Below are 111,557 nucleotides of genomic sequence, written 5' to 3' on the forward strand. Positions count from 1 at the left end.
CCTATGGCCTCCTGATCGACCAGATCGGCGAGGTGCTGCGCCTGCCCGAGGACGGTAAGGAAGAAAACCCCGTCAACCTCGACCCCCGCATGGCCAAGCTCGCCGGCGGCGTCCACCGCCTCGACGGACAGCTCATGGTCGTCCTCGACGTCGACCGCGTCCTCGAGCTCGCGCCCGAGATGATGGCGGCCTGATACGGCGGCATTGCCGCCGAGGGACTTGCGATTGGAAGTGCCCCCGCAAAGGGGGGAAGGAAGCAGAGGTTCACATGCGAACTTGTCTCGTCGTTGATGATTCCAGCGTCATCCGAAAGGTTGCGCGCCGGATCCTGGAGGGGCTCGACTTCCAAATCCTCGAAGCCGAGGACGGTGAGAAGGCGCTGGAGGCCTGCAAGCGCGGCCTGCCGGACGCGGTGCTGCTCGACTGGAACATGCCGGTCATGGATGGCTACGAGTTCCTCGGCCATCTCAGGCGCATGCCCGGCGGCGACCAGCCCAAGGTGGTGTTCTGCACCACCGAGAACGACGTCGCGCATATCGCGCGCGCTCTGCACGCCGGCGCCAACGAATACATCATGAAGCCGTTCGACAAGGACATCGTGACGGCGAAATTTCAGGAAGTCGGCCTGATCTGAGCGATCTCCCGGAGGCTGAACGGATCCTTCGGCGCTTGTTTTCAACTGAACCGTTTCAGTCTGAGTTGGTGTGTAATGAGTGTTGCGTTCGCAGGTAATTCGACCACGAGCACGTCGCGCGAAACCGGGCCGCTGCGGGTGATGATCGTCGACGACTCGGTCGTCATCCGCGGTCTGATCTCGCGCTGGATTGGTGCCGAGCACGACATGGAGGTCGCGGCCTCGCTGCGCACCGGGCTCGAGGCGGTCAACCAGCTCGACCGCATCAATCCCGATGTTGCCGTGCTCGACATCGAAATGCCCGAGCTCGATGGCCTCTCGGCGCTGCCGCAACTGCTCGCCAAGAAGCGCGATCTCGTCATCATCATGGCTTCCACCCTGACCCGCCGCAACGCGGAGATCAGCTTCAAGGCGTTGTCGCTCGGCGCAGCCGACTACATTCCCAAGCCGGAATCGACGCGTGAGGCGTCGGCCGCGGACATTTTCCATCACGACCTGATCCAGAAGATCCGCCATCTCGGCGCGCGGCTGCGTCGCAAGTCTGCGGTTGCGAGTCCGCCGCTGGCGCCGGCGAGCCCGGCTCCCGTCGCGCGCAGTCCTGTCGCGCGGCCTGCCGCGCCTGCGCCCGCTCCGGCCCCCTCGTCAGGCTCGGTGTCAACGCGTCCGTTCTCGACCCAGGCGCCCAAGGTGCTGTTGATCGGCTCCTCGACCGGCGGTCCTCAGGCGCTGATGTCGCTCGTCACCGAGCTCGGCGCCGTGATCGATCGCTTCCCGGTGCTGATCACCCAGCACATGCCGCCGACCTTCACCACCATCCTGGCCGAGCATCTGGCGCGCTCGAGCCGCCGGCCGGCGGCCGAGGCGGTCGACGGCGAGCCGGTCAAGCCGGGACGGATCTACCTCGCACCGGGCGGCAAGCACATGCGCGTCACGCGCAGCGGCGCCGATCCTGTGATCGCGCTCGACGACGGCCCCGCCGTCAATTTCTGCAAGCCTGCGGTCGATCCGCTCTTCACCTCCGCCATCGACGTCTGGCACGGCAACATCCTCTCGGTGATCCTGACCGGCATGGGCTCGGACGGCATGCGCGGCGGCAAGGACATCGTCGCGGCCGGCGGCAGCGTGATTGCGCAGGACGAAGCCTCCAGCGTGGTCTGGGGCATGCCCGGCGCGGCGGCCAATGCCGGCATCTGCGCGGCGATCCTGCCGCTCAACCAGATCGGCGCCAAGGTCAACCGCCTGTTCGCTGGAGACCGCTCGTGACGCCCGCAGATTACGACTATCTGCGCAAGTTCCTGAAAGAGCGCTCCGGTCTCGATCTCTCCGCCGACAAGCAATATCTGGTCGAGAGCCGGCTGCTGCCGCTCGCCCACAAGGCAAGCGTTCCCGGCATCCCCGACCTCGTCCTGAAGATCAGGAACGGCGACGGCCGGCTTGCGACCGACGTGGTCGAAGCGATGACCACCAACGAGACGTTCTTCTACCGCGACAAGATTCCGTTCGATCACCTGCGCGACAGCATCCTGCCGGGCCTGATCCAGGCGCGCGCGGCGCGCAAGTCGCTTCGCATCTGGTCGGCGGCCGCCTCGACCGGGCAGGAGCCCTATTCGATCGCGATGTGCGTGAAGGAGATGGGCGCGGCGCTCGCGGGGTGGCGCATCGAGATCGTCGCCACCGATCTGTCGCAGGAGGTGCTGGAGAAATCCAAGGCGGGCCTCTACAGCCAGTTCGAGGTGCAGCGCGGCCTGCCGATCCAGCATCTGGTGAAATACTTCACGCAAACCGGCGAGCTCTGGCAGCTCAACGCCGACATTCGCGCCATGGTGCAGTTCCGCCAGCTCAATCTGCTGCAGGACTTTTCCCATCTCGGCACGTTCGACGTGATCTTCTGCCGCAACGTGCTGATCTATTTCGACCAGGACACCAAGGCGGTGATTTTCGAGCGCATGGCGAAGGCCATGGAAGCCGACGGCACGCTGCTGCTGGGCGCTGCCGAATCCGTCGTCGGCATCACCGATGCATTCCGCCCGATCGCCGATCGCCGCGGCCTCTATCAGCTCAACCCCGCGCGCTCCGGCCGTCCGATGGGCGGATTGATGCCGCAGCCGCTGAAGGTCGCCGCGGCGAGATGAGTTCTCTTTGTCATTCCGGGGCCGCGCATAAGCGCGGAGCCCGGAATCCATAACCACAGGCCATCGAAATAGGCAGGCGGTTAGACCAGGGCCATTCCATCCGACTGTGGTTATGGATTCCGGGCTCGCGACTTTGTCGCGCCCCGGAATGACAAAATCACAAAATCGCATGCGGCAAGAACCGCGAGCGGTTGCCCGTGATCGGGCTCTCGTCCTCGCGGATCGATATCCCGCAGGGCTCGTGGTTCACCAGCCAGCTTCCGATCACCGGATAGCAGCCCGAAAAGTTCGGCAGCGGTGCCAGCGCCTGACGTACGAAACCTTCGGCGCCGTACGGCCCCGTCTGCTCGTCGAGCGGCATGCCGCCGGAGACCAGCGTGACATTGGCGCCTTCGCGCGACAGCAGCGGCTTGCGCACATAGGACGTGCCGAGCTCGGCGGCGCGCGGATCGTCCTCGAAGAAGGCCGGCAGCAGATTGGGATGGTTCGGAAACATCTCCCAGAGCAGCGGCAAGATGCCCTTGTTGGAGAGCACCGCCTTCCACGGCGGCTCGATCCAGCGCGTTGGCGCATCCTTCAGCTTTGCGCCGAAGGCGTCCTGGAACATCCATTCCCAGGGATAGAGCTTGAAGGCGAGCGCGATGTCGTTCTCGCCGAGATCGACGAAGCCGCCGGCCTCGTCGCGCCAGCCGACCTGCTCGATGTCGAGCAGCGTCGTCGAGAGTCCGGCCTGGCGCGCGGTGTCTTCGAGATAAGCGAGCGTGCCGGCGTCCTCTTCGTTGCCGGTGATCCCTGTGAGATGGACGTGACGGCTCCCAGCGATCTCCTTCCATGCCGCGATCAGCCGCTCGTGGATGGAGTTGAATTGGTCGGCACGCGAGGGGATGACGCCGCGTTCGATCGCCTGTTCGAGCCAGGTCCATTGGAACACCGCGGCCTCGAAGATCGAGGTCGGCGTGTCCGCGTTGTATTCGAGCAGCTTTGCCGGCGACTTGCCGTCGAACCTCAGATCGAGCCGGCCGTAGAGGCTGCGGTCGTCGCGCTTCCAGCTCTCGACGATCAGGCCCCAGAACGCTTCCGGAATCTTCAGCCGTCGCAAGGAACGCTCGTCGCCGATGACGCGGCCGGCGAGTTCCAGGCACATCGCGTCGATCTCGCCGGTCGGCGCCTCGATGCCTCGCTCGATCTCCTCCAGCGTAAAGCCATAATAGGCGCGCTCGTCCCAATAGCGCTCGCCGTCGATGGTGTGGAAGACGAAGCCGCATCGTGCGGCGGTCTCCCGCCAGTCGTCGCGCTCGAGGCAGGTGATGCGCTGCATGGATCAGCCGCCGCCCGAGAAGCCGTGGCCGAACGAGCCGAAGCCGCCGCGGCTCACGCTGCTATGGCTGACATTGGACGACGTTCCCGACGAGGAATGGCTGGAGGAATCGCCGCTGAACAAGCTCGATCGCGACGACCAGCGCGAACTGCTGCCGCCCGACGAACTGCTGCTGCTCGTGCAGGTCGTGGTCGTCTGCCCCGGCACGGCGCCGGGCGTGGGCTCGCAGTTCTGCCGCGGCATCAAGGTATAGGCCGTGGTGCCGACGGCGATCGTGCCCATCACCAGCAGCGCGACGTGGCCGGAGCGCTTCACCGGCGGTCGCGGCGGCTCGGCGACTGGCCGGCGCTTGCCGAACTCCTTCTTGGCGGGTTTGTCGGCCATGTCAGTAGATCATGCTGGCGGCGTTCAGCAGGCCCGCGGCGAGCGAGGACAGGCCGAGCCAGATCGCCGGGGCAAGCTCGCCGTCATCGATGCGCCTCGACAAGTCCGGCACCGGAACCTTGACGAGATAGAACACGATGACCTGCACGATCAGCGCGATCGTCGCCCAGATCAGGCAGTCCAGCACGTTGGCCGAATGCGCGATGGCGCTGACCAGCGGCGCCACGAAGCCGAGCAGGCTGAGCCCAAGCGCGATCGCCGCGGCCGGCTGGTTGTCGCGAATGAGCTGGAATTCGTTATGCGCCGTGATGCGGGTGTAGACGAACAGATAGGCCACGATCACGATCAGCCCGGTGCAGAAATAGACCAGGAAGGCGGGCAGGCCGGCGAGTGATTGCAGGATCATCGTTCCCCCATCGTGCAGCGACCATTCGTCGGCAGGGGAAGGCTAGGGGTTCAAACGTTAAGCTTCCAATGAAGCGTCCCCCCAAAAACGAAAACCCCGCCATTTGCGGCGGGGTCCAGGCTGGGAGGAGCGAGCCTGACTGGGCTCGCGACGTAACCCAGGGATCAGGCGGGGATGCGCTCGTCGGCCTCGTGCGGCTCGCGCAGCACGTAGCCGCGGCCCCAGACGGTCTCGATGAAGTTGCGGCCCTCGGAGGCGTTGGCGAGCTTCTTGCGGAGCTTGCAAATGAAGACGTCGATGATCTTCAGTTCGGGCTCGTCCATGCCGCCATAGAGGTGGTTGAGGAACATTTCCTTGGTGAGGGTCGTGCCTTTGCGGAGCGAGAGCAGCTCCAGCATCTGATATTCCTTGCCGGTCAGATGCACGCGCTGACCTCCGACTTCCACCGTCTTGGTGTCGAGGTTGACGACGAGGTCGCCGGTCTGGATGACCGACTGGGCATGGCCCTTGGAGCGGCGCACGATGGCGTGGATGCGGGCCACCAGCTCGTCCTTGTGGAAGGGCTTGGTCATGTAGTCGTCGGCGCCGACGCCGAGACCCTTGACCTTGTCCTCGATGCCGGCGAGGCCGGAGAGGATCAGAATCGGTGTCTTGATCTTGGAGACCCGGAGCTGCTTGAGCACATCGTAGCCGGACATGTCGGGCAGGTTGAGGTCGAGGAGAATAATGTCGTAATCGTATAGTTTACCGAGATCGACGCCTTCTTCCCCCAAATCGGTCGTGTAGACGTTGAAGCTCTCCGACTTCAGCATCAGCTCGATCGACTGCGCGACGGCGCTGTCATCTTCAATCAGCAAAACGCGCATGCCAGTTCCCCATAGTCGCCGCTCCTGGGCGTCAGGTCGGCCGCATTCGCGGCACTCAACAAAACGCCTTTGAACAACTGATTCGGATCCTGACAACAGATGGTTAACAAAGTCTGATTCTGGAACGCAAGTCCCCCCGGTGCAATTTTTGTCGAATCGCCCTAAGGTCTTGCGTACGAAGCAGCTTTCGTTACCCGATTCCGTTCAAGCTCCACTTTAAGAGACGGGCCTAACCGACTCCCGCGACTCAGCCTTCTTCTGAAGGGGAGGCACGCTCAGTCTCAAAGACAGTGACGCAATGATTAATGATGCGGGTAAACACGAAGTTAAGCGCCGTTCAGAAATATGGCGAAACTTAAGGTTTTCACCGTGATGTCCCGGGATCACCGAAGGCGACCATCTCATGAGGACCCTCATATGAAGGTGCGCTGCTGATGAAGGCCCCCCGATGAAGGCGCTGGCCGAACAGATCGGCGACATCGACGGCATCAACATCTATGGCCGCGTGGTCGGCGTTCGCGGTCTGATGGTCGAGGTGGCCGGCCCTATCCACGCGATGTCGGTCGGCGCGCGGCTGGTGATCGAGACCGGCGCCAACCGCACCATTCCGTGCGAGGTGATCGGCTTCTCCGGCAACAATGCCGTGGTGATGCCGTTCGCCGGCCTCGAGGGCGTGCGCCGCGGCTGCAAGGCGGTCATCGCCAATGCCGCCAACCAGGTGAGGCCATCCGCGGCCTGGCTGGGACGCGTCGTCAATGCGCTGGGCGAGCCGATCGACGGCAAGGGGCCGCTGCCGCAGGGCTCTTCGCCGATGCCGTTCCGCAATACGCCGCCGCCCGCCCATTCGCGCAAGCGCGTCGGCAGCCCGCTCGACCTCGGCGTGCGCGCCATGAACACCTTCCTCACCTGCTGCCGCGGTCAGCGCATGGGCATCTTCGCAGGCTCCGGCGTCGGCAAGTCGGTGCTGCTGTCGATGCTGGCGCGCAACGTCGATGCCGATGTCAGTGTCATCGGGCTGATCGGCGAACGCGGCCGCGAGGTGCAGGAATTCCTGCAGGACGATCTCGGCGAGGAGGGCCTTGCGCGCTCAGTCGTGGTGGTCGCGACCTCCGACGAGCCGGCCCTGATGCGCCGCCAGGCGGCCTACCTCACGCTCGCGGTCGCCGAATATTTTCGCGACGAGGACAAGGACGTGCTCTGCCTGATGGACTCGGTGACGCGCTTTGCGATGGCCCAGCGCGAGATCGGCCTGTCTGCCGGGGAGCCGCCGACCGCCAAGGGTTACACGCCGACCGTCTTCACCGAGTTGCCGAAGCTGCTCGAGCGTGCCGGGCCGGGATTGGGCGAGGGCGCCATCACCGCGATCTTCACGGTGCTGGTCGACGGCGACGACCATAACGAGCCGATCGCCGATGCCGTCCGCGGCATCCTCGACGGCCACATCGTGATGCAGCGCTCGATCGCCGAGCGCGGCCGCTATCCCGCGATCAACATTCTCAAATCCGTCTCGCGCACGATGCCGAAATCGGCCGATCCGCAGTTCTGGCCGGTGATCCAGCGGGCGCGCCAGGTGATGGCGACCTATGCCGACATGGAGGAATTGATCCGTCTCGGCGCCTACCGCGCCGGCTCCAGTCCCGAGGTCGACGAGGCCATCCGCCTCAACGAGCCGCTGGAAGCCTTCCTGCGCCAGCGCAAGGACGAAAAGGCATCGCTCGCGGAGGGCTATCGCCAATTGGCGCAAATCCTCGGCAATTTGGAAACGGAACGCTAACTTTGTCCGGTCATCATCCGATCCCACAGAGTAGCAGAGCCGGTCTGGGCCCCCTTCGGGCCCGTGGGGTGACCGGTATCGTCCCACGTGCAGCGGGGGGACTTCTGGGGAGTACGAGTCGATGAAGTCACGAGATACCCTCATCCGCCTGAAGAAGTTTCAGGTCGACGAGAAGCGCCGCCGGGTCACCCAGATCGAGACCATGATCGCCGACTTCCAGCGCATGTCGGTCGATCTCGAACGCGAGATCCAGACCGAGCAGGAGCGCGCCGGGATCAACGATCCCTCGCACTTCGCCTACCCGACCTACGCCAAAGCCGCGATCCAGCGCCGCGAGAACCTGACCCGTTCGGCCGACGAGCTCAAGGGCCAGCTTGAGGAAGCCAAGGCCGCACTGGCCGAGGCCTTCGAGGAGCTGAAAAAGGTCGAGCTGCTCGACGAGCGCGACCAGGCCCGCGAGCGCGCCGAGGAGAACGCCCGCGAGCAGGCCGACCTCGACAGCATCGGCCTGATGCGTGCCCGCATCGGCGCCGTCGCCTGAGCCGCTAGCCCGCCCCTCCAGGAATTGCCAAAACCCGGACCCGCAAGGTCCGGGTTTTCGCATGTGCTGTCCACAGTGTGGCGCCGCGCCCCTTGGTGGTCGGCTTGGCCGCGCGCTATGGTGGTGCGGTGCCGGGGTCTACGCGGAACGCGACGGCCCGCGTGTTGGGGGGCTGAATGCTGACGCCAGCGGAGCTGGTCGGGTTGATTGAGGCGGTGGCGAAGGGCGATCAGGCCGCGTTCGAGCGCCTCTACGCCGCCACGCGCGCGAAACTCTATGGCGTCGTGCTCCGTATCTTGCGCAGGCAGGATCTCGCGGAGGAGGTCATTCAGGAGACTTACGTCAAGATCTGGAACAGCGCCGGCCAGTTCAATCCGGCCCTGTCCTCGCCGATCACGTGGATGGCCTCGATCGCGCGCAACCGCGCGATCGACGTCGTCCGCAAGAAGTCGGAAGCCTCCATCGAGGAAGAGCCTCAGGCGATGGAGGTCGCGGCCGAAAGTCCCGATCCGCTGGCCCGCCGCGAGATGACCGAGGAGCTGAAGCGGCTCCTGGAATGCATCGGCCGGCTCGAGCCGGACCGTCAGAGGCTCATGCTGCTCGCCTATTACAACGGCTGGAGCCGCGAGCAATTGGCGGAGAAGTTTTCAGCGCCGGTCAACACGGTGAAGACGTGGCTGCGGCGCAGCATGCTGGATATCCGGGAGTGCCTCGGACTGTGATCGCTTGGATGATGAGGGTGGTTCTGGACTGCAATTGATGGCCTACACGGAGGACCATATCGCGCTCGCCGCGGAGTATGCGCTCGGGACGCTCGGCGCCGACGAGCGCGCGCAGGTCGAGACCATGATGGCGGTGGACCCGGCGTTCGCCGAGATCGTGCAGGCGTGGGCCTATCGGCTCGGCGTGCTCAACCAGATGGTCGGCTCGGTCGAGCCGCGTCCGATCGTGTGGGAGAACATCAGGGCGGAGATCGCGCGCACGACCGCCGCGCAGGAGCCGCCTGCGCCTGCCGAAGCTTCGCCGCCACCACAGCCGCCTGTGCCCGAGACGTCCTCGCTGGCAGCTGCGGAATCTCCGCCCGAGAGCCCGCAGTCGGCTGAGGTGCAGCAGCCCGAAGCCGCCGCGCCTGAGGCGCCGCGTCCCGAGTTTGATGCTGTTCCGGACATCGCGCCGCAATTCATCCCGCAAGTCCATGCGCCGGATGCCAACCTCGTCCGTGCGGCCCAAGCGCCGGTGGTCGACGACAGCAATGTGATTCGTCTCGAGAGCCGGGTGAAGCGCTGGCGCACCATCGCTTCCGCCATTGGCGCGCTCGCGGCCGCGCTGCTCGTAACGCTGTCGCTGCAGATCTTGCTGCCCGACGCGCTGCCGGGCGCTTTGCGTCCCCCGCCGCGCATCCAGACGGTCGAGGTGAAGACGCCGGCCGCGCCGCTCGCCGCCTCCGCGCAATATGTCGCGCTGCTGCAGGGCCAGGGCGGCGGTCCCGCCTTCATCCTCACCATCGACGGCGCGACGCGGAATTTCACGGTGCGGAAGGTCGGCGCGACGCCGGAGCCCGGCAAGAGCTTCGAGCTCTGGCTGATCTCGGACAAGCTGCCGCGCCCGCGCTCGCTCGGCGTGATCGGCGCCGGCGATTTCACCGCGCGTCCACTGCTCGCCTCCTACGATGCCGAGGTCGTCAATAGCGCGACCTTCGCCGTCACCATCGAGCAGGCGGGCGGCTCGCCGAACGGCCAGCCGACCTCCGCCCCGGTGTTTTCCGGCAAGCTGATCGAGACCGTGCCGCCGGCCCAACCGCAGGCGCCCGCGCAAAAATAGGTGCCGCGGCGACTGTCGCCACGGTCCATCCCGCTGTCGCAGCCCGACAAGTGCCCCCGAATCCGCCCTCGATTTGAACCTCGCCTCGGTCCACGGCGTCAAATTCCCGGAATTTGAACGCGATTGATGCCGGAAAGGGCGAGAAAATCAGATGGATGCAGCGAGAACGCCGGGCATCTTCCTTCACCAATATGCAGGCCTGCCGCACGGTCCGGCCTTCGAGCATTGGCGCGAGCGGGCCGTCGGTCGCTGCGGCCTCGATATCGGGCCGAGCCATGGCGACAGCATCGATTGCCGGCTGCAGATCAGCGTCGTCGACAACATCACGCTCGCCATTCCGGAAGGCGCCTCGGCGCAATATTCCCGCACGCAGAGCCACCTTGCCGACGGCAGCGACGATCTCGTCCTGATCGCGGCCCACGCAGGGCTCGTCCGCGTCGGGCAAAACGGCCACACCGTCGAGCTCGCGCCCGCCCAGATGGTGCTCGTCGACATGAGCGTGACCGGCACCGTCGGCCACACCGAGGCAGACCGCTTCACCAGCATTCGCATGCCGCGCCGTGCGCTGCTCGACATCAATCCACGCGCCGAGGACAAGCTCTCGCAGGTGCTCGTCGACGGCGCAGTCGCCGAGACCATCTTCCGCTACCACGCGCTCGCTGCCAATCACGCGCCGCATCTCGATGCGGTCGGCCAGCGCCTGACCGCGCAGCACATGGTCGATCTCGTCGGTCTCCTGCTCGGCACCGATGCCGAGCACGCAAGCCGCGCCCGCGGCCGCGGGCAGGCGGCGGCGCGCCTCGATCTCATGCGCGCCGACGTGATGGCCGCACTCGGCCGTAACGATCTCTGCCTCGCCGAAGTTGCGACGCGCTCGGGCCTCAGCCCGCGCCAGGCCCAGCGCCTGTTCGAGCAGGCCGGCACGACCTTCACCGAATTCGTGCTGGAGCAGCGCCTGCTCCACGCGCGCAAGCTGCTCGGCGATCCCCGCGCCAGGATGCGCAAGATCAGCGACATCGCGCATTCCTCCGGCTTCTCCGATCTGTCCTACTTCAACCGCGCCTTCCGCAAGCGTTTTGGCGCGACGCCGTCGGAGCTGCGCGAGGCGTAAATCGCGATTTTGTGCAGCGGCGCGGACGCCGCCGCATTTGGTCGGCGCCTGTTGTTGCGCTAGTCTGTCTCCGCGGGCAGGCCGCAGGTTTCCTCGGGAAAGTGCAGTAGGCGGAGATGGCGCGTATCGTCGTGCTCGGCGCCGGGTTTGCGGGGTTGTGGGCGGCCATCGGCGCCGCGCGCAAGCGCGAGGAGATCGGTGCGAGCGATCGCGACATCGAGATCCGTCTCGTCGACCGCAATCCCTATCACAATATCCGCGTGCGCAATTACGAGGCCGATCTCGCCGAGGTCGCGCTTCCGCTTCCGCAACTGCTCGATCCGATCGGCGTCAGCCACGGACTTGGCGAGGTCGAGGCCGTCGATCCGGCCCGGCGCGAAATCTCGCTCGTCACCAGCGCCGGCGCGGAGACGCTGCACTACGACCGCCTGGTGCTGGCGCTCGGCAGCGCGGTGATGGGTCCCGACATTCCCGGCCTTGCCGCGCACGCCTTCGACGTCGACACCTATGCCGCGGCGCTCCGCCTTGAAGATCATCTGGTTTCGCTCGGACGCAGCGCGCCGTCTCCGGGCCATTCAACGGTGGTCGTGGTCGGCGCCGGCTTCACCGGCATCGAAGTCGCAGCTGAGATGCCGGACCGGTTGGCGCGCGCAGGGATCACCGGCAGCCGCCGCATCATCCTGGTCGATCCCAATCCGAGCGTCGGCGCCAGCATCGGCGCGAACGCGCGCCCGGTGATCGAGACGGCCCTGGCTTCGCTCGACATCGAGACGCGGCTCGGCGTGCGTGTCGCCGCGATCGAGGCCGCGGGCATGCGCCTGAGCTCGGGCGAATTCATTCCGGCACGGACGGTGATCTGGTGCGCGGGCATGCGGGCAAGCCCTTTGGCCGCGAGCTTTCCGGGTGGGCGCGATTCCCTCGGGCGTCTCCTCGTCGATCCCTTCATGCGCGTGGCCGATGTCGGCGGCGTGTTCGCGGCCGGCGACGTCGCCTCGAGCGTGATCGACGGGCTGCATCCGACGGTGATGTCCTGCCAGTTCGCCCGTCCCATGGGCCGCTTCGCCGGCCACAACGTGGTCGCCGATCTCGTCGGCCTGCCCATGCTGCCGCTGCGGATCGACTGGTACGTCACCGTGCTCGACCTCGGCGGCTGGGGCGCGCTCTATACCGAAGGATGGAATCGCGAGGTCCGTGCCACAGGCGCGGAGGCAAAGGCGACCAAACAGACCATCAACCGCAAGCGCATCTATCCGCCGCTCTCGGGGTGCAAGGACGAGCTGTTCGCTGCCGCCGCCCCGACCGTGCAGGCGCCGCCGCCGACGTATGGGGGAAGGTAGTTGGCAGGCAGGGCCGTGCCGCTTGCTCCGTCATTGCGAGCGCAGCGAAGCAATCCAGAGTCTTTCCGCGGAGGCAGTCTGGATTGCTTCGCTGCGCTCGCAATGACGAATTGGACGCGCGTGCGCTCGCAATGACGAGGTACCAGAAATGGGAAAGCGCCCGTGGGGGGCGGGCGCTTTCTGTAGTCGACTTGGGGTTGGGGTCGTCTACATATCCACGTGGCGACTTTGGGGGGCTGGTAAAGAGCCGCGTGAATTCACAAAACTCGTCAGGTCTCCTTAGCGAACGAGGGACGCGTTCGAACTGGTGACAACGACCGGCTTCCCGGCCTTGATGACGTGGGCGGTCTGGGTCAGGCCTTCATCCGAACCCGAGCGTGCCGTGATGCCGAGGCCAGCCACCGCAACCCCTGCGACGAGGGCGACGACCACGATTTTCAAATGGGTCGCGCGATCTGCGCTGTAGATCGAGTGGTTCATGGAAGCCTCCTGCCGCCATCTACCCGAAGTAGTCGCCCGCCGTTTGAGGCAGGTTCATGCTTCCGGTGCCCATCAACCTAGTATCGGGGGGATTCGTTCCCAAGGGGCCATCACAAGGGCGTGATATGACGTGATAGATCGCGATCAAAGGCCACCCTTGATCGTTCTTTTATATAATTATTTCAAAGCCGTAATGAGCCTATTGCCGGCTTTTTGAGGCCTTGGTCGACAAGGCGCCAGGAACTCAAAAACCATTTGCCTGTGGCTGAAAAACACACGGCTTCTTAAGGCAAATCAGATGCTTCCGACGGTTTTCAGCCTCGCCCTGGGGTGGATTTCCGCCTGCGACAGCACGGTGGTCTGGGCCCGGAACCGTTCCACCAGGGAGCGCACGAAGGGCCGAATGGAAGCGGAGGTGACCAGCACCGGCGCCTCGCCCTCGCGGGCGGCGCGCTCGAAAGCCTCGCGCACGGCGGTCATGAATTCCGAGAGTTTCGAGGGCTGCATGGCAAGGCTCCGCTCCTCGCCCTGGCCGATGATGGATTCGGCAAAAGCCTGCTCCCATTTCGCCGACAGTGCGATCAGCGGCAGATAGCCGGCGTAGGAGGTGTTCTGCGCGCAGATCTGCCGCGCCAGCCGCGCGCGGACGTGCTCGACCATGGTCGCAGGGTTGCGCGAGAAGGCGAGCGAATCCGCGATGCCTTCGAGGATGGTCGAGAGGTCGCGGATCGAGATGCGCTCGGCGAGCAGCAGCTGCAGCACGCGCTGGATGCCGGAGACCGTGACCTGGCCCGGGACGATGTCCTTGACCAGCTCGCTCTGCTCCTTCGGCAGCTCCTTGAGCAGCTTCTGCACCTCGCCGTAGGACAACAGGTCCGACATGTTGGCCTTGAGCAGCTCGGTGAGATGGGTCGAGAGCACGGTCGCGGCGTCGACGACGGTGTAGCCCTTGAGCGAGGCCTCTTCCTTGAGGCTGGCATCGACCCAGGTTGCGGGCAGGCCGAAGGTCGGCTCGGTGGTGTGGATGCCGGGCACCTGCACCTGGCTGCCGCCGGGATCCATGACCATGAACTGGTTCGGCCAGATCTTGCCGGTGCCGGCGTCGACCTCCTTGATCTTGATGATGTAGGTGTTGGCCTCGAGCTGGACGTTGTCGAGGATGCGCACCGCCGGCATCACGAAGCCCATCTCGATCGCGAGCGAGCGGCGCAGCGCCTTGATCTGCTCGGTGAGGCGGTCGGTGCCGTCGGGGCCGTTGACCAGCGGCAGCAGGGCGTAGCCGAGTTCGATCTTGAGGTCGTCGATCTTGAGCGCGGCCGAGATCGGCTCTTCCGTCGCGGCAGCGCCCGGCGCACCCGGCGTTCCCGGAGCGGGCGCGGCGTGAACGGCGGCTTCGGCCTTGGCCGCCACGCGGTTGCGGTTGCGGGCGTTCCAGGCCAGCGCGCCGGCGCCGGCGCCGAGCGCGAGGAAGGGCAGGGTCGGAATGCCCGGCAGCGCCGCCAGCACCAGCATCACCGCCGAGGACATCGCCAGCGCCTGCGGATAGCCGGAGAACTGCTTCATGAGCGCCTTGTCGGCGGCGCCGGAGACGCCGGCCTTGGAGACGAGCAGGCCGGCCGCGGTCGAGACGATCAGCGCCGGCACCTGGGTGACAAGGCCGTCACCGACGGTCAGCAGCGTGTAGGTGCGCCCCGCGTCGGCGAAGGACATGCCCTGCTGCGCGACGCCGATGATGATGCCGCCGACGACGTTGATGAACACGACCAGGAGGCCGGCGATGGCGTCGCCCCGGACGAACTTGGAGGCGCCGTCCATGGCGCCGAAGAAGCCGCTCTCGTCCTCGAGCTCCTTGCGCCGCTCCTTGGCGACCTTCTCGTCGATCAGGCCGGCGCCGAGGTCGGCGTCGATCGCCATCTGCTTGCCGGGCATGGCGTCGAGGTGGAAGCGGGCGGCGACTTCGGCGATGCGGCCCGAGCCCTTGGTGATGACGACGAAATTGACGATGATCAGGATGGCGAAGACGATGATGCCGATGACGAAATTGCCGCCCATCACGAAGTTGCCGAAGGCCTCGATGACGTGACCGGCGGCGGCCGTGCCCTCGTGCCCGTGCGACAGGATCAGCCGGGTTGAGGCCATGTTGAGCGAGAGCCGCAGCATAGTCGAGATCAGGAGGACGGTCGGGAAGGCCGAGAACTCCAGCGGCGTCTGGATGAACAGCGACGTCATCAGGATCAGGATCGAGAGCGTGATCGAGATCGCCAGGAACACGTCCAGCACGATCGCGGGCAGCGGCAGGATCAGCACCACCAGGATGGTGAGAACGCCGAGCGCCAGCGCGATGTCGCCGCGCTTGAGGACGGTGACGATGTCATTGAGGGAAGGGATCGAGGGCCTTGCGCTGCCTACGCCCTGTCCTGCCGTGACGTCGACCATGGTAGCTGCCTCCCCGCGCGACTGCCGTCCGCGCGCCCCAAACGTCTGCGCGGCGGCCGACGGGCCGCCGTTCCGAAAGTGAGGCACCGCACTGGCGTCCACGGGAGCTCCCGTTCTAAACGCGGCCGACGACACTCGACTTCACCCGGCAATTCTTGCCGGGTGTATGGTTAGCAAAGGGTTAACGGAGGGGGTGGGAGGAGCTCAGACCGGGATGTTTCGGGGGCGGGTTGTCATTCCGGGGCGATGCGGAGCATCGAGCCCGGAATCCATCGGGCCGCAGGTATGGTGGTGAAATGGATTCCGGGCTCGCGCCAAGAGGCGCGCCCCGGAATGACGGGCAGGCGAGGCTGCCCTACTTCGCCTTCTGCATCTTGGTCACCGTGTAGCCCGACGACCCTTCCTCGGCCTCGAAGGTGATCTTGTCGCCGACCTTCACCTGCTTGAGCATGGCGGGATCCTTGACCCGATAGACCATGGTCATGGGGTCCTCCATGCCGAGGCTCTTGGCCGGGCCGTGCTTGAGCGTGATCTTGCCGGCGCCTTCGTCGATCTTCTTGACCTCGCCGCTGATCGCGGCGCCCTCTGCGGCGAGGGTTGCGGTCGCGAGGCCGACGCTCAGCGCCAGCGCGGCAGTGATATTGATGATGCGATTCATGTGGATCTCCTCTCGCGTTACTTCACGTTGACCTGGCCGACCATGCCGTACTCGCGGTGGTCGGGAATGAGGCACGAATATTCGAAGGTGCCGCGCTTGCTGAACTTCCAGAGGATCTCGGTCGTCTTCTTCGGTGCAAGCCGCGCCGCATTGGGCTCGTCGTGCTCCATGTGCGGATGCTTCTTCATCTGCTCCGCATGCGCGAGATTCTCCTTAGATGTGGCCAGCAGGAATTCGTGGTCCTCCTTGCCGACATTGCGCAGCACGAAGCGGATCTGCTCGCCGCGCTTCACCTCGATTTTCGCGGGCGTGTAGTCCATCTCGTTCATCAGGATTTCGATAGTGCGCGCGGGCTTCCTGGGATCGCCGGGCTCGCCGGCCGAATAGTTTCCGTGCCCGTGCTTGTCGTGAGCGAAGGCCGGCGCGGCCGAAAGTGCAGCCAGCGCGAGGGCGAGCTTGAGCGTGATCTTCATCGTAGTCTCCGGTTGGTGGTTCATCGAAACGCTCACATCTTGTGCTTCATCGGCGGACTGCCGGATTTCTGCCGCGCCGGCTCGGGGGCGGGTGCGGCGACTTCGTAGGCGACGGTGCCTGGCGGGAATTTGTACGGACCGGGATCGCGGTAATCGTCGCGTGCGAGGTCTTCGCGGATCTTCATCACGGTGAACATGCCGCCCATTTCGATCGGCCCGAACTGGCCGGTGCCCGTCATCATCGGCAGCGTGTTGTCGGGCGCGGGCATCTCCATGTTGCCCATCGCCATGCCGGTCGAGCCCATGGCCATGCCGTCCGGCGCCAGCTTGCCGACGGCCTTGGCGAGATCCTTGCGCGAGACGCCGATCAGGTTGCGCACGTCGTGTCCCATCGAATTCATGGTGTGGTGCGACTTGTGGCAATGGAACGCCCAGTCGCCGGGATTGTCGGCGAGCACGTCGAACACCCTGATGGCGCCGACCGGAACGTCGGTGGTCGTCTCCGGGATCTGCGCGCTTTCCTGAATCCAGCCGCCATCGGTGCAGGTCACCGCGAAGCTGTGGCCATGCAAATGGATCGGATGGTTGGTCATGCTGAGATTGCCGATACGCACGCGTACCTTGTCGCCGAGCCTGACCGGCAAGGGATCGATGCCGGGAAAGACCCGCGCGTTCCAGGTCCACATGTTGAAGTCCGTCATCTCGTTGACGTGCGGCAGATAGGTGCCGGGGTCGACGCGATAGGTGCTCATCACAAACACGAAGTCGCGGTCGACGGCGCGGAAGTTCGGGTCGCGCGGATGCACGATGAACATGCCCATCATGCCCATCGCCATCTGCACCATTTCGTCGGAATGCGGGTGGTACATGAAGGTCCCGCTCTTCTTCATCTCGAATTCGTAGACGAAGGTCTTGCCCGGCTGGATGTGCGGCTGGTTCAGCCCGCCGACGCCGTCCATGCCGCTCGGGATGATCATGCCGTGCCAGTGCACGGTGGTGTATTCGGGTAAGCGGTTGGTGACGAAGATGCGGACCTTGTCGCCCTCGACCGCCTCGATGGTCGGGCCTGGCGATTGCCCGTTGTAGCCCCACAAATTCACCTTCATTCCTTCCGCGAACTCGCGCACCACCGGCTCGGCGACGAGATGGAATTCCTTCCAGTCGCCGTTCATGCGGAACGGCAGCGACCACCCGTTCAGCGTCACCACGGGGCGATAATCCGGGCCGCTTGTGGGGTGCAGCGGCGGCTGCATCACCACCTTGTCCATGGTGGGGGCTTCCGGGATAGACGCGGCCTGGACGCGGCCTTGAATGGCCGATGCGCCGACAAGCGCGGCGGTCCCTAAAAATCCTCGGCGAGAAAACATCTTGGCCTCCGTCTTTAGTGGCCGCCGCCTTCGGCAGGAGCTGCCGCGGCAACGGTGGTTGGATTGTCGGCGCCGCCGGCGGGCAGACCGCCGCCGTTGACCGCGGTCTGCAGATCGGCCTGGGCGAGGAAGAATCTCTGCCTGGCGTCGATCGCGCCGCGCAGCGCCGCGAGGCGCTGCCGCGCTTCGGTGAGCAGCGCGAAGATGTCGACCTGCATGCTGGAGAAGCGCAGCTGCATCTCCTCGGTGATGATCTTTCGCAACGGGATGATCTCGCGCTGGTAGTGGCCGGCGATGTCGTAAGTGGAGCGGTAGACGCGATAGGCGTCGCGCGCCTCGGAGCGCACATTAACGGCCCGCTCGGTCAGGCGATTGAACGCGAGGTTGTAGGTCTCGGCGGCCTGGCGCACGCGCACCTCGCCGCCGTCGAAGATCGGAATCTGGAACTGCAGGTCGAAGCCGCGCTCGCGGAACGGCGGCCCTTCCGGATCCTGGGTGCGGCGGGAGATGCCGGCGATATCGAGCAGCGTCACAAAGCGCGTCGCCTCGGTGAGGTTCAGCGCCTTCGCCAGCGCGGCCAGCTCAAGCCGCGCGACCTGCAGGTCGAGGCGATGCGCGACTGCATCGGCCTCGATCGTGGGGAGGGCCAGCGGCCGGCGCGGCAGCGGCGGCAGTTGATTGGGCAGGCGGAAGTCGAGACCGTCGTCCCACAGCCCCATGAGGCGCGCCAGCCTTTCGCGCGCGCTTCCCGCTGCCTGTCGCGCGCTGGCGAGGTCGGCGGTGGTCTCGGCATAGAACACCTGCTCGCGGGCTTGGTCGAGCTTGTTGAGCGAGCCGGTCTCGCCGAGCTTGAGCGCGAGCTGTGCGGTCGATTCCGCCGTGGCCTTCGCGTCGGTCAGCAGCCCCACCATCTCGTTGGCGGCAACCGCACGGACATAGGCGCGGCGCACGTCCGAGGCGAGCCGCAGCGTCGCCAGCGCGGCGCGCAGCTGCGCTCCGCGGAAGCGTTCCCGAGCGATCTCGGACCGGAACGGCAGGGTGGCGAGCGCGAGGATGTCGCCGACCACTTGGCGCTCGATCTCGCTGGCGCCATTGCCGGTGATGCGAGAGACTGCGAACACCGGATTGGCCGGCAGGCTCTGCTCGACCAGCTCGGTCTCCGCCAGCGCCAGCTCGTTGTAGGCGGCCTGCAGTCCCTTGTTGTTGAGCAGTGCGATCTGCACGGCGGCGTCGACGCTGAGCGTGCGCGAGAGCAGCTGGCGGACGCGGGCATCGACCGCGGCGGCACCCTCGGCCGAGCGCACGAAGGCGACGTCCTTATTGATGGCCTGGCTCGTCAGATCCGAGACCGCGCTCATGCCGCTGTCGGGCGAGAACGCGGCGCAGCCGGAAAGTCCGAGCGCGGCGAGCACGAGCAGGCCTCGCGTAAAATGCTGTGACATGGCGCGCTCCTACCGCTCTTGCTTCGGCTGCGGCGTCACCGCCTCGTTGCGGCCACGCCAGGGTGCCGGGGTCGCAGGCCGCAGGCTGGTATAGGGCGCGATGGTCGAGCGATAGCCGATTGGGGCCACCTTCGCCGCCGGATCTGCGGGATCCGCGCTGGCCATGTGCGTCGTTGTCGGCACGCAGCCGGACAGCGTCGGCCCGGCAAAGGCCAGCAGCAGCCAAGTGAAACGTGAGTGTCGATCACCCACCGCGGATGCGGCAGATTTCGCCCCGGAAAGCGCAACCATGTCTTAATTCCTGATCTGGAGACCACAGGTTCGCGCGCGCAAAAGCGCGCATCGAAACCGACGCCGTCATGTCAGATCAGGCGATGGGGGGACGGTAGTGCTGGGGCGGCGCCGCGCTGTGCAGGCTGGGCACGATCTCGGGCGCACAGGTCGACATCGGCCGGAGCGGCGTGGCGAGGCTGGGCAGATCGGCCGGCAGCGCGCTGACGCACATCATCGCACAGCAGGGGCCCACAGTTCCCTTGCCGTCGTGATGATTCGGAGCAGGTGCGTCCTTCGCAGCGGTCTGCGAAGGCGTTCCCGCGTGCTCGTGCGGAACATCGCCAGGGTTCGCAGCCATATCATGGCTCGCAGCCAGATGGTGATGCGCCGGAACGAGGTCAGCCTGGGCATCGTCGCCGAGGCAGGGCGCAGCACTGCCCCAGGCGAGGCTTGCGGCCGGCGCGAGCACGCAGAACAGATAGGCGAGGGCGATGATCCGCCCCACCCTGATCCGCATCGATCGCGTCAATCGCATCAACATTCCGCCGATAGGCTCCTCGCGCGGCAATGTTGCACACGCTTGTTGCAAACTAATGGCAAAAGACGCATTCGCCAAGAGCTTATTACCGCAGCGCACCGCGCATGCCCAATATCGCGGCAAGATGGTTGACCATGCGGCGGTCCGCGAACATGGTCCTGCCCGTGCACGCGCCAAATCATCCAGGGCAAACACCTGACGCCTTCACCCCTGACTCCCGTCAGGCCTGGGTGCGGCTCGTCCTTGCCCTCGTGATCGGCTCGATTGGCGCCGTCGGCATGTGGGCCGTCGTGGTCGTGATTCCGATCGTGCAGGTCGAGTTCGCTGCCACGCGCGGCGCAGTGTCGCTGGCTTTCACCCTAATGATGTTCGGGTTCGGGCTTGGCGGCGTGATCGCCGGCAAGATCACCGACCGGTTCGGCATCGTGCCGGCGATGGCGATCAGCATCGCCTTCCTCGGCGTTGCCAATGTGCTCGCCGGCCTGTCGGGCCAGCTCTGGCAGTTCGTGGCGGCTTATTTCTTCATCGGGCTCGGCACCTCCGCGACCTTTGCGCCGCTGATGGCCGAAGCCTCGCACTGGTTCGAGCGCTATCGCGGTCTTGCCGTGACCATCGTCGCCAGCGGCAATTACGTCGCCGGCGCGATGTGGCCGCCGATCGTGAGCTGGGGCACGCAGGAGATCGGCTGGCGTTACACCCATATCGGCATAGGCATCGTCTGCGCCGGCCTGATGACGGTGCTGGTGCTGATCCTGCGCGCGCAGATGGGCCGCGCCACCGTCCACGACCATGCCAACGCGCCGCCGCCGCGGGTCGATCTCCGGCTGTCGACGAATACGCTGACGGTGCTGCTCTCGATCGCCAGCATCTCCTGCTGCGTGGCAATGGCGATGCCGCAGGTGCACATCGTCGCCTATTGCGGCGACCTCGGTTATGGCGTCGCGCGCGGCGCCGAGATGCTGTCCCTGATGATGGGCTGCGGCATCATCAGCCGGATCGGCTCGGGCTACCTCGCCGACAAGATCGGCGGCATCTACACGCTGCTGGTGGGATCGCTGGCGCAGGGCTTTGCGCTGGTGTTCTATCTGTTCTTCGACAGCCTGACCTCGCTCTATCTGATCTCCGCGATGTTCGGCCTGTTCCAGGGCGGCATCGTGCCGAGCTATGCCATCATCGTGCGCGAGGCGATGCCGGCGAGCGAGGCCGCGACCCGCGTCGGCATCGTGATCTTTGCCTCCGTGTTCGGCATGTCCTTCGGCGGCTGGGTGTCCGGCGTCATCTTCGATGCCACCGGCTCGTATGCCGCAGCGTTCGCCAACGGCGTCGCCTGGAATGCGCTGAACATCGGCATCGTCGTGCTGCTCTTGATCCGCGCGCGGACGGGCTCGGTCAAGACCGGCCCGGGCTTTGCCACCTAAACGGCCTGTCCCGCCTTCAGCAGCGAGCAGCCGGTGATCTTGTAGCTGCCGTCGCCCTGCTGCTCGAGTGTGTAGAGCGCCTCCCAGGCCTCGCCATTGGCATCGATGATATGGACGCGCTGGGCGATCCAGCCGCCATCGCTCTTGCTCTCGCCAAATTCGAAACTCTTGTGACGATAGACCGGCGCGTAGCCGTTCTGCACCATGGACATGAAGATGTCGGGTGCGGGAAAGATCTCCTTGATCGCCGGTGCAGCATAGGAATAAGCGGCCGTCGCATCGTCGCGAACGAAGGCCTGCTCCTGGGCGCGGATGACGCTCTGGGCCGCCGCGACATCGCCGGCAAACGCCGAAACGTGATGACAGGCAACAATGAGAGCGACCAGCAAGGCTGCGATGCGCATGACAGGCTCCGCGTTGAGTATCCCGGCGGAGGCGATGCTAGCACATCTGCGGCGCCAGGGCGTGCACTCAGAAATCACGCGCTGGGCTTGGATGCTCCAGATGCCCACTCATCCGGGACAGCGACACAAAGAGCAGGCAGCTGCGACATGTTCTCCTTAGTTTGCCAGGAACGGCTCCGCGATGGCCGAGTTAAGCCGGCAAAACCACCTATCAGGGAGCAAAGTCATGGCCCGTGCAACAGCCCATCCGGATCATCACTGCATCTCAAGCGAGGACATTGAGGGTACCGAGGTCTATGGAGCAGATGGGACGAATATCGGCGAGATTGATCACCTCATCATCGACAAGGTGTCAGGCCGCGTGGCTTATGCGGTCATGAGCTTTGGTGGATTTGTGGGCTTGGGTCACAGCCACTACCCCATTCCCTGGGGCGCTCTGACATATGACACGTCGCTTGCCGGCTTTCGAACCAATATCACCGAGCAACAGCTGAGGGATGCGCCTGAGTTCAGCGATGACTCCTGGGAAGATCGAGACTGGGAAACGCGAACTCACCGGTATTATGGAACGCCAACCTACTGGGAAGGGCGAGGTGGCCTATAACGCCAGCGGCGCGTCAGGACAGCTGAACTGACGGCGGCACAAACATCAGAGGTCGTGCAAGTCGCCGATCGGCCAGAAGCTGATTCCTGCGTCGCGTTGAAATGGCGCTACCCTGTTTAGTGCCGATGGCGAGATCATACTGCGCCATAGTTGGCGTTTTGATCGACGGGATGTTCGAAAGCACGGGCCGAGAGCTACGGTATCAGCTCTCTCAAAATGTGATCGCGGTGCGCGAGGTGCCGCGCCAGTGTCAGCCGAAATGTTTCGCCGATAGCGCGAGCCAAGCTCGTGTCGTGCCCCGAAAGCTCAAGGTCCGCAATTCGAACCTCCTGCTCGGAAAGGTGTCGGTCGGCCAGTGAAATGTGCTCTTCGGCTTCCGCCAGATGGCGAAGCGCCATGGCGCGATCCATTTGTCGCTCCCATGCATAGATGCAGGCGGGAGCACGATTGGTCTCTCAGCCACCGACGCCTACGGCACGGCCTTGGCCGGTGATGACAGGCAAGTTATCTCAGCAAACTCGGCGCAGCAATCCTTTGAAGTTGCTCTAATCAGAGCGGTTACGGATCTGCGACAGGTCGGTTCGCGCTCCAGCAAGTCCTGCTGCACGGCCATGGCTCGCCATTGCCGGGCGGCTTCGCGCAGGCTATGGGCCACCACGTTGTCGCGCGTTAGATCAGCAAGCTTTTCGCGTCCATCGGCTCGCTCTAGCATCTGGTCTGGCCAGCATTGTCTAATCCGGTTTTCCGATGAGGCCGATATGCCTGCCACGGCCCGGAAGTGCATTCAGGTGTGTTAATGAAGCCTTTACGTTCTTGGAAACGGCTCGCGGCTTGAACGCTGCGCCACCCTGGTCAACTTTGTTTCGTCCTCATTCGGAAACGGCTCTTGAGTCTTACGGCCTAGAAACGTATCCGGCTTTGGACAGCGTTGAAGCACCTCGGTCGCCTCCGCCACGACCTCGCGGGCACGTTGAAGCGCCAGACGATCCTGTCTGAGCGAATTGGTGAGCCGGGGCAAATTGAGAACTGGCGCCATGCCTGAACCTGCCATGTCGCAAGTCGAAGCGATGTATCAAATGATCCTTTGAATCGGATTAGGTGACAACAGTTCCATGTTTAGCGAAGTCCGCTCGGGGTCAGCGGCTCCCATCGGCAAGCTCCAGCCTAGCGCTTTCGCTTCGTCGCAGGCTTTGTCGTCATCGACGAGCGGGCCTTGCTGGGAGGCCGCACGCGCAAGCCGTCGACGAACACGTCGAGCAGGCGCAGCGCCGTCGCTTGCCAGCCGGGCTGGTCGTGAACGTAGCACATGCCGAAGAAGGCGCGCAGCAGATCCTCCGGGCTGATGTCGGCGCGCATCTCGCCGGCTGCGACCGCCCGGTCCAGCAGCGAGCCGATCGCCTTGGTCAGACGCTCGAAGGAGAAGGCATGCAGCTCCGACCCGCTCTGCACTGCGAGCGCCAGCGCTTCCATCATCCCCTTCTTGGTCGCAACAAACTCGACCCCTGAGCGCAGCCAGCGCCGCAGCGCCTCGACCGGATCCTTGGCATTCTTCAACTGCTCGGCCAGCTCGCTGAGCTGCTCGACCTCGCGGCGGTACACCGCCTCGAACAAGGCCTCGCGCGTCGGAAAATGCCGATACAGCGTGCCGATGCCGACGCCGGCCCGCTTCGCCACCGCTTCCAAGCTCGCCTCCGAACCGCCGGCGCTGAACACCAGCTTCGCCGCTTCGAGCACGCGCTCGCGATTGCGCACGGCGTCGGCGCGGGGCTTTCGGGTCTGATCGGTGTGGTCGTCCATGGCGCGCAATGTAGATCACGAATTGGTTAGATTGAACCCATTGGTCGCCTTATCGCGTTGGTGACGCACGGGCTTTTGACGAATTCCAGTTTTTCCGCACCGGCCTTGTTAAGCGGAGGCTGCCTCCGTATCTTCGATCGAGCGTCGGCCGCATCGTGTTCGGCCGGCGCTATTCGACGGCGGCCACGGCGATGGCGCGCTGCGCGATGACTCATGTCCAAATCTGATCGGAGCCTTGTATGAACCACTCCATCAGCCTCACCGTGAACGGTGCGCGGCGCGATTTCGTCCTCGACGATCCGCGCGTCACGCTGCTCGATCTCCTGCGTGAGCGCCTTCATCTGACCGGAACCAAGAAGGGGTGCGACCGCGGCCAATGCGGCGCCTGCACCATCCTGGTCGACGGCAAGCGCATCAATTCTTGCCTCGCGCTCGCCATCAGCCATGACGGGGCCGACATCCTCACCATCGAAGGCCTCGCGCGCGGCGACCAGTTGCATCCCGTGCAGGCCGCCTTCATCGCACATGACGGCTTTCAATGCGGCTTCTGCACGCCGGGCCAGATCATGAGCGCGATCGGCATGATCAGAGAAGGCCAGGCCGGCAACGCTCCCGAGCGCGTCCGCGAATGCATGAGCGGCAATCTGTGCCGCTGCGGCGCTTACGTCGGCATCGTCGATGCCGTGCTGGACGCGCAAGGACAAATGGACGAAACCAATCAGAGGCGCTCCGCATGAAACCGTTCGACTATGTCAGGCCGGCCACGGTCACTGAAGCCGTTGCTGCCGCGGCCCAGCCGGGCGCGGTCTTTCTTGCCGGCGGCACCAACCTGCTCGACCTGATGAAGGGCGGCGTCAGCCGTCCGGACCGGCTGGTCGACGTCACGCGTCTCGATGGGCTCGACGGAATCGAGAATCTCGCGGACGGGTCTTTGCGCATCGGCGCGCTGGTGCGCAATGCCGACCTCGCCCATGATGCGGACTTCGCGCGATCCTATCCGGCGGTGGCCGAAGCGCTGCTCTCGGGAGCGTCGGCTCAATTGCGCAATGCCGCCACCGTCGGCGGCAATCTGTTGCAACGGACGCGCTGCGCGTATTTCTACGACACCGCCAGCCGCTGCAACAAGCGCGCGCCTGGCTCCGGCTGCGACGCACTTCACGGCGAGAACCGCGGCCATGCCGTGCTCGGCTGGAGCGAGAGCTGTATCGCCACGCACCCTTCCGACTTCTGCGTGCCGCTGGTCGCGCTTGATGCCATCGTCGAGATCGAGGGCAGGGGCGGCCGGCGCGAGGTCGCGCTCGACGAGCTGCACCGCCTGCCGGGCGATGCGCCCGAGCGCGAGACCGTGCTCGAGCCCGGCGATCTCATCGTCGCGGTGCGCCTGCCGCCTGCCGCACGCGGCTTTGCCGCGCATGCGCGTTACCTCAAGGTGCGCGAGCGTACCTCCTACGCCTTTGCTGTCGTCTCGGCGGCGGCTGCGCTGCGGATCGAGAACGGCAGAATCGCACAGGCGCGGCTCGCGCTCGGCGGCGTCGCCGCGAAGCCTTGGCGCGTTCGCGCAGCGGAAGACGTCCTCAAGGGCGTTGCGCCGACGGCGGACGCGTTCCAGGAGGCGGCCCGGCGTGCGCTCGAGGGCGCAAAACCGTCCGGCGACAACGCCTTCAAGATCGAGCTCGCGCGCCGCATCGTCGTGCGCGCGCTGACCTTGGCCGCCGCCGGGACGCCTGCGCGGATCCCCGCGCTGCCGGCCTCTCCCTTCGCCTCGACCTCCGGAGCCGTCCATGTCTGAGCTCAATTTGACCAGTGCGCCCGCACATCTCAGGCACGGCTCGAATATCGGCCAGCCGCTGACCCGCCGCGACGGCATCCTCAAGGTGACGGGGCAGGCGAGCTATGCTGCGGACAATCATCCGCCCGGCATGCTGTTTGCCGTGATGGCCGTCTCGAGCATTGCGCGGGGCCGTGTGGTCTCGCTCGATGTCGCTGCCGCAAAACGCCATCCCGGCGTCGTCGACGTCATGACGCCCGATCACAAGCCAGCGCTCGCGATCGACCCCGACCTCAAGACCAATCCGTTCGTATTCCGGATGGAGGTGTTGCAGAGCAATGAGGTCCGCTACGCCAATCAGGCGATTGCGGTCGTGATCGCCGAGACGCTGGAGGCCGCGACGGAAGGCGCCGCGCTGCTGGCCCCACGTTACGAGGTGCAGCCTGCGCTGGTCGGCCTCGATGCCGGCGAAAGCTTCGTGCCGCCGGTCGTCGGCGTCGGCAATCCCACGGAAAGCCATCGCGGCGATGTCGAGGCGGGCCTCGCCGCGGCCGAGAAGCAGATCGAGGCGATCTACGAGACGCCGCCGCAATATCACAATGCGATGGAGCCGCACGCGATCGTGGCGCGCTGGGAGGGTGACAAGCTCTTCCTCGACACGCCGAGCCAGGCCATGGTGATGGCTCGCGGCCGCGTTGCCGAGTTGTTCGGCCTCGTGCCGGAGAAGATTCACATCCGCAGCCCATTCCTCGGCGGCGGTTTCGGTTCGAAGGGCTTCCTGACCGGGCCGCAGATCCTTGGCGTGATGGCTGCGAAGCTGGTCGACAGGCCAGTCAAGCTTGTGCTGCGCCGCGAGCAGATGTATGGCCCGGTCGGCCACCGTGCGCCGACCCGCCAGCGCCTGCGCCTCGGCGCCGACGGAGAGGGACGCCTGACTGCGCTCGATCATCACGCACGAACCGTGTCGAGCACCTTCGACGATTTCTACGAGCCCGCCGCCGATGCCTCGCACACGCTCTACGCGGCGCCCGCGATCCGCACCTCGCACGATGCCGTGCGCGTCAACACCGGCACGCCGCTGTTCATGCGCGCGCCGGGCGAGGCGACCGGCTCGATCGCGCTCGAGAGCGCGATCGACGAGACGGCCTGGGCCTGCGGCATGGATCCGCTCGCTTTCCGCCTGAAGAACTACGCCGAGGTCGAGCCGATGACGGGGCGGCCGTTCTCCTCCAAGGCGCTGCGCGCCTGCTACGAGCAGGGCGCCGCGCGCTTCGGCTGGGCCAAGCGTCCGCTGCAGCCGCGGCAGATGCGCGACGATGCCGGCCTTCTGGTCGGCTGGGGCATGGGTACGGCGACCTTCCCGGCGCTGATGTTCCAGGCCGAGGCGCGCGCGGCGATCCGCCGCGACGGCTCCGGCGTGATGGAGATCGGCGCGCATGACATGGGGCAGGGCGCCTGGACGGCGCTGGCGCAGATCGCGGCCGATTCCGTCGGTCTCGACATCGACCGCCTCGACTTCAGGTCCGGCACGTCCGACCTGCCCGATGCCGGCATCGCCGGCGGCTCGGCGCACACGGCAACCGCAGGCGCTGCGATCCACAGCGCCGGTGCCGCCGTGATCGGAAAGCTCGCCGATCTCGCCACCAGCGACGAGCGCTCGCCGCTGTTCGGCGCCGGCAATGCCGGCGTGATCGCGCGCGACGGCAGGCTGATCCGCCGCGACGATGAGAGCCGCAGCGAGAGCTATGCCGAGATTCTGGCGCGCGCGGGCGTTGCCGAAGTGGAGGCGCGCGGCACCGGCGCGCCGAACCCTGCGGCGATGGAGCAATATGCGATGCATGCCCATGGCGCGGTGTTCGCCGAGGTGAAGGTCGATCCCGAGCTCGGCCAGGTTCGCCTCACCCGCATGATCGGCGCCTTCGCCGCCGGGCGCATCGTCAATCCGCGCATGGTGCAGAGCCAGTTGTTCGGCGGCATGATCTGGGGCCTTTCCTTCGCGCTGCACGAGGCGGCGATCACAGACCGGCGCAGCGGACGGATCATGAATGCCAATCTCGGCGAGTACCACATCCCCGTGAACGCCGACGTGCCGCCGCTCGACGTCATCACGGTCGAGGAGCACGATCCGCACGTGAATGCGCTCGGCATCAAGGGTGTCGGCGAGATCGGCATCACCGGCAGCGCCGGCGCGGTCGCCAACGCGGTCTGGCACGCCACCGGCGTGCGCGTCCGCAACTTTCCGATCCGGATCGAGGAACTGCTGACGTAGCTCTAGCTCTTCCGAAACAGGCGGCCCCGGAGTGCCTAGGAGTCCGGGGCCATAACCTCAGCACCTTTGCGCGAGGCTGCTCGGCTACGGCTCCCAACATATCAAGCTGCGGTTCACGGAAATTGCGGTGGCTCAATATCCGCTAGATCCTCGGCTCCGTACGATTGCGGAGGGACCGTCAGAACGTCGGCGGCGTGCAGGCCGAGATCACCTCGCACGGTTTGCCGCCGACGCAGCGGAAGCGATGCGGGCGGCGGCTCTCGAAATAATAGGCATCGCCGGGATTGAGGATGCGGCGCTCGTCCTCGACGGTGACCTCGAGCTTGCCCGAAATCACGATGCCGCCTTCCTCGCCGTCATGGACGAGATGCACGCGCCCGGTGTCGCTGCCGGGCTCGTAGCGCTCCTTCAGGATCTGCAGGCTGCGGCCGAACAGATTGTCGCCGACCTGCCGGTATGAGATCGGCTTCTTGCCGACTTCGGTGAGCTCCTCGGCGCGGTAGAAGATCTTGCGCCTGGACTCCGGCTCCAGCGCGAAGAACTCGGCGAGCCCCATCGGGATGCCGTCGAGGATGCGCTTGAGCGCGCCGACCGAGGGGTTCATCTGGTTGGATTCGATCAGCGAGATCGTCGAATTGGTGACGCCGGCGCGCTTGGCCAGCTCGCGCTGCGACAGCTTGTGGCGCGCCCGGATGAATCGCAGCCGTCCACCGATGTCGACGCTCATGCCCTGGTCCCGTGTTGCAGGTGTTGCGGATCGCGCAAATATGGACCGGCAGCCCCAGTTAAATCAATGGCTTGCAGGTCGCCAGAAAAGGACTTGTTGCGCCATCCAAGCCATGGCTCAGCTATGGGGTCAGCAAAGGAGCGCGGCCGTGACCCTTCATCAGATTCCGAACACCATTAAGACCGATTCGTACTGGATGCCGTTCACGGCCAATCGGCAATTCAAGAAGTCGCCGCGCCTGTTCTCCTCGGCCGAGGGCATGTACTACACCAGCGTCGATGGCCGCCAGGTGATCGACGGCTCCGCCGGGCTCTGGTGCGTCAATGCCGGCCACGGCCGCAAGCAGATCGCCGCCGCCGTCGAGCGCCAGCTGATGACGCTGGACTTCGCGCCGTCGTTCCAGATGGGCCATCCGCTGGCCTTCGACTTCGCCGAGCGTCTCGCCGAGATCGCCCCAAAGGGCCTCGACCGCGTCTTCTTCACCAATTCCGGCTCCGAGTCGGTCGACACCGCGCTGAAGATCGCGCTGGCCTATCACCGCGCCAACGGCCAGGCCAGCCGCACCCGCCTGATCGGTCGCGAGCGCGGCTATCACGGCGTTGGCTTCGGCGGCACCTCGGTCGGCGGCATGGTCGCCAACCGCCGCGCCTTCACCACCCTGCTGCCAGGCGTCGACCATATCCGCCACACCCATGATCTCACCCGCAACGCCTTCGCCAAGGACCTGCCCGAGCACGGCGCCGAGCTCGCCGACGATCTCGAGCGTCTGGTCGCCCTGCACGGCGCGGAAACGATCGCCGCCGTCATCGTCGAGCCGGTGCCGGGCTCGACCGCGGTGTTGCCGCCGCCGAAGGGATATCTGCAGCGCCTGCGCGAGATCTGCGACAAGCACGGCATCCTCCTGATCTTCGACGAGGTCATCACCGGCTTCGGCCGCCTCGGCACGCCGTTCGCCGCCAATTTCTTTGGCGTCACGCCGGACCTGATGACCACGGCCAAGGGCATCACCAACGGCACCGTGCCCTGCGGCGCCGTGTTCGCGAGCCGCAAGGTGCACGACGGCATGATGACCGGCCCGGAGAACCAGATCGAGCTGTTCCACGGCTACACCTATTCGGCGCATCCGGTCGCCTGCGCCGCGGGCATCGCGACGCTCGACATCTACAAGGACGAAGGCCTGCTCACGCGCGGCGCCTCGCTCGCCGAATACTGGCGCGATGCGCTGCATTCGCTCAAAGGTCTGCCGAACGTCGTCGACATCCGCAATTGCGGCCTGATGGGCGCGGTCGAACTCGCACCGCGTGGCGGCGTGGTCGGCGCGCGCGGCTACGACATGCTGGTCGAATGCTTCAACAACGGCCTCTATCTTCGCACCGGTGGCGATTCCGTCGCGATGTCGCCCCCGCTCATCGTCGAGAAGAGCCACATCGACCAGATGATCTCGATCCTCGGCGACGCCATCAAGAAGGTGGCCTGATAATTGCTCTCGCCGCTAGCGAGTTGTGTCCTTGCAGCGGCGAGCGCCGCGGGAGTTTGACGAAGCGTGAAAGTTCTGATCCTCGGCAGCGGTGTCATCGGTGTCACCTCTGCCTACTACCTCGCGCGTGCCGGCCATGAGGTGACGGTCGTCGACCGCCAGCCGGAGCCGGCACTGGAGACCTCCTTCGCCAATGCCGGCGAGGTGTCGCCCGGCTATTCCTCGCCCTGGGCCGGCCCCGGCGTGCCGGTCAAGGCGATCAAGTGGCTGTTGATGAAGCACGGCCCGCTGGTGATCCGGCCGAAGCTCGATCCGGTCATGTGGGTCTGGCTGCTCAAGATGCTGCGCAACTGCACCAGCGCGCGCTACGCAGTTAACAAGAGCCGGATGATCCCGATCGCGGAATACAGCCGCGATGCCTTGCGTGATCTGCGCCGCGACATCGGCATTCAGTATGACGAGCGCTCGCAGGGCACGCTGCAGCTGTTTCGCTACCAGGCCCAGCTCGACGGCACGGCCGAAGACATCGCCGTGCTCAAGCAGTACGGTGTTCCCTTCGAGGTGCTGAGCCGCGAGGGCTGCATCGCGGTCGAGCCGGCACTGGCGGGCGTGAAGGAGAAGTTCGTCGGCGGGCTTCGCCTGCCGCAGGACGAGACCGGTGACTGCCACATGTTCACGCAGGCGCTGGCGAGGCACGCCCAGGCGCTCGGCGTGCGCTTCCTGTTCAACACCTCGATCGACCGTATCGTCACCGATGGCGCGCGCGTCAGCGGTGTCGCCACCAGCGCCGGCCTGCTGCAGGCGGACGCTTACGTGCTCGCGCTCGGCAGCTGGTCGTCGCGGCTCCTGGCGCCGCTCGGTATTTCGCTGCCGGTCTATCCGGTGAAGGGCTATTCGATCACGGTGCCGATCAAGGACGCCTCCGGTGCGCCGGAATCCACCGTGATGGACGAGAGCTACAAGGTCGCGATCACCCGCCTCGGCAATCGCATCCGCGTCGGCGGCACCGCCGAAATCTCCGGCTATTCGGACAAGCTCTACGACGCACGCCGCGCCACGCTCGATCATTCGCTGACCGACCTGTTCCCGCGCGGCGGCGACCTGTCCAAGGCGACGTTCTGGAGCGGCCTGCGCCCGATGACGCCGGACGGCCCGCCCGTGATCGGCCGGACCCACTACGCCAACCTCCACCTCAACACCGGCCACGGCACGCTCGGCTGGACCATGTCGTGCGGCTCGGGCCGCGTGCTCGCTGACATGCTGTCGGGCAAGAAGCCGGACATCGACGTCAGTGCGTTGTCGGTGGAGCGGTACAAGCACCGGTTTGGCTAAGGCTCTGTCCCCTCGTCATTGCGAGGAGCCCTTGCGACGAAGCAATCCAGGCTTTCTCCGCGGTGAGACTCTGGATTGCTTCGCTGCGCTCGCAATGACGGGGATGGAGTTGTGTTCGCGGTTTGATAACAGAGCTACCCCGCCCCCGTCACGCAATTCACCCACAGCACCACGGCCTTCGCATCCTGCGCCGGATTGGAAAACCGGTGCGGCCTGCGGCTCGCGAAGCGAAAACTGTCGCCCGTCTTCAGCGACCACGTCTTACTGTCCACCGTCAGCATCATCTCGCCTTCGAGCACGAGCCCGGCCTCTTCGCCGTCGTGGGTGTAGAGCTCATCGCCGGTGGAGCCGCCCGCCTCCAGATGCACCAGAAACAGATTGAGCTTGTTGTCGCTGCTCGCGGGGCTCAGCAATTGCTTGGACACGCCCGTGCGCCACAGCTTCAATTCGGGCCGCTGCACTCCGCGCGTCACCACCTGATCCGATGCGCCGTCGGCGCTCGGGCTCGCGCCGAACAGCGCGGCGATGCCGACGCCGAGCACGTCGGCGAGCGTCGCCAGCACCCGCAGCGACGGCGACGACAGCCCGCGCTCGATCTGGCTGAGGAAGCCGATCGACAGCTCCGTGCGCGCGGCGACCGTCTCCAGCGAGAACTGCCTGACTCGCCTGAGATCCCGGATGCGGCGGCCGACCGCGACGTCCATCGCCGGCTCGGCCGGCTTGGCAGCGGCTTTGGCTTTCACCTTGGCCGGCCTGTTCCTGGCCGGCTTTGCGGCGGCCGGTTTGCGCATTCTTTTGCCACCGCTCACGTCAAACCGCTTCTTTCATCTGCATGAAAACCGCTTGCATCACCCGCGAAAGTATGACCAAATTTTCATATTGGTGAAAATAGGCCGAAACGGGCCGGCCCGCAACGTTTGATCGCGACATGCGCGCGCCGCCGCCGGCCAGGCCCAAAAGGGGGATGCGATGAAGCGTTTTGTTCAGGCCGCAGTTGCGGCGCTCGCCATTGCCACAGCGGTGCCGGCAGCGGCGCAACAGGCTCTGAAGGTCGGCTCGACTCCGACGGGCATTCCCTTCACCTTCCTCGACACCAAGACCAACACCATCCAGGGCATCATGGTCGATCTCATCACCGAGGTCGGCAAGGATGCCGGCTTCAACGTGCAGATCGAGCCGATGGCGTTCTCGGCGCTGATCCCCTCGCTGACTTCGAGCAAGATCGACATCATTGCGGCAGCGATGTTCATCACGCCGCCGCGCAAGGAGGTCATCGACTTCTCCGACCCGATCTACAGCTACGGCGAGGGCCTCGTGGTGCCGAAGACCGACACCAAGGCTTACGCCACGCAGGAGGATCTGAAGGGCCAGACGGTGGGGGCGCAAGTCGGCACCGCCTTCGTCGACGCGCTGAAGAAGACCGGCCTGTTCTCCGACGTGAAGGCTTACGACACCATCCCGGACATCCTGCGCGACGTGAACACCGGCCGCCTCAAGGCCGGCTACGCCGACTATCCGATCCTCGCCTACAATCTGAAGCAGGGCGGCTTCCCCGAGGTGCGCCTGGTCGACGGCTACAAGCCGGTCACGGTCGGCTCGGTCGGCATCGGCGTGCGCAAGGGCGAGAGCGCACTGCTCGGCAAGATCAACGCTTCGCTGGCGAAGCTGAAAGCCAACGGCACCATCGACAAGATCCTCGATAAATGGGGCCTGAAAGCACAAGGTTGATCGATAGAAGCTGATCGAAGGCTGCCCGATGAAAGGCTTCTGGCGCGACGCCGTCGAGTTCTTCCCGATCCTGCTGAACGGCGTCGCGCTGACGATCATCGTCACGATCGGCTCGCTGTTGCTGTCGACGGTGCTCGGCCTGGTCTGGGCGATGATGCGGGTCTCCGGCATCAAAGCGCTGTCGATGCTCAGCGCCAGCCTGATCAACGTGATCCGCGGCATCCCGATCATCGTACTGTTGTTCTACCTCTACTTCGTGATGCCCGATCTCGGCGTTACGCTGACGGCCCTGCAGGCCGCGATCCTCGGGCTCGGCATCGCCTATTCGGCCTATCAGGCCGAAAACTTCCGCGCCGGCATCGAGGCCATCGACAAGGGCCAGATCGAGGCGGCGCAGTCGATCGGCATGGGCTGGTGGCTCACCATGCGCCGCGTGGTGCTGCCGCAGGCCGTGCGCATCGTGCTGCCGCCCTACGGCAACGTCATGATCATGATGCTGAAGGATTCCTCGCAAGCCTCGACCATCACGGTCGCCGAGCTCGCGCTGCAGGGCAAGCTGATCGCGTCCTCGACGTTCAAGAACACCAGCGTGTTCACGCTGGTCGCCCTGATGTACCTCACCATGAGCATTCCGCTGATCCTCTTGGTCCGTCACTTCGAGAAGCGGGCCGGCAAGCGATGATCGAGCTGGGCGACGTCCACAAGAGCTTTGGCAAGGTCGAGGTGCTCAAGGGCATCACGGCGAGCGTCGAGAAGGGTGAGGTGGTCTGCATCATCGGCCCCTCCGGCTCCGGCAAGTCGACAATCCTGCGCTGTATCAACGGCCTCGAAAGCTACGACCGAGGCGAGATCAGCGTCGAAGGCTTGAGGGTCGATCGCGACGCGCCCTCGATCGTGAACATCCGCACCCAGGTCTCGATGGTGTTCCAGCGCTTCAACCTGTTCCCGCATCGGACAGCGCTGGAGAACGTGATCGAGGGGCCGCTCTTCGTGAAGAAGGAGCCGCGCGCCCAGGTGCTCGAGCGCGGCCGCGCGCTGCTCGCTCAGGTCGGGCTTGCGGAAAAGGCCGATGCGCATCCGCCGCAGCTCTCCGGCGGGCAGCAGCAGCGCGTCGCCATCGCGCGGGCGCTCGCCATGCAGCCCAAGGCGATCCTGTTCGACGAGCCGACCTCGGCGCTCGACCCCGAGCTGGTCGGCGACGTCCTCGGCGTCATGCGCAAGCTCGCCGACGACGGCATGACCATGGTCGTCGTCACTCACGAGATGGGCTTTGCGCGCGACGTCGCCGATCGTGTTCTGTTCATCGATGGCGGCGTCATCGTCGAGCAGGGGCCGGCGAAATCGGTGCTCAATCAACCGCAGCACGCGCGGACGCAGGACTTCCTGCGCCGCGTGCTGCATCCGCTCTGACCGGTTTCGATATGACGCGCCTGCCTCTGCCGCCCTCGCTCTATGCCGATACCGCCGTGGCGCCGGTTGCCACGCCGCCGCTCGATGTCGACAAGAGCGTCTCGGTCGCAATCGTCGGCGGCGGCTACACCGGCCTTTCCACCGCGCTGCATCTGGCCGAACAGGGCGTCGAGGCGCTGGTGCTGGAGGCGCAGGAGCCGGGCTGGGGCGCGTCGGGTAACAATGGCGGCCACACCAATCCCGGCCTGAAGCACGACCCTGACAAGATCGAGGCCGATTTCGGCACCGAGCTCGGCCGCCGCATGATCGCGTTCGCCTACGGCACGACCAACTTCACACACGATCTGATCCGCCGCTACCAGATCCCGTGCGAAGCGCGGCAGAACGGCACGTTGCGCGCAGCTTACAATGAGAGCAGCGCCGCTGCGATCGAGAAGACCGCGCAGCAATGCATCCGCCGCGGCATGCCGGTGACTTATCTGAACCGCGAGCAGTTGCGCGAGATGACCGGCACCGACCGCTACATCGGCGCGATGTTGGATGCACGTGGCGGCGATCTGCATCCCCTGAGCTACGCCCGTGGTCTTGCCCGCGCCGCGATGTCGGCGGGCGCGAAGGTTCATGGCGAGACGCCGGCATTGTCGCTGCGCCGCGACGGCACGCGCTGGCGCATCGAGACGCCGCGGGCGGTGGTTCATGCCGACAAGGTCCTGCTCGCCACCAACGGCTTCACCGACGATCTCTGGCCGGCCCTCCGACGCACCATCGTGCCGGTGTTTTCCTCGATCGCCGCCACCGCGCCGCTTTCCGACGCAGTCGCCCGTTCGATCATACCGACGCGTCCGGTGCTCTACGAGAGCGGCCACATCACGGTCTACTATCGCATCGATCAGCAGAACCGTCTGTTGATGGGCGGGCGCGGCCCGATGCGCTGGATCAGGTCGCCGCATGACGTCGCCTATCTCATGCGTTATGCGGAGCGACTCTGGCCGCAGCTCAAGGGCGTTGCCTGGACCCACGGCTGGAACAGCCGGCTCGCCATCACTGCGGACCATTATCCGCATGTGCACGAGCCCGCGGAGAACATCCTGATCTCGCTCGGCTGCAACGGCCGCGGCGTTGCGCTTGCGACCGCTATGGGTGCGCAACTCGCCCGCCGCCTCATCGGCGGCGCCAAGGCCGAGATCGACATGCCCATCACGGGCATCAAGCCGATCCCGATGCACGCGTTCTGGCCGGTGGGCGTGACGACTGCGGTGATGGCGGGCCGTGTGCGCGATCGACTCGGCATATGAAAAAGGCGCCGCTCGGTGAGGAGCGACGCCTTGCTCGAATCCTAGCTCGACTCAGCAGCGACCCTGCTTCCAAAGTCCGGGCGGGCACGCGTGACCGCGCCAGCCGACCTTGCGACCGTGGTACCAGCCGAACGACTTGCCATGGTGATGATGGCCCATCTTGTGGCCATGACCATGTCCATGTCCGTGCCCACCCTTCGCCAGTGCGGGGCTCGTAAATGTGAAGCCGGCCGCAATGATCAGCGAGGCGGCGAGCGCAAGTTTCTTCATGATGTCCTCCGGTGGGGGCGAGCGCATTTGTCCGTTCAGTAAACGAACGGTGGGAGAGTAAGTTCCCTGCGAATGTGGAGGAGTCGTGACGCTCGCCTGGATGCGTAATTGCGCTGGCGCTCAACGCGCGCTGGCATGTCGAGCGAAGTCAAGCCTCCGCCACCGCATCGGCCCAGGGTTGGAAAATCTCGACCGCGCCGGAATTGACCTCGCCCTCGCGCATCACGACGCTCGGGCAGGCGAATTTCTGCGGCAGCGCCTGCACCCGGCTCTCTTCATAGTCGAAGCGCGCGGCCAGGGCATTGCGCACCTCCGCCGGCAGCCGCGCATCGCCGATCACCACCGCGCCTTCGCTGGCGTCGATGCGCGGCTGGTGAATGGCGGCGTCGAGGTCCATGCCGTAATCCATCGCGAAGGATACGAGCTGCATCACCGACGGCAGGATGCGGCGTCCGCCGGAGGCGCCGATTGCGAGGCGCTTGCCATCCTTCGTCTCGGCGATGACGGGCGTGTAATTGCAGAGGCAGCGCTTGCCCGGTGCGAGCGAGTTCGTGGTACCAGGCGTCGGATCGAACCACATGATGCCGTTGTTCATGGTGATGCCGGTGTGCGGTGTCACGTATCTCGAACCGAACGACGAGAGCAGCGTCTGCGTCACCGCCGCGATGTTGCCGTGACGATCGACCACCGAGAAATGCGTGGTGCAGGCCGGCGCGAGATATTCGGCGCCGAGCGAGCGCTTGCCGTCGGCATCGCCCATATCCTTGAGACGCTCACGGAAGGCGGCCTGCAGGGCGAGCGCATATTCGACATAGGCGGCGGCATCCGGCGCGTCTGCCGGCGTCAAGCTCTGCTGCAACAGCCGTAGCGCATGCGCCATCGTCGGCCCTGCGGTGAGCTCGGGGGTCGCGAACACCTCGCCTTCGCGATAGGGAATCGCCAGCGGCTCGCGCAGATGGGCGCGGAAGGCTGCGAGATCCTCCACCGACAGCGAGCCGCCGTCGGCCTTGATGTCGGAAGCAATGCTCCTGGCGAGATCGCCCTGATAGAAATCACGCGCGCCCGCGTCCGCAAGATGTGACAGCGTCGCCTTCAGGGCATCCTGCGGCAGCCGCGTCTCAGCCTTGATGCCCCACGGCGCGGTCGGCGGCAGGCCGTCCTTCAGATACGCGGCCGCGCTCGCGGGGTATCGCCTGAGATCGGCGGCCGAGCCCGCGATCGTCACCGTCGTCCACCAATCGACCAGCAGGCCTTCGCCGGCGAGCCGAGCTGCCGGCGCGACCAGATCCTTCCACGGCAATTTGGCGTAGCGGCGGTGCGCCTCTTCCATTCCGGCGACGACACCGGGTACGGCGATCGAGCCGGGGCCGTGGATGTTGCGATCGTCCTTCACCCTTGGCCAGGGAAACAGGTCGGACGACGCGCCTTCGCCGCTGAGCGGATAATCGGCCGTGCGCAGGCTTTGCGGCGCGCACATGCCGTAGTCGATCACCTCATAGCGATTTTCCTTGGCGCGGTAGAGCACCATCGCGCCGCCGCCGCCGATGCCGCTGTTCCAGGGTTCCAGGACGTTGAGGGCAAACGTGGTCGCCACGATCGCGTCGACGCAATCGCCGCCGGCGGCCAGCACCTGCGCCCCGACTTCGGCCGCCCGCCGCGATTGCGAGGCGACGATGCCGCCCTTGGAGGTGACGGCGGGCTTGCGGACGGTCTGGTTGAGGCTGAACTGGTGAGGCATGGTGTCGTCTTGATCTCTGGATTCAGTTGCGTCGTGCACTGAGGTTGAAAGCTCTGCGATTGGCGAAGCGCGCGGACAATGGCACATTGCCGCCAACGAGAACATCGAAAGGGAGGCGCGGCATGGCTGGTGTGAAACAGGCGCGGGATGGCGCGGTCGGGATCCTGACGCTCGACGAGCCGGCCAGCCTCAACGCGATGACGCCAGACCTGCTCGGCGCACTTGCCCTAGCCGTCGGCGAAATGACGGGGGACGAGGCCATCCGCGCGCTGGTGCTCACGGGCGCCGGGCGGGGATTTTGCTCAGGACAGAATTTGAAAGCCTCAGAGGCGCTCGGCGAGGACATCGCGGCCGGCGTGATGCGCTTCTACTGGCCGGCCTTCAAGGCCTTGCGCGAATGCCGAGTGCCTGTCGTCGTTGCCGTCAATGGCGTCGCGGCCGGCGGCGGCTTCAGTCTCGCAATGGCCGGCGACATCATCGTCGCGGCGCGGTCGGCGAGCTTCATCCAGGTGTTCAGCCGCATCGCGCTGGTGCCCGATCTCGGCTCGACCTGGCTCTTGCCGCGGCTGATCGGCCGGCAGCGCGCGCTCGAGCTGATGCTGCTCAATGAGCCGCTGACGGCGGAACGCGCCCAGGAGATCGGCCTGGTCCGGCAGGTCGTCGACGACGCCAAGTTGATGGATGAGGCGTTAGGTTTGGCGCGCCGCCTCGCCGAAGGACCGACGCGCGCTTTGGTCGCAACCCGCGCTCTGGTCGAGGAGAGCGAGCATGCGACCTATGAAGCGCAGTTCCGCCGCGAGATCGAGCTTCAGGCCACGATCCGCAAGAGCGCGGACGCCATGGAAGGCCGCAATGCGTTCGTGGAGAAGCGCAAGGCGAAGTTTACCGGGAGGTGAGGTGGGCATGCTTCTCATCCAACCGTCATGCCCGGGCTGTCCCGGGCATCCACGTCTTCCTATCCGAGCCCCCAAAACGTGGAATGGCCGGGTCAAGCCCGGCCATGACGACGATTAGTGCGATTTCTACGGCCGCGCGCTCAGCGCATGCGATCCAGCCGGCTGGCCTGGTACTTGGCGCGCCATTTCGGGCCGGGTCCGCGCATGTAGTGCAGCTCGGGGCGGTAGGGATTGGCTGCGACGCGGATCAGCGTCTGCCATCTGGTGGCGACGAAGCTGAGGGGCTGGCGCAGCAGGCTCAATGAAGCGAGCAACATGGCATCACCTCAATGCGGCTTGCCGAGCATGGCGGTGAAGGGGAGGTCGAACAGATCCTCGCCGTCGGAGCCGCTGACGTGGATCACCCAGTCGCGCCAGTCCTCGGCGCCGGGGGTCTGGATCATCGAGTTCATGATCTGAGCGGCGCGGTCGCGCGCCTCGGTCAGATTGGCGACTGCGGCGCCGTAGCGGTCGATCAGCGTGCCCTCGGTGTTGGAGCAGTGAAAATAGACCTGGACCATAGGCGCCTCCTGTAGAAAGCGATCGGGACGGCAAACCGATACCACCCCAAGCATTCGCGAAACATTCGGGTCGAGCCCGGTAAGGAAATCTACGGATATTGGTCGGACCCAAGGTCGTTACAGGTTTAATCACAGGCGGGTGATGACTGGACGGCACCGCGGCGGCATGGAACAACGCCCGCGGGAAGGCGGCTCACGGTGAACCAGTTCACATTCGATCGCGAACGGCCAAATTTGCGCTTGCCTGCAGCGGTCGTTCTTGCAGCGGGCTTCGCCGCCGCGCTGCTCGGCTTCGCCCCGGCTTCGTCCGAGCCGGTCAGAAAGAGCGGCTACGCGATCGGCGCGGAAGCCTGCGGCAGCGGCGATCTCGCCTTTCCCAGGATCCAGATCGACATGAAGGCGGGATATTGCGCCGGCCTCGTCGCCAGCGAGGGGGACCGCCTCAAATTTCCGCGCTCGATCGTCCAGGTGCCCGGCCGCGACCTTTTGGTGGTCGCCGATATGGGCGGCTGGGGCCACACCGACGGGCGGCTGCTGCTGCTCGATCCGCGTGCCCCGCAGGGGCAACGCTTCAAGGAGCTGCTGACGGGGATAGAATATCCGTTCGCTCTCGTCATCGGCCCGGACAAAAAGCTTTATGCCTCGACCGCGGAGACGATCTTCCGGTTCGACCCGCTCGCGGACAATCCACGCAGCACGGTCGAGACCATCATCCGCCACTTGCCCGGCCGTCGGATCACGCTGGCGGATGGCACGAGGACTGATGAGAGCGCGCATCCGCTCAAGCAGTTCGTGTTCGACCGGAACGGCCGGCTGTTCGTCAATGTCGGCTCGCACAGCGACGATTGCATCACGCCTGCGCCGATCACAAGACCCTGTGCGGCGGCCGAGGGCGTGTCCGCGCTGGCATCGATCTGGCTGTTCACGCCGCCCGCAGGCGGCGTCTTCCCGGCATTGAAACCTGGCGATCCCGACCCGCCGCACATTGTCTATGCGCGCGGCCTGCGCAACTCGATGGCGCTGGTGCTGCACCCGAAGTTTCCGGACGCTGGCTACGCCTTCCTGCAAGGCGAGAACGCCCGCGACCTGCCCGACATCTTCAAGCCGAACGAGGAGATCAACGCGATCGAGCAGGGCAGGCACTACGGCTGGCCCTATTGCTACGATTTGTCGACGCCGAGCCCGGAATTCAGGCTAGTGCTGCAATCAGGCACGTACAAGTCGTTCTGCTCGGCGAATGTGCTCTACAAGGCGCCGTTGTCACTGCTGCCGCCACACGGGGCGCCGCTCGCGATGTTGTATTACCACGGCGCGAAATTCCCCGAGCTGGAAGGCAAGCTCTTGGTTGGCCTGCACGGCTATCGGCCGACCGGCAGCCGGCTGCTGGTCTATGACGTCGACGATCACGGCTTTCCAAAGCCCAGCGCGGCACCGGTGCGCTATCACGTCAGTTGCGCAGCCGAGCCGACCCGCAGTTTCCGGACCCATGCCGGCGAGGTCGCCGCCGCGCCGTTCGAAGAGCTGATCGCCGGCTGGCACCGCGTCAACGGCGCGCGGCCGCAAGGTGCGCCGGTCGGCATGACGGTGGCCGAGGACGGCGCGATCTGGCTGGTCGAGGACAAGAACAAGACCGTGATCCGCATCGATCGCGCTGCTGGCGAAGCGCCTGCGCCTCTCCCCTGCGATACGCGCAGCCAGGCGATGATCGACCAGCTCGCAGCCTTCGTCGCCAGAGACGCGCAGAACAGCGTTCGCCTCACCACCTTGCGCAAGGGCCTCGTCGAGAAACATTGCGTCGGCTGCCATTCGGATTTCGGCCTGAGCGCGGGGCAATCGGATGCGGAGAAGGACAGGGCGGTGCTGCACTTCATGCTGGCGCAGGACGGCTGGATCTACCCTGGCGATCCCGACGCCGGCAGGCTGCGGACGCGCCTGCGCGGCCTAGGCGCCGAGAAGCTGATGCCGCCGGGCGGCGAGAGCCTGCCCAAGACCGAGCCCGGTTACACGCGCCTGCTCGATACCGCGGACCTGTTCGTCGCCAAAATGGTGCCGGGCACGCGGATGCGGATCAAGCCAGGCCCGCCGCAGCGGAAGTTTTTCAGCAAGGCCAACAAGGAATGCGGCGAAATACCGGCTGGAAACGTCGTCGTCGTGACACAAAGGAGCGCTGTAGACAGACCCGGCTTTAGCCGATTCTTCCGGCCAGCCGATCCCTATCTGAACGGCGAGTGCACCGACGGCGATGGCTATTACATCCGGCAGGAACTTCTGGTGCCTGTGCAGTAGCATCCTGCTGGTCGCGACGCTGCCAGCCGCCGGTGCCGAAACAAAACTGTTCGAAAGCGCACAGGTGACGCCCGCCAGCGAATACACCTTCGGCATCGAAGGGCCGGCCGCCGATCTCGACGGCAATCTGTTCGTCGTCAATCTCGGCAAGCCCGGCACCATCGGCAAATTGCCCGCGGGTGGCGCCGCCTCGGAGCTGTTCACGACGCTCCCCGACGGCAGCGTCGGCAACGCGATCCGTTTCGACCGCAGCGGCACCATGTTCATCGCCGACTACAAGAAGCACAACATCTTCGCCATCCCCAAGGGTGCCACCGAGCCCGCGGTGTGGTTTCACTCCGGCGAGATGAGCCAGCCCAACGACATTACGATCGCGCCGGACGGCACGATCTACGCGAGCGATCCGAACTGGAAGGGGCGCGAAGGCCACATCTGGCGCATCGCCAGGGGAGCGGACGGTACGGTGCGGGGGCAGGTGATGTCGACGCCGCGCGCCATGGGCACCACCAACGGCATCGACCTCAGCCCTGACGGCAAGACGCTCTATGTGGGCGAATCCAGCAGCGGCCAGATCTGGTCCTATGCGATCAGCGGCAACGAGCTGACGGCTGCAAAACTCGTCAAGGCGTTTCAGCCCGACACCATCGACGGCCTGCGCACCGACGTTGCCGGCCGCCTCTACGTCGCGCGCATTCTCAAGGGCACGATCGCGCTGATGAAGCCGACCGGCGCTGTCGAGCGCGAGATCCCGCTGAAGGCCAAGGAGCCGACCAACATTGCCTTCGGCGGCAGCGACGGCAAGACCGTCTTCGTCACCCAGCGCCAGGGTGGCTTCATCGAGTCCTTCCGCACCGACCAGCAGGGCCGCGAGCACTGCCTCCAGCGTGGGGGTTGCTGAGCTTCGCAAGCGCTCTGCTTTCCGCGCAGGGCAGCGCGACGATGGACGGCATTCTTCTTGCTTGCATCCGGCGGCCGTGGCGATCAAGACTCTGCGGCACGTCCAGTAGCAGGCGACCACGGAGTGTTTGAGTGAAAGCCGTCCATACCGAGCTGCACCGCAGCCACGACCCGCAATTCTTCTTGGTGCGTGGTGTCGTCAAGCGCACCACAGAGCAGCCCGAGCGCGCCGATCGCCTGCTCAGGGGATTGAAGGACGGCAGGCATCAACTGGTCGAACCAACCAAGTTCGGGCCCGGTCCGCGCGCACGCGTTCACAGTCCGGAATACCTGTCGTTCCTCAGCGAAGCCTGGGACGCCTGGACGGCGCTCGGCGATTCCGGCCCGGAGATGATCGGCAATGTCCATCCCGTGCGCCATGCCGCGACCTATCCGACCCACATCGTCGGTAAGCTCGGCTGGCACACCGCCGACACCGCAGCGCCGATCGGTCCGGGCACGTGGGCCGCGGCCTGCGCCGCCACCGACGTTGCGGTCACTGCTGCGCAGATGGTGATGGACGGCGAGGACGCGGTCTACGCGCTCTGCCGCCCGCCCGGCCATCACGCCTATCGCGATATGGCCGGCGGCTTCTGCTTCCTCAACAACAGCGCGATCGCGGCGGCGCATCTGCGGCAGAAGCACGAGCGCGTCGTGATCCTGGACGTCGATGTCCATCACGGCAACGGCACGCAAGGCATCTTTTATGCCCGGCCCGACGTCTACACGATCTCGATCCATGCCGACCCCGTTGCGTATTATCCGTACGTATGGGGCTATGCGCATGAGCGCGGCGAAGGACCCGGCCTCGGCACCAACCTCAACATTCCGCTTCCCATCGGCACCGGCGATGACGGCTATCTCCAGGCGCTGGACATCGCGCGCAAGGCGATCGAATCCTTTGCACCCGGCGCCCTCGTCATCGCACTCGGCCTCGATGCTTCCGAGCACGATCCGCTCAAGGGATTGGCCGTCACCACACCCGGCTTCCGCCGCATCGGCCAGGCCATCGCGAAGCTGGGCCTGCCGACCGTGCTCGTGCAGGAAGGCGGCTATCTCTCGGACATTCTCGGCGCCAACCTGACCTCTGTGCTGGCGGGATTCGAAGAAGCGCGGTGATGCTTACCTCTCCCCGCTTGCGGGGAGAGGTCGGAATTTGCGCAGCAAATTCCGGGTGAGGGGGTACAGGTCGCGCGGCGGTCCCCTGTGCGGAGAGAGGTCCCTCACCCCGACCACTCAACGCGAGCGAAGCTCGTCGCGTCCCCGTAACAACGGGGCGAGGGAGAAGAAGCCGCGTCGCTCGCGACTCAAAACATCCCACTCGGCGCACGCGCCTTGCAGACACGAGCCGCCTCACTCAGCCGCTTCGCGGAGGGGCCAGGCATGGCGGCTGATGGGAAGGCCGCCGTCCGCGCGGGAGCCGTCGGCGATCGCGAGGCGATGCGCGGGCGATGGCGAGCACAGCGAGAAGCGCCAGGCGTCCGGATCGTCGACGATGTCGGGCTTGAAGCTGATCTCGATGGCCTCGCGTGACACCTGCATGGCGAAGGCGTCGAGCGGCAGATTGAGCCCAAAGCCCCTGGCCTTCAGATAGGCCTCCTTGAGCGTCCAATAATCGAAAAAGCGCTCGATCGCCGCGGCCTCCGGCAGTCCGCGCAAGGCTTCGACCTCTTCCGGCGCAAAGAAGCGAAGCGCGGTGGACAGCGGCGCGACGCGCCGCGACACGGTTTCGACGTCGACCCCGACGGCCTCATGCCGCGACACCACGCAGGCGACGCAGCCGTCGGCATGCGACAGGCTGAAATGCAGCGCGGTCGAGGTGGCTGGTGCTGCGACGAACGGCCGGCCATAGCGGCCCGCGCCAAACGACCAGTCGGTGGGCGCGACGTTGGAAGCGACCTGTGACAGCGCCAGGCGCAACATCGCATGCGCGAAGATGTATTGCCGCCGATGCCGCTCGAACACGAAGCGATCGGCCCGGGCCCGCTCGTCGACCGAGAGCAGGCGTCGGCACGCCTCCGCCGCGCCCGGCACGTCAATGCTCTCGATCAGTCCGACAAAGAGTTCGATTCTGTCGTCTGCCATCAATTGGGCCCATGGCGTCGGGCGAGGCCAAATCCCTCGGTGCCGACGGAAGAAACAACTGCGCAAGAATCAGCCGAGAGGACCGTACCTAGCGGTCCACCCGGGCGAATTCTTGTCGATTTGCAGGCCGGTTTACAGGCGCAAGCTTGTGCGAGCCCCCAAACTCGACACGCAAGCGGCCGCTCTGCGAAGATTCGTACGGCCGTCCCCGACCGACGAGTTTACTTCTTCTTGGACTTCTTCTTCTTGGACCCGCGCAGAGCCTTAAGGCTGGCGTCGACATCCTTCAGTGCGAGCTGGAGTTTTTGCTTCTCGAAATTGAGCAGGTCTTGCAGCGCCTTGCGGTCCTCCGCGCTGAGCGAGGTCTTCTTGGTAAATTTGATGAAACCCATAACACTCCCCCGGTTGAAAATGATCATCCCAAATCAAAATCCGAGAATAATCTTGCGCGACGACGCCAAATAATCAAGCTGCAACTTGATCATTCACAGCTTTGGGGCGTGAACCCGTATTCTGGCGCGATGTCGCGGCATCAAGCGGCCCTGCGCGCGAGCAATCTGCCGAGTGGTGCGTTGGGCTGGGCGATCGCCGCCGTTAGCAGGGCGACGAGGTCCTCCATCCATTCGCCGACCGCTCGGCCCTCGAGCAAATCGCGCTTGTAATTGCAGGAGCCGGTAATGCCGGTCGGGCGCTCCTTGAGCATCAGCGACAGCCAGGTCTGGTCGATCGGCAGCACCGGCTGGCCTTCGCGCGTGACGTTGCCGATCGATTCCGTCGCGAGATCCGGGAGATCGAGCGGCCGGCGCAACGGATTCTGCAGCGTGAAATAGACCTGGAGCAGCGAGGCCGGATCGATCCCCTCCTGCTCCAGTCGATCGGCCAGGACGTTGAACGGCAGCTCCTGCCGCGCATGCGCCTCGAGCACGCTCTGGCGCACCCGCAGCAGAGCCTGCGCGAAAGACAGGTCCGGCGTGATTGTCGTGCGGACGATCACCGTGTTCTCGAACGGGCCGATGATCCGGTCGGTGTCCGGCTGGGCACGATTGGCCATCGCGGTCGCGACCGCGATGTCGGTGCGGCCCGTCCGGGCCAGCAGCATGGCCTTCAGGCCGGTGAGGAAGCACATGAACAGCGTGCAATTGTGCTGGCCGGCAAACGCCGTCAACCGGGCGATCAGCTCGCGCTCGAGGCAGACCGGATGATGCCCGGTGGAGGCGCCCGGGCTCGATTCGCCGTCGAAGAGGGGACCCGCTCCGCGCAAATTCAGGATCCAGTCGGAAGCCTGGCGGCGCGCCGCGTCGGTGCCGCACCACCAGCGCTGCCAACGTGCCACGTCCGAAAAGGCCGGCGGCGGCTTCGGCAGCGGCGCGGACGGATATCCGGCCAGCGCGGCATAGCGGCTCGACAATTCCTCGAACAGCACGCCGATCGACCAGCCGTCGACGACGGCGTGATGCAGCGTCAGCAGCAGCACGTGGTCGTCGTCGTGGAGCCGCAACAGCCGGGCGCGCAACAGCGGCGCGCGCGTGGTGTCGATCGGGGTATAGGCCTCCTGCTCGATCAGGAGATCGATCTTCCTGAGCTCGAGCGCCTTGCGCCGCTTGTTGTTGTGGGAATGACCGTCGCCGATCGTCTCGACCGTCATGATTCGGCCGAGCGTGCGTGGCGCGGCGATGCGGCTTTCCGGCTCATCGCCGTTCCAGGCGAACGCGGTGCGCAGCGATTCGTGCCGGCGCACCACGTCGTCGATCGCCTTTGCCAGGGCGGCCGAATCGAGCGGGCCCTGCAGGCGGAAGGCGAAGGGCAGGTTGAGCTGCGGCAGCCCCGGCAGATTGCGCTCGATGTGCAGCATCTGGCCCTGTCCGGTGGAAGGCGCCGGCGGCCCGCCCGCAGCCGATCGCGGCAGGCTTGCGGCAGGCTTGTGCGGCTTCGTGGCCACGGTCTGTTCGACCCGCCGCGCCAACCCCTCGATCGTCGGCGCCTCGAAGATGGCCTTGATCGGCAGCGACACGCCGAGCGCCCGCGCGATGCGCGCCATCACCTGGCCGGCCAGCAGCGAATGGCCGCCGAGGTCGAAGAAATTGTCGGTAACACCGATGCGTTCGACGTTCAGCAGGTCGATCCAGATGTCGGAGAGCACCTTTTCGGTGAAGCGCCGCGCCGGGACGACCGCATCCGCGCCGGACGTTTCCGGCGGGACGGACGCCAGCAGCGCCGAGCGGTCGATCTTGCCATGGGCGTTGAGCGGCACCTGATCCAGGAACAGGAAGGCGGCGGGGATGGCGTGAACGGGCAGGCGGCTCTTCAGGAAGTCGCGCATCTCGCTGGCGCTGCTCCGGCTGCCGGGCTTGGCGACGACATGGGCGATCAGCCTGATGTCGCCGCTCGCCTCGCGGCGCGGTTCGACGATGGCAGCGCGCACGCTTGGATGCTCGGCCAGCGCGTTCTCGATCTCCTTGAGCTCGATACGATAGCCACGGATCTTGACCTGATGGTCGGCGCGGCCGAGGCATTCGAGCGTCCCGTCGGCGCGGCGCCGGGCCAGATCGCCGGTCCGGTAGAGCCGGCTGCCGGCCTGGCGCGAGAACGGATCGGGCAGAAAGCGCTGCCGGCTCTGCGCGGGATCGTTGATATAGCCGCGGCCGATTCCGGCGCCGCCGATGCAGAGCTCGCCGGTCACGCCGATCGGTTGCGGCTGGAGGTTTGCGTCGAGTACGTAGAGCTGCGTGTTCGGCAGCGGCGCCCCGACCGGAACGTTGGCCGTCGCGATCGCCGGCGCTTTGGTCAGGCGGTGCAGGGAGGCGTCGTCCGAACATTCCGAGGCGCCATAGGCATTGATCAGCGGTACCCTCGGGCAGCAGGCAAACCAGGCCCGGCAGAGCTCGACGGGCAACGGCTCGCCGGTCGAGATCAGCAGCCGCAGCTTCGCGAAGGCGCGCCGGATCGGCGCCTCGTCCATACATTCGAGAATGAGGCGCAGCAGCGAGGGCACGATTTCGAGCACCGTGATGCCCTCGCGCTCGATCTCGCGCGCCAGCAGCATCGGGTCCTGCACGATCGCGTTGCCGCAGACATGGACGCGCGCGCCGACCATCGGACCGGCGAGGAATTGCCAGACCGAGATGACGAAGCTCTGCGGCGCGATCTGCGCGATCACGTCCTTAGGCGAGAGGCCGAGTTCGGAGATGAGCGAGGCCAGATGGTTCGACAGGCCGCGCTGCTCGATCATGACGCCCTTCGGCGCGCCGGAGGAGCCGGACGTATAGACGAGATAGGCAAGGCTCGAGGCGGCGCGGCGTGCGGCGCGGGCCGGCTTTGTCGACCCGGATGCAAGAGCGTCGTCGAGCTCGGCCACCGGGATGCGCTCGACCAGCGGTTCGAGCAGGGCCTCGACCATGGCAGACTGAGCCCGCCCGGTCAGCAGCACGCGGGCACAGCTCGATCCGAGGATGGTCGAGAGCCTTGCCGTCGGCTGGTCGGGATCGAGATTGAGGAAGGCCGCGCCGACGCGCTGCACCGCGATCATCGCGGCGAGCAGGTCGGGCCCGCGCTCCGCGAGCAGGGCAACCACGCTCTCGGCGCCGACGCCCTCACGGGCAAGCCAGCGCGCGGCCGCCCCAGTGCGACGCGCCAGCTCGCGATAGGTCAGGGACGTGCGACCGTCCGAGACCGCGACTGCGTTCGGCGTCTTCCTCGCCTGGCGCTCGAAGCGTTCGCTCAAGTTGCCGCGTGTGGTGAAATTGGCCGGCATGCCCCGGCCTTTTGCCAGCGCTTGCCGACGTTCGGCCTCGGTCAGGAGCGGCAGGCGCGAGATGCGCTGTTCCGGATTGGCGATGACGGCCTTGAGCAGCGCCTTGAACTGGGCCGCCATGGCTTCGATCGTCGCGGCCTCGAACAGATCGGTGGCGTATTCGAAGAAGCCGGTGAAGCGGCCATCGGCCTCGACCAGTTCGAGCGTGATGTCGAACCGCGCCACCCTGGGATCGACTTCCAGCCGCCGGGTCGACAGGCCAGGAAAGCGCGCCGCCTCGATCGAGGCGTTCTGGAGGATGAACATGATCCGGAACAGCGGATTGCCGTCGCTGCGGCGCGCCACCCGCAATGCGCGCAACACCTCCTCGATCGGAAGGTCCTGGTTGCGGTAGGCGTCCAGCGTGACCTGCCGCACCCGCCGCAACATCTCGCCGAAGCTCGGATCGCCGCTGAAATCGTTGCGCAGGACCAGGGTATTGGCGAACAGCCCGATCAGGCGTTCGCTCTCGATCTGGTTGCGGTTGGCGATCAGCGATCCCGTGGCGACGTCCTCATGCGAGGTGTGGCGGAACAACAGGCACTGGAAAGCGGCGAGCAGCGTCATGAACGGCGTGACGCCCTGGTTCTGGCTCAACGCGCGCAGCTCGGACGAGAGGGACTTTGAGAATTCAAGGTAGTGACGCGCTCCGTGTCCGCTCCAGATCTCAGGTCTCGGCCTGTCGGTTCTCAGCGGCAGCATGGTGACGCCGTCGAGCTGGGTCCGCCAATAATCGAGCTGCTCCCTGGCCGCGGGCGTCTGCGCCCAGCTTTGCTGCCAGAGTGCGAAGTCGCAATATTGGAAAGCGGGCGGCGGCAGTGCGGCCGAATGCTTCTTGCGTGTCGCGGCATAATGGACGGCGAGCTCCTGCCAGAACAGCCGCTGCGACCAGCCATCGGTGGCGAGGTGATGGACGTTGACCACCAGCGCATGGTTGTTCCTGTCGAACGACAGCAGTGTCGTCTTCAGGGGCGGCGCGTGGGCCAGGTCGAACTGACGTTGCGCAAGCCTGAGCGCCTCGCGCCGGATTGCCGCAGGCCGCCTGCCCGCAGGGCATGGCTTGAGCTTGATGCGCTCCAGCCGCGGCGTCGATGACAGCACGAGTTGCATCGGCTCGCCCTGGCGCTCGACGAACACCGAGCGCAGCGCCTCATGGCGCGTTGAGATCGCAGCGAGGCTCGCAGACAGCGCGGCGGCGTCGACCGGGCCCTTGAGGACGGCGATCTCGACGACGTTATAATTGTACCGCGTCGGGTCCAGTCGCGAGAGCACGTACATCCGCTGCTGCTGGAACGACAGCGGTGCGTCCGTGCCTGCAAGCCGGCGCCAGCCCGGCAGCGCCGTCTCGCGCCGGCTTGCGGCGGTCTCGATCCGGGCCGCAAGCGCTGCGACCGTCGGGCAATCGAAGATATCCTCGAACGAGAAGTCGACATTGAAGCGGTCGCGCAGGCGCGAGCGCATCTGTGTCACCGCGAGCGAATCCGCGCCGAGCGCGAAGACGTCCTGGTCGGCGCCGACCTGCGGCAGCTCCAACAGGCCGGCCCAGATCTCGGCGAGCTGGCTCTCGACCGCATTGCGCGGCAGCCGGGTCTCGTCGTCCGCGTCGACCGTTGCAATCAGCCCGGCGAGGGCGTTGCGCTTGACCTTGCCGCTGGCGCCCTTCGGCAGCGCCGCCACGCTGCGGATCACGCTCGGTATCTTGTAGGCCGCAAGCCGTTTTCGTGCGAATTGGCGCAACTGGTCCGGGGTCGCCTCGGCATTCGGCCGCAGCACCACGACGGCCGCGACGTTCTCGCCGAGCTTGTCGTGCGGGACCGCGAACACGCCGGCTTCCAGCACCGCCGGATGGCTGAGCAGGACGTCTTCCACCTCCAGCGGCGATATCTTCTGCCCGCCGCGGTTGATGACGTCCTTGATGCGGCCGACGATGAAGAGATAGCCGTCGTCATCGAGATAGCCGAGGTCGCCGGTCCTGAACCAGCCGTTGCGGAATGCGGCCCGCGTCGCCGGCTCGTCATTATAATAGCCGCGGCTCATGTTCGGCCCGCGCAGCACGATCTCGCCGTGCGCCCCGCTTGCGAGCGTGCGGCCGGTCTCGTCCATGATCGCGATCTCCGGGCCGGCGGCGCGACCGACCGACGCGACCTTGCGCAGCTCGAACCGATTGGCCGCAATCTGCGAGGCCGCCTCGGTCATGCCGTAAGTTTCGAGCACGGGAACGCCGAACGTTGTCTCCAGCCCGGCGAGAATCGTCGGCGCGAGCGAGGCCGAAGCCGACCGGATCACGCGCAGCGACGATGGTCGGGCGCGGTCGGGGTTTACTTCCGCCGCCGTCAGCAATGCGCGATGAATGGTCGGCACCGCCGTGTACCAGGTCGGTTGCAGCTCCCGCATCCAGCCGAAGAACGACGCTGCGTCGAAACCGTCGGTGCAGATCACGCTGGAGCCCGCGGCCAGCGCCGTGAGCAGGCCGGAGATCAAGCCATGGGCATGAAACAGCGGCAGGACGTTGAGCAGGCGATCATGCATCGTGAGCGACAGCACATGGCCGGCATTGTAAGCGGACAGGCAGACATTGCGATGGGTCAGCGGCACCATTTTCGGTCGCGCCGCCGTGCCTGACGTCAGCAGGATGAACGCATCGTCGTCGCCGCGCGAAGCGCCGCCGGCATTGGCCGGCCCGATCGCCGGAGCAATGAACGCGCAGCCGCCGAGATCGTGGGTGGGCCCCGCCACGAAATCGATCAATGCGATGTCGAGCATCCTGGCGGCGTCACGGCTCGCCGAGTTCATGTCGGCCCGGGTCACGAGCGCGGTCAGCTTCAGTTCGCTGAAATAGCGTTGCAGCTCGTCCGCCGTCAGATCGGGGTTGACGGGGACGCAGGCGCAGCCTGATGCGACTGCTAGCAGCGCCAGGGCAGTATCGGCGCCGCGCGGCAGCGCCACCGCGATGCGGTCTGCGGGACGGATGCCGAGTTCACGCAAGGCACGCACCAGTTGCCGGATCGACTCGGCCAGCGCGTCATAGCTGAGCGCCGGCCGGCCGGGAGCGAGGAGTGCGGGCGCCGCCGGCGTCCTGCGGGCGTAGAATTCGAGAAGGCCGCTGATATGCGCGAACACCTTCGTTTCGGCCGTGGTGCCGGCTGATGCTTCGTCCGCTCCGGATGCAATGTCCGACAACGCCATTCCCTTTTGGACCGATTAAGTTATTCTTCCAAGAAGTTGGGGAATGCGTCCAGTCCGAGGTGAAGTTTGGACCCCAAAATCTGTGGTTGAGGGGCCCTCGAGCCCTTCGACGGAGTAAGGGTCGGGCAGAATCACGATGCTGGAGAACGAGCCGAGCACGAGTTTGGAAGGTGGGCTGAATCACTGGCTCGAAAGCATCGGCCTCGGGCACTACACCGATCTTTTCGCGCAGCACCGCCTCGATCTCGACGTCATCGCGGATCTCACCGAAGCCGATCTGGTCGAGCTCGGATTGCCGCTCGGCGATCGCAAGCGGCTGCAGCGGGCGATGGCGGCGCTGTTTCAAGCGGAAACCACGGAGGCGCCGGCGGAGGCGCCGCGTCCGCAAATCCGGGCGGAGGTCGGAGCCGAACGGCGCCAGCTCACCACCATGTTCTGCGACATGGTGGATTCCACCTCGCTGTCCGCGCAGTTCGATCCGGAGGACGTCCGCGACATGATCGCGGATTTTCGCGAGACCTGCGTCCGGGTGGTCAAGCAATACGAGGGCTTTGCCGCCCGTTTCGTCGGCGACGGTATCCTGGTCTATTTCGGCTATCCGACCGCACATGAGGACGATGCCGAGCGCGCGGTGCGCGCCGGGCTCGAGATCGTGCGGGTGCTGTCGACGGCGCACGCGGTCGAGCCGCGCGGTGCGCTCAGCCATTCACCGGCCGTCCGCATCGGGATCGCGACCGGCCTCGTCGTGGTCGGCGATCTGGTCGGGCAGGGCACCGAGGAACGCGATTCCGCGGTCGGGGAAACCGTCAATCTCGCGGCGCGCCTGCAAGGCCTGGCGCCGCCCAACGGCGTGGTGATCTCGGCCTCGACGCAGTCGCTGCTGAAGGGGAAGTTCGACTATCGCAATCTCGGCGTCCACGACTTGAAGGGAATCTCCGAGAAGGCCCAGGCCTGGCACGTGGTGCGCGCCTCGCGGTTGGAGACCCGCTTCGCTGCGGCGATGGGTACGCGGCTGACGCCGCTCGTCAACCGCGAGGAGGAGATCGCGCTGTTGATGGGGCGCTGGCAGCAGGCCAAGGACGGCGACGGCCAGGTCGTGGTCAAGTTCGGCGAGCCCGGAATCGGCAAGTCGCGCATCATCCAGGAGATCTTCGAGCGGATATCGGGCGACCGCCATGGACAGGTCTCGCTGCAGTGCTCGCCCTATTACACCTCCACCGCGTTCCATCCGTTCGTCGAGCAGCTCAAATTCTCCCTCGGCCTCGATCGCGAGGATTCGTCCGCGCTGTCGTTGGCGAGCCTGGAGAACGCGATCGCCGCCGCCGATGGCGACATTGAGCAGGTCACCCCGCTGTTTGCCGCGCTGCTGTCGATACCGACCGGGGACCGCTATCCGCCGCTCGAGCTGTCGCCGCAGCAGCAGAAGGATGCGACGGTCGTCGCGCTGGTCAACCATTTCCTCGGCCTTGCGCGCGAGATGCCGCTGGTGATCGCGTTCGAGGATTTGCATTGGATCGACCCGACCTCCCGCGAGGTGGTCGACCTCCTGGTCGATCGGGTGCAGAACCAGCCGATCCTGGCGATCATCACCGCGCGCTCGGAATTCCAGGCGAGCTGGAACGCGCATTCGCACATCACCACCCTGGTCCTGAACCGCTTGAGCCGGCAGTTGCGCACGACGCTGGTCGAGCGCGTCGCGGGACGCGAGCTGCCCAAGGAGGTCGTCGAGGAGATCATCGTCAAGACCGACGGCGTGCCGCTGTTCCTGGAAGAGCTGACCAAGACGGTTCTGGAATCCAATCTGCTGACCGAGCGGCACGGGCGCTACGTGCTGTCGGGACCGTGGCGGCAGCTCGCAATCCCGGCCACCCTGACCGACTCGCTGATGGCGCGGCTCGATCGGATGGGACCCTTCAAGCGCATCGCGCAGATCGGCGCCACGATCGGCCGCGAGTTCTCCTACGAGACGCTGCACGCCGTTGCCAGTGCGCCGGCCGAGCAGATCGAGGCGGCGCTCAGCCATCTGCAGGAAGCCGGGCTGATCATGCGCCGCGGCCATCCGCCGGATGCGCTGTACTCATTCAAGCACGTGATGATCCAGAACGCCGCGCATGCGAGCCTGTTGCACAGCGAGCGGCGCAAGCTGCATGCGCGGATCGCCCAGGTGCTCGCCGAGATGTATCCGGAGAGGACCGAGCGCGAACCGGAGCTGCTCGCCCATCATTTGACCGAATCCGGCCAGAGCGAGGGCGCTGCCAGCTTCTGGCTCAAGGCCGGCAAGCAGGCGGCCAGGACCGGGGCCAATCTGGAGGCGATCGGCCACCTGCGCCGCGGGCTTAACGTCGTGCAGGCCAATGCGCGCATGCAGGGCGCGGACGAGATGGAGCTCAAGCTGCGCATCGCGCTCGGCAACGCGCTGATCGCCGCCAAGGGTTACGCGGTGCAGGAGGTCGAGGAGAACTACATCCGCGCGCTGGAACTCGGCCGTCAGCTCGATGACGACGAAAAGGTCTTCGCTGCGACGCGCGGGCTCTGGGTGTGCCATTTCATCCGCGCCGATCTCACCCGCGCGCACGATCTCAGCGTCGAGCTGTTGAAGTTTGCCAAGCGCGAGCGGCTGAACGAGCGGACGCAGCCGGCGCAGCAGACCGGCTATCTGATCGAGGCGCACCGCGCGATCGCGATGACCATGCTCTATCGCGGCCGCTTCGCAGCCTCGCAGCACCATTTGCACCGCTGCATCAACCTGTTCAGCCCCGATCTGCACTCCGACCTGATGGAACGGCACGGCATCGATCCCGGTGTCGTTTCGCTGTCCTATCTCGGTTACCTCCTGTGGTTCCTCGGTCGGCCCGACGCGGCGCGCCAGCACAGCGAGCAGGCGATCGCGAACGCCGAGAAGATCCGCCACCCCTTCACGCTCGCCTTCGCGCTGGTGTTCGGCGCCTATCTCCGCCAGCATTTGCGCGACGTCGAAGGCACGCGCGACTACGCCAATCGCGCCATGATCATTGCCACCGAGCACAATTTCCTGCACTGGAAGCAGCAGGCGGCGATCCTGCGCGGCTGGGCGCTGGCTCAGCTCGGCGAAGCCGACGAAGGCCTCGGCCAGATGCGCTTCGGCCTCGACGAGTACGAGGCGATGGATTCCTGGCTCGCCGGCTGCTGGTTCCGCTGTCTGCTCGCGGAAACCTACGCCAAGGTCGGGATGCGCGACGCCGCCTTGCGCGCGCTGGATGGTGCGCTTGCGACCGCAAGGCGGACCGGCGATCACTTCTATCTCGCCGAGGTCTATCGCATGCAAGGCGAGATCACGCTGGCGGGTGGCGACCCGGCGTCGGTCCAGGAGGCGGAGGACCTGTTCGGCCTTTCGCTGGAGACCGCACGCAAGCAGGGAGCGCTGTCCTGGGAGCTTCGCACCGCCGTCTGCCTCGCGCGCCTGTCGCATCAAGCCGGCAAGCGCGAGCACGCAAGACTCCTGCTCATGCCGATCGTCGGCAAATTCAGCGAGGGCTTTTACACGCCGGACCTGAAGCAGGCGATGCAGCTCCTCGATGAGCTCGGTAGCGACGCGGCGGTGCGCGAGCAGGCCGGTCTGTGACATGAGCGATCTTGCCGCCGCGCGTGCGCGCTACGCTGAGTTGATCGCCAGGCGCGAGCGGATTGCCTCGAAGCGTCTGCTCGCCGCGCTCGCCGCCGTTCCGCGCGAGGAATTTCTGCCAAGGGGACCGTGGCGCATCAAGGGCGAGGCAGCGCGCAGTTACCGGCTGACGCCCGACGCCGATCCCCTTCATCTCTACGACAACGTGCTGGTCGCGATCGATGCGCGCCGCAAGCTCGACACCGGCCTGCCGAGCCTGTGGGCGCATTTGATCGACACTCTCGACGTCAAGCGGATGGACCGTGTGGTGCAGATCGGCTGCGGCCTCGGCTATTTCTCGGCGGTGCTGTCGATGATGGTCGGCGAGAAGGGCCGCGTCCATGCGATCGAATGCGACGAGCGGCTCGCGACCCGGGCGGCGAGCTATTTGCGCGGCTATGGCAATGTCACGGTCGTCCACGGCGATGGATGCAAGGACGTGAGCGAGCCCGCCGATGTGATCATCGTCCATGCCGGCTTCCCGCACCCGCACCCGCTCTGGCTGCGGTCGCTCCGTCCGCGCGGCCGTCTTCTGGTGCCGCTGACCCAGCGCGACCGCGAAGGCGCCGCCCTCAAGATCACGCGGAGGGCCAGGGGTTTCGAGGCAGAGGCGATCCAGCAGATCCGGATCTTTCCCGGCCGGGGCCGCGGCGTGACCGCCCTCGACGACCGCGTCGCCGACTGGTGGCAGCGCGCCTCAGCCCTGGCACCGCTCCGCTTTCGCGAGCTGGAGCAGGGGCTGCCGTCGGATGGCTAACACTTCGTTTCGCTTTACCTTGATTTCGATCGTGAGTTTCCGGCATCTCGCATTGCCGCTATCAGTGCGGGTCTGATGGCCATTTGAGCGTGCTCCATGCATTCCGTTGCCCTGCTGACTGCCAGCTACGCCAAGGATATCGAACGCTTTTCGCTCCTTAGCGAGAGCATCGACACTTGGCTATCGGGATACAGGCGGCATTATGTACTCGTTAACGATGAGGACGTGCCGCTGTTCGCGCGCTTCGCGTCCGACAAGCGGGTCATCGTTCCGGCCTCGCGCTATCTGCCGAAGTGGCTGTTCGCGCTGCCGCCGGCGCTCCAGTTCGGCAGCCGGCGCGTCTGGCTGTCGCTGCTGTCCTCGCCGGTGCACGGCTGGCACATCCAGCAGATCCTGAAGATCGCCGGCGTCCTCAACGCGCCCGAGCAGCGCGTCTGCATCCTAGATTCGGACAATCTGTTCTTCCGCGAGTTCGACGTCAGCCGATATGCCGGCGCTGAGACGACGCCGCTGTTCGTCACGCGCAAAGCGATCGCCGCCGACCACCCGTTGCACGGCCTGTGGCTGCGCACCGTCGACCAGCTTCTCGGCATCAAGGAGCGCGCGTTCCCGGCGGACGATTATGTCGGCAACGCGCTGGTCTGGGACAGGGACACGGCGCGTGCGATGACGGACGCGATCAAGTCGGCGACCGGCCTGAGCTGGGTGCTGGCGCTGTGCCGGAAGAAGAAGTTTTCAGAGTATCTGCTCTACGGAAACTTCGTCGCCAATGCGCCGGAACACCTGGCGCGACATCGGCTCACCGAAGACAGCATCGCGGTCTCGCACTGGGACGACACGCCGCTCGACCGCCCGGCCATCGAAGCGATGATGCGCACGGCCTCGCCCGAGCAGGTCGCGCTTTGCATTCAGTCCTATTCGTCGACGTCGATCGCCGACATCCGCGACGTGTTCCGCCTGTCCTCGCGCGAGCGGCGCGCGCCGAGCCTGGCCCCCGATCATATCGGCGATGTGGCCGCGTTCGAAACGCCGAAGACACGCTGATTTCTAAAGCATGATCCGGAAAAGTGCATAGCGGTTTTCCGAAAAGATCATGCTCGAACAATAATCTAAAGCGCGATGACGATTCATCCTAATCGCATCGCGCTTTAGCCGCCCTTCGTGAACTTGCTGATGACGTCCATGAACGGCTTCGGCTTGAACTCGCCGTCGAGCGGCAGGGGGCGGTTCGGCTGCTTGTCCTTGCGGGCAAAGGTGCCGTTGATCCAGCTGTAACGGTCCGAGATGCCCCAGGTCAGGATCGACCGCACCGGGCCGCTCGCGGCAACGGCCGTCAGCAGGTCGTCGACGCGCTTGGCGACGACGGCGTCGCGCTCCGCAGGACTTCCCGCCAGCTTCTGGTCGTCGACGTCGAGCTCGGTGATGAGAACCTCGAGCCCCCAGGAACGCAGCTCGGTGACGAATTCGGCGAGCCCGTGCGTGTCGATCTCAAGCTCGGCGTGAAGATGCGCCTGCAGCCCGACGGCGTGGAGCGGAACGCCCTGATCGAGCAGGTCCATGATGAGGGTGCGATAGGCCGCCCGCTTGGCGATGAACGAGTCCTTCGCCGATTCGATGTCATATTCGTTGATCGCGAGCTTGACGAAGGGGTCGGCCGCCGCCGCCGTGCGGAACGCCAGCGGAATCCAGCGATCGCCGAGATGTTGCGTCCAGAAGGTGTCGCGCCGGTCCTTCGGGCTGCGCGGATTGTCCGGGATCGGCTCGTTGACGACGTCCCACGACGTCAGCTTGTCCTTGTAGTAGGAAACGACGGTGCCGATGTGGTCGAGATAGGCGCGTTCGACGCCCTTGCTGCCCTTGATCTGCTTGGTCCAGTCCGGAATGTCGTGATACCAGGCGAGTGCGTGGCCGCGCATGGTCAGATCGTTGTCGCGCGCGAAATCCAGGATCGCGTCGGCGCGCTCGAAGGTGAACGTATGGGCGTCCGGCCGCAGCATCGGCCATTTCAGCTCGAGCACCGGCACCACCTGCGTGCAATAGGTGCTGATGGCCTCGCCGAGCCGCGGATCGGCTTGCAGGTCCCAGAGCGTGGCGGCTGCGCCGTAGCCCGGGCGGCGTTGGACGCGTTTCGAGGCCGGCACCGCGGGCGCCGATGCGCCCGCCGCGAGCGTTGCGACACTGCCGAGCAGGAATTCGCGTCGGTCGAGCCCGGTCACGCGTGCCGCTGGATCGCGGCTTCCGCGATTTCGTAATAGTGAAGCGCGCCCTTCTCGAGCGTCAGGTGGTCCAGCACATAATCGCGCGGCGCGAAGCCTCCTGCGTCGACCTGCGACCAGAAACGGCCCCAGCCCGCCGCGAAGCTGCCCGCATCAGTGAAGGTCATGCCGCAGCGCGCGTCGAAATAGGGCACCGAGGACACGTTGCCCTCGTATCGCACCTTGTCCGGGAAATATTTCGGATCCTGCCAGGGTCCGCCGCGATCCCAGGCGAAGACGGGCACGCCGCTCGACAGTGCTTGCTGGCAGGCGATGCCCTGGCTCTCGTGCTCGCAGAGGAAGATCATGCTGCGGCAGCGCGCCAGCGCGGTCTTGTAATCCTCTTCCTTGTAGTGCCCGTAGCGGATCGTTTCGACCGTGCGTCCGCTGGCTTCGAGAAACTTTCGGATCGGCTCGATCAGCTCCGGTTGATACCGGTCGTAATCCCAGCGGACCTTGTCGTAGAGCAGCACGTCGATCTTCTTCTGCGCGGCCGGCGCCGGGACCCACAGATCCGTCTCGATGCCGACGGGCCAGGCACCGACATGGGGCCAGTGCGGACGGAACATGTCGGCATACCAGGCGCACGGCAACAGCACCTGCCTCACGTCGAGATCCTCTAGAGTTTCTGGTGCTTCGATTGGATGGTCATACATGGCGACGCCAAGCAGCAGTGGATTCTTCCACTTGAACCAGTCGAGCACGAACGGCCGGCCGATGATGCAGGCCAGTTCCTCCGGATGCTTCCGAATGTAGCGATAATCGTTGACGCGGTAGCGAATGCCAAGCCGATCGAGACCTGCGCACAGATTGAGCAGAACGCGCCGCTGTCCGCTGATGAAGGACTTGCCCAGCAGCAACCGGCGCAGCAGCGGCCGAAGGTGACGGTCGCCGGGAAACCAGCGGTCGTCTCGTTCCTCGAAGAAGAGGTTGAGGACCATCCTGTCGCGGCCCTTCGCGCCGGGATACGCCGGAGCCGCGGGAGCAGTGGCGGTTCGACGCGGGAGGGAGGTCGATCTCGCCCGTGTTCGTTCGACAACGTCCATATCAGTTACATCAGTGCGTCGGAGGAGTCGGGCGACGTTTCGCTATCATTGCTTCTTTTCTGTGATCGCGCCCGCTCCTTCAAGGACAGGGCAAATTTAACGCTAACGCGCGATAACCGCGTGCTCGCTCCATTAGCGATCCGATTTGCAGGGTTATCCGGCTATCCTTGACTTGTCCTTGACCTATCCTTGGCAATGCCAGCGGCGAGCCCCGATTGTCGCACCCAATCGTCTTAACGATCCGTTAATCCTGATGGCCGCCCACGGTCCCGTGCTCGCATGCTGAACCGCCATTTCTCGATCTATCTCGTCGCCTACATCCTGCCTGCGGCGGTGGGCTTCTTCGCCGTCACGGCCTATACGCGGCTCCTCAGCCCGGCGGAGTACGGCGTCTATGTCGTCGGCATCAGCCTTGCCGGGATTCTGGGCGCGATCTTCTTCGCCTGGATCAAGCTGTCGGTGTCGCGCTATCAGGCGATGTCGGCGGAGGTCGATTTTCGTGGCACGGCAATCGTCGCCTTCGCGCTCACGGCCGCGGTGCTCTGCGCCACCACTCCGCTGGTTGTCCTGGTCCGCAGCGATCTCAGCGTCGAGCTGCTGCTCGCCAGCATGTTCGTCGCGATCATGGCCAATGCCGTCGATGTCGGCCAGGAGTTCGAGCGCGCCAAATTGCGCCCCTACCGCTTCGCGGCGATCTCGATCGTGCGCAGCGTCTCCACCGTCGGCTTCGGACTTCTCGGAATCTGGCTCGGCTGGGGTGGATTGGGGCTGCTCGCCGCATTCGGCCTGGGGTCGCTCGCCGGCATCATCCTGAACCTCGTCGGCGACCGCACCGGGATCGCGCGATTCCAGCGCAGCCAGTTCATGCAGCTGGCGCGCTACGGCCTGCCGCTGACGCTGGCGGGATTGTCCGTGGCCGTCTATTCGGCCTGCGACCGCCTCATTGTCGCTTATCTGCTCGGCAAGGATGCTGCCGGCATCTTCGGCGTTGCCGCCGATCTGCCGCGCCAGTTCATGGTGATGATCGCATCCAGCGTCGCCGCGGCGACCGTGCCGCTGGTGTTCCGGTCATTGTCCGAGAACAACGGCGAGACGACGCGGGAGCGCCTGACCGAAAGCCTCGAGCTGCTGCTCGTCGTGGTGGCGCCCGTTGCGGTCTGGCTTGCGCTTGCGGCGGACCAGGTGGCCGGAACGCTCGTCGGGATCGACTTCCGCGCCGGCGTCTCGGCCCTGTTGCCGACGCTGGTGCTTGCGCGCTTCTTCGGCATCGCCAATCAGTTCTACGTGCAGATCAGCTTCCAGCTCGCCGAGCGGCCGTTCATGCTGGCGACGCAATCTTTCCTCACGCTGGTGATCAGCGTGATCCTGATGTTCGCGCTGATCGGCGGCTACGGCCTTTACGGCGCGGCGCTGGCGACCTTGGCGACCGAGGCGATCGGCTTCCTCGTCGCACTCGTCCTGATGCATCGGGCCCATCCGGTTCCGTTCGAGCTCAATCGCCTCGCCGGCGTCGCTGCCTCCGCGGCCGCGATGGCCGCCGCGATCCTGATTGCGCGGTCGCAAGTGGGCGGCACCGGCCTCGTGCCGCTCGTCATCGTCAGCCTCGCCGGCGGCCTTGCCTATGCCGCCGCGGCGTGGCTGCTGAATGTTGCGAACGTGCGAACGTTGTCGCTGCGTTTCCTGCGAACGTTGAACCGCAAGGCTCTCGGCGTCTAGCGAGGGACTATCCGCGCGTTCGTACGGTTGCACCAAAAGGTGATCCGGACATTCTGCCGCAGCGATCGAGGCAGCTCCGGACCGCCCCCGGCTGAAGGCCGCCTTCCGCCTTCGCCAACCCTCGTATATGAGAGATTTGTCGTCCGAACGTACCGAATCCCGCCACAGACGGAACGTAAGGCGACTGCAATTTCTTAATGCAACGATTCCAATCTGACACGTGAGCGATACCAGCCGACTGGCAGCTCGACCGAGGATGGCATGAAAAACCGATCGACGACGGCGCAATCCATCAGGGCGGTGGGGCGCCGGGGGCCTGCCGGAATCATGGCGCTCGTGGCGGCGGCGACCCTTGCGGCGGCCACCCCGGCGATTGCGGCCAAGCAGCAGCGCCAGGTGGCCGAGGCAGTCGCGCCGCGGGTGGCCGGCGATCCGGTCATGGCGATCGTGTCGATCAAGAGCCAGCAGGTCACTTTCTACGATGCCGACGGCTGGATCGTGCGCGCGCCGGTATCGACCGGCACCACCGGACGCGAGACGCCGGCTGGCGTCTTTGCCATCCTCGAGAAGAACCGGGAGCATCGCTCGAGCCTTTATGACGATGCCTGGATGCCGCACATGCAGCGCATTACCTGGAACGGCATCGCCCTGCATGGCGGACCGCTGCCCGGCTATGCCGCCTCGCACGGCTGCGTGCGAATGCCGTTCGGCTTCGCCGAGAATGTGTTCGACAAGACCTATATCGGGATGCGCGTGATCGTCTCGCCGCATGACACGGTCCCGACGGAATTCTCTCATCCCTCGCTGTTCGTGCCAAAGCCGGAGGCCATCGCGGCCGTGCCCGGCCGGGCCGACAAGCTCTCCGCCGAGGCGGAGGAGGCCACAAGGGCGGCCGACGAGGCCAAGAAGGCTGCGTCCGCCGCCGCGAAGGAAGCCGCCTCGCTCCCGGCCGCGTTGCGCAAGCTGGAACAGCAGAAGACCCGCGCCGATGCCGAGCTCGCCTTCGCCGACAAAATGCTCGCAAATGCCAAGACGGATCAGGCCCGCGCCAAGGCCGAGGAGCTGAAGCAGAAGGCAGCAACCAAGGCTGCCGACGCGGCGACGCAGCTCGAGGCCGCCAGGGCCGCCGCGCAGCCGAAGCGCGATGCGGTGGCTGCGACCAAGGAAGCCGCGAAGACCGCTGCGGCCAGAAAGACCGAGGCCGTGAAGGCGGCGACCGACGCGAAGCTCGCGGGCGAGCCGGTCTCGGTCTACATCAGCCGGGCGACGCAGAAGCTCTATGTGCGTCGGAACACGCACAAGCCGGCGCCCGACGGCGGCGGCGAGGTGTTCGACACCAGCATCGAGGTCCCCGTCACGATCCGCAATCCCGAGCAGCCGATCGGCACGCATATCTTTACGGCGATGGCGAAGACCGGGACGGGCCTGCGCTGGAGCGTTGTCACGATCGAGAACGGCGATGAGGCGCGCAACGCACTCGACCGCATCACCATCCCGCAGGACGTATGGGACCGCATCGGACCGACCGCGTTGCCGCGTTCCTCGATCGTCGTCTCGGACGAGCCGCTGAGCAGCGAGACCAATTACCGCACCGAGTTCGTCGCGGTGCTGAGCAACGAGCCGCAAGGCGGCTTCATCACGCGCAAGCCGACCGCGCCTGCCATGATCGCCAGCGATGACGGCTGGGACAACGGCTTCGGCTTCTTCTACCGCGATCCCTACGTCCAGCCGGCCAACCCGCGCCGGCGCAGCCAGTACCAGTACTATCAGCCGGCGCAGCCGTTCCAGCGCGGCTTCTGGTAAAGGACGCGCCGCCTCGGCCAACGCCCCTGCTACGGGCGGGCCTCGATCACGATCGCCTGGATCTTGCCCTCCACCGGACCGGATCCATGGCGGGCCCGGATTGCCTCCGCAACCGTATCGGTCGCAGCCTGAAGCTTGCCGGCATCCCGTGCCTCGATCTCGCTGCGCAGCGGCGTGCCCTGGCAGAGCGCAATGGCGACATCTTCGGCTAAAGGCGCGCGGCTGATTTCGGATCGGGTTTCGATCGAGATGTCGCGGAAGCCAGCTCGTTCGAGATCGCTCCTGATGACGGCCTTGTCGTGATAGCCGTGCGGCGTCCGGACCATGAAACGCGGCGGATCATTGGGAAACAGCTTCTCGAGCGCGACCGTTGCTTCATGCGTGAGCGCATTCTCCTCGATGCGATCCCAAACGTTGAACACGAACGTGCCGTCCGGCTTCAGGACGCGCCTGACCTCGCCATAGGCCTTGATGCGGTCCGGAAAGAACATCGCGCCGAACTGGCAGCAGACCACGTCGAACTCGGCGTCGCCGAAGGGCAGGGCCATTGCGTCCGCCTGGCGCCAGGTGATGCGATCGTCATTCGCCTGGCGCTGCGCTGCGACCGCGAGCATCGGTTCGTTGAGGTCCGTTGCAACGTATCGAACGCCGCGCGGCAGCGCCGCCGCCACGGCACGCGTCACCGCACCGGTGCCCGCTGCGATCTCGAGCAATACAGCGGGAGAGCGTGCGGCAACGCGCCTTGCGATGTCCTCCGCATAGACGGCGAAGATCATCGGGACCAGATACTCGTCGTAGATTTTCGGAATCGAGCCGGCGAAAACCTTGTCAGTGTCGGGCATGCTAGCCTCGCTGAAGGTTCGGACACGAGGCCACGTTACCATGGTTTCCCGCAAGAGCCAGCAACGGCGTACATTGCGGGCAATCGGTTCTACGATCTCCCGCCGCCGACCTCGCGGATCGGCCGCGTGCCGTCCCAGTTCAGTGCGGCCTGCCGCACCTTCTCGAAGAACGGGCCCTTGGTGCCGCTGATGTCGGAGATTTCGATCACCGTGCCCGGATGCGCCTGCGTGTCGAGTAGGCAAAGCGTCCCTTGTTGCCGCCGATCTGGCCCTCATGGCCGATCCGATAGCCGAGCCCGAGCGCCTTGTCGTAGAGCGCCTGATAGTCGTGGCTCCAATACGACATGTGCTGGAGCCCTTCGTGCCCAGCATCAAGGAATTCCCTGTAGAGCGAGGGCGCGTCGTTGCGCTGCTGGATCAGCTCGATCTGGAGATCGCCGGAATTCGCCAGCGCAATGCTCATCTCGACGGCCGAATCCCGGCCGCGATGCCGGAACCAGTCGGTCTTGACCCGGTCCATGTAGTACCAGGGGCCGACGCCCATCACCCCGATCCAGTGCTTCATCGCGGCGTGGATGTCCCGCACCACATATCCGTTCTGGCGCACCGCGCCGAAGATGCGGCTCATGCCCGCGCTCCTGTCGTCAGCTTGCTCACTTGACCTCGATGCCCGCGTCCTTGGCAACCTGCTTCCAGGCCGTGATGTCGCGCGCGTTGATGTCGCGTTGCTCCTCGCCGGGCACGAATTGCGGGGTGATGCCGAGCGCCAGCAGCTTCTGCTTCACGACCTCATCGCCAAGGGCCTCCTTCAGGGCCGCCGACAGCTTCTGCGCGATCGGCGGAGCCACGCCGGCGGGCGCATACATCGCCCATGACAGGCTGCGGTCGAACGCGACGCCCTGCTCCTTGTAGCTGGCGATTTCGGGCAGGCTCGGCGACCGCTCGCCGCAGGCCGCCAGCGCCTTGATCGAGCCCTCCTTCACCAGCGGCGTTGCGGTGGCGACGTCGAGCGTCGCCAGGGAAATGTGGCGGCCGAGCAAATCGCCGGCCAGCTTTGCGATGCCGTTGAACGGCACGTGGTCCATCTTGATGCCGGTCTGCTGCATCAGGATTTCCGCGCAGAATTGCCCGGTCGAGCCGACGCCCCAGCTGCCGTACTGGATCGGCTCGCCCTTCTTGGCCAGCGCGACCAGACCCTTGATGTCATTGGCGGCAAAGTCCTTGGTCGCCACCAGCATGATGGAGGAGACGCCGACGCGCCCGATCGTCGTGAAGTCCTTGATCGGATCGTAGGGCAGTTTTGGATAGATCGCGGGCGCCAGCACATGCGTGGTCATGCCGCCGACGGTGATGGTGTAGCCGTCATTCGCGGAAGTCGCGACCATCTGCGTGCCGATCGTGCCGGCGGCGCCGGTGTGGTTCTCGATATAGATGCTCTGCCCGAGCGTCTTGCCCATCCTGTCCGCAAGCAGCCGGCCGACTACGTCGCCGCCGCCGCCGGCCGCGTAAGGCAGCAGCATCCTGATCTTGCGGGTGGGGTAGGCGGCAGCATCCTCGGCGCGGGCGGACGGCGCCGCTGACAAGATCAGCAGCAATGATGTGACGATGCGAAGCGCTGCGATGGTTTGCGCGGGCAAAAGGCGAGCGTGGCTTGCCATGGCATTCTTCCCCAATTGCTCTCCGCTTATCGAGCGGAGTTGAAACGAACGATCGTTCGTACGGTTGACTAGCGAACGAGCGTTCGTTAGTCAAGCAGCATGGCTGTCGACACCTCCAGCGCGGCTGAAGCGGCTGCGCCCACGACGCGCGAGCGCATCCTCGCCGAAGCGCTCAACCTGTTCGCGCAGAGCGGTTATGGCGGCGCCTCGATGCGCGAGCTCGCGCGCCGCGTCGGCATCCGCGAGAGCAGCCTCTACAACCATTTCCCCGGCAAGGCGGCGATCCTCGAGGCGATCGTCAGCGAGCATGGCCCGGCCAGCTCGGCGAGCCGGCTGGAGGAGCCGCGCTACAAGCAGCTGGCGCGGCAGCCGGCGGAGTTCTGCCGGCAGTTCGCGCTCGACCTCGTCGAGCAATGGTCCGATCCGCGCGAGCACCAGTTCCAGAAGGTCATCACCGCCGAGCGCAACCGCGTGCCAGGCATTCGCGCCAAATTCGCCGATCATTTCTACGCGCGCGAGCAGAGCCTGATGACGGATTATTTCCGCGGCTTCGCGCTCGCCGGCCTGATCTCGACCACTGATCCGCGCGAGACCGCGCGGCTGTTCGCCGCCGGTCTGATCTACATCCGCCTCGAGCATTACGTGATGGGCGCGGTGCCGTCGCCGCGGCCGAAGGTGATCGAGGCGATCGACCGCTATCTCGCCTTCTTCCTGTCGCTGATCGCGGCAGGTCAAGACGCCGACAACAAGAAGCAAAAGCCCAAGGGAGAAATGCGTGGCAAGGCTGCCCCTGATTGATCCGGAGACGACGAGCGGCGACATTCGCGCCTCGTTCGACCGCATGCCGGTCAAGCTCAACATCTTCCGCATGATGGCCCATGCCGAGGCCAACATGATTCCGGCGATGCGGCTCGGCAATTCCATCCTGCACAAGCAGAAGCTCAGCGCGGTCAACCGCGAGCTTCTGATCCTCCAGTCCGCCCAGCTCGAAGGCGGCGCCTACGAGTGGCGCCAGCACGTGCCGATCGCGCTCGGCGTCGGCTGCACGCAGGACCAGATCGACGCCGTCGAGCGTAGTGACTACGACGCCGCCGGCCTGAGCGAGGCCGAGCGCGCGCTGCTGAAGTTCGGCCGCGAAGTGGTCGAGAACGTCCGTGTCCCCGAGACCATCTTCGCGGCCGTGCGAAAACATTTCAGCGACCAGGAAATCGTCGAAGCCATCGTCGCGCTCGGCTTTTACATGATGATGGCGCGCCTGACCGAAGCAACGGAAACCGATCTCGATCCCGCCGCTGGCATGAAGGTCTATGACGGCGGCAAGAAGCCAGGCGGCTGAGATGGCGGACACCGAGAGCAAGCCGGAGCGTTACATTCGTCCGCCGAGCGCGGAATCATCCGGAGAAGCGCCGGGCAGGGGGCGCCTCAAAGGGCGCCGCATCCTGATCGTCGGCGGCGGCCAACGCGTGTTCGACGCAGCGAGCGATCCAATCGGCAACGGCCGTGCCATGAGCATCCTGTGCGCCCGCGAGGGCGCCAAGGTCGCGGTCGCCGATCTCAACCGCAGCTCCGCCGAACAGACGGTGAAGCGCATCACGGATGAAGGCGGCGAGGGTTTTGCCATCGCGGCCGACGTCACCTCGGAGGCCGACGTCGTCCGCATGATCGACGAGGCGCGCCGCGCCATGGGCGGGCTCGACGGCATGGTGCTGAACGTCGGCACATTCGGCAAGGTCGGGCTCGATGCCGTCAGCCCCGAGGAGTGGAACAAGATCTACGACGTCAATGTCCGCGGCCCCATGCTGTGCTGCCGCGCCGGCTTGCCGAAATTCGACGATGGCGGCGCCATCGTCTTCATCTCCTCCATCGCCGCGCTGAAGGCGGGCTCGCAGATGGCGGTGTACGATTCCTCGAAAGCCGCGCTCGGCGGTCTGATGCGCAACATCGCCCATCTCGGAGCCCGCCGCGGCATCCGCGCCAATCTCGTCTATCCCGGACTCGTCGACACCCCCAACGGCCGCGAAGCCGGCGCCGGCCGTCCCTCCCGCGGCAAGGGCCACATCCCGTTCGGCCGCCAGGCGACAGCCTGGGAGATTGCCTATGCCGTGCTGTTCTTCCTCTCGGACGAAAGCGTCTACGTCACCGCACAGACCCTCGCAGTCGATAGCGGCCTGAGCGGGATGTAAGTGCTCTTCTGTAGCCCGGATGGAGCGCAAGCGTAATCCGGGACCGATGCCTCACCGCGCAACCTGCCCCGGATTGCGCTGCGCTCCATCCGGGCTACGGATGCGGCAGATCAGATGATCGAGCGAGATGTGCCCCGGCCCGTAAGCCATGAGGGCAAGTGCCATCGCTGCCCAGGTGAGATGGATCGGCCAGCCGTCGGGCACCGTGAGCTCGACGATCACCGTCATCACTAGCAGTCCGAGCGCTGCGAACCGCGTGCCCAGCCCCAGCACCAGCAGGATCGGGAACATGATCTCGCCGGAGCCCGAGAGAAAGGCCATCACCGTCGGGGCCGGAAAGTGATAGGGACCGCCGGGCAGATGCAGCATGAATTCGTCGCTGAACAGCGTTACTGCCGTGTCGTTGAGCCTGAGGAAGCCGTCCCATTTGAGCAGGCCCGAGCGCCAGAACGGCACGGCCAGCGCGAGGCGCAGCACCAGCTGGACCAGCGATGGCATCGCGAGCGCCTGCATCAGATGATTGGCTCTGTCGATGAGTGCTCCGGGCGACGCCAGGCCGCTGGCGGGCGTCATGGGCTGCTCCGTGATCATGATGGGTCTCCGCAACAGAGCGAGGTGAAGGCGCCGGCTTCGATCAGCCCGGCAATGTTCGCGGCGATGTCGAATTCGCTTGCCGCCTCCAGCGCCGCCGCCGCGGCTTCGCCGAGCGGCCGGCCCGACATGAGATGGTGCGCGAAGACCGCGCCGCCGGGTGGAAGGCGGCGCACGGCGACGTCGAATTCGCCTCGCGTGATCAGCGCATCCTCCGGTGTCGAGGCATCGATCCGCATGACCGGTGCGTCGCCGCGGTTGGCCGCAAAGATCGTCACGGCAGCGTAGTTCGAACGCAGGCACCGCGCGGCCGGGTGCGGAATGAAAACCAGATCAGCCAGGCGGTCGGGCGTCACCGCCGAGAGCCGGGCCGGCGACAGCGGGATGGCGTCGGCGGCGTGATAGGCGTCGAGCCAGGCCCGCTCGAGACGCGCGACGTCGCCGAGCCAGGGCAGATCTTGCGCATGCTCGTAGGCTTCGATGAAGTCCGGAAAGTCGCAGCCATATTCGAACAGCAGCGGCGATGTCGGCGGATTGCTGCGCACATGCAAGCGCGCCATCGCGCGGAAGAAGTCGACGCCGGTGATGCGCTGCACCGCCGGATAGATCGCGGCGAGCGCGTCGATCAGGCTGACCGTGACGTTGTTGCGGTAGACGTCGTAGCGCCGGCCAGCGGCCTTGCCGTTCGGGCCGGTCACGAGCTCAGGCGTGCTGCGCGCCGGATCCAGCAGCGCCGGCGCGAACGATGCGGCAAAGCACAAACCTGGTTCAGGCGGCATGACGCTCTCCTGCCGGCACGGCGGACTGATGGCGATCGAGGATCGCCTGGGCGGCAGCGGCTTCCGCTTGCAGCACCGGCCAGTCCGGAATCTTGCTGTCCCATTCGATCAGCGTCGGCACCGGCCCGCGGCGGCGGATCACGATCTCGTAGAGTTTCCAGACGGCGTCGGCCACCGGGCCATCGTGGCTGTCGATCAACAGAAGGTCACCTTCGTCGTCGGCCTGCTCGGCATGCCCGGCGAGATGAATTTCCTCGACGCGCGACAGCGGGAAATCAGCGAGGTAGTCGAGCGCAGAATATCCATGGTTGGCCGCAGAGACGAACACGTTGTTGACGTCGAGCAGCAGGCCGCAGCCGGTGCGCTCCGCAATGGCGCGGATGAATTCGGTCTCGTGCATGGAGGATTCGCGGAAGGCGAGATAGGTCGAGGGGTTTTCCAACAGCAGCGGTCGCCGGATCGCCTCCTGCACCTGATCGATGTGATCGCAGACGCAAGCGAGCGTCGCCGCGGTATAGGGCAGAGGCAACAGATCGTTGAAGAAGCTGGTCTCGTGCGTCGACCAGGCGAGATGCTCGGAGACCAGCGCCGGCTGATAGCGCGCGACCAGGCCGCGGAAGCGCGCCAGATGCGCCTTGTCGAGCGGCCGGGGTCCGCCGATCGACATGCAGACGCCGTGCAGCGAGAGCGGATGATCGCGGCGGATCGCCTCCAGCGCGCGATGCGGCGGCCCTCCCGCGCCCATGTAGTTCTCGGCGTGGACCTCGAAGAAGCCGCGCCGATTCTTTGCCTCGAGGATTGCCGGGAGGTGCTCGGGCTTGAAGCTCGTCCCGGCAACGCCGCCGATCGGCGTTGCGAAGCGGAGCGGCAGCGCTGCTGGCGGGGCCGGCTTGATCGTGCTCATCGTGCTGCTCCGTTCGCGCTTGCCGTTGCGCCGGCCGTCAGATCGGCTTCAGCGAACCCTTCTTGCCGCCCGGCAGCTCGATGCTGGTGCAGGTGCCGCCCTTGACGAATTTCCAGGCATTACCCTGGTAGTCCACGGTCGAGGTGCCCTGGCAGGTGGTGCCCGGTCCCGCCGCGCAATCGTTCTGGCCTTTCAGTGCGACGCCGAAGCACTTCTCTTTCTTGGCGGCGACGGCGGCATCGGCTTCGGCCTTGCTCAGGGGGGCGGCGGAGGCAAGGGTCGCGAGCGCGGTCGACACCGCACCGGCGAGGACGAGGGAGGTGACGGTATGTTTGGCAGACATCGAGGTTCTCCTGTTCGAATGGTGCCGCCCGGCAGGCGAGCGCGCATGATCTCCTTCGTTCCGCGCGCCGCTCGTGTTACGGCGGGCTGCTCACGAAACCGTGAGATCGATTGGATCGGGCGCACGGTCGGTGCGCTTGGACGGGATTAGCGGGCAAGTGGGTGCCCAAATCCAATGCCTTGGCGCTATCGATACGTTAGAGCGAGAGCATTGGATGCGTCCGACCAAACTTGGCAGAGGTAACGGACGGTAGGAAATCTGCGTAGGAAGATGACAGGAGTCGCGCCCACCCAAAGGCGGATAAAACCATGAACGTCGATCCCGGACGCCAGCTGCGCGCGATCGCAAGGATGACGGTCAGTATCCGCCTTGCTGTCTCCGCGCTGGTCCTCGCCGCGATCCTGCTGACCGCGGCGCTCTCCAGCCTGCTGTGGTGGCGCACCGCGGAGGCCGCCAGCCGGCAGCTCGCCTCGACCATCAACGAGCAGATCGTCGCGGCGGTGCGCAAGGAGGTCTCGGCCATCGTCGACGAGGCGCGCGCCGCGCACACCGCGATCCGCACCCTGTTCCTCCAGAACGTGCTCGACACCCGCGAGGCCGACAAGCGCGAATTCGTCTTCCTCTCGCAATTGCAATCGCAGGCCACGATTTCCTGGGTCGCGTTCGGCTGGCCTGACGGCTCCTTCTTCGCCGCGCACAAGCTCGGCGATCGGCGCCTGGAGATGATGGAGATCTCGCTGACGGACCATCCGGGCGAGCGCCGCGTCGACGAATACGACGTGGTGCCCGGCGACATCGAGTTCGCCAACCGCCGCTTCGAGCCGACCGATTTCCGCGTCGCCGATCAGGCCTGGTTCAAGGCCGGCCTCGGCGCGGGCGACCCGCAATGGTTCAGGGTGATGGACCACGCGACCGGCGAGCGGCCGTCGATCGCCTTCGCCGGCCCGATCGACGTCTACCAGGAGCGCCAAGGCGTGCTTGCCGTCATCATCGAATATACCAGGCTTGCGCGCTTCCTGTCGCAGCTGGAGGTCGGGCGCACCGGCACCGCCTTCATCGTCGACGGCAGCGGCGAGCTCGTCGCAGCGCCGGACAAGGACGCCGACGAGCTCCATCCGGCGCGTGGCGACACGACGCTGCTGCCGCTGGCGCGCGCAGCGCTCGACCAGGCCGGGGAAGCCGGCCGCAAGGAGGCCTGGCGAAGCCGGCTCACCTCGGGCGGCGCGGCCTATGAGGTTGCGCTGACGCCGCTGCCGTTTCCGGGCTGGTCGCTCGCGACCGTCATCCCCGAGGCCGAATTTCTCGGGCCGGTCGAGACGACATTGCATCGCCTGATCCTCGGCCTCGCCGTCGGCGCCGTGCTCGCGGCGCTGGCCTCGGCTATGCTGGCGCGGTCCGTCATTGCCGCGCCGCTGTCGCGCGTCGTCGGCGAGCTGCGCCATGTCGAAGCCTTCGCGCTGGAGCAGGTCCGTCGGCATCCGTCGCGGCTCAAGGAGATCGCAAGCCTGTCGGGTGCGATCGCGGAGATGGCGGCCGGCCTGTCCGCATTCCGCAAGTTCATCCCGGCGGATCTCGTCCGCGGCCTGCTGCGCCAGGGCGTCGAGGCGAAGCCCGGCGGCAGCGTTCAGGAGCTCAGCGTGATGTTCATCGACATCGCCGGCTTTACTGGATTGTCGGAGCGGCTCGGTGACCGCGTCGTGCCGCTGCTGTCGAGCTATCTCGACCTCACCTCGGAGATCATTGTCGCCAATGGCGGCACCATCGACAAGTTCATCGGCGATGCCGTGATGGCGTTCTGGGGCGCGCCGCAGCCGCAAGGCGATCACGCCGCGCGATGCTGCCGTGCCGCGCTCGCCTGCCGCAAAGCGATCGACGAGTCGGGCCTCGTCGACGATCTCGGTCAGCCGCTCCAGATCCGCATCGGCATCAATTCCGGCCGCATGCTGGTCGGCAATATCGGTTCGGAGCTGCGGCTGAACTACACCGTGATCGGCGATGCCGTGAATGTCGCGAGCCGCCTCGAAGGCGCCAACAAATCTTACGGCACGCAGATCCTGGTCGGCGCGGCGACCGAACGTCTGGCGCGCGGCGCCGTCGTCACGCGCGAGGTCGACAGCATCGCGGTCTACGGACGCGAGGAGGGACTCTCCGTTCACGAGCTGATCGGGATGGCGAACGAGATGGCGGTTGGCAGCACCGGCTGGATCGCCGACTACGAGCGCGGACTCGCCACCTATCGCGCCCGCCGCTTTGCCGACGCGCTGGCCGATTTCGAGGCGGTGCTGAAGCAGCGCGGCGACGATCGCCCAGCCGAGCTGATGCGGGACCGCTGCCGTCGGCTCGCTGCAGCTGCGCCCGACGTCAGCTGGCGGCCTGTGGCGGCATTGGCGTCGAAATAGCGACATCATCCGGCTACAAACTCTGGTACATACTCCGACTTTCCCGGACGAGCTCAAGACATGAAGGCAACGCTGCTCAATCCTGAAAACTACACCCGCTCGCCGTGGAAGAACGGCGCCGGCGTCTTCACCGACATCGCGGATGCGCATCGGGCCGATGCGCCGCGGAAGGACTGGGACAGCCTGCTCTGGCGCTTTGCGTCGACGCCGATTCTTGCGTCCGGTCCGTTCTCCCACATGCCCGGCATCGACCGCTTGCAAATGGTCGTCGAGGGCCGCGGGCTGGTGCTGAAGTCGCCGACGCAGGAATTCGACGAACGTGAACCTTTTACGACGGTGCGGTTCACCGGCGAGCTCAAGATCGTGACCGAGCTCGAGGCCGGTCCCGTCGAGGTCGTGAATCTCATGGCGCGGCGCGGTGCGGCCGAGATCGATCTCCTCGCACTGAAGCAGCCCGGCGATCACCGGCACCTCGCCGCCGGCACGCATCTGGTCTACGCCCCGCGGGGCGAATGCCGCATCCGCCTCGACAATGAGGAATTTGCGATTCCCCGCACCGGCACGCTGAAGCTCGAGCTGGCGGAGCCGTCGCAGCTTGCGCTCGTCGCGGGTCTGGCGGTGCTGGGGTCGATCCGGCTTCTGGTCTAGAACCTCGGACCGATGCGCACAATCCATGCAACTGGCCAGGTTGACGCCGCCCGGCCGGCACACGATATCTGCTTCGCTAAAGATGCCAGCTTGAGGGGCAGAATATGAATGCGCCAGACACATACGCCCCCACACTGGCCGACGGCGTCATCGACTGGCTGACCAACGGCACGCGCGACGAGCGCTACATCGATAATATCTTTGCGCAGATGTGCATCCGCCTGCAGCAGGCAGGCATCCCGCTCAAGCGATCGACGCTTCACGTGATGATCCATCATCCGCAATGGCTGGGTGCCCGCATGATGTGGTCCGACGGCAAGCGCGAGGCGGAGATCACGCTGGCCGACTATGACGTTCGCGAGCGGTCCGAATATATCGGCAGCTCCGCCAACGAGATCCATGACGGTGCCGACGAGGTCCGCGAAAAGCTCGAACAGGATTCCTCGCTCGGTCGCAAACATGCCCTCTATGACGACATGCGGTCGCTGGGCATGACCGACTATGTGGCCTGGCCGCTGCTCCACACGCTCGGCAAGCGCCACGTCGTGACCTTCGCCACTGATCGTCTCGGCGGTTTCGAGGATGTCCACATCGCCGGCCTGAAGAAGCTGTTGCCGGTGTTGGCGCTGGTCAGCGAGATCCGCATCAAGAACCGCCTGGCGCGCACGCTGCTGGAGACCTATGTCGGCTCGCATGCCGGCGAGCTGATCCTGGCCGGCGCCACAAGGCGCGGCACCGGCACGACGGTGCGCGCCGCGATCATGATCTGCGACCTCAGGGACTTCACCAAGATCTCCGACAATTGGCCGCGCGACGACGTCATCGACCTTCTCAACGACTATTTCGACGCGATGTCGGAGCCGATCGCGCGGCACGGCGGCGAGATCCTGAAATTCATCGGCGACGGACTGCTCGCGATCTTCCCGCTGCATCAGCCGAACGCCTGCGCCAATCTTCTGCGCGCGGTGGCCGAGGCGAGGGGAGCCATGGCCGCGCTCAACGATCGGAACAGCGCGACCGGCCGCGCGCCGCTGAACTACGGCATCGGCGTCCACGTCGGCGATGTCATGTACGGCAATATCGGATCGGCCCAGCGGCTGGATTTCACGGTGATCGGCCCGGCCGTCAACATGGCCTCCCGCCTGGAGGCGCTGACCAAGACGCTCGGCAGGAATGTGCTGCTGTCACGCGATTTCGCCGAGCTTGTCGAGAAGGAGTTCGCATTGGAGCATGTCGGCCGGCACGAGGTGCGCGGCTTCAACGCCCCGATCGAGCTCTATGCCTATCCGGCTCGCGCTATTTCCGGTTAGTTCCGGGGGCGTTCGGCAGGGCCTGTTGGCCCCCCTGGGTCTGCCTGGCCGGATCGTTGTCGCCCGGCCTCATCGTTGACGACTTCGCCGGTGCATTGGCGCCGCCGTTGTTGGCGTCCGACGACGTATTGAGGCTGGAGGCGCCCGCGCCGGTCGTGCCGCCGGTGCCGGTCGAATTGATGCCGGAGCCCGTCCTCGACGGCCCCGCGCCGCTTTGCGCGAAGGCGGAAGGAGACGAGGCGAGCGCCGCGATGAGCCCTGCTATGACGAGTGCTTTCATGTCCGCTCCTGTGCTCGGCCTGGTGCATGATCCGGACCCGGAGGGCCGCGCAGCGCAAAGTGCGCAGCGGTTTTCCGAAAAGATCATGCTCAAACAATAACCTGGAGCGCGATGACGGTTCATCCTAATCGCATCGCGCTCTAGGCGGCCCCGGCCCGGCATCCGGGGGCGGGCTTGAGCCGGGGCCGCCATTTGCCGGAATGGTGAGACGCCGGCGAAGGGCCAATGCGCGGGAACGCGTGGTCGTTCCAAATTCGATGGGGCGCCGCAAACCCGCTGAACTAGGCTGACCAGCGGTCCTGCTCTTCCTGGTGGGCTTGCTCGTTCAGCCGGTCGGCGATCTCGTCCGCAATCTGCTCGGTCTCGGCCGAGGCCACCGGCTCGCCCTTGTGTGTCTTCAGCTTGTCCTTGTCGGCTTCGATCGGAAAGTCGTCGGGTGTCAGTCCGGTCGTCTTGTTCATGGTGCGCCTCACTGTCTCCAGTTGGGGAAAACACACGTGAAGGGCCGATCGTTGCTACGAAGATGAAGCCGCTGGACGAGGCGGCGTCAGGCGCCGCCGACTGCCCGCGTGATGGTGCCGCTCCCGCCGCAGGTGGCGCAAGGCGCGCCGTCGATGCGTCCCTTGCCGTGACAATCGGGACAGACGTCGTCGCCGGTGCCCTTGGTTCCGGGCGGAGCTTCGTCACCGGGATTGAGCGCTGCTTGCGTGGGAATCTTGGCGTCTTGTGCGTGGGCAGCCTTGGTCTTGGTCATCTGCGCCTCCTCGACAACACCGCAACGCGCCTTGCCGCAGAAAGTGCCAATCGGAGTTCGCAGCGCAGTCAACGGAACCGCGCCGCTGTTCTCGCTACTTCTCGACTGCGCCCGTCCAGTCCTTGAAGCCGCCGACGTTGTAGACGTTCTCGTAACCCATATCCTTCAAGAGCTTGCCGGCCAGCGCCGACCTGCCGCCGGATGCGCAATAGAGGATGACGGTCTTGTCCTTGTCGAACGCCTTGTCGTGATAGGGCGACTCCGGGTCGGCGCGAAACTCCAGCATCCCGCGCGAGACGTTCACGGCGCCGGCGATCTTGCCGCTGGCGGCGACTTCCGGCGCATCGCGAACGTCCACGACCAGCGTGTTGCCCTTGTTGATCATCTCGGCCGCCTGCTCCGAGGTGATCTTCGGGACCGCCGCGTTCGCAGCTTCCAGCATTTGCTTGACACTCGTTGCCATAAATTCTCTCCGGATTTTCTTCTGCCGCCCCATAGGAGGATAGCACATCGATCTGGACATCGCTCCTGGATAAGCTTGTCCCGCCGGAGTCAGAGGCCGGAGGTCCGGTTGCCAAGGCCGGATTGTCCGACTAGCCTTGCCGAAGCTACGCCCAAACGGTCTCTGGCCGCACCTTCATGCCCAAATTTCTCCGCATCGGTGTCCATCAGTCCAACGTCTCCGGATACACCTCAAAGGCGTGGTGCGTCAGACGCGTCGGCGCGGCGGTCTTCCTGAAATGGGGCGCGGTGGAGGTGCAGGGCGCCGGCGCCGGGCGCAAGGTCTACTGGTCGCGGTCGCCGCAGGAGAAGACGATCCGTTGCGGCACCGCGCAGCGCGCGCAGGAGTACACGAAAGCCGCGATCGCGCGGCGCCGCAATCACCGCTATGAGCAGCTGACCGGACCCATCGCGAACCGGCGCCGGTCGGCTGCCCGCGCCGCCGAGCTCAAGCAGGCGCTCGCCACCATCCTCATCGTGGACATCGTCGGCTCCACGGCGAAGGCAGCCAAGCTCGGCGATGCGCGCTGGACCAAGGTGATAGGCCATTATTACGCGGCGGTCCGCAAGGAGCTGAAGACGTGCCGCGGCAAGGAGGTCGTGACCACGGGCGACGGCGTGCTGGCGACCTTCAGGAAACCCGCTGCCGGCATCGCCTGCGCGGCCGCGATTCAGAAAGCCGTGCGCACGCTCGGCCTCGAGATCAGGGTGGGTCTCCACGCGGGCGAATACACCATCAGCGGTGGCGAAATGGTCGGCCTCGCGTTCCACATCTGCACCCGGGTTGCAGCGAAAGCACGCGCGGGCGAGGTGCTGGTTTCGAGCGCGGTAAAGGAACTGATGGCGGCGCAGTCCGCAATCAACCTGAGGGATCATGGCCAGCACCGGCTCAAGGGGGTGCCCGAAAGGTGGCGGCTGTACCGGGTGGAGGGCTGAGGGCATCGCGGCGCAATAAGCCTTGCGAGGCTGCGCCTCAGTCACAGCCCCTGGATTCAAGCTTCCGCCTTCATGTTTGCGAAACGGTCCCGCAAATAGGCGGCGAAGGGACGCCTTCCCTCATCCTGGCTCCAACTGTCGATCGCAAGGCGAAAAGCTCCGATTGAGACCATCGCGACTATGCGGAGTGCCGTTCGCCGCTTGGGCTGCGGCCACATCGTGCAGAGCGCGTCGAAGACCGCCTGTTCCTGTTGGGCGTATTTGGTGGCCTCGCGGGCGCGAAGCGTCTCGTTGGTGCGGATGAACCGGTCGATCTCCATCATTTGTTTCCGGGCCTGGACGTCCTCGTAGGACGCCGTGAGTCTGACCAGTGCATTCTTCACCGCTTCGAGCGGCGGCTGCTTGGTCGATTGCTCCAGAACGGCGCGCCCTATGGCTTCGGCGAGACCGCCCTGCCAGGCCAGGATGATGTCTTCCTTCGACTTGAAATAATAGAAGAAGGTCCGACGCGAAATTCCCGCTGCCTCCGCGATGGCGTCGAGCGTCGTCGCCTCATAGCCGTTCCGAAGGAAGAGCCTCAGACCGGTGTCGGTGATCCGTCGCAACGTTTCGCGGCGCTTTTGCTCCCTCAGTCCCTCGCTTTTCGGTGATGGGTCGTCTCCGTCCTGTTTCGACACACAACGGCCTCATTCAAAATTACACTCAGTGCGATAAAATTCCGCATCAAGTGCGAAATTACTGCATGTGAGGCCGGCCAGCAAGGCTCGGGCCGATTCGAGGCGTCCAAGACCAGCGAACTGGATTAAGATGACTGCAGACAGGGACGGCCCGGCGAACGACCGGGATGCCGATGCTTCGCGTTGCGATTTCCACGATGCCGAGGCCGGTTTGCTGCAAGCGGCGGCCGGGAAGGACCAGCGCACGCGCAGCTCCGGCAACATCGAGCTTCTACGCCGCAATCCTGCCGGTTACGTCGCCTCCAGCCATCGCCAGGGCGCGCCGCACCGGCCTCGCCGTGCAATCAGCAGACCTCGCAGGAGCCTGCAATCCGTCCCCCGGACGATACATGACGCGCGAGCCCGTCATGCCGGCGAGCAGCGCCTCGACGGCGCCGTGCAAGGCTCGCCAAGGGAACGTGACCAGCGTCGATTTGTCGCTCGGACCCTCGCGCGCGCGGTGAAGGCCATACGTTCGCCGTATCTCGGCAATTTCGGCGTTCTCATCCTGCTGTGTGCCATCTCGTTCCATCCCTGCTTCGATCTGGCGAACGTCGTTTCGAACAGCTTCCTCTGTCTCGGTGCGAAGGCGGCGTTCGCCGCGACCGTCAATCTCGTGGTGGACGACTGGACCCCGACGATCCAGGCCTTTCTGGCCGGCCGCCTTCTGCGCTGGATTGGCCTCAGCCTTCTGCTCGCGCTGCTCCCCGTGCTGACCGTCATCCGCGCCGGGACGCTGGCCAAGCTGCGGGCGCTAGCCGCCCTCTTGCTTGTCCGGCTGCGCGGGATCCTCAGAACTTCGCTGCGGCCACTGAATCGCGCAGCGCGGGAGGGCCGCGGCGCAGGTGTCGTTCACGAGAAGGTCAACAGGCTCGGGCGGCACAACGCTTGAAAATTACACTAGGTGTAATTTAACTGGCCCGATGTGATGTTGTGCCGTGGGAGATGGCCCGATGCCTGGTTGGAGTGCGAGCGATATTCCGTCCCAGCGGGGGCGTTGCGCCGTTGTCACGGGCACAGGTGGCCTGGGTTACCAAGATGCGCTGGCGTTGGCGCGTGCGGACGGCGAAGTGATCATTGCCGGTCGCAATGCCTCGAAGGGAGCAGACGCCGTCGCGCGGATCCGATCCCGTCAGCCCAACGCGAACGTCCGGTTCGAACGGCTCGACCTTGCGGATATTCATTCGGTGCGGGCCTTCGGCTCCCGTTTGCGTGGCCAACGGGACAGTCTCGACCTGCTCGTCAACAATGCCGCGGTCATGATGCCCCCTGTCCGGCAAGTAACGGCCGACGGGTTCGAAATGCAGTTCGGCACGAACCACCTCGGCCATTTCGCGCTGACGGCCGAGCTTCTGCCGCTGCTGCACAAGGGCGTCGAGCCGCGCGTCGTCACCGTGTCCAGCCTGGCAGCGCGCAGCGGAGCGATCGAGTTCGACAATCTGCAGGCTGAGCGTCGCTACCAGCCGATGCCGATCTACAGCCAGTCCAAGCTTGCGAACCTGATGTTTGCGTTCGAGCTGCAGCGACGCAGCCGGAGGTTCGGCTGGGGCATCACCAGCGTTGCGGCCCATCCCGGCGTATCGCGGACCGACCTCATTCCGAATGGCGCCGGCCGGATGAGCCTTCCCGGCCTGGCGCGGACCGCCCTCTGGTTCCTGTTTCAGCCGGCGGCGCAAGGTGCGCTGCCGACGCTGTTCGCGGCGACGTCGCCGGACATCGTCCCCGGCGGCTATTACGGTCCGGACAAGTTCGGCGAAATCCGCGGTTCGCCGTCCGTGGCCCGCGTGCCGCCGCAGGCCGATGACGATGCGGTGGCGTCTCATCTGTGGGATGTCTCGGCAACACTGACCGGCGCTCGCTTAGCGACGGAGTCGTCCCGCACCCAGGCGAGGACGGATCTGTGCACTTGAAGCGGCCTCGCGCAGGTCCGCCATTCCGAGGCCCGGCGGCCGCGTAGAAAGACGAAGCAGAGGACTCCAACATGACCCGTCGAAATCTGGTGCTGATCGCTTTGGGAGTTTGCCTGATGAGTGCTCCAGTCCACGCTACGCCGCCGAACAAGGTGCTCGGCACCTGGAGAATGGTCTCCGCTCAGATCGATCCGGAAGGAAAGAACCTGCCGGCCTATGGCGCGCGGCCGAACGGGCTCCTGACCTTCACGCCGGACATGCACTTCATCGAGGTGCTGACCGACTCGGACGTCCCGCGCTTTGCCTCCAGCGTGCGGGGCGAGGGCACGGACGCGGAAAACCGCGCGGCCATGGCCGGCAGCATCGGCTTTTTCGGCACCTACACGGTGGATGAGAACGGCGAGTTCAGCGGCAACAAGGTCGAGGGCTGCACCTTTCCGAACTGGATCGGCAGCGTTCGGACGCGGAAGGAATTGCGTCTGGTGGTCGACGGCGACGTCATGACCGAGAATTTTGAACGACCTGACGGCACGAAGATCCGCATCACGTTCGAGCGGGTCCGCTAGCGCCGTTCACGCCGACGGCGTTACCTTCGGCTCCGGAAAGGGGCAGGGCGATCGCATATGGGAGCGATCTCGCCTGTGGCCATTCTTCGAGACGCCCGCCGTTAGCGGGCGTTGAAGGACGAGGCGCGCGCTCAGCTCGCGCAAAGCACCATATGCAATAGTCCTGGGAGAGGGGCTCGGCCCGACCGTCGCCGCCTTGATGTTGACATTCAGCTTCAACCTGCTGACGAGTCGGGGGCTTGGCGAATCCGCCAAGCTGATGCTGCAGGGTGCGATCATCGGCCTTGCAGCGGCCGCATATTCGGCAAGGCGCCAGTCATGATTGCCTCGATATCGGAACGAGAACGGATGCGGCCGCAGCCGCGATGACAACAGGAGAGATGACATGACCGATGTGATGGCTGGAGCCGAACCATTCTTCATGCAGGGCAAGGGGCCTGCGGTCCTCGTGCTCCACGGCTTCACGGGAACGACGCAAAGCATGCGGTATCTCGGCGAAGAGCTTCACCGGCGCTTCGGCTTCACCGTCAGCGGGCCTCGCCTGCGGGGCCACGGCACCTCACCGGACGACATGGAAACGACCGGCTATCTCGATTGGCTCGCGTCGGCGGAGCAGGCGCTTCACGAGCTGGCTGGGCAGGGCACCAAGGTCTTCGTCACCGGCCTGTCCATGGGAGGCACGCTGACGCTCAACCTAGCCGCACGTTTTCCGAACATCGTCGCAGGCGCCGTGCCGATCAACGGTGCCGCCGGAATCTTCGATGGCGCGATGGCCGAGCTCGTATCGGACGGCGCGGCGCCGAAGCGCGTTCCCGGCATCGGATCGGACATCAAGGCCGCCGGCGTCAAGGAGCTGGCCTATCAGGAGGTGCCAGTCGCTTGCCTCCGGCAGGTCCACGTCCTGATTGCTGCGACCGAAAGCCTGCTGCGCAAGGTCAGCTGTCCCACGCTCGCCATTCATTCCAGAGAGGACCACGTCGTGCCGGCGGCCAATGGCAAGCGAATCGCGCAGGAGGTCAGTTCCAACGACGTGCGCCTGCTTTGGCTCGACAATTCCTATCATGTCGCCACGCTCGATAACGACAAGGATCTGATCGTAGAGCGCTGCGGACGATTCATCTCGGAAATCGCCGGGGGGCGCCTGGATAGAACAGCGCTTCTGCATACGGCGGTCGTAGAATGATGGGCTTGAGATCCTACGATAGCCGCTTTCGCATCTTCGGGCTGGCTCAGCCTTCGAACCGCCAGTTCGCCGGCACCCAGCGATAGCCGTCGTCCGTCTTCCTGATGTTGCCGATGCCCGGAAACGGGAAATGGAATCCAAGCACCGGGATGCGGTCCGTCGCAGCGCGGTCGAACAAGCGCCTGCGCGACTGCAACGCGGTATCGGGATCGAGATCCGGCCCGGGCCGCCAGGCATTGTCGATGTTGAGTAGGGGGCTATAGGCGGCATCGGACGTGATCAGCAATGCTTGCGCGCCGGAATGCACCAGGATCGCCGACATGCCCGGCGTGTGGCCGCCGGCGGCGATCGTCGTTATGCCCGGCAACAACTCGCCGCCCGGCCGGTACAGCACGGCAGACTTGGCGACGGGCGCCACGCTTCGCTTGATATTGGCGATGAAGGCGCGCCGGAAATCTTCCGGCATGGGCAGCCGCGACAGGTCAGGCTCGTTACGGATGAAGAACGCAAAATCGTCCTCGGGAAGATGGACCGTCGCGTTCGGAAAAGCGCTCGATCCGTCGGCGCGGCTGAGATTGCCGACGTGATCGGGATGGGTATGCGTGATCACGATGGCGTCGATGTGCTCGGGCTCCACGCCGATCGCCGCAAGATTGCGGAATAGATGTCCGCCATCGGGGCCGAGCGTTTGCGCTGCACCTGCCTCGATCAGGATTCTCCTGCCACCGGTTTCCAGCAGAAGCGTGTTCAGGTTGAGCCTGAAGGTGTCGGTCGGCAGGAACGCATCGCTCAGCGTCCTGCCGAGTTCCTCCGCCTGGGCGGTGTGGGCATAGATGCGCGGATTGCCGCTCAGCGTGCCGTCGCTGACGACGGTTGTCTTGATATCGCCGATCCGAAAACTGTAGTGGCCGGAATTGGCCCTGCCAGCAGGCGTTTGCGCGATCGCGGCCGGCATGCCCAGCAGCGGCGTCATCGCTCCGGCCGCGCCGCCTGCGAGCATTATGCGGCGGCTGATGTTCAGATGTGATGGCATACGGCTTCTCCGGCCTATCGCGGTGGGGTCTGTGTACGATGATCTGGCATCATCCACAAATGTCATGATAGAATTTACATTATGCGTTCGATGGATTTGGCGAAAGTCGACCTCAACCTGCTGGTGGTGTTGCATGCGCTGCTCGAGACCGGCAGCGTCACGCGCGCCGCTGAGCGTCTCGGCAGCAGCCAACCCGCGATCAGCCGTGCGCTGGCAAAGCTGCGGCGCCTGTTCGGTGACCGGCTGATGGTGAAGGCGGCAAGCGGCATGACGCCGACGCTGCGCGCCGAGGCGATGCGCGAGCCGCTGGCGACCTTGCTCGGCGGCGTCGAGACATTTCTCCACAAGCCGAAATTCGATCCTTCCGCCACCGACCGCGTCTTTCGCATCGCGACGACCGATTATGGGGCGCTCGCCATCCTGCCCAATGTCGCCGCCCACTTTGCGCGCGAGGCACCCGGGGCGGCGATCGAGGTCGTCAGCTTCTCGCGTGATGTGTTCCGCATGCTCGCTGACGGTCAGGTCGATTTCGTGCTGTATGCCGATAATCCGGTATCCGGCTCGTTTCGGGCGCGCGAGCTGTTCCGCGAAAATTTCGTGACGCTGGTCCGGCAAGGGCATCCTTTGCTCAAGCAGATGCGCGGGGCAAAGGACGTGCTGCCGATCAAGCTGTTCACGGCCTGCCCGCACATCGTGGTCAGCATTTTTGGCGGGCAGGGCGGGCCGATCGATACCGCATTGGCCGAGCGCGGCTACAAGCGGCACGTCGCGCTGCGTGTTCCATATTTCGCAACGGCCGCGGTGATCACGGCTGCGTCGGATTACCTGGTGACCATGCCCTCGCGGGCGGCCCGGCAGCTTGCGCCGCGGCTCGGTCTCGTGATGCTGAAACCGCCGGCGCAGGTGACGCCCTACGGCTATCGCCTGCTCTGGCACGAACGAAGTCACGACGATCCCGGCGCGGTCTGGTTGCGCCGGCTGGTGGTCGATTCTGTCAAGTCGGGCGCCGCCTAAACCAAAACATGGAGCAAGACGCCGCAAAGCGTGCTCGTCATGAATGTTGCTCCCGATGTCGGAACCCGGGCCGGCCGTTCGTCTTGAATCCAAGCCGCCTCGAACCGGAGTTCTGCGTAAATGGCCCCGCGCGCCAATTGGAAAGGCTTCCTGAGACTGTCCCTCGTCACCTGTCCCGTGGCGCTCTATCCCGCTACCTCCGAGAGCGAGAAGATCTCGTTCAACCAGCTCAACCGGCAGACCGGCCACCGCATCAAATACGTGAAGGTGGACGCGGAGACCGGCGACGAGGTGACGAACGAGGACATCGTCAAGGGCTATGAGCTCGAGAAGGGCCAATACATCGAGGTCTCCAAGGAAGAGCTCGAGGAGATCGCGCTGGAGTCCACGCGCACCATCGAGATCGACGAGTTCGTCGACAAATCGGACATCGACGCGCGCTATCTGATCCGCCCCTATTACATCCGGCCCGACGGCAAGGTCGGCCACGACGCCTTCGCGGTGATCCGCGAGACCATTCGCGAGATGAACAAGGTCGCGATCGGGCGCGTGGTGCTGACCAACCGCGAGCACATCATCGCGCTGGAGCCGATGGACAAGGGCCTCGTCGGCACCCTCTTGCGCTACCCCTACGAGGTGCGCAGCGAGGCCGAATATTTCGACGACATCCAGGACGTGAAGGTCACCAAGGACATGCTCGATCTCGCCCGGCACATCGTCAACCAGAAGGCCGGACGCTTCGCGCCCGAAAAGTTCGAGGACCATTACGAGACCGCGCTGATCGACCTGATCAACGAAAAGCGCGCCGGCAAGGTGATCCGGCCGAAGGAGCGGCCGAAGGGCGAGAACGTCGTCGACCTCATGGAGGCGCTGCGGCGGAGCGTCGGCAAGGAAGTCGGGAAGCAGGCCGCGCCCGCGAAGGCGGACAAGCCGGCGAAGAAGCCGAGGAAGGCGGCGGCCGGCCAGAAGGAGATGCTGATGCCGATCGCCGGCAAGAAGGCGGCCGCCAGGGAGACGTCCGCGAAAAAGCCGGCCGCAGGGGCGCGGCGGAAATCGGCATGAAGCATCCCGTGACGCCGGACTTAAATCGAAAACACGCCCTATGCCGCTTGGTACGCGAAGGTCCTAGTCGCAGGCCTCAAAGGCCCTCGTCAGGGCACTCCGGACATGTATCGCCGATCGTATCGAGGACATCGTTGATCTCCGCGACGGCCTGATCGGCAGAGACGCCGTCCGGCGGATCCTGGCGCGCAAGCGCGACCGCGCGATGGCGCGCGTGCGGGTCGGCGCGATCCCTGGCCCAGCCGTGCTCCTCGCATTCGCAGATCGCGCCGGCCTCGTGCAGCACGTGGGTGGCCCATCCCCGTAAGGTCCGGATCGCCGGCCGTCTTTCCCTGGTCATCAGCATGCGAGATTGCTCCTGCGGGACGAATCCGTGCCGCCGCCACATCGTTCCGGGCTGTTAACACGGGTCAGAGATTCCCAAACGGCAGGGCTGGGCTTGTCCACGTGTTCCGGATGAAGGGGAGCGCGCGTTGTGACGCAGCGTCTGTATGCGTTGCAAGCACCCAGCAGAGCCAGGCAGGTTTCCTCCTGAGGAACCCTGGTGCTGAGAGGCGGCTTATGTCGTCATCGGTTTCGGAGGAAAAGCCATGGTCATTGATGCGTTCGCTGGCACCACGCCGGTGTTTCTCCCTGAGCAGTTCTTCGTTGGTCGCTTGGAAGGATGGGCGGTGGTCGAGAGTCTCGTCGGCGGGCTGTTGAAGCGGGCGACGATCACGGCGCATGGCGAATTGGACGCGGACACCGACACTGTCGTTCTGACTGAAACCTACACCTTTGATGACGGCCATAGCGACACGTTGCGCTGGACGATCCACAAGCTGGGCGAAGGCCAATACACCGGCCATGAGAACCGCCTGGAAGGCGAAGCCACCGGCGAGCAGGCCGGTTGTGCATTCCATTGGATGTACACGCGCGACACGCCCCAAGGCGATGGAAAGTCGTTCAAGCTGAACTTCGATGATTGGTTCTATGCGATCGATGACCGCGCCTGCATCGTGCGCGGATCCGCCGGGCGCGCGGGCATTCCGTTCGCGACGGCGCATGTGACGTATCGGAAGCTTTAGGTTCGCCCGACGCGGGCTGCAGCCCCGCTCTCCGGTGCGCACTTCTTTCTCGAACTTAACATTTTTGAATCGCGAAGGCACCGAAGCAAAGTACGGTGGGCGTTTTCGCGGCAGTGAATCTTCTGGCGCTGATTGAGCCAGAGCGGGGGCCGGGGCGTGAATTTCCAGGTTACGGTCTTGAAGATCCTGGTGAGCTATCCGGATGGCTTTGCCGTCATGGAAGACCTCAAGCGCGACATGGCGATCCTGGCGACCAGCGGCCGCGATTGGGCCGACCGGACGAGGCGTCTTGCCAGCCGGGTGCCGGACCTCGACATCTTTTCACAGGGGCTGGTCGAGCGCATCAGCGGTGGCTGGAGACTGACGTCGAAGGGGCGAGACATCTTGGCGTTCATGGAAGCCCGACCGGTACCAAGCGAGCCCAGCCTGGCGGCCCCGGTCGATGAGACGTCCCAGCCGGTATTGGAGATTGCTCCGCTTTCCCCGCTGCCGCAGCCAGCCGACCGGGCCAAGCGTCGGCGCGATCGCCGAGAGCGCCGCCGCGAAGCCCGCGAACGGGCGCGGGCGAACGCCTCCTGAACCGGGATTGAGGTCGGCAACGAACTAGCGGTCCATCGCCGCGCTCGAAGGGGCGCCAAGCCGGCGGCGACGCGGAGGCGACGGGGTGCTAACCACCCCATCTCTCGTAAGGATTATGACCTGGCTCTGGTTGATCATCATAGTGCGGGGCCGGTTGACGGCGGTCCGGCCGTGCCGGTGAATAAGCCCAGGCCGCAGTACTCCCAGTCGTCAGAACACGAGGATGCGCTTTTGCATGATGCCGATGGACCTGGCCTGCCACCGCGGCGCTGACGGGGGCCCACAGGATAATCAAAAGGCTCAAAACGAGACCCGATCGCATGGGAGTTTCTCCGATAGACCTACGATGATGAGTTAGATGAGCCTCGGTCCACGCCCTCGCAATCGGTGACGCCTGCAAGACTGGTAACGTCCTCGGCATCACGCGCGGGTTGGCGGTCGAATTCGTGCGAATCTGTAAACCCCGCACTCGGCTTCATGCTGGCAGTTGCGTCACGGTTTGGAGTCTTTCGTCGCCGGGGTGCGTCACGCGATGATGAGCACACCGATTTGCCATTCGCGCAGGCGTGATTGTTCACCCACGTGTTTTTCCCGAGCGCATACCCACCTAATGCTCAACCAAGAAATTCGAAGGAAGCGCATTTCAACAGAGCAGCCGGTTCGAGTCAGCGCGAATGCTCCGCACGAAAACAACAGCCGTTCGGAGCACGACCATGACTGGATTCAGGACCTTTGTTATTGCAGCGATGATGTCGATTGGCGCGATAAGCTCTGCAAGCGCCCAGTGCCCATTGTGGGCGACTCAACATCCAGATTCGTTTCAGGCGCAATATCCCGATCGGGATGTGTTGAACGACTGCGAATTGACGCCAGCAGGCAGAATGGGCCTGGAACGCCCTGGCGGCGCGGCTCCCTTGTTTAGGCCCAACAGGGCCTACCAGACAACGCCTGGCGTTGCCCAGCACCGCGGCTTTCACCACCGATCGCGGTGAGTATCTGAAAATGGATCCGGATGGTCGGATTCCGGCGGAGAAACCGTAGCGCGCCAAGTCGAATGATCAGAAATCAATCCGCGCACCTTCGGTACGCGACCGTTTTCAGCGATTCCTGAGTGCTGTCGGGACCAATCAAATGCGAGTCGATTAAGTCATTGGTTTCGCGTCCGTCGCCAAAAGATCGCGAGTCGTTTCAGGTCAATTCCAAAGATCTGCGAGTCGAATGGGTGATGACGCTAGATCTTGGGTTGGATGCCGCGATTTGTTGTCCAGATGTCGTGGTCTTGTGGAGCTGGGTGCTGCGAGCGCGGCCCGCAATGAACAACCTGCTCGAGGAAAACCGTCGGGGCCAATTTAGTACAAGTCGTCTGAAGCGGTGGAACGCTATCGAGAGACCGATGTGCGATCGTCGAGCGCCGCGCCGGTCGAGGCTTTATAGTCGGGACGGGCCCAGGGGAGCGCAACAGCCTCCTCGATCGCGAGAGATGAGCGGGGCTCCGCCTTAGCTATTCTGCGGTCGCGCAGACCGCATCGCAGCGATTAGGCCGCCTTGCAGAAGTGCACGGAAGCACAGCGCGGGCAGCGCACCTCGGAAGAAGGAGGCGATGCTCACGAGCTTACCGCAGGGCGTGCCTGACGTGGCCACGCGCATAGAACGACGCACTTCATCGACTCTATCCTCGACGCGAACGGCAATGCGCCCCCGCTGCTCCAGACCAATGGTTGCAGAGTGCGGCGGTTAGCTGCAGCTCAGCGGTAACGGCAGGTCGGGATGCAACTCGTACCAGTCGTAGCAATCTGGATAGGCGCCGTAGAATCCATAGCCGCCTCGGCGGAAGTGGTGAAACGCGTGCTGGCGCAGGCCTCCGTCATGACCACCGAAGCCAAGGTGCTCGCCGCCGAACCGGGCGCCGCCGGCAAAATCTCCCTCATGGCCCATGCCGCCGAAATGCGCGCCGCCGCCGAAGGCCGCATGTCCACCGCCGAAGCCTGCATGTCCGCCGCCAAAGCCGCCACCGCCAAAACCACCGCCGTGGCCACCGCCACCACCGCCGCCATGGGCATTGGCCGCGCCAACGGCGAGCGTCGAGGCGAGTGCTGCTGTCGTCAGAATCATGATTGCACGTTTCATGGATGACTCCTCTTGTTGCGCTGTCCGGCCATGTTCCGCGCGAGGTTGCCGATGGCCGGGTCAGTGATGAGGGAGAGGTAGGTCCGGTACGAGGCGATCCAACTGAATTCGATGTCAGAATATCAGGCAAGCCGCTCGCGAAGAGCGTCTCGCGGATCGGCGCGACGCACGCGTAGGAGCGGGCCGACCAGCGCAGTCCGCTCCTCGTTATTGCAAAACGCGGCGAAGCTATAGGGCAGGCCGCGTCACCCAATCAGTACTAGCTGCCTGTGCCCGGCTCGCACGGTACGTTGTTGCCGGTCCACGGCGCGGTTGCAAAGGCGCCGACGCGCGGCGCCGGAACGCAGGCGCGCTCGCCCGGATAATGGAACGGCGTGGTCGCCGCGACTGTATCGGCGGCCACGTCGGGCTGCTGCGCGGCGCGCTGGTGCTCGCGCGCCATGACTGGGCCACCCAGCATTGCGGCCGCGATCAATCCTATCGAGAATAGTTTGGACGTGGTCATTCGCTCTCTCCTCTGACGACATCGGGCCGATCAAGCCGGCTCAGCGACGATGTCTGAACGATCGGCCACGTTTCCAACGCACGTTTTGCTCACTGCATTTCAACCGCCCGAGAGCCGCTGCGGTGTCGCAGCCACGATCGTGTGAATGCATAACATCCGTGGTCCCTGAGACGACGGCACGTGCGTTGACGGCATATGTTCGATCCAGTCGGTTGGCAGCGGAGCGCGGAAGATGATCATTGCATTTGTAACACGCGTGGTGCGGGTCCTCGTGCCGTTGGCGGCACGCACAGCCGACAACATGAACCGCAATTTAGTGGCGCGGTGCGCGCGGCAGAGCTACCTCATAGCGCAGCGGGCGACCGGCAACAGGCGGCATCAGCGACGCGCGTCCGACGTACGCGGGCACTGAGCATGACACGGCCCGACGCCGTACCCGTGCTGCCCAACCGCGCGTCGAGACGCCGTGGGAATTATGGTACGAGGCTCATGACCCGGATTCTCCTGATTGAGGACGACACTGAAACCGCCGAGGCGATCCTCGCCGAACTCGGCGATCGCGGCTTCGAGGTGCAGTGGGCCGGCAACGGCGTCGACGGTCTCGAGCGCGCGCGTGCGTCGAGCCCCGATGCCATGATCGTCGATCGCATGCTCCCGGGAGTTGACGGGCTGACCGTCATCGAGGTGCTGCGCAAGGAGCAGGTGAGGACGCCTGTGCTGGTGTTGAGTGCGTTTGGCGCCGTGAATGACCGGGTGCGCGGGTTGCGCATGGGCGGGGACGACTATCTCACAAAGCCGTTCGCGCTCATCGAACTGGTTGCGCGAATCGAGGCGCTGCTGCGCCGGCCGAGCGACAGCCGCGAAACCATCCTGCATGTCGGGCCCCTCGAGCTCGATCTGATCGAGCGCACCGCGCGACGCGGCGAGCGCAGGCTCGACCTGTTGCCGCGCGAATTCCGCTTGCTCGAGTACATGATGCGCCGGAGCGATCAGCTCTTGACGCGCGCGATGCTGCTCGAGGAGGTCTGGAACTACAAGTTCGTTCCGGCGACCACCAACTTGATCGACGTGCATATGGGCCGGCTTCGTCACAAGGTGGACGGTCCCGGGGAGACACAGCTCATCCACAATGTCCGAGGCTCCGGCTTCGTCCTTCGCTCGCGGTAGGAGAGACGGGCGATGCAGCAGACACAGTTGATCCGCTCCAGCACATTTCTCTGGGCTCTGGCCGTGGCGGCGTCCTTTGCGCTGTTCGTGGTCGCCTTGTTCGCCTTCATCTACTGGAAGCTCGATGCCTATCTGGTCGCGCGGTCCGATCGCATGATCACCACGCAGATCCACTTCGTCGCGGAATTGTCCCCGGCCCGCCGCGTCAGCGCCATCGCGGATCACCTCGCGCAGGATTCCAGGGGCGTTCAGTACGCGGGACTGTTCGATGCTGCCGGCAAAAGGCTGGCCGGGAATATCGACCGCCTGCCGCGCGAACTCGGGCTCGATGGGGCGGCGCAGGGCGTGCAACTCGATCTGCTGGAGAAGCCGACGGCGCATGGTCCCGTCGTCAGGGTGGTCGGCAGCCGTCTCGAGGACGGCGATGTCTTGGTGATGGGACGGAACGTCGACGAGACGCGCGAGATATCGAGCGTGGTGGGCCAGGCCCTGGCCCTGGGTCTGCTGCCGGCCTTCAGCCTCTGCCTGCTTGCGGGTGCCTGGCTGAGCTTGCGCGCCCAGCGACGCGTAGAGGAGGTCAACCAGCGGGTCCAGCGCATCGTGGCCGGCGAGCTGCGCGAGCGGCTTCCGGAGGGCGGGACGGACGACCCGTTTGCGCGGCTGGCCAGGATCGTCAACGGCATGCTCGACGAGATGGAGACGATGATCAATGCGCTCGCCGGCGTCGGCAACGACATCGCTCATGATCTCAGGACGCCGCTGACCCGCGTCCGTCTGGCGCTGGAGCGCGGCCGGACCCATGCGGCGACGCTGGAACAGCTGCAGGACGTTGCGGACAAGGCCATCGCCGGCATCGATCAGTCGCTCGCGATCGTCACGGCCTTGCTGCGCCTGACAGAGATCGAGAACAACCGCCGTATGGCCGGGTTTGGCGACGTCGCGCTCGACGAGATTCTGCGGGAGGTGTGCGACGTCTACGACCCGATCGCCGAGGACAAGCATGTCGGGCTCGGCGTCGTCACCGAGTGCAATGTGCAGGTGTGGGGTGACCGCGACCTGCTGTTCGAGGCAGTCGCCAACCTCGTCGACAACGCCATCAAGTTCACGCCGTCCGGCGGGCGGGTGGACCTCGCCCTGCAGGCGGAGGACGAGACCGCGCTGGTGCGCGTTAGCGATACCGGGCCCGGCATCAGCGAGCAGGAGCGCGAAGCAGTGCTGCGGCGGTTTTACCGCTCCGACAAGATGCGCAATACGCCGGGCGTCGGGCTTGGACTGAGCCTGGTGGCGGCGATCGTCAAGCTGCACGGCTTCCGGCTGATCATTGGCCCGGCTCCCGGTGGGCGGATCGAGATCCTCGCCTGGACCGGGAGTGCGGGCAGGCCCATCGCGCGCCGGTCACGCGCATTGCTGCACGCAGAGGCCGGCCAGATGGGATGAGCCAAATGACGTGCGGTGCCTCCGAGATCAATCAGCCGGCCCGGACTATAGGAGTGACAAATGCAGACGAGACATGAGGTGGTGTGCCGCGATCCTGTTGCCGTGCCGATCGCAGCGGTGTCGACGCCGTTCCTCACCGCCTATTCCGCCGCAATCCGGCGCTACGAGCTACTTGAATCAGGTCAGGAGCAGCAGCTGGCGCGTCGCTGGCAGGAAACGCGGGACCGGCGCGCCGCGGATGCGCTCGTCACCAGCCATCTTCGGCTCGCCGCCAAGTTGGCGAGGGGTTACAAGGGATACGGTCTGCCGCTGGTCGATCTGATCGCGGAAGCGAACCTCGGCCTCGTGATCGCGGCGTCGCGCTTCGAGCCCGGGCACGGCGCCCGATTCTCCAGCTATGCGATCTGGTGGATCAAGGCCACCATTCACGACTACATCCTGCGATCGTGGTCCCTGGTCAAGATCGGGACGACGGCTGCGCAGAAGAAGCTGTTTTTCAAACTCCGCGGCGAGATCAGGAAAGCCACCAGCAGTGCGATGGCCGGGCTCACACCCGACGTCGCCGAATTGATCGCCGGGAAGCTCGAGGTGACGGCGCGCGAGGTGATCGAGATGGACGCGCGACTCCACCGCGACATGTCGCTGAACGCGCGCGTCGGTGACGAGGACGGTGGAACCGAGCTGGAGGCCCTGCTGGTCGATGGTGCGGTCGACGCCGAGACGATGCTTGCCGATCACGACCAGACGGAGCAGCGCAGCAGGGCTTTGCGCGCTGCACTGGACGGGCTCGCGCCGCGGGAGCGTCATATCTTCGAGGCGCGGCGCCTGAAGGAATGTCCTGTTACGCGCGATCAGCTCGCCCGAGAGCTGTCCATATCCAGCGAGCGGGTTCGGCAGATCGAGATCCGTACCTTCGCCAAAGTCAAACGGGCCGTCGTGAACGCCGCGCATGATGTGTCACACGCCGCCGCGTGCAGCGACTGAATTCGTTTTCATTTGAACGGAGGCGCGGCCGCCCTCACTTGTCCGACGATCCTGCGTAACCCTGTTTCAGGCAGACCAATCATGGGAATTGTTCGCTTCGCGCTGCGGCTTCCGCATACTTTCTACGTGCTTGCGGCGTTGATCCTGTTCCTCGGCGGCATCGCAATTCGCTCGATGCCGACAGACATCTTTCCGGAGATCCGGATTCCCGTCGTCACTGTCATCTGGAGCTACACCGGCCTTTCCACGCCGGAGATGGAACAGCGCGTCAGCACCTACAGCCAGTATTCGATCAGCGCCAATGTCAGCGGTATCAAGAATATCGAGGCGCAGACCCTCAACGGCTTGTCGGTTCAGAAGATCTACTTTCAGCCGGACGTCAATCTCGATCTCGCGATCTCGCAGATCGTCTCGGCGACCAACGCCATCCGCGCTCTGATGCCTCCCGGCATCCAGCCGCCGATCATCGTGCAGTTCAATGCCTCAAGCGTGCCGGTGCTCCAGCTCAGCCTCGAATCGAACAACCTGAATGAGCAGCAGCTCTACGATTTCGGCATCTACCGGGTCCGCCAGCAACTGGCTCCCGTTCCAGGCGTGACCCTGCCCACGCCTACCGGCGGCAAATACCGCCAGATCATGGTTGACCTCGATCCGAACAAGCTGCTGGCGCGCGGATTGACACCGCTCGACATCGTCAACGCAGTGAACACGCAGAACCTGACGCTGCCGACCGGCACGACCAAGATCGGCGACACCCAGTACACCGTTCGTACCAACGCGACGCCGGCGACGATCCAGGATCTCAACATGATCCCGGTGAAGTTCGCGAACGGGGCGACGATCTTCCTGAAGGACGTCGCCCAGGTCCGCGACGGCGCCCAGGTTCAGCAGAATATTGTGCGCGAGGATGGCCACCGCGCCGTCCTGCTCAGCGTCATCAAGAACGGCAATGCCTCCACGCTGGCCGTCGTCAACGGCGTGAAAGCGGCCCTGACGTCGATCCGCGCGTCGGCACCCGCGGGGCTGAAGGTGAACGAGCTGTTCGACCAGTCAATCTTCGTCACACACTCGGTCGATGGTGTGCTGCGCGAAGGCGCGATCGCGGCGGGCCTGACGGCATTGATGATTCTGGTGTTCCTGGGATCGTGGCGATCGACGCTCGTCGTCCTGATCTCGATCCCGCTGGCGATGCTGTCCTCGCTGATCGTCCTCTATTTCCTCGGCGAGACCCTCAACACCATGACGCTCGGCGGCCTTGCTCTTGCCGTCGGTATTCTCGTCGACGATTCGACGGTGACGATCGAGAACACGCACCGGCTCTGGACCGAGGAAGGCATGCCGCTGCCGGACGCGACACTGCACGGAGCCGCCGAAATCGCCATTCCGACGCTGGTCTCGACGCTCGCGATCAGTTGCGTGTTCATCTCGGTCGTATTCCTCGAGGGCCCGGCCAAATATCTGTTCACGCCACTTGGCCTTGCCGTGGTGTTCGCGATGCTGGCGTCTTATGGCCTGTCGCGGACGCTGACGCCGATCACGATTGGCCTGCTCCTGAAGGGCGAGCAACGTCATGGCGAGGGCAATCGGCCGTCAAACATCCTCGCACGCGCCTCCGCGGTATTCGAGCGCGGTTTCGAACGCCTGCGCGACGGCTATTCCGATCTGCTGCTGAAACTGCTGCGGCACCGCGCAGTGATACCCGTCGTCGCCCTGCTGGTGCTGGCGCTCGGTGCCACGATGTTCGCCTATGTCGGCCAGGACTTCTATCCCCTGATCGACGGCGGCCAGATCCAGCTCCATGTTCGCGCCCCCGCGGGCACGCGGATCGAGCGGACGGAAGCGATCTTCCAGGCAGTTGAGGACAAGATCCGCGAGGTCATTCCCGAGCACGACCGGGCGCTGATCGTCGATAATATCGGCCTGCCGGCGCGGCCCTATAACCTTGCTTTCACGGACGGTTCCACCATCGGGGTGAACGACGGCACCATTCTCGTGTCGTTGAAGGAAGGGCACCAGCCGACGGCGGATTACATCAGGAGGCTGCGGCAGGTGCTGCCGAGGGCATTCCCGGAGGACACGTTCTATTTCCAGGCGGCCGATATCGTCACGCAGATCCTGAACTTCGGTCTCCCGGCGCAGATCGATGTCCGCACGGTCGGTTACGGCAACAACAATCTCGCCGTCGCCAAGGAACTGCAAAAGAGTCTCGCCGCGATCCCCGGCGTGGTCGATGCACATCTGCAGCAGGAGGTCGATGCTCCCGCATTCTACGCCGACATCGACCGCACCCGCGCCGCGCAACTCGGTCTCAATGCGAGCACGGTGGCAACCAACATCAATGTCAGCCTCTCATCGTCCGCGCAGGTCTCGCCGAACTTCTGGACGGATCCGACTTCCGGCATTCCCTATTACCTGGCTGTGCAGACGCCAGAGTACAGGACCCATTCGCTGAACGCGCTGGGCAATACGCCGGTTTCGGCCTCGCTTGCCGCAAGCGGGCAGACGGTGCCGGGCCTGCTCAGCAATGTTGCGACCTTCAAGCGGGGCACCGTTCCGACCAACTCGAACCAAGCCAATGTGCAGCCGGTTTACGATGTCTATGCGAGCGTGCAGGGCCGTGATCTCGGCAGCGTCGCGGCTGACATCGAGAAGGTGACGTCCACGCTGCAGAAGCAACTCCAGCCGGGCAACTCGATCCAGGTTCTCGGCCAGATCCAGAGCATGCACCAATCGTTCCGCGATCTCTCCCTTGGACTGCTGTTCGCGGCCATCCTCGTCTACCTGCTGATGGTCGTGAACTACCAGAATTTTGGCGATCCCTTTGTCGTCATCCTGGCACTGCCGGCGACATTCTGCGGCATCGTGACGATGCTGTTTATCACCGGGACGACGCTGAACGTGCCTTCGCTGATGGGAGCCATCATGGCGATCGGCGTAGCCTCCGCGAACTCCATCCTGCTCGTGACATTCGCACGCGACGAGCAATTGAAGGGGCATTCGGCATTCCAGGCGGCGCTGAGCGCAGGCCGGACGCGAATCCGGCCCGTGCTGATGACCGCGGCGGCGATGATCGTCGGCATGATCCCGATGGCGATCGGCGGGCCCGGCGAGGAGCAGAATGCAGCGCTCGCGCGGGCGGTCATCGGCGGTCTGCTGTTTGCAACACCGACCACCCTGCTGATCGTGCCTTATCTCTTCGCCATGCTGCGCAAAGGCAACGACGGCAAGCCTCATCATGGGGTATTCGAGGAGCAACCGGAATGAGTGACGTTCGCGCAAGGACCGATGACGACGGGGCGACACACCGCCCGGGGGCGGAGAGCCTCCGGATTGTGGAACTGCCGGGAAAGGGCCCTCGATCCGGACGCCGTTACGGCGGCGCGCTGCTCGGCGGAGGCGTGCTCCTGCTGCTTGCGTGCGGTCTCGGCATCGGCGGCTGGCGGCACTATGAGGCCATGCGTGGCGTTGCCGCTGTGGCAGAGCAGGCTCGAACCAACCTTCCCGAGGTTCGGGTCGCGACGGTGAAGCCCGGAGGCGACATCATGAAGGTGAGCCTGCCGGCGACGACGACCGCGTTCGAGGCGGCCAACATCTTCGCGCGGACCAGCGGCTACATCGAGAAGCGCTACGTCGATATCGGCGATCGGGTCAAGAAGGGCGAGCTGCTCGTGGAAATCACTGCGCCCGAGCTCGACCAGCAGATCGCGCAGGCGCAAGCGACGCTCGCGCAGGACCAGGCCGCGCTTCAGCAGGCGGAGGCAAGCCGGGAACTGGCCGACGTGACCAACTCGCGCGACAGCAATCTGGTCAAGCAGGGCTGGTTGACGGCACAACAGGGCGACAACGATCGTCTCACCCTGCGCGCGCAGCAAGGCGCGGTGGGTGTCGCCCAGTCGAACATCACGGCGCAGGAAGCGCAGATCCGAGTTCTCCAGCAGGAGAAGTCCTATCAGCGTGTGGTGGCGCCATTCGACGGCGTGGTCACGCAGCGTAACGTGGACAACGGCAGCCTGGTATCAGCCGGGTCCACCTTCATGTTCACGCTGATGCATTCCGACGTGATCCGAACCCAGGTGTTCGTGCCACAGGACGAAGCGTTCGGCGTTGGTCCGGGCGTCGATGCGGATATCCGCGTCCCCGAGATTCCGGGGCGGACGTTTGCGGGCAAGGTCACGCGGATCGCAACCGCGCTGCAGCCGGGAAGCCGGACGCTGCTAACCGAGATCGACGTGCCCAATCCGGATGGCCTGCTCAGTCCGGGCATATATTGCACGGTCGAACTATCGATCCCGCGCAGGACAGCATCGACGACGATCCCATCCGATGCGCTCGTCTTCGACCAGAACGGCCTCCATGTCGTGGTTGTGCGCAACAACACGGTCCATTTTCAGCAGGTCTCGATCACCCGGGATTTCGGCACCACGGTGGAAGTGCGCGACGGCGTGCAGCCCGGCGACCAGGTCGTGCTCAATCCCGCGGTCAATCTGGCGGAGGGAAGCAAGGTCACCGTTCGCAAGAGCGAGGCGAGCTAGGACGCGAAAGATGATGCGAATTGTACTCGCAGCGGCGACGGCGTTGCTGCTCGGAAGCTCTGCTGGTCAGGCACAGGTCGCAACGACCGGCACTACTGCAATGGATCTGCCGACGGTGCCGGGCGCGATCGTGGTCTCACCGCTCAACAGTCCCGGGCCGTTTTCCGCAACGACCGTGTCAGGTGCTCCGGACACGACGCTGGCGCCGGTTCCGCTCGCGTCGGATCCGACGACGCCGGGGACGGTGGTCGTCTGCGCTCCGCCGTCGTCATCGCCGACGCCGGTGCCGGCGACGCCGACCGTATCGCCGACAGGCCTTGCACCACCGGGCATCGCGGCGCCGTTGCTGCCGGTGATAAGGCAGAACAGCAGCGCCACCGGTACGATCTCCTCAGCTGTGCCCTCAGGAACAGGTACGACGGTCGGATGCAGCTCGACGCCGGGGGGAGAGGTGACGAGCGCTGCGTCCCTGCCATTGTCGATCCCGCAAGTGGCTACAAGCCTCGCACCTGGTACGATTCAGGCGGAAGCCAGTGGTGCCGGTGGGACGGGCATAGACCCGAACGCTGCGGTTGTGCCCAGCCCGAACAGCTCGGCTTGCATGGAAGGCGTCTCGATGAATCTCGCCTCGCCTGCGACTGTGCTGCCGGCGAACGCTTCAGGCGCAGCACCAACGCCCGGCGTGTCGCCGGTGCTGCCGCCCGGATGCTGAAGTCGGACGCAGATCGAACCCCTAGTGGCAGGTGCAAGACGCAGCAAGCATCGCACTGAAATTCATCAAGAAGGCTCGGCGCGATCCCGGCCCGTGTGTGGCCTATTGTTCGATGAGTGCTGTTTATGCATGGAGAAGGCTCCACCTGATTGCATTGACATTAGAAACCTGCGCTCGGGCGGGTATTTCCAGAACGCACGTCCTGCTCCCACGGCTGCACGACCGCGTTGCGCGCATCGCCTTGCCTTCGACCCTTGAGCGGCATTTGCTATCTCAGGACGGCCCGCGCGCGTGCGATCTCCCGGCTGCACGCGTCGATGTCGCCGCTGCGATCGGCGGCGCGGGCGCAGTCGAGCGAATCAAGCGCGTCCGTGAAGCCGATGCCGTTGTCGCCCTCGGCTTTTGCGAGTGAGCGGGGGATGCCCACTTCCTGGCCGGGTATACGGGTGCGGACCTCGATCTGAAGTCCGCGATGGACGAGCAGCGGCTGCTTCCGTTGCCCGGCACCAACGCCGTCCTGGAAAGATCAGGTGGCTCGTCGTGATTGATGTGACTGTCTAGGACCGCCTCGCATTGCTGGATATGCCGCCGGCCTACTGGAATAACCGAGGGCAGCGCCGATGGTTCGGGCTGCCTCCATCACGTGAACCGAATATTCTTTTATCTGCTTGCGCTTGATGCGGCTGTCGGGCCCGGACATGCCAATCGCTCCCACGAGTTCGCCGGAACGACCGAGGATGGCACAAGCGCAGGCGGCGATGCCCTCGCGCCACTCGCCGTGCAGGACGGAGGAGTAGCCCTGCGCGCGTGCCAGCTCGATGTCCTCCCGCAGCTCCTCGATCGTCGTTCGCGTCGCTTCCGTGTAGCGCCTCAGATGCGGCCGGAACCGTTCCAGGTAGTCATCAGGCATATGTGCGAGCATCGCTTTGCCTGTCGCCATGGTGAAAGCGGGTGCGCGCATGCCCACGCTTGTATGGGCGCGGATATGGTGAGCGCTTTCGATCTTGTCGACATAGACCACGTCGGTGTCCTCGAGCACCGACAGGTGAATGGTTTCGCCGGTGATCTCGGCAAGCTTCGTCATTGCCGGTCGCGCGACGTTGATGAGATCCATCCGGTGGATGACATGGCTGCCGAGCGCCCAGATCTTGGTCGTGAGCTCGTAGGTGCTGTGCGGGGGGATCTGGCGCACATAGCCTTGAGACTGCAAAGTCATCAGCAGCCGATGCACGTTGCTCTTGGTGAGCTTCAGCTCGCTCGCGAGGTCAGTGACGCCGCGGGGCTGCTCGCTCAGAGCAAGTGCTTCCAGGAGACGCAGTCCCTTGGTAAAAGCCTTATCCATCCACCAGCCAAAATAGAATGATATTTCACTCGATCTAGCATGGCCGCGCGAACGGCAATAGCCCGGGTGTGGAATTAACCCCGATCCTTTCGGATCGGGGCTGATCAGCCTGCTTACTGGGCCAGCAAGGCGTTGAGCTTCTCCTGCCCGTACTCTTCATTGGTGGAATTTCCAGCCGGCGAAGTCGCGCCCCAATAATCCGGGCTCCATTCGATCGCTTTCGAGACGTTGTCCGGGTTGTTGGCCCAGTAGCGCGCGAGCTTCTTGTCGGTTGCGGCCTCGAACACGACCTGGGAGGGAAGGGCGACCGGGAAGGTCGAGGTGAGCTGCGCCGCGCGCTTGGGCTCGAGCCGCCAGGACAGCAGTTTCAGCGCGTTGTCGTAGTTCGGCGCTCCCTTGGGAATCGAGAAGAAGTCGTAGTAGATGAAGCCCTGATTGAAAGTCAGCTCGATCGGGGCGCCCTCCAGGGCGAGCTTGCTCATCGAACCGGTGTAGGCCATGCACATGTCGGCCTCGCCGTCGAGCAGGAGCTGCGGCGGCTGTGCGGATGTCGTCCACCATTTGGCAATGTGTGGCTTGATCTCCTTGACCTTCTTCAGCGCCCGCTCCATGTCGATCGGGTAGAGCTTGCTCTTCTCTACGCCGTCGGCCATCAGCGCCGCCTCGAAGACGAAACGCGGCCAGGCGGGCATGCAGCGCCGGCCAGGGAATTTCTTCACGTCCCAAAAGTCGGCCCAGCTGGTCGGCACGTTCTCGCCCTTGTACTTGTCCTTGTTGTAGACGAGGCCGACGCCGATCACCTGCAGCGCCACGCCCTTCTTGCGCTTCAGATTGTCCGGCATGGCCGCCAGCGTCTGCTTGGCCGCGTCGGACAGCTTGGAATAGTCGATGTCGGCGAGACAACAGTCGCCGAGCAGCTTGGTCTCCTGGTCGAAGATGAACGTCAGGTCCCATTGAGCTTTGCCGGCCTCGGCCTGAGCCTTGATGCGTGGGCCGCTACGCGCCTCCTGGACGGTGACCACCTTGATGCCGGTCGCCTTCTCGAACGGATCGTACATGACCTTGCGCAATGCATCGCCATATCCGCCGCCCGGGTCCTGCATGATCACGACGTTGCTCTGAGCCTGAGCCAGGCCCGTCCCCATCGCGATGCACAGGGCCGAGGCCAATACGGAAACCGACAGTCGCCAGCGTTTCATTCCCAGCATTTTCTCTTTCCTCCAGTTGAAATTTGATCTGTGTCACGTTGCCTTCCGCGACGTGGCGAGAACGGGCCGTGCAAGGACGAGCCCTGCGACCACCAGCAGCACCTCCAGCGTCGAGACCACGGCCAGCACCGGATTGAGCCGGTAATTGATGTCGCCCCACAGCATGAGCGGGAGCGTCTTCAGCTCCGCGCTCGACAGGAACAGCGTCAGCACCAGCTCGTCGAACGAGTGCAGGAAGGCGAAGAATGTCGCGGCAGCGAGGCCCGGCATGATGGCCGGCAGCGTCACCAGGCGGAACACGGTCAGGGACGATGCGCCATGGACGGAAGCTGCCTGTTCGAGCCTGGTATCGACGCCTTGAAGCGATGCGGACAGGATCACCACGACGAGCGGAAGGCCGCCGATCGCATGCGCCGCGGCAAGGCCGAAGACGGAGCCGACCAGGTCGAAACGCAGGAACAGGCTGTAGAGCGACAGGCCGAGCACGACCGGAGGCACGATGATCGGACTTACGAGCAGCAGCATGATGGTGGACTTGCCGCGAATGCTGCTCCTGACGATGCCGAGGGCGGCCGACGCGCCCAGCACGATCGCGATTCCGGCCGACATCGCCGCGACGACCAAGGATGTCCAGAACGCCCGCATCCAGTTCGAATCGGAGAAGAACTGCTCATACCAGCGAAATGAGAAGCCCGGCGGCGGGAAGGTCAGATAGCTTGCGCTGCTGAAGGAAATGATCATCACCACGATGATCGGCAGGATGAGAACGGTAATGACCAGTCCGCCCAGAAGGCGAACTGTCCAGGTCCCGAAGCTCGCCGGCAGCCGCCCGAAAAGTCTCAGAAGCGGCCAGCCTATCAAGTCGGCAGCTGAGGCGCCGAAACTACGGCGGCCGACATCGGCAGCGTTGCGGTCAGTCGTCGTCGGTGCGGCCTCGGTCAGCTTGCGGCCGCCCCAGATGAACTCGAAGCCGAGGAAGCGTCCGGCCACCGCGACCACCGCCAGCGTGATCGTCAGCAGCACCACGCCCAAGGCCTGCAGGAATCCCTCCGATGTGACCGAGTCCGCCTGCTGGGTGATATGCATGGCAAACATCTGGTCGCCGGGTCCCCCGAGCAGCGTGGGCGTAATGAAGAACCCGATCGCTGCGACGAAGACCAGCAGGAAGCCGGCGCCCATCCCGGGTAGGGTCAGCGGCAGCAACACGCGCCAGAACGCCGCAATGGGCCCGGCGCCGCTGGCCAGCGCCGCGCGGGTCAGGCTTTGATCGAGGCGCGCCACGCTGGAATAGATCGTCAGCACCATCAGCGGCAGAAGCACCGCGGTCATGCCGAGAAGCACCGTGCCGCGATTGAAGAGGAGCTGCACCGGCTCGCTCAATATTCCGACCGAAACCAGCAGCTTGTTGACCGGCCCGTTGCGGCCGAGCAGGACCATCCAGGCGTAGGTTCGGATCAGGATGGCGATGAAATAGGGCAGCACGATCGCGGTCGCGATCAGGGCCTGGGTCATGCCGCGGCTGCGGTGAATGAGCAGCGCCGTCGGATACCCGAACAGCAGGCACAGTCCGGCGACGGTGACCGAGATCTGCATCGTGCGGACGAGCGAATCCCAATAGAGCGGTATGGCGAATACCCGCTCGAAATAGGTCGACCACGACGGCCCGCTCACGCTGATGCGGATGAGATCGATCAGCGGGAGCAGATAGATGAAGGCCAGAAACGCGAGCGCGGGCAGGAGCAGCAGCGCCGGATCCTTCAACCTCCTGACGAGATCGAGATCCGCAGGACGGCCTGCCTGGGCGCCGATCGATGCCGCGGTCATGCAAGCACCCAGCAGTCCGCGGCGCCCCAGCTCACGTGCAGACGATCGCCGACGGCCGGCAGCGGCCGGTCGGCCATGTCGGTGCAGCGGATCAGGAGCGGATCTCCGCCCTCCATTTGCGCCTCGATCCGCAAGATCTCGCCGAGGAAGATCGCAGACGTGACGCTGACGGGCGTGGAATTCGCAGCCGGCTCGTTCGACACGGCGATGCGTTCCGGACGCACGAGCACGGTTGCGCGTCCGACGTCGATCGTGTCCCGGCTTTCGGCGCTGAACACGTATCCTGCACGGTTCTTCATCGTCAGCGTCGATCCGCGCTTCTGCAGGATCTCCGCCTCGATCAGATTGCTCTCGCCGACGAACGAGGCGACGAAGCGATCTGTCGGATGCCGGTAGATGTCCAGGGGGCGGCCGATTTGAACGATCTTGCCGGCGTTGAGTACCGCGATGCGGTCGCTCATCGTCAGGGCTTCGCCCTGGTCATGGGTGACGAACAGGATCGTGCTCCCGATGGTCTGGTGAAGGTCGCGAATCTCGATCTGGATCTGTTCGCGCAACCGCCGGTCGAGGGCGCTGAGGGGCTCGTCCATCAGCACGACCTTGGGCTTCCTGACGATGGCGCGGGCAATCGCGACGCGCTGCTGCTGTCCACCCGACATTTGCGAGGGAGACTTCGTCGCATGCTCCGTCAGCCGCATGATCTCCAGCGTTTCGGCGACGCGGCGCTCCGCGGTCGCCCGGTCAACCCCCGCCATCCGAAGCGGAAACGCGACGTTCTGGCTGACCGTCATGTTCGGAAACAGCGCGTAGCTCTGGAACACCATGCCGAAGCCGCGCTTGTGCGTGGGTACGTTGTGGACCGGCTTGCCGTCGACGAGGATCTCGCCGCTGTCGAGGCTCTGGAATCCGGCGACAAGGTTGAGCAGCGTCGTCTTTCCGCTGCCGGATGGGCCAAGAAGCGTGATGAATTCGCCGGGCTCGATGTCGATGCTGATCCGGTCGACCGCATGAAAGTTGCCGTAAGCTTTCACCGCTTCACGGACGGCAATGCTCGATCCGAACGCGTCGCGGTCCCGGAGGCGGCCGGTCGGCAATGTCCGAACGTTCGCATCGCCAGAGCGCATCGCACGCTGAGCCGAAGGCTCGCCCATTCTGTCCTCCCAGTATGTTCTATATTATAGAACGTCATTCCAATTATTGTTGGAGCAGCGCGTCGTCTTGTCAAGTCGCGCCGCCTGATCGCGGCGCAAAGGTGCGCTGCTGCGGCCGGCTGCGCGCGAAAGTCCTGGAAATGAAGGCTCCGCCGGCGAAGCCAGATTGACAGCATCGTCCAAATCCGCCTAACATAATTTGGAATTGCGTTCTACAATATAGAACAAGGCTGGGGAGGATGATGGTGTTGAGCGAGCCTCGCGTCATGGCGAAGCACATCGAGCCGGGCATGCGAGTCGCACTGCCCGTCGATTACGCCGGCGTCTCCATGGCCATGACGCGTCCAATGATCGAGCATGGCGCGGGCGATCTCGATCTGGTCTGCGTGCCAACCGGCGGATTGCAGCTCGACCAGCTTGTCGGCGCAGGTCTGGTCCGGACGGTGGAGACCAGTGCGGCCTCGCTGGGCGAAGCAGGTGGAGCGCCCCGGTTCAACGCGGCGGTCAAGGAAGGCGCGGTTCGACTGAAGGACGCGACCTGTCCTGCCATCCATGCGGGCCTGATGGCGGCGCAGAAGGGCAGCCCCTTCATGCCCCTTCGCGGGCTGATCGGAACGGATCTGCTGCGCCACCGCGACGATTGGCGTGTCGTCGACAATCCGCTGGCGGATGGAGGCGATCCGATCGTGCTGATTCCCGCCATCAAGCCCGACGTGACGATCTTCCATGTGCCGATGGCTGATCGCTTCGGCAATGTCTGGATCGGGCGACGCCGCGAGCTTGCCGCAATGGCCTACGCTTCGCAGACAGTTCTCGTCACGGTGGAGCGCATCGTCGAGGAAAATCTGCTCGCCGACGAGATGAGCGCGGCCGGCGTGCTGCCGGCACTCTACGTCACGGCAGTCGCGCGCGCACCGAAGGGCGCATGGCCATACGGTTTATGGGGCGAGTATCCCGCCGATAGCGCGGAGATCGCGCGTTATGCGAAGGCCGCGCGAACGGCCGATGGCTTCTCGGCCTATATGGCGCGGGCGCAGATGGAGCCCGCGTGATGTCGGACGTTCTCCCTCGCGAAGTGCTGATTTGCACGATCGCGCGGTTGCTCGATGGCGTCAGGCATGTTGCCGTAGGCGCCTCCTCTCCGATTCCTGCCGCTGGCGCGATGCTGCTGCGTGCAATGAAGGAGGCGCGTGGCGCCGTTGGTCCACGCCTCTCCATCCTCGGTTCTGTCGAGCATAATTTCTTCACCAACGGTTCGGCGGAGCTGTTCGATTGTGCAGGTCAGGGCCGGATCGACGCGTTCTTCCTCGGCGGCGGCCAGATCGACGGCCTTGGCAACGTGAACCTCGTCGGCACCGGTCACTATCCGCGCTCCAGCGTGCGCTGGCCCGGCTCGTTCGGGTCGGCCTATCTCTATTTCGTCGTGCCGCGGGTCATCCTGTTCCGCGAGGAGCATACGCCGCGCGTCTTCGTCGAGAAGGTCGACTTCATCAGTGCCCCCGGCGTCAGTCCCGAGGGAGTGTTCCGGAGCGGCGGCCCCGTGGCTCTCTTGACCGGCAAGGGACTCTTTCGATTCGACAAGACGCGGCCGGGGTTCGAGCTGGAGAGTGTTCACCCCGGGCACGATCTTGCGGAGATCAAGCAGGCGACCGGCTTTCGATTCGAGCATGACGCCGAGCCGCGGCAGACCGCGCTGCCCGATCGATCGACACTCGACGTGCTCCGCGGCCGCGTGTTCGACGAACTCGCCGAGACCTATCCCGAATTCGCCGCGCAGATGCGGCGCGAACTTGGAGCGGTGGACGCATGAGCAGGATCAAACGGATCCCGCATTGCAGCCATTGGGGTGCGTACACGATCCTCGTCGAGGATAATCGCATCGTTAGCATCGAGCCGTTCCAGCACGATCCGGCGCCGTCCCCGATCATCCATTCTATTGCCGAATGGGCAAATCCCGAGCGGCGCGTGCTGCGGCCGATGGTCCGTTCCGGCTGGCTGGACAAGCGCGAAAACAGCGATCGCCGCGGGCGTGGCCGAGAGAAGTTCGTTCCTGTCAGCTGGGACGAGGCGACGACGCTGGTTGCCGACGAAGTGCGCCGCGTCGCCGACGCGTTCGGGAACGCATCGATCTTTGCGGGCTCCTATGGTTGGACGAATTCGGGGCGCCTGCATCATGCCTCTTCGCTTCTGAAGCGCATGCTCAATCTGGTCGGCGGCTTCACCCGGCACGTCGATACCTATTCCATCGCGGCGGGTCCGGTGATCCTGCGCCACACGCTGGGCAACGACGACGCGTGTGGCGGCCGCGCCAATACGCTCGACACGATCGCGCAGCACACCGAGACGCTGGTGGTGTTCGGCGCTCTGTCGCCACGAACCGCGCAAAACGAGGCCGGAGGAATTGGCAGCCACCGCCTCGAGACTTATCTCAGGAAAATCGTCGAGCGTGGCGTCAAGGTCATCCACGTCTCACCGCTGAAGGACGATCTGCCGGACTGGGTCGATGCCGAATGGTGGCCGATCCGGCCGAACGCCGACACTGCGCTGATGCTCGGCCTCGCCGGCGAGATCGTGAAGGCCGGCCGGCACGACACGGATTTCCTTGCGCGCTGCACCAGCGGCGCGGATCGTCTTCTTCGCTATCTCGAAGGCAAGGCGGATGGCGGACGAAAGGACGCCTTGTGGGCCGCCGGCATCTGCGGGCTCGGTGCAGGCCAGATTGCCGAGCTCGCAAGGCGCCTGGTCGACACGCGGAGCATGTTGACGGTGAGCTGGAGTCTGCAGCGTGCCCATCACGGCGAACAGCCGTTCTGGGCGGCGCTCGGACTGGCCTCGATGATCGGCCAGATCGGGCTGCCGGGCGGCGGTGTCGGTTACGGCTATGCTTCGCTGGGAGGTGTCGGGGCCCCGCTCAATCTCGGCAAGTCTCCAGCCATTTCACAGCTGAAGAGGCCGATCGACAGCTTCATCCCGGTGGCGCGCATCAGCGACATGCTGCTCAATCCCGGTCGGCCATTCAGCTATGAAGGCGAGATCCGCTCCTATCCGGATACGAGGCTGGTCTATTGGGCGGGCGGCAATCCCTACCACCATCATCAGGATCTTAACCGCCTGTCGGAAGCCTGGACGAGGCCCGAAACGATCATCGTGCAGGACCCGATGTTCACCGCGACAGCCCAACGGGCCGACATCGTGCTGCCGGCAACCACGTCGATCGAGCGTAACGATCTTGCCGGCAACAGGCGCTCCGACTTCATCCTGGCCATGAAGAAGGCCATCGAGCCGCTGGGCGAAGCCCGCTCCGACTTCGATATCTTCAACGCGATTGCAGGCAAGCTCGGTGTGGCCGAGCGCTTCAACGAAGGCCGCGACGAAATGGGTTGGGTCCGGCATCTCTACGAAGCCTGCCGCGACGACGCCTCGAAGCGCTTCGGCTTTGAGATGCCGGAGTTCGATGCGTTCTGGGAATCCGGCTATGCCCACTGCCCGGTCAAGGCAGACCACACGTTCCTGGCCGACTTCCGCAACGAGCCCGAGGAATACCCGCTCAACACCGAAAGCGGGAAGATCGTACTCGGCAGCGAGACGCTTGCCAGGCTCGACTATCCCGACTGCCGCTCGCATCCTGCCTGGATCGAGCCCGCCGAATGGCTCGGCACTGCAGAAGCTGGCCAAATGCACCTCATCTCGCATCAGCCGGCTGGTCGTCTTCACAGCCAGCTTGAAACCGGCCCATCGAGCCGCGTCATGAAACGCAATGGCCGTGAACAGGCCCGTCTTCATCCTGACGACGCGGCTGCTCTCGGCATCGTCGACGGCCAGACGATCCGCATCTGGAACGACCGCGGGGAATGCCTTGCGACTGCTGAGGTCAGCGACGAGGTCCGCCGGTGGGTGCTTGTGCTCCCGACCGGCGCCTGGTTCACACCGACCGGCAATAGCGGCCTCGAGGTCGCCGGCAATCCGAACGTGCTCACGCTCGACATCGGCACGTCTCAATTCGGCCAGGGCTGCTCGGCCCATACCTGCCTGGTGCGGGTCGAGCCCTACGCCGCCGATCGGCGCGATGCGTTCGAGGCCTATCAGGGAACGCTCGTCGCGCTTGCGGCAGTCTAACAGGAGCTTGGAACATGTCTGCAACCGCGATCAGCCGCTTTCCCGTTCCCGATATCGCGACGCTGCCGGAGGATATCCGCGCACGGATCGAGGCCGTTCAGGAGAAGTCTGGATTCGTCCCGAACGTCTTCCTGACACTCGCGCATCGTCCGGACGAGTTCCGGGCGTTCTTCGCCTATCACGACGCTCTCATGGACAAGCCGGGGCCGATCACCAAGGCCGAGCGCGAGATGATCGTCGTCGCGACCAGCAGCGCCAATCAATGCCAGTATTGCGTGGTCGCGCACGGCGCCATCTTGCGCGTGCGCGCGAAGAATCCGCTGATTGCGGACCAGGTCGCCGTCAACTACCGCAAGGCCGATATCACCGCGCGGCAAAGGGCGATGCTCGATTTCGCGATGAAGGTCTCGGTGCGCGCCTATGAGGTGGACGATTCCGACCTCGTGGATCTCAAGGGACATGGATTCACCGAGGAGGACGTCTGGGACATCGCAGCCATCGCTGCATTCTTCGGCATGTCGAACCGCCTCGCCAACGTCACCAGCATGCGTCCGAACGACGAGTTCTTCGCGATGGGACGCTAAACGCCGCGAACGAGAGCTGCAATGGTATCGCTGGTCATCGACAGGCGCTTCCGGGGCCCACCCAACTCCGGCAACGGCGGTTATGTATGCGGATGTCTCGCAAGGCACGTCAGTGGAGACGCCGAAGTGATGTTGCGCGCCCCGCCGCCGCTGGAGCGGTCGCTCGACGTGCTGACGGGGGCCGACGGCGGGATCGAGTTGCGCGAGAACGACAAGCTGCTCGCGACGGTGCGTGCAACAGACATCGATGTGCCGGACGTTCCCAGGGTAAGCTACGAGGCGGCCGAAGAGGCGGCCGGCCGAACACCCTACGAAGAGCAGACCCATAACCTTCCGACTTGTTTTGTCTGTGGCCCCGCGCGTGGTCACGGCGATGGTCTTCGCATCTTCGCAGGCCCGCTGCAGGCGGGCGCTGTCCCGGGCAAGCCCGTCGTGTTCGCGGCCTCCTGGATACCTCATGGCAGTCTGGCCGGTGCGGACGGTTATGTTGCGCCCGAATTCGTCTGGGCCGCGCTCGATTGCCCGACCGGCTATTGCAGCGTGGGCGCCCGTCACCTGGGATTGAAGGGCGACGAAACGGCGCTGCTCGGACGCATGGCCGCTCGGATCGAACGCCGGCCGCGTCCCGGAGATCGATGTGCGGTGGTGGCGTGGCCGACCGGGCGGGAAGGCCGCAAGTTGTTTGCCGAGAGTGCTTTGCTCGATGCCGAGCAGGAGGTGCTGGCGACCGCGCGAGCCACCTGGCTGTTGGTCGACCGTCAGGTCCAGCTCGGAGCAAGTGCATGAACCAGGGTGGAAGCAAGGTATGACCGGCCGCGAAGCAGAGCTCGAACTTCGTCAATCCATCATCGACGCGTGCCGCGAGATGGCGGCGCAAGGCATCAACCAGGGAACGTCCGGAAACATCAGCGTTCGAGCCGACGACGGCATCCTGCTGACGCCGTCCGGTCTTCCCTACGACCGCATGAAGCCCGAAGACATCGTGGCCATGAAGTGGGACGGCTCATGGACTGCATCGGCCGGCAATGTTCCGTCGACCGAATGGCGTTTTCACCTCGACATCCTCAAGTCGAAGCCGGAGGTTGGCGCCGTCGTTCACGCCCATCCGGTCTTTTGCACCATCATCGCGATCATGAATCGCTCGATCCCTGCGATTCACTACATGATTGCCGCGGCCGGCGGCAACGACATCCCCTGCGCGCCCTATGCGCAATATGGTACGGCCGAACTGTCGCAGGCGGCCCTGAACGCGCTTCGCTATCGCCGCGCCTGCCTCCTCGCACATCACGGGCTGATCGCCATCGGTCCCAACCTGCGCAAAGCCTTGTGGCTCGCGGTGGAGGTCGAGGTGCTCGCCAAGCAGTATCACGGCTGTCTTCAACTCGGCTCTCCTCCGCTGCTACCGGACGAGGAGATCGACAGCATCCTGAAGCGATGGGGGCATTACGGCCTGCGCGATAGCGAGCCCAAGATTACCCAGCTGTCGAGCTAGATCACGAATAATCCCCTGCCTTGCGAGAACTCATGGCCTACACTCACGACGTCAGCGTCTGCGGCACTTACATCCTGGATATTCTCGGGGTCCCCGTTACCGAGATCCCACCCGGAGGTGGCCGGTTGTTGATCGAGGAAATCCGGCTCGCGGTCGCCGGCACGGCCGGCGGAACGGTCGTTCCTTGCGCGCGGCTCGGCTTGAAGGCGCTCGCGGTTGGTGCCGTCGGCTCCGACGAGAAGGCTGATTGGATGCTGAACGCGCTGGAGCGCGAAGGCATCGATATCGCTCTGATGGAGCGAATGACCGGCGCTCCAACCTCTGCAACGATTTTGCCGATCCGGCCCGACGGCTCGCGTCCGGTCATGCATGCGAGGGGCGCCTCAGCCCGATGGCGGATCGCGCCCGAAACGCAAGTAGCCGCATGCCGGAGCAAAATTCTCCATCTCGGCGGGGTCGGCTCTCTGCTTGCGATGGATGGAGCGCCTTCCGTCGCATTGCTGCAGGATGCGAAAGCCGCTGGTTGCACGACGACGCTCGATCTCATCCAGGCGCGGCGTGAAACGCTGGCACTGGTCGAGCCGCTGCTGCCCTATGTCGACTTCTTCATGCCGAGCATCGATGAGACCAGTGCCATGGTCGGAACCGACGATCCCGCCGCATGCGCGCGGTTCTTCATCGACAAGGGGGCGGGGGCCTGCGCCATCTCTCTTGGTGCCGATGGTTCCTTCGTGATGACCCGCGACGGACGCCAGTTCACGGTGCCGGCGTTCGACGTTGCCGTTCGCGATACGTCGGGATGCGGCGATTCCTATACGGGCGGCTTCATCGCGGGGCTGGCTCGCGACTGGGACCTGCTCGATTGCGCCAAGCTTGCGACCGCGACGGCCGCGATCGTCGCGACGGGGCTGGGTTCGGGCGCCAATCTCGTATCCTTCGAGGAAACCGTGAAGGCCATGAACACCTTGCCAGTCCGCAAGCCGGCTCGCGCCTGATCTTTTCAACGCCGGTAAAGAACCAACATTCATTGGAAATAACAGGGGAGAACGCAACATGGCCCGACATGCGATCGTGACGGGAGCAAGCCGCGGCATTGGCCGTGCAATAGCCATTGGGCTTGCAAGGCGAGGCTACGATCTCGCGCTGACCGACATCGCGGCCCAGGAGAAGGTTCTGCTCGAGACCGTCGCCGAGGTCGGCAAGCTTGGCGGCCGCTGCATCCAGGTGCTGGGCGACGTCAGCGATATCGGCGATTGCAGGCGTGCGGTGGCTGAAGCCGTCCAGGGTCTCGGGCACGTCGATGTCCTCGTCAACAATGCGGGCATCCTCAGGCTGGCCACCATCGACGAGCTGACGACGGATACATGGGATCAGACCTTCGCCGTCAACACGCGCGGCGTCTTCCAGATGACCCAGGCCGTGGTGCCACACATGAAGGAGCGCAAATACGGGCGGATCGTCAACATCGCCTCGCTCGCCGCTCGAACGGGCGGTCCGGGACAGTCCCACTATGCTGCATCGAAGTCGGCGGTGGTCGGCTTCACCCGGGTGTCGTCCATGGAGTTCGGCGGCTACGGCATCACGGTCAATGCCGTATGCCCGGGCATCATCGTGACTGAGATGGGGATGAACAATCTCCGCGATCCCGAGCGTGTCGCCTATTTCGAGAAGGTCACGGACTTGCACCGGCTCGGGCAGCCGGAGGACGTCGTCGGGCCCGTTGCGTTCTTTGCGTCTGACGATTCTGCGTTTGTGACCGGCCAAGCCCTCAACGTGGACGGAGGCATCTTCTACAGTTAGCAACGGGGTCGATCCGCTCTAACTAACCTATTGCGGCTCGATGCCGGCTGCCTTGATAATCCTTCCCCATTTGCCGATCTCAGCCTTGAGAAAGGCTTCAAGGGCTTCCGGCGTCGCGCGTTCGGGTTCAACCG

108 protein-coding genes and 1 pseudogene (1 of these 109 running past the window's edge) are annotated in these 111,557 nt (G+C 65.1%); 62 read left to right on the plus strand and 47 right to left on the minus strand.

Annotated features, from left to right (window positions below; translation table 11 throughout):
• The 4 genes from I6F33_RS27295 to I6F33_RS27310 form a co-directional block, all read left to right on the plus strand.
• On the plus strand, positions 1–194 hold a 194-nt coding region (locus I6F33_RS27295), incomplete at its 5' end, for a chemotaxis protein CheW (protein WP_198399847.1).
• Positions 195–268: 74 nt separating this feature from the next.
• On the plus strand, positions 269–634 hold the full coding sequence (locus tag I6F33_RS27300; protein WP_007600538.1) for a PleD family two-component system response regulator: 366 nt from the start codon (positions 269–271) through the stop codon (positions 632–634).
• Positions 635–709: 75 nt separating this feature from the next.
• Complete coding sequence (locus I6F33_RS27305; protein ID WP_036011891.1) at positions 710–1,897, plus strand: chemotaxis response regulator protein-glutamate methylesterase; 1,188 nt, start codon at positions 710–712, stop codon at positions 1,895–1,897.
• Complete coding sequence (locus I6F33_RS27310) at positions 1,894–2,766, plus strand: protein-glutamate O-methyltransferase CheR (protein ID WP_225144660.1); 873 nt, start codon at positions 1,894–1,896, stop codon at positions 2,764–2,766. The genes I6F33_RS27305 and I6F33_RS27310 overlap by 4 nt, the downstream gene beginning before the upstream one ends.
• Before the next feature lie 157 nt (positions 2,767–2,923).
• Here the strand turns inward: I6F33_RS27310 and I6F33_RS27315 are convergent, their stop codons facing one another.
• The 4 genes from I6F33_RS27315 to ctrA all read right to left on the minus strand — a co-directional run bounded on the left by I6F33_RS27315 (position 2,924) and on the right by ctrA (position 5,740).
• Entirely contained in the window at positions 2,924–4,084 is a 1,161-nt protein-coding gene (locus I6F33_RS27315) for a glutathionylspermidine synthase family protein (RefSeq protein WP_225144661.1), read from the minus strand.
• Between the two features lie 3 nt (positions 4,085–4,087).
• Positions 4,088–4,468 (minus strand): hypothetical protein, encoded by a 381-nt coding sequence (locus tag I6F33_RS27320; RefSeq protein ID WP_074448088.1) that lies wholly within the window; start codon positions 4,466–4,468, stop codon positions 4,088–4,090.
• 1 nt (position 4,469) lies between these two features.
• On the minus strand, positions 4,470–4,874 hold the full coding sequence (locus I6F33_RS27325; protein ID WP_036011880.1) for a DUF350 domain-containing protein: 405 nt from the start codon (positions 4,872–4,874) through the stop codon (positions 4,470–4,472).
• Positions 4,875–5,038: 164 nt separating this feature from the next.
• A complete protein-coding gene (gene ctrA, locus I6F33_RS27330; protein WP_016848562.1) occupies positions 5,039–5,740 on the minus strand; it encodes a response regulator transcription factor CtrA in 702 nt (233 codons plus the stop codon).
• 448 nt (positions 5,741–6,188) lie between these two features.
• On the opposite strand from ctrA, the gene fliI reads away from it, so the two are divergent.
• The 6 genes from fliI to I6F33_RS27360 all read left to right on the plus strand — a co-directional run bounded on the left by fliI (position 6,189) and on the right by I6F33_RS27360 (position 12,324).
• Positions 6,189–7,514 (plus strand): flagellar protein export ATPase FliI, encoded by a 1,326-nt coding sequence (fliI, locus tag I6F33_RS27335; RefSeq protein ID WP_036011877.1) that lies wholly within the window; start codon positions 6,189–6,191, stop codon positions 7,512–7,514.
• A gap of 121 nt (positions 7,515–7,635) precedes the next feature.
• Positions 7,636–8,055, plus strand: coding sequence for a flagellar export protein FliJ (gene fliJ, locus I6F33_RS27340; RefSeq protein WP_025032035.1), 420 nt, complete (start codon positions 7,636–7,638; stop codon positions 8,053–8,055).
• Between the two features lie 176 nt (positions 8,056–8,231).
• A complete protein-coding gene (locus I6F33_RS27345) occupies positions 8,232–8,777 on the plus strand; it encodes a sigma-70 family RNA polymerase sigma factor (protein ID WP_225144662.1) in 546 nt (181 codons plus the stop codon).
• A gap of 37 nt (positions 8,778–8,814) precedes the next feature.
• Complete coding sequence (locus I6F33_RS27350; protein WP_225144663.1) at positions 8,815–9,876, plus strand: anti-sigma factor; 1,062 nt, start codon at positions 8,815–8,817, stop codon at positions 9,874–9,876.
• A 151-nt stretch (positions 9,877–10,027) separates the two neighbouring features.
• A complete protein-coding gene (locus I6F33_RS27355; RefSeq protein WP_225144664.1) occupies positions 10,028–10,987 on the plus strand; it encodes an AraC family transcriptional regulator in 960 nt (319 codons plus the stop codon).
• A gap of 116 nt (positions 10,988–11,103) precedes the next feature.
• Entirely contained in the window at positions 11,104–12,324 is a 1,221-nt protein-coding gene (locus I6F33_RS27360) for an NAD(P)/FAD-dependent oxidoreductase (RefSeq protein ID WP_225144665.1), read from the plus strand.
• Positions 12,325–12,603: 279 nt separating this feature from the next.
• On the opposite strand, the gene I6F33_RS27365 is transcribed toward I6F33_RS27360, so the two are convergent.
• From I6F33_RS27365 to I6F33_RS27400, 8 genes are all read right to left on the minus strand, one after another.
• Complete coding sequence (locus I6F33_RS27365; protein ID WP_057027387.1) at positions 12,604–12,804, minus strand: hypothetical protein; 201 nt, start codon at positions 12,802–12,804, stop codon at positions 12,604–12,606.
• A gap of 294 nt (positions 12,805–13,098) precedes the next feature.
• Positions 13,099–15,240: a flagellar biosynthesis protein FlhA gene (flhA, locus tag I6F33_RS27370; RefSeq protein WP_036036007.1), complete on the minus strand. Its 2,142-nt coding sequence runs from the start codon at positions 15,238–15,240 to the stop codon at positions 13,099–13,101.
• 355 nt (positions 15,241–15,595) lie between these two features.
• Positions 15,596–15,898 (minus strand): copper-binding protein, encoded by a 303-nt coding sequence (locus I6F33_RS27375; protein ID WP_109145202.1) that lies wholly within the window; start codon positions 15,896–15,898, stop codon positions 15,596–15,598.
• 17 nt (positions 15,899–15,915) lie between these two features.
• Positions 15,916–16,371, minus strand: a complete 456-nt coding sequence (locus I6F33_RS27380; RefSeq protein WP_192893338.1) for a plastocyanin/azurin family copper-binding protein — start codon at positions 16,369–16,371, stop codon at positions 15,916–15,918.
• A gap of 32 nt (positions 16,372–16,403) precedes the next feature.
• Positions 16,404–17,738, minus strand: a complete 1,335-nt coding sequence (locus tag I6F33_RS27385) for a multicopper oxidase family protein (protein WP_109145200.1) — start codon at positions 17,736–17,738, stop codon at positions 16,404–16,406.
• A 14-nt stretch (positions 17,739–17,752) separates the two neighbouring features.
• Positions 17,753–19,180 (minus strand): TolC family protein, encoded by a 1,428-nt coding sequence (locus tag I6F33_RS27390; protein ID WP_225144666.1) that lies wholly within the window; start codon positions 19,178–19,180, stop codon positions 17,753–17,755.
• Positions 19,181–19,189: 9 nt separating this feature from the next.
• Positions 19,190–19,471 carry a hypothetical protein gene (locus I6F33_RS27395; RefSeq protein ID WP_225113998.1) on the minus strand — a complete coding sequence of 94 codons (282 nt, stop codon included), beginning with the start codon at positions 19,469–19,471 and terminating at the stop codon, positions 19,190–19,192.
• A 76-nt stretch (positions 19,472–19,547) separates the two neighbouring features.
• Positions 19,548–19,994: a hypothetical protein gene (locus tag I6F33_RS27400; protein WP_225144667.1), complete on the minus strand. Its 447-nt coding sequence runs from the start codon at positions 19,992–19,994 to the stop codon at positions 19,548–19,550.
• Here I6F33_RS27400 and I6F33_RS27405 point away from each other — a divergent pair.
• Both I6F33_RS27405 and I6F33_RS27410 read left to right on the plus strand, forming a co-directional pair.
• Positions 19,945–20,190, plus strand: a complete 246-nt coding sequence (locus I6F33_RS27405; protein WP_225134901.1) for a hypothetical protein — start codon at positions 19,945–19,947, stop codon at positions 20,188–20,190. The genes I6F33_RS27400 and I6F33_RS27405 overlap by 50 nt on opposite strands.
• Positions 20,144–21,409: an MFS transporter gene (locus I6F33_RS27410; RefSeq protein ID WP_225144785.1), complete on the plus strand. Its 1,266-nt coding sequence runs from the start codon at positions 20,144–20,146 to the stop codon at positions 21,407–21,409. Before I6F33_RS27405 ends, I6F33_RS27410 begins: the two co-directional genes overlap by 47 nt.
• Here I6F33_RS27410 and I6F33_RS27415 read toward each other — a convergent pair.
• Complete coding sequence (locus I6F33_RS27415) at positions 21,406–21,813, minus strand: DUF4864 domain-containing protein (RefSeq protein ID WP_109145195.1); 408 nt, start codon at positions 21,811–21,813, stop codon at positions 21,406–21,408. The genes I6F33_RS27410 and I6F33_RS27415 overlap by 4 nt on opposite strands.
• Positions 21,814–22,039: 226 nt before the next feature.
• Between I6F33_RS27415 and I6F33_RS27420 the strand changes: the two genes are divergently transcribed.
• The gene (locus tag I6F33_RS27420; RefSeq protein WP_051057095.1) at positions 22,040–22,417 is read left to right on the plus strand and encodes a PRC-barrel domain-containing protein; all 378 of its coding nucleotides are present in this window, start codon (positions 22,040–22,042) and stop codon (positions 22,415–22,417) included.
• Positions 22,418–22,611: 194 nt separating this feature from the next.
• Here I6F33_RS27420 and I6F33_RS27425 read toward each other — a convergent pair whose 3' ends face one another.
• Positions 22,612–22,827, minus strand: a complete 216-nt coding sequence (locus I6F33_RS27425; protein WP_036011828.1) for a hypothetical protein — start codon at positions 22,825–22,827, stop codon at positions 22,612–22,614.
• A gap of 754 nt (positions 22,828–23,581) precedes the next feature.
• The gene (locus tag I6F33_RS27430) at positions 23,582–24,214 is read right to left on the minus strand and encodes a TetR/AcrR family transcriptional regulator (RefSeq protein WP_225144668.1); all 633 of its coding nucleotides are present in this window, start codon (positions 24,212–24,214) and stop codon (positions 23,582–23,584) included.
• A 239-nt stretch (positions 24,215–24,453) separates the two neighbouring features.
• Here I6F33_RS27430 and I6F33_RS27435 point away from each other — a divergent pair, with 239 nt between their 5' ends.
• Genes I6F33_RS27435 through I6F33_RS27445 form a run of 3 tightly spaced genes read left to right on the plus strand, consistent with a single transcriptional unit; the run spans position 24,454 to position 28,251 of the window.
• Positions 24,454–24,951 (plus strand): (2Fe-2S)-binding protein, encoded by a 498-nt coding sequence (locus tag I6F33_RS27435; protein WP_225144669.1) that lies wholly within the window; start codon positions 24,454–24,456, stop codon positions 24,949–24,951.
• Positions 24,948–26,003, plus strand: a complete 1,056-nt coding sequence (locus I6F33_RS27440; RefSeq protein WP_225144670.1) for a xanthine dehydrogenase family protein subunit M — start codon at positions 24,948–24,950, stop codon at positions 26,001–26,003. Before I6F33_RS27435 ends, I6F33_RS27440 begins: the two co-directional genes overlap by 4 nt.
• The gene (locus I6F33_RS27445) at positions 25,996–28,251 is read left to right on the plus strand and encodes a xanthine dehydrogenase family protein molybdopterin-binding subunit (protein WP_225144671.1); all 2,256 of its coding nucleotides are present in this window, start codon (positions 25,996–25,998) and stop codon (positions 28,249–28,251) included. Before I6F33_RS27440 ends, I6F33_RS27445 begins: the two co-directional genes overlap by 8 nt.
• 178 nt (positions 28,252–28,429) lie before the next feature.
• Here I6F33_RS27445 and I6F33_RS27450 read toward each other — a convergent pair whose 3' ends face one another.
• Positions 28,430–28,978 (minus strand): cupin domain-containing protein, encoded by a 549-nt coding sequence (locus tag I6F33_RS27450; protein WP_018646206.1) that lies wholly within the window; start codon positions 28,976–28,978, stop codon positions 28,430–28,432.
• Positions 28,979–29,126: 148 nt separating this feature from the next.
• Between I6F33_RS27450 and I6F33_RS27455 the strand changes: the two genes are divergently transcribed.
• Both I6F33_RS27455 and I6F33_RS27460 read left to right on the plus strand, forming a co-directional pair.
• Entirely contained in the window at positions 29,127–30,455 is a 1,329-nt protein-coding gene (locus I6F33_RS27455) for an aspartate aminotransferase family protein (RefSeq protein ID WP_225144672.1), read from the plus strand.
• A 66-nt stretch (positions 30,456–30,521) separates the two neighbouring features.
• Positions 30,522–31,787, plus strand: a complete 1,266-nt coding sequence (locus I6F33_RS27460; protein ID WP_225144673.1) for a D-amino acid dehydrogenase — start codon at positions 30,522–30,524, stop codon at positions 31,785–31,787.
• A gap of 134 nt (positions 31,788–31,921) precedes the next feature.
• Here I6F33_RS27460 and I6F33_RS27465 read toward each other — a convergent pair whose 3' ends face one another.
• Positions 31,922–32,578 carry a helix-turn-helix domain-containing protein gene (locus I6F33_RS27465; RefSeq protein ID WP_225144674.1) on the minus strand — a complete coding sequence of 219 codons (657 nt, stop codon included), beginning with the start codon at positions 32,576–32,578 and terminating at the stop codon, positions 31,922–31,924.
• Between I6F33_RS27465 and I6F33_RS27470 the strand changes: the two genes are divergently transcribed.
• From I6F33_RS27470 to I6F33_RS27490, 5 genes are read left to right on the plus strand one after another with little or no spacing between them, the layout of a single operon-like run.
• Positions 32,466–32,708 (plus strand): hypothetical protein, encoded by a 243-nt coding sequence (locus I6F33_RS27470; RefSeq protein ID WP_225144790.1) that lies wholly within the window; start codon positions 32,466–32,468, stop codon positions 32,706–32,708. The two genes, I6F33_RS27465 and I6F33_RS27470, sit on opposite strands and share 113 nt — an antisense overlap.
• Before the next feature lie 48 nt (positions 32,709–32,756).
• Positions 32,757–33,515, plus strand: a complete 759-nt coding sequence (locus tag I6F33_RS27475) for an ABC transporter substrate-binding protein (protein WP_225144675.1) — start codon at positions 32,757–32,759, stop codon at positions 33,513–33,515.
• A 28-nt stretch (positions 33,516–33,543) separates the two neighbouring features.
• The gene (locus I6F33_RS27480) at positions 33,544–34,197 is read left to right on the plus strand and encodes an amino acid ABC transporter permease (RefSeq protein WP_036035952.1); all 654 of its coding nucleotides are present in this window, start codon (positions 33,544–33,546) and stop codon (positions 34,195–34,197) included.
• A complete protein-coding gene (locus I6F33_RS27485) occupies positions 34,194–34,925 on the plus strand; it encodes an amino acid ABC transporter ATP-binding protein (protein ID WP_225144676.1) in 732 nt (243 codons plus the stop codon). Before I6F33_RS27480 ends, I6F33_RS27485 begins: the two co-directional genes overlap by 4 nt.
• Positions 34,926–34,936: 11 nt before the next feature.
• Positions 34,937–36,220: an FAD-binding oxidoreductase gene (locus I6F33_RS27490; protein WP_225144677.1), complete on the plus strand. Its 1,284-nt coding sequence runs from the start codon at positions 34,937–34,939 to the stop codon at positions 36,218–36,220.
• A 51-nt stretch (positions 36,221–36,271) separates the two neighbouring features.
• On the opposite strand, the gene I6F33_RS27495 is transcribed toward I6F33_RS27490, so the two are convergent.
• Positions 36,272–36,490, minus strand: a complete 219-nt coding sequence (locus tag I6F33_RS27495; protein WP_081494583.1) for a hypothetical protein — start codon at positions 36,488–36,490, stop codon at positions 36,272–36,274.
• Positions 36,491–36,638: 148 nt separating this feature from the next.
• Positions 36,639–38,228, minus strand: a complete 1,590-nt coding sequence (locus tag I6F33_RS27500) for a gamma-glutamyltransferase family protein (protein WP_225144678.1) — start codon at positions 38,226–38,228, stop codon at positions 36,639–36,641.
• A 122-nt stretch (positions 38,229–38,350) separates the two neighbouring features.
• Between I6F33_RS27500 and I6F33_RS27505 the strand changes: the two genes are divergently transcribed.
• Entirely contained in the window at positions 38,351–39,124 is a 774-nt protein-coding gene (locus I6F33_RS27505) for an enoyl-CoA hydratase-related protein (protein WP_109145186.1), read from the plus strand.
• A 140-nt stretch (positions 39,125–39,264) separates the two neighbouring features.
• On the opposite strand, the gene I6F33_RS27510 is transcribed toward I6F33_RS27505, so the two are convergent.
• Both I6F33_RS27510 and I6F33_RS27515 read right to left on the minus strand, forming a co-directional pair.
• Positions 39,265–39,441 (minus strand): hypothetical protein, encoded by a 177-nt coding sequence (locus tag I6F33_RS27510; protein WP_172788150.1) that lies wholly within the window; start codon positions 39,439–39,441, stop codon positions 39,265–39,267.
• A gap of 9 nt (positions 39,442–39,450) precedes the next feature.
• Complete coding sequence (locus I6F33_RS27515) at positions 39,451–39,684, minus strand: hypothetical protein (RefSeq protein WP_036011788.1); 234 nt, start codon at positions 39,682–39,684, stop codon at positions 39,451–39,453.
• Between the two features lie 198 nt (positions 39,685–39,882).
• On the opposite strand from I6F33_RS27515, the gene I6F33_RS27520 reads away from it, so the two are divergent.
• From I6F33_RS27520 to I6F33_RS27530, 3 genes are all read left to right on the plus strand, one after another.
• Entirely contained in the window at positions 39,883–41,970 is a 2,088-nt protein-coding gene (locus I6F33_RS27520) for a PQQ-dependent sugar dehydrogenase (RefSeq protein WP_225144679.1), read from the plus strand.
• On the plus strand, positions 41,927–42,868 hold the full coding sequence (locus I6F33_RS27525) for an SMP-30/gluconolactonase/LRE family protein (RefSeq protein ID WP_225144680.1): 942 nt from the start codon (positions 41,927–41,929) through the stop codon (positions 42,866–42,868). Before I6F33_RS27520 ends, I6F33_RS27525 begins: the two co-directional genes overlap by 44 nt.
• A 131-nt stretch (positions 42,869–42,999) precedes the next feature.
• Positions 43,000–44,025, plus strand: a complete 1,026-nt coding sequence (locus I6F33_RS27530) for a histone deacetylase family protein (RefSeq protein ID WP_036011774.1) — start codon at positions 43,000–43,002, stop codon at positions 44,023–44,025.
• A 234-nt stretch (positions 44,026–44,259) separates the two neighbouring features.
• Here the strand turns inward: I6F33_RS27530 and I6F33_RS27535 are convergent, their stop codons facing one another.
• The 3 genes from I6F33_RS27535 to I6F33_RS27545 all read right to left on the minus strand — a co-directional run bounded on the left by I6F33_RS27535 (position 44,260) and on the right by I6F33_RS27545 (position 51,967).
• Entirely contained in the window at positions 44,260–44,991 is a 732-nt protein-coding gene (locus I6F33_RS27535; protein WP_036011772.1) for a 4'-phosphopantetheinyl transferase superfamily protein, read from the minus strand.
• A 221-nt stretch (positions 44,992–45,212) separates the two neighbouring features.
• Positions 45,213–45,383 carry a hypothetical protein gene (locus I6F33_RS27540; protein ID WP_167361674.1) on the minus strand — a complete coding sequence of 57 codons (171 nt, stop codon included), beginning with the start codon at positions 45,381–45,383 and terminating at the stop codon, positions 45,213–45,215.
• Between the two features lie 140 nt (positions 45,384–45,523).
• A complete protein-coding gene (locus I6F33_RS27545; protein WP_225144681.1) occupies positions 45,524–51,967 on the minus strand; it encodes a non-ribosomal peptide synthetase in 6,444 nt (2,147 codons plus the stop codon).
• 136 nt (positions 51,968–52,103) lie between these two features.
• Between I6F33_RS27545 and I6F33_RS27550 the strand changes: the two genes are divergently transcribed.
• From I6F33_RS27550 to I6F33_RS27560, 3 genes are all read left to right on the plus strand, one after another.
• The gene (locus tag I6F33_RS27550) at positions 52,104–55,568 is read left to right on the plus strand and encodes an AAA family ATPase (RefSeq protein ID WP_225144682.1); all 3,465 of its coding nucleotides are present in this window, start codon (positions 52,104–52,106) and stop codon (positions 55,566–55,568) included.
• A 1-nt stretch (position 55,569) separates the two neighbouring features.
• A complete protein-coding gene (locus I6F33_RS27555; RefSeq protein ID WP_225144683.1) occupies positions 55,570–56,364 on the plus strand; it encodes a protein-L-isoaspartate O-methyltransferase in 795 nt (264 codons plus the stop codon).
• A 96-nt stretch (positions 56,365–56,460) separates the two neighbouring features.
• Positions 56,461–57,408 (plus strand): DUF6492 family protein, encoded by a 948-nt coding sequence (locus I6F33_RS27560; protein ID WP_225144684.1) that lies wholly within the window; start codon positions 56,461–56,463, stop codon positions 57,406–57,408.
• A gap of 104 nt (positions 57,409–57,512) precedes the next feature.
• Here I6F33_RS27560 and I6F33_RS27565 read toward each other — a convergent pair whose 3' ends face one another.
• A complete protein-coding gene (locus tag I6F33_RS27565; protein ID WP_225144685.1) occupies positions 57,513–58,580 on the minus strand; it encodes an endo-1,4-beta-xylanase in 1,068 nt (355 codons plus the stop codon).
• The gene (locus I6F33_RS27570; protein ID WP_225144686.1) at positions 58,577–59,665 is read right to left on the minus strand and encodes a glycosyltransferase family 1 protein; all 1,089 of its coding nucleotides are present in this window, start codon (positions 59,663–59,665) and stop codon (positions 58,577–58,579) included. The genes I6F33_RS27565 and I6F33_RS27570 overlap by 4 nt, the downstream gene beginning before the upstream one ends.
• A gap of 279 nt (positions 59,666–59,944) precedes the next feature.
• Here I6F33_RS27570 and I6F33_RS27575 point away from each other — a divergent pair, with 279 nt between their 5' ends.
• A complete protein-coding gene (locus I6F33_RS27575) occupies positions 59,945–61,381 on the plus strand; it encodes a lipopolysaccharide biosynthesis protein (RefSeq protein WP_225144687.1) in 1,437 nt (478 codons plus the stop codon).
• Positions 61,382–61,642: 261 nt separating this feature from the next.
• On the plus strand, positions 61,643–63,184 hold the full coding sequence (locus I6F33_RS27580) for a L,D-transpeptidase (protein ID WP_036026748.1): 1,542 nt from the start codon (positions 61,643–61,645) through the stop codon (positions 63,182–63,184).
• 29 nt (positions 63,185–63,213) lie between these two features.
• Here I6F33_RS27580 and I6F33_RS27585 read toward each other — a convergent pair whose 3' ends face one another.
• The 3 genes and pseudogenes from I6F33_RS27585 to I6F33_RS27595 form a co-directional block, all read right to left on the minus strand.
• Positions 63,214–64,026 (minus strand): class I SAM-dependent methyltransferase, encoded by an 813-nt coding sequence (locus I6F33_RS27585; protein ID WP_036026746.1) that lies wholly within the window; start codon positions 64,024–64,026, stop codon positions 63,214–63,216.
• Positions 64,027–64,115: 89 nt separating this feature from the next.
• Positions 64,116–64,654, minus strand: a pseudogene (locus tag I6F33_RS27590) (VOC family protein).
• Positions 64,655–64,679: 25 nt separating this feature from the next.
• On the minus strand, positions 64,680–65,684 hold the full coding sequence (locus I6F33_RS27595) for a tripartite tricarboxylate transporter substrate binding protein (RefSeq protein ID WP_225144688.1): 1,005 nt from the start codon (positions 65,682–65,684) through the stop codon (positions 64,680–64,682).
• A 99-nt stretch (positions 65,685–65,783) separates the two neighbouring features.
• Here I6F33_RS27595 and I6F33_RS27600 point away from each other — a divergent pair, with 99 nt between their 5' ends.
• Genes I6F33_RS27600 through I6F33_RS27610 form a run of 3 tightly spaced genes read left to right on the plus strand, consistent with a single transcriptional unit; the run spans position 65,784 to position 67,867 of the window.
• On the plus strand, positions 65,784–66,482 hold the full coding sequence (locus I6F33_RS27600; protein ID WP_225144689.1) for a TetR/AcrR family transcriptional regulator: 699 nt from the start codon (positions 65,784–65,786) through the stop codon (positions 66,480–66,482).
• Positions 66,460–67,020, plus strand: coding sequence for a carboxymuconolactone decarboxylase family protein (locus I6F33_RS27605; protein WP_036011690.1), 561 nt, complete (start codon positions 66,460–66,462; stop codon positions 67,018–67,020). Before I6F33_RS27600 ends, I6F33_RS27605 begins: the two co-directional genes overlap by 23 nt.
• A gap of 1 nt (position 67,021) precedes the next feature.
• A complete protein-coding gene (locus tag I6F33_RS27610; protein ID WP_225144690.1) occupies positions 67,022–67,867 on the plus strand; it encodes an SDR family NAD(P)-dependent oxidoreductase in 846 nt (281 codons plus the stop codon).
• 51 nt (positions 67,868–67,918) lie between these two features.
• On the opposite strand, the gene I6F33_RS27615 is transcribed toward I6F33_RS27610, so the two are convergent.
• From I6F33_RS27615 to I6F33_RS27630, 4 genes are read right to left on the minus strand one after another with little or no spacing between them, the layout of a single operon-like run.
• Positions 67,919–68,458 carry a DoxX family protein gene (locus I6F33_RS27615; RefSeq protein WP_225144691.1) on the minus strand — a complete coding sequence of 180 codons (540 nt, stop codon included), beginning with the start codon at positions 68,456–68,458 and terminating at the stop codon, positions 67,919–67,921.
• Positions 68,455–69,237, minus strand: a complete 783-nt coding sequence (locus I6F33_RS27620) for a DNA-binding domain-containing protein (RefSeq protein WP_225144692.1) — start codon at positions 69,235–69,237, stop codon at positions 68,455–68,457. The genes I6F33_RS27615 and I6F33_RS27620 overlap by 4 nt, the downstream gene beginning before the upstream one ends.
• Entirely contained in the window at positions 69,227–70,141 is a 915-nt protein-coding gene (locus I6F33_RS27625) for a DUF692 domain-containing protein (protein WP_225144693.1), read from the minus strand. Before I6F33_RS27625 ends, I6F33_RS27620 begins: the two co-directional genes overlap by 11 nt.
• A 37-nt stretch (positions 70,142–70,178) precedes the next feature.
• Entirely contained in the window at positions 70,179–70,484 is a 306-nt protein-coding gene (locus I6F33_RS27630) for a DUF2282 domain-containing protein (RefSeq protein ID WP_036026732.1), read from the minus strand.
• A 308-nt stretch (positions 70,485–70,792) separates the two neighbouring features.
• On the opposite strand from I6F33_RS27630, the gene I6F33_RS27635 reads away from it, so the two are divergent.
• From I6F33_RS27635 to I6F33_RS27650, 4 genes are all read left to right on the plus strand, one after another.
• Positions 70,793–72,883: an adenylate/guanylate cyclase domain-containing protein gene (locus tag I6F33_RS27635; protein ID WP_225144694.1), complete on the plus strand. Its 2,091-nt coding sequence runs from the start codon at positions 70,793–70,795 to the stop codon at positions 72,881–72,883.
• A 60-nt stretch (positions 72,884–72,943) separates the two neighbouring features.
• On the plus strand, positions 72,944–73,531 hold the full coding sequence (locus I6F33_RS27640) for a HutD family protein (RefSeq protein WP_225144695.1): 588 nt from the start codon (positions 72,944–72,946) through the stop codon (positions 73,529–73,531).
• Between the two features lie 104 nt (positions 73,532–73,635).
• Positions 73,636–74,841 (plus strand): adenylate/guanylate cyclase domain-containing protein, encoded by a 1,206-nt coding sequence (locus I6F33_RS27645; protein ID WP_225144696.1) that lies wholly within the window; start codon positions 73,636–73,638, stop codon positions 74,839–74,841.
• A 56-nt stretch (positions 74,842–74,897) separates the two neighbouring features.
• Positions 74,898–75,221, plus strand: a complete 324-nt coding sequence (locus tag I6F33_RS27650; protein ID WP_158284442.1) for a hypothetical protein — start codon at positions 74,898–74,900, stop codon at positions 75,219–75,221.
• Positions 75,222–75,402: 181 nt separating this feature from the next.
• On the opposite strand, the gene I6F33_RS27655 is transcribed toward I6F33_RS27650, so the two are convergent.
• From I6F33_RS27655 to I6F33_RS27665, 3 genes are all read right to left on the minus strand, one after another.
• Complete coding sequence (locus tag I6F33_RS27655; protein ID WP_036011671.1) at positions 75,403–75,582, minus strand: hypothetical protein; 180 nt, start codon at positions 75,580–75,582, stop codon at positions 75,403–75,405.
• 86 nt (positions 75,583–75,668) lie between these two features.
• A complete protein-coding gene (locus tag I6F33_RS27660; RefSeq protein ID WP_050991724.1) occupies positions 75,669–75,875 on the minus strand; it encodes a hypothetical protein in 207 nt (68 codons plus the stop codon).
• Between the two features lie 94 nt (positions 75,876–75,969).
• Entirely contained in the window at positions 75,970–76,338 is a 369-nt protein-coding gene (locus I6F33_RS27665; protein ID WP_109145166.1) for a rhodanese-like domain-containing protein, read from the minus strand.
• A gap of 176 nt (positions 76,339–76,514) precedes the next feature.
• Here I6F33_RS27665 and I6F33_RS27670 point away from each other — a divergent pair, with 176 nt between their 5' ends.
• Positions 76,515–77,312, plus strand: coding sequence for an adenylate/guanylate cyclase domain-containing protein (locus I6F33_RS27670; protein WP_225144697.1), 798 nt, complete (start codon positions 76,515–76,517; stop codon positions 77,310–77,312).
• A gap of 56 nt (positions 77,313–77,368) precedes the next feature.
• Here the strand turns inward: I6F33_RS27670 and I6F33_RS27675 are convergent, their stop codons facing one another.
• Positions 77,369–77,917, minus strand: a complete 549-nt coding sequence (locus I6F33_RS27675; protein WP_225114033.1) for a TetR/AcrR family transcriptional regulator — start codon at positions 77,915–77,917, stop codon at positions 77,369–77,371.
• A 283-nt stretch (positions 77,918–78,200) separates the two neighbouring features.
• Here I6F33_RS27675 and I6F33_RS27680 point away from each other — a divergent pair, with 283 nt between their 5' ends.
• From I6F33_RS27680 to I6F33_RS27695, 4 genes are all read left to right on the plus strand, one after another.
• Positions 78,201–78,920 carry a hypothetical protein gene (locus I6F33_RS27680; protein ID WP_225144698.1) on the plus strand — a complete coding sequence of 240 codons (720 nt, stop codon included), beginning with the start codon at positions 78,201–78,203 and terminating at the stop codon, positions 78,918–78,920.
• A gap of 61 nt (positions 78,921–78,981) precedes the next feature.
• Complete coding sequence (locus I6F33_RS27685) at positions 78,982–79,938, plus strand: oxidoreductase (RefSeq protein WP_225144699.1); 957 nt, start codon at positions 78,982–78,984, stop codon at positions 79,936–79,938.
• Positions 79,939–80,054: 116 nt separating this feature from the next.
• Positions 80,055–80,504: a lipocalin-like domain-containing protein gene (locus tag I6F33_RS27690; protein ID WP_225114035.1), complete on the plus strand. Its 450-nt coding sequence runs from the start codon at positions 80,055–80,057 to the stop codon at positions 80,502–80,504.
• A 385-nt stretch (positions 80,505–80,889) separates the two neighbouring features.
• Positions 80,890–81,687 (plus strand): carboxylesterase, encoded by a 798-nt coding sequence (locus tag I6F33_RS27695; protein ID WP_225144700.1) that lies wholly within the window; start codon positions 80,890–80,892, stop codon positions 81,685–81,687.
• Positions 81,688–81,733: 46 nt separating this feature from the next.
• Here the strand turns inward: I6F33_RS27695 and I6F33_RS27700 are convergent, their stop codons facing one another.
• Complete coding sequence (locus I6F33_RS27700; RefSeq protein ID WP_225144786.1) at positions 81,734–82,660, minus strand: MBL fold metallo-hydrolase; 927 nt, start codon at positions 82,658–82,660, stop codon at positions 81,734–81,736.
• Positions 82,661–82,810: 150 nt separating this feature from the next.
• On the opposite strand from I6F33_RS27700, the gene I6F33_RS27705 reads away from it, so the two are divergent.
• Positions 82,811–83,734, plus strand: a complete 924-nt coding sequence (locus I6F33_RS27705; protein WP_225144701.1) for a LysR family transcriptional regulator — start codon at positions 82,811–82,813, stop codon at positions 83,732–83,734.
• 120 nt (positions 83,735–83,854) lie between these two features.
• Positions 83,855–84,796 (plus strand): Ku protein, encoded by a 942-nt coding sequence (locus I6F33_RS27710; protein WP_109145160.1) that lies wholly within the window; start codon positions 83,855–83,857, stop codon positions 84,794–84,796.
• 76 nt (positions 84,797–84,872) lie between these two features.
• Here I6F33_RS27710 and I6F33_RS27715 read toward each other — a convergent pair whose 3' ends face one another.
• Complete coding sequence (locus I6F33_RS27715; RefSeq protein WP_225128734.1) at positions 84,873–85,142, minus strand: hypothetical protein; 270 nt, start codon at positions 85,140–85,142, stop codon at positions 84,873–84,875.
• A 244-nt stretch (positions 85,143–85,386) separates the two neighbouring features.
• Here I6F33_RS27715 and I6F33_RS27720 point away from each other — a divergent pair, with 244 nt between their 5' ends.
• Together I6F33_RS27720 and I6F33_RS27725 are read left to right on the plus strand one after the other, a co-directional pair.
• Positions 85,387–85,863, plus strand: a complete 477-nt coding sequence (locus I6F33_RS27720; protein ID WP_225128733.1) for a DUF3833 family protein — start codon at positions 85,387–85,389, stop codon at positions 85,861–85,863.
• Positions 85,864–86,019: 156 nt separating this feature from the next.
• Positions 86,020–86,442 carry a hypothetical protein gene (locus I6F33_RS27725; protein WP_225144702.1) on the plus strand — a complete coding sequence of 141 codons (423 nt, stop codon included), beginning with the start codon at positions 86,020–86,022 and terminating at the stop codon, positions 86,440–86,442.
• A 1,734-nt stretch (positions 86,443–88,176) separates the two neighbouring features.
• Here the strand turns inward: I6F33_RS27725 and I6F33_RS27730 are convergent.
• Both I6F33_RS27730 and I6F33_RS27735 read right to left on the minus strand, forming a co-directional pair.
• On the minus strand, positions 88,177–88,569 hold the full coding sequence (locus I6F33_RS27730; RefSeq protein ID WP_036011632.1) for a hypothetical protein: 393 nt from the start codon (positions 88,567–88,569) through the stop codon (positions 88,177–88,179).
• A gap of 259 nt (positions 88,570–88,828) precedes the next feature.
• Positions 88,829–89,074, minus strand: coding sequence for a hypothetical protein (locus I6F33_RS27735; RefSeq protein ID WP_036011608.1), 246 nt, complete (start codon positions 89,072–89,074; stop codon positions 88,829–88,831).
• 489 nt (positions 89,075–89,563) lie between these two features.
• Between I6F33_RS27735 and I6F33_RS27740 the strand changes: the two genes are divergently transcribed.
• The 5 genes from I6F33_RS27740 (at position 89,564) to I6F33_RS27760 (ending at position 97,194) form a co-directional block, all read left to right on the plus strand.
• Positions 89,564–90,241: a response regulator transcription factor gene (locus I6F33_RS27740; protein ID WP_225144703.1), complete on the plus strand. Its 678-nt coding sequence runs from the start codon at positions 89,564–89,566 to the stop codon at positions 90,239–90,241.
• 12 nt (positions 90,242–90,253) lie between these two features.
• Entirely contained in the window at positions 90,254–91,678 is a 1,425-nt protein-coding gene (locus tag I6F33_RS27745; RefSeq protein WP_225144704.1) for an ATP-binding protein, read from the plus strand.
• 60 nt (positions 91,679–91,738) lie between these two features.
• Positions 91,739–92,662 (plus strand): RNA polymerase sigma factor RpoH, encoded by a 924-nt coding sequence (gene rpoH / locus I6F33_RS27750; RefSeq protein ID WP_225144705.1) that lies wholly within the window; start codon positions 91,739–91,741, stop codon positions 92,660–92,662.
• A gap of 81 nt (positions 92,663–92,743) precedes the next feature.
• Positions 92,744–95,926 (plus strand): efflux RND transporter permease subunit, encoded by a 3,183-nt coding sequence (locus tag I6F33_RS27755; protein ID WP_225144706.1) that lies wholly within the window; start codon positions 92,744–92,746, stop codon positions 95,924–95,926.
• Positions 95,923–97,194 (plus strand): efflux RND transporter periplasmic adaptor subunit, encoded by a 1,272-nt coding sequence (locus I6F33_RS27760; RefSeq protein ID WP_225134981.1) that lies wholly within the window; start codon positions 95,923–95,925, stop codon positions 97,192–97,194. The genes I6F33_RS27755 and I6F33_RS27760 overlap by 4 nt, the downstream gene beginning before the upstream one ends.
• 66 nt (positions 97,195–97,260) lie before the next feature.
• On the opposite strand, the gene I6F33_RS27765 is transcribed toward I6F33_RS27760, so the two are convergent.
• A complete protein-coding gene (locus I6F33_RS27765; RefSeq protein ID WP_225114043.1) occupies positions 97,261–97,572 on the minus strand; it encodes a hypothetical protein in 312 nt (103 codons plus the stop codon).
• A 365-nt stretch (positions 97,573–97,937) separates the two neighbouring features.
• Between I6F33_RS27765 and I6F33_RS27770 the strand changes: the two genes are divergently transcribed.
• Positions 97,938–98,318, plus strand: coding sequence for a hypothetical protein (locus tag I6F33_RS27770; protein WP_192893333.1), 381 nt, complete (start codon positions 97,938–97,940; stop codon positions 98,316–98,318).
• A 114-nt stretch (positions 98,319–98,432) separates the two neighbouring features.
• Here I6F33_RS27770 and I6F33_RS27775 read toward each other — a convergent pair whose 3' ends face one another.
• From I6F33_RS27775 to I6F33_RS27790, 4 genes are all read right to left on the minus strand, one after another.
• A complete protein-coding gene (locus I6F33_RS27775) occupies positions 98,433–99,248 on the minus strand; it encodes an IclR family transcriptional regulator (protein ID WP_036026695.1) in 816 nt (271 codons plus the stop codon).
• A gap of 113 nt (positions 99,249–99,361) precedes the next feature.
• A complete protein-coding gene (locus tag I6F33_RS27780) occupies positions 99,362–100,456 on the minus strand; it encodes an extracellular solute-binding protein (RefSeq protein ID WP_057026117.1) in 1,095 nt (364 codons plus the stop codon).
• A gap of 33 nt (positions 100,457–100,489) precedes the next feature.
• Positions 100,490–102,280: an ABC transporter permease subunit gene (locus I6F33_RS27785; RefSeq protein WP_225144707.1), complete on the minus strand. Its 1,791-nt coding sequence runs from the start codon at positions 102,278–102,280 to the stop codon at positions 100,490–100,492.
• Positions 102,277–103,431, minus strand: coding sequence for an ABC transporter ATP-binding protein (locus I6F33_RS27790; RefSeq protein ID WP_225124506.1), 1,155 nt, complete (start codon positions 103,429–103,431; stop codon positions 102,277–102,279). Before I6F33_RS27790 ends, I6F33_RS27785 begins: the two co-directional genes overlap by 4 nt.
• Positions 103,432–103,673: 242 nt before the next feature.
• Here I6F33_RS27790 and I6F33_RS27795 point away from each other — a divergent pair, with 242 nt between their 5' ends.
• From I6F33_RS27795 to I6F33_RS27830, 8 genes are read left to right on the plus strand one after another with little or no spacing between them, the layout of a single operon-like run.
• Positions 103,674–104,483: a CoA transferase subunit A gene (locus tag I6F33_RS27795; RefSeq protein WP_225144787.1), complete on the plus strand. Its 810-nt coding sequence runs from the start codon at positions 103,674–103,676 to the stop codon at positions 104,481–104,483.
• On the plus strand, positions 104,483–105,241 hold the full coding sequence (locus I6F33_RS27800) for a CoA transferase (RefSeq protein WP_225128721.1): 759 nt from the start codon (positions 104,483–104,485) through the stop codon (positions 105,239–105,241). The genes I6F33_RS27795 and I6F33_RS27800 overlap by 1 nt, the downstream gene beginning before the upstream one ends.
• Positions 105,238–107,547, plus strand: a complete 2,310-nt coding sequence (locus tag I6F33_RS27805; protein ID WP_225144708.1) for a molybdopterin-dependent oxidoreductase — start codon at positions 105,238–105,240, stop codon at positions 107,545–107,547. Before I6F33_RS27800 ends, I6F33_RS27805 begins: the two co-directional genes overlap by 4 nt.
• A gap of 14 nt (positions 107,548–107,561) precedes the next feature.
• Complete coding sequence (locus tag I6F33_RS27810; RefSeq protein ID WP_036026687.1) at positions 107,562–108,131, plus strand: peroxidase-related enzyme; 570 nt, start codon at positions 107,562–107,564, stop codon at positions 108,129–108,131.
• A 21-nt stretch (positions 108,132–108,152) separates the two neighbouring features.
• Positions 108,153–108,917 (plus strand): hypothetical protein, encoded by a 765-nt coding sequence (locus tag I6F33_RS27815; RefSeq protein ID WP_225144709.1) that lies wholly within the window; start codon positions 108,153–108,155, stop codon positions 108,915–108,917.
• Between the two features lie 19 nt (positions 108,918–108,936).
• Entirely contained in the window at positions 108,937–109,623 is a 687-nt protein-coding gene (locus I6F33_RS27820) for an L-fuculose-phosphate aldolase (RefSeq protein WP_225144710.1), read from the plus strand.
• A 32-nt stretch (positions 109,624–109,655) separates the two neighbouring features.
• Positions 109,656–110,618 carry a carbohydrate kinase family protein gene (locus I6F33_RS27825; protein WP_225144711.1) on the plus strand — a complete coding sequence of 321 codons (963 nt, stop codon included), beginning with the start codon at positions 109,656–109,658 and terminating at the stop codon, positions 110,616–110,618.
• 58 nt (positions 110,619–110,676) lie between these two features.
• Complete coding sequence (locus tag I6F33_RS27830) at positions 110,677–111,423, plus strand: SDR family NAD(P)-dependent oxidoreductase (protein WP_225144712.1); 747 nt, start codon at positions 110,677–110,679, stop codon at positions 111,421–111,423.
• A 27-nt stretch (positions 111,424–111,450) separates the two neighbouring features.
• Here the strand turns inward: I6F33_RS27830 and I6F33_RS27835 are convergent, their stop codons facing one another.
• A protein-coding gene (locus I6F33_RS27835; RefSeq protein ID WP_225144713.1) for a tripartite tricarboxylate transporter substrate-binding protein crosses the window boundary here: on the minus strand, positions 111,451–111,557 show its end. The gene runs 868 nt beyond the window's last position; 107 of the gene's 975 nt are visible here — the last part of the coding sequence; its start codon lies off the right edge, out of view; it ends in the stop codon at positions 111,451–111,453.

The sequence above is a fragment of the Bradyrhizobium sp. BRP20 genome, from assembly GCF_020194215.1.
Taxonomy (GTDB): Bacteria; Pseudomonadota; Alphaproteobacteria; order Rhizobiales; family Xanthobacteraceae; genus Bradyrhizobium; species Bradyrhizobium yuanmingense.

What these genes read in the sequence shown, in the direction of transcription:
- I6F33_RS27610 (WP_225144690.1), top strand. Translation starts at nt 67,022, where the DNA reads ATGGCGGACACCGAGAGCAAGCCGGAGCGTTACATTCGTCCGCCGAGC.
- I6F33_RS27365 (WP_057027387.1), bottom strand. Translation starts at nt 12,804, where the DNA reads ATGAACCACTCGATCTACAGCGCAGATCGCGCGACCCATTTGAAAATC.
- I6F33_RS27805 (WP_225144708.1), top strand. Translation starts at nt 105,238, where the DNA reads ATGAGCAGGATCAAACGGATCCCGCATTGCAGCCATTGGGGTGCGTAC.
- I6F33_RS27720 (WP_225128733.1), top strand. Translation starts at nt 85,387, where the DNA reads ATGGTCATTGATGCGTTCGCTGGCACCACGCCGGTGTTTCTCCCTGAG.
- I6F33_RS27685 (WP_225144699.1), top strand. Translation starts at nt 78,982, where the DNA reads ATGCCTGGTTGGAGTGCGAGCGATATTCCGTCCCAGCGGGGGCGTTGC.
- I6F33_RS27445 (WP_225144671.1), top strand. Translation starts at nt 25,996, where the DNA reads ATGTCTGAGCTCAATTTGACCAGTGCGCCCGCACATCTCAGGCACGGC.
- I6F33_RS27490 (WP_225144677.1), top strand. Translation starts at nt 34,937, where the DNA reads ATGACGCGCCTGCCTCTGCCGCCCTCGCTCTATGCCGATACCGCCGTG.
- I6F33_RS27630 (WP_036026732.1), bottom strand. Translation starts at nt 70,484, where the DNA reads ATGTCTGCCAAACATACCGTCACCTCCCTCGTCCTCGCCGGTGCGGTG.
- I6F33_RS27580 (WP_036026748.1), top strand. Translation starts at nt 61,643, where the DNA reads ATGAAAAACCGATCGACGACGGCGCAATCCATCAGGGCGGTGGGGCGC.
- I6F33_RS27820 (WP_225144710.1), top strand. Translation starts at nt 108,937, where the DNA reads ATGACCGGCCGCGAAGCAGAGCTCGAACTTCGTCAATCCATCATCGAC.
- I6F33_RS27730 (WP_036011632.1), bottom strand. Translation starts at nt 88,569, where the DNA reads ATGAAACGTGCAATCATGATTCTGACGACAGCAGCACTCGCCTCGACG.
- I6F33_RS27540 (WP_167361674.1), bottom strand. Translation starts at nt 45,383, where the DNA reads ATGGGTTTCATCAAATTTACCAAGAAGACCTCGCTCAGCGCGGAGGAC.
- I6F33_RS27660 (WP_050991724.1), bottom strand. Translation starts at nt 75,875, where the DNA reads ATGACCAAGACCAAGGCTGCCCACGCACAAGACGCCAAGATTCCCACG.
- I6F33_RS27500 (WP_225144678.1), bottom strand. Translation starts at nt 38,228, where the DNA reads ATGCCTCACCAGTTCAGCCTCAACCAGACCGTCCGCAAGCCCGCCGTC.
- I6F33_RS27585 (WP_036026746.1), bottom strand. Translation starts at nt 64,026, where the DNA reads ATGCCCGACACTGACAAGGTTTTCGCCGGCTCGATTCCGAAAATCTAC.
- I6F33_RS27345 (WP_225144662.1), top strand. Translation starts at nt 8,232, where the DNA reads ATGCTGACGCCAGCGGAGCTGGTCGGGTTGATTGAGGCGGTGGCGAAG.
- I6F33_RS27810 (WP_036026687.1), top strand. Translation starts at nt 107,562, where the DNA reads ATGTCTGCAACCGCGATCAGCCGCTTTCCCGTTCCCGATATCGCGACG.
- I6F33_RS27535 (WP_036011772.1), bottom strand. Translation starts at nt 44,991, where the DNA reads ATGGCAGACGACAGAATCGAACTCTTTGTCGGACTGATCGAGAGCATT.
- I6F33_RS27435 (WP_225144669.1), top strand. Translation starts at nt 24,454, where the DNA reads ATGAACCACTCCATCAGCCTCACCGTGAACGGTGCGCGGCGCGATTTC.
- I6F33_RS27800 (WP_225128721.1), top strand. Translation starts at nt 104,483, where the DNA reads ATGTCGGACGTTCTCCCTCGCGAAGTGCTGATTTGCACGATCGCGCGG.
- I6F33_RS27695 (WP_225144700.1), top strand. Translation starts at nt 80,890, where the DNA reads ATGACCGATGTGATGGCTGGAGCCGAACCATTCTTCATGCAGGGCAAG.
- I6F33_RS27480 (WP_036035952.1), top strand. Translation starts at nt 33,544, where the DNA reads ATGAAAGGCTTCTGGCGCGACGCCGTCGAGTTCTTCCCGATCCTGCTG.
- I6F33_RS27495 (WP_081494583.1), bottom strand. Translation starts at nt 36,490, where the DNA reads ATGAAGAAACTTGCGCTCGCCGCCTCGCTGATCATTGCGGCCGGCTTC.
- I6F33_RS27425 (WP_036011828.1), bottom strand. Translation starts at nt 22,827, where the DNA reads ATGGATCGCGCCATGGCGCTTCGCCATCTGGCGGAAGCCGAAGAGCAC.
- I6F33_RS27600 (WP_225144689.1), top strand. Translation starts at nt 65,784, where the DNA reads ATGGCTGTCGACACCTCCAGCGCGGCTGAAGCGGCTGCGCCCACGACG.
- I6F33_RS27595 (WP_225144688.1), bottom strand. Translation starts at nt 65,684, where the DNA reads ATGGCAAGCCACGCTCGCCTTTTGCCCGCGCAAACCATCGCAGCGCTT.
- I6F33_RS27635 (WP_225144694.1), top strand. Translation starts at nt 70,793, where the DNA reads ATGAACGTCGATCCCGGACGCCAGCTGCGCGCGATCGCAAGGATGACG.
- I6F33_RS27320 (WP_074448088.1), bottom strand. Translation starts at nt 4,468, where the DNA reads ATGGCCGACAAACCCGCCAAGAAGGAGTTCGGCAAGCGCCGGCCAGTC.
- I6F33_RS27475 (WP_225144675.1), top strand. Translation starts at nt 32,757, where the DNA reads ATGAAGCGTTTTGTTCAGGCCGCAGTTGCGGCGCTCGCCATTGCCACA.
- I6F33_RS27465 (WP_225144674.1), bottom strand. Translation starts at nt 32,578, where the DNA reads ATGCGCAAACCGGCCGCCGCAAAGCCGGCCAGGAACAGGCCGGCCAAG.
- I6F33_RS27735 (WP_036011608.1), bottom strand. Translation starts at nt 89,074, where the DNA reads ATGACCACGTCCAAACTATTCTCGATAGGATTGATCGCGGCCGCAATG.
- I6F33_RS27780 (WP_057026117.1), bottom strand. Translation starts at nt 100,456, where the DNA reads ATGCTGGGAATGAAACGCTGGCGACTGTCGGTTTCCGTATTGGCCTCG.
- I6F33_RS27440 (WP_225144670.1), top strand. Translation starts at nt 24,948, where the DNA reads ATGAAACCGTTCGACTATGTCAGGCCGGCCACGGTCACTGAAGCCGTT.
- I6F33_RS27785 (WP_225144707.1), bottom strand. Translation starts at nt 102,280, where the DNA reads ATGACCGCGGCATCGATCGGCGCCCAGGCAGGCCGTCCTGCGGATCTC.
- I6F33_RS27380 (WP_192893338.1), bottom strand. Translation starts at nt 16,371, where the DNA reads ATGAAGATCACGCTCAAGCTCGCCCTCGCGCTGGCTGCACTTTCGGCC.
- I6F33_RS27745 (WP_225144704.1), top strand. Translation starts at nt 90,254, where the DNA reads ATGCAGCAGACACAGTTGATCCGCTCCAGCACATTTCTCTGGGCTCTG.
- I6F33_RS27300 (WP_007600538.1), top strand. Translation starts at nt 269, where the DNA reads ATGCGAACTTGTCTCGTCGTTGATGATTCCAGCGTCATCCGAAAGGTT.
- I6F33_RS27715 (WP_225128734.1), bottom strand. Translation starts at nt 85,142, where the DNA reads ATGCTGATGACCAGGGAAAGACGGCCGGCGATCCGGACCTTACGGGGA.
- I6F33_RS27470 (WP_225144790.1), top strand. Translation starts at nt 32,466, where the DNA reads ATGCGGCGGCCGACCGCGACGTCCATCGCCGGCTCGGCCGGCTTGGCA.
- I6F33_RS27395 (WP_225113998.1), bottom strand. Translation starts at nt 19,471, where the DNA reads ATGGTTGCGCTTTCCGGGGCGAAATCTGCCGCATCCGCGGTGGGTGAT.
- I6F33_RS27655 (WP_036011671.1), bottom strand. Translation starts at nt 75,582, where the DNA reads ATGAACAAGACGACCGGACTGACACCCGACGACTTTCCGATCGAAGCC.
- I6F33_RS27355 (WP_225144664.1), top strand. Translation starts at nt 10,028, where the DNA reads ATGGATGCAGCGAGAACGCCGGGCATCTTCCTTCACCAATATGCAGGC.
- I6F33_RS27545 (WP_225144681.1), bottom strand. Translation starts at nt 51,967, where the DNA reads ATGGCGTTGTCGGACATTGCATCCGGAGCGGACGAAGCATCAGCCGGC.
- I6F33_RS27825 (WP_225144711.1), top strand. Translation starts at nt 109,656, where the DNA reads ATGGCCTACACTCACGACGTCAGCGTCTGCGGCACTTACATCCTGGAT.
- fliI (WP_036011877.1), top strand. Translation starts at nt 6,189, where the DNA reads ATGAAGGCGCTGGCCGAACAGATCGGCGACATCGACGGCATCAACATC.
- I6F33_RS27775 (WP_036026695.1), bottom strand. Translation starts at nt 99,248, where the DNA reads ATGGATAAGGCTTTTACCAAGGGACTGCGTCTCCTGGAAGCACTTGCT.
- ctrA (WP_016848562.1), bottom strand. Translation starts at nt 5,740, where the DNA reads ATGCGCGTTTTGCTGATTGAAGATGACAGCGCCGTCGCGCAGTCGATC.
- I6F33_RS27430 (WP_225144668.1), bottom strand. Translation starts at nt 24,214, where the DNA reads ATGGACGACCACACCGATCAGACCCGAAAGCCCCGCGCCGACGCCGTG.
- I6F33_RS27760 (WP_225134981.1), top strand. Translation starts at nt 95,923, where the DNA reads ATGAGTGACGTTCGCGCAAGGACCGATGACGACGGGGCGACACACCGC.
- I6F33_RS27560 (WP_225144684.1), top strand. Translation starts at nt 56,461, where the DNA reads ATGCATTCCGTTGCCCTGCTGACTGCCAGCTACGCCAAGGATATCGAA.
- rpoH (WP_225144705.1), top strand. Translation starts at nt 91,739, where the DNA reads ATGCAGACGAGACATGAGGTGGTGTGCCGCGATCCTGTTGCCGTGCCG.
- I6F33_RS27555 (WP_225144683.1), top strand. Translation starts at nt 55,570, where the DNA reads ATGAGCGATCTTGCCGCCGCGCGTGCGCGCTACGCTGAGTTGATCGCC.
- I6F33_RS27375 (WP_109145202.1), bottom strand. Translation starts at nt 15,898, where the DNA reads ATGAATCGCATCATCAATATCACTGCCGCGCTGGCGCTGAGCGTCGGC.
- I6F33_RS27665 (WP_109145166.1), bottom strand. Translation starts at nt 76,338, where the DNA reads ATGGCAACGAGTGTCAAGCAAATGCTGGAAGCTGCGAACGCGGCGGTC.
- I6F33_RS27700 (WP_225144786.1), bottom strand. Translation starts at nt 82,660, where the DNA reads ATGACGCCGCTGCTGGGCATGCCGGCCGCGATCGCGCAAACGCCTGCT.
- I6F33_RS27515 (WP_036011788.1), bottom strand. Translation starts at nt 39,684, where the DNA reads ATGGTCCAGGTCTATTTTCACTGCTCCAACACCGAGGGCACGCTGATC.
- I6F33_RS27710 (WP_109145160.1), top strand. Translation starts at nt 83,855, where the DNA reads ATGGCCCCGCGCGCCAATTGGAAAGGCTTCCTGAGACTGTCCCTCGTC.
- I6F33_RS27450 (WP_018646206.1), bottom strand. Translation starts at nt 28,978, where the DNA reads ATGAGCGTCGACATCGGTGGACGGCTGCGATTCATCCGGGCGCGCCAC.
- I6F33_RS27415 (WP_109145195.1), bottom strand. Translation starts at nt 21,813, where the DNA reads ATGCGCATCGCAGCCTTGCTGGTCGCTCTCATTGTTGCCTGTCATCAC.
- I6F33_RS27740 (WP_225144703.1), top strand. Translation starts at nt 89,564, where the DNA reads ATGACCCGGATTCTCCTGATTGAGGACGACACTGAAACCGCCGAGGCG.
- I6F33_RS27645 (WP_225144696.1), top strand. Translation starts at nt 73,636, where the DNA reads ATGAATGCGCCAGACACATACGCCCCCACACTGGCCGACGGCGTCATC.
- I6F33_RS27705 (WP_225144701.1), top strand. Translation starts at nt 82,811, where the DNA reads ATGGATTTGGCGAAAGTCGACCTCAACCTGCTGGTGGTGTTGCATGCG.
- I6F33_RS27405 (WP_225134901.1), top strand. Translation starts at nt 19,945, where the DNA reads ATGATCCGCCCCACCCTGATCCGCATCGATCGCGTCAATCGCATCAAC.
- I6F33_RS27625 (WP_225144693.1), bottom strand. Translation starts at nt 70,141, where the DNA reads ATGAGCACGATCAAGCCGGCCCCGCCAGCAGCGCTGCCGCTCCGCTTC.
- I6F33_RS27570 (WP_225144686.1), bottom strand. Translation starts at nt 59,665, where the DNA reads ATGGACGTTGTCGAACGAACACGGGCGAGATCGACCTCCCTCCCGCGT.
- I6F33_RS27670 (WP_225144697.1), top strand. Translation starts at nt 76,515, where the DNA reads ATGCCCAAATTTCTCCGCATCGGTGTCCATCAGTCCAACGTCTCCGGA.
- I6F33_RS27755 (WP_225144706.1), top strand. Translation starts at nt 92,744, where the DNA reads ATGGGAATTGTTCGCTTCGCGCTGCGGCTTCCGCATACTTTCTACGTG.
- I6F33_RS27790 (WP_225124506.1), bottom strand. Translation starts at nt 103,431, where the DNA reads ATGGGCGAGCCTTCGGCTCAGCGTGCGATGCGCTCTGGCGATGCGAAC.
- I6F33_RS27830 (WP_225144712.1), top strand. Translation starts at nt 110,677, where the DNA reads ATGGCCCGACATGCGATCGTGACGGGAGCAAGCCGCGGCATTGGCCGT.
- I6F33_RS27390 (WP_225144666.1), bottom strand. Translation starts at nt 19,180, where the DNA reads ATGTCACAGCATTTTACGCGAGGCCTGCTCGTGCTCGCCGCGCTCGGA.
- I6F33_RS27550 (WP_225144682.1), top strand. Translation starts at nt 52,104, where the DNA reads ATGCTGGAGAACGAGCCGAGCACGAGTTTGGAAGGTGGGCTGAATCAC.
- I6F33_RS27350 (WP_225144663.1), top strand. Translation starts at nt 8,815, where the DNA reads ATGGCCTACACGGAGGACCATATCGCGCTCGCCGCGGAGTATGCGCTC.
- I6F33_RS27305 (WP_036011891.1), top strand. Translation starts at nt 710, where the DNA reads ATGAGTGTTGCGTTCGCAGGTAATTCGACCACGAGCACGTCGCGCGAA.
- I6F33_RS27620 (WP_225144692.1), bottom strand. Translation starts at nt 69,237, where the DNA reads ATGCCGCCTGAACCAGGTTTGTGCTTTGCCGCATCGTTCGCGCCGGCG.
- I6F33_RS27640 (WP_225144695.1), top strand. Translation starts at nt 72,944, where the DNA reads ATGAAGGCAACGCTGCTCAATCCTGAAAACTACACCCGCTCGCCGTGG.
- I6F33_RS27795 (WP_225144787.1), top strand. Translation starts at nt 103,674, where the DNA reads ATGGTGTTGAGCGAGCCTCGCGTCATGGCGAAGCACATCGAGCCGGGC.
- I6F33_RS27400 (WP_225144667.1), bottom strand. Translation starts at nt 19,994, where the DNA reads ATGTTGATGCGATTGACGCGATCGATGCGGATCAGGGTGGGGCGGATC.
- I6F33_RS27525 (WP_225144680.1), top strand. Translation starts at nt 41,927, where the DNA reads ATGGCTATTACATCCGGCAGGAACTTCTGGTGCCTGTGCAGTAGCATC.
- I6F33_RS27815 (WP_225144709.1), top strand. Translation starts at nt 108,153, where the DNA reads ATGGTATCGCTGGTCATCGACAGGCGCTTCCGGGGCCCACCCAACTCC.
- I6F33_RS27410 (WP_225144785.1), top strand. Translation starts at nt 20,144, where the DNA reads ATGGTCCTGCCCGTGCACGCGCCAAATCATCCAGGGCAAACACCTGAC.
- I6F33_RS27315 (WP_225144661.1), bottom strand. Translation starts at nt 4,084, where the DNA reads ATGCAGCGCATCACCTGCCTCGAGCGCGACGACTGGCGGGAGACCGCC.
- I6F33_RS27420 (WP_051057095.1), top strand. Translation starts at nt 22,040, where the DNA reads ATGGCCCGTGCAACAGCCCATCCGGATCATCACTGCATCTCAAGCGAG.
- I6F33_RS27360 (WP_225144665.1), top strand. Translation starts at nt 11,104, where the DNA reads ATGGCGCGTATCGTCGTGCTCGGCGCCGGGTTTGCGGGGTTGTGGGCG.
- I6F33_RS27615 (WP_225144691.1), bottom strand. Translation starts at nt 68,458, where the DNA reads ATGATCACGGAGCAGCCCATGACGCCCGCCAGCGGCCTGGCGTCGCCC.
- I6F33_RS27505 (WP_109145186.1), top strand. Translation starts at nt 38,351, where the DNA reads ATGGCTGGTGTGAAACAGGCGCGGGATGGCGCGGTCGGGATCCTGACG.
- I6F33_RS27510 (WP_172788150.1), bottom strand. Translation starts at nt 39,441, where the DNA reads ATGTTGCTCGCTTCATTGAGCCTGCTGCGCCAGCCCCTCAGCTTCGTC.
- I6F33_RS27485 (WP_225144676.1), top strand. Translation starts at nt 34,194, where the DNA reads ATGATCGAGCTGGGCGACGTCCACAAGAGCTTTGGCAAGGTCGAGGTG.
- I6F33_RS27575 (WP_225144687.1), top strand. Translation starts at nt 59,945, where the DNA reads ATGCTGAACCGCCATTTCTCGATCTATCTCGTCGCCTACATCCTGCCT.
- flhA (WP_036036007.1), bottom strand. Translation starts at nt 15,240, where the DNA reads ATGGTCGACGTCACGGCAGGACAGGGCGTAGGCAGCGCAAGGCCCTCG.
- I6F33_RS27325 (WP_036011880.1), bottom strand. Translation starts at nt 4,874, where the DNA reads ATGATCCTGCAATCACTCGCCGGCCTGCCCGCCTTCCTGGTCTATTTC.
- fliJ (WP_025032035.1), top strand. Translation starts at nt 7,636, where the DNA reads ATGAAGTCACGAGATACCCTCATCCGCCTGAAGAAGTTTCAGGTCGAC.
- I6F33_RS27385 (WP_109145200.1), bottom strand. Translation starts at nt 17,738, where the DNA reads ATGTTTTCTCGCCGAGGATTTTTAGGGACCGCCGCGCTTGTCGGCGCA.
- I6F33_RS27690 (WP_225114035.1), top strand. Translation starts at nt 80,055, where the DNA reads ATGAGTGCTCCAGTCCACGCTACGCCGCCGAACAAGGTGCTCGGCACC.